Source organism: Deinococcus metallilatus (assembly GCF_004758605.1).
Lineage (GTDB): Bacteria > Deinococcota > Deinococci > Deinococcales > Deinococcaceae > Deinococcus > Deinococcus metallilatus.
On record NZ_CP038512.1, the window covers coordinates 1,665,326 to 1,779,318 of the forward strand.

Here is a 113,993-nt window from a genome sequence, read left to right on the forward strand (position 1 = left end):
CGACCACCAGCGCGGCGATGACGGCCAGGTACACCAGGCGCGTGAGCGGGCCCAGCAGCCAGGTGTGCGAGAGGCCCCGGTGGCTGAAGAGCATTCCGTAGGGCACCCACAGGAAGCCCAGCAGGCCCCAGCGCCGTTTGCTGTCCACCCGCCCTTCCGCGAGGTCGAGGTCGGGCGAGAGCAGGAAGGTGCCCACAAAGAACCCCAGCGTGAAGTTCAGGGCCTGCACGGGCGTGACGGTCAGGAGGCTCTGCCGGGTCGTGACCAGCACCCCGGCGGCGAGGACGCTGTAGGCGGCGATATTGATGAGGTTATGGATGCGTCCACTGGGCACGGGCGACATTCTGCCCCCGCCGGGGGCTGTCTGCCAGACTTCACACAGCGTCAGGTGGAATGCGGCATCCTGGGAGCCCATGAAACGTGTTCCTGCCCTGCTCACGGTGGCGCTGCTGGCGGCTGCCTGTGGTCCCCTCACACCACCCGCCTCCGGGCCGACGGTGCCGCTCGGCCAGGCCCTGACCGGCCAGGTGTCACAGCCGTTCGGCGGCACCTGGGCGGTGGAGCAAAAGAGCCTGCCCGCCTGGCTGACGGTGTCGCCTGGCAGCGGCACGGGTCGGATCGGGCTGACCCTCACCGCCGACCGCGCGCAGGGCACGCCCACGGCGGCGGACCAGCGTACCCTCAGCGGACAGGTGACCGTCACCTGGACCGAGGGCACGCAGAGCGGGAAAACCACCTGGACGGTCACGGCCGACCAGTACACCCTGACGGGGCGCGTGGTGGACGCCGCCCGCGTGCAGGGCGCGGACGTGGGCGGGGGCGCGGCCCTCAGAGCACAGAGCCAGGTTGGGGCGCGCGGCGTCATCGTGAAGTACCGTTCGGCGGCGGCGCAGGCGGTCGCACTGGGGCGGACGGCTCCGGCAGGCACGCTGAGCGACGCGGCCCAGAGCACCACGCGGGGGACCCTCGCGCGCCTGAACGTGCCGCGCGGCGCCCTGGACGATCTGGGGGGCCGCCGCATCCGGCTGGAGACGCCGGACGTGGAGGGGGCGCTGCTGGCCCTGCGGAGTGACCCGAACGTGGAATACGCGGTGCCGAATGCCATCCTGCACGCACAGGCGCTGGCTGCCCCGCTGGTGCCGACCGACCAGTACGCGGGCTTGCAGTGGGCCTACAAGCTGCTGGGCTACGGGGCGGCGTGGCGCGACATGGAGGCCGGGGGCTACACCCGCCCGGTGACGGTCGCGGTGGTGGATACCGGCGTGCGCTTCGACCATCCCGACCTCCAGGGCGCGCTGTACGGGCCGGGGGAGGGGGCGCTGGACGTGCTGACTTCCCCCAGCAACGGCGACGGCGACGGTCCCGACACCGACCCCACCGATCCCAACACGCCGACGCGCAGCAGCGGCAGCCACGGCACCCACGTGACCGGCATCATCGCGGCGCGCTGGGGCAGCTTCGCGCCCATCGCGGGCTGCCCGGCGTGCAGCACGAGCGGCGTGGTGGGGGCCGCGTACAAGGCGCCCGTCAAGGTGCTGCCCATCCGCGTGATCGACACGGCGGGCGACGCCGAGGTCGCGGACGTGGTGAATGCCGTGCGGTACGCGGCGGGCCTGGAGATCACGCTGGCGGGCCGGACGTACAAGAATCCACATCCCGCGCAGGTCATCAACCTCAGCCTGGGGGGCGACGTGGACGCCAAGACCGCCCAGCCCATGTGCGAGGCGGTGGCCGACGCGACCCGCGCCGGGGCGCTGGTGGTGGTGGCGGCGGGCAACGGCTACGGCACCACGCCCTACTACCCCGCCGCCTGCGAGGGCGCGGTGGCGGTCGGGGCGGTCACCCTCTCGGGGGCGAGCGCGCCGGTCCACGCGCCCTACAGCAACAGTTACCCGCAGGTGATGCTCTCGGCGCCGGGCGGGGCGGACATCAACCGGGCGCCCACCTTCTTCAACGGGGGCAAGCTGAACGACGCGCCCTACCCGGACGAGATTTTCTCGACCGACTGGGATTACGTGAAGGACCAGCCGATGTACCAGTCGTATGCGGGCACCAGTCAGGCCGCGCCCCAGGTGAGCGCGCTGGCCGCCCTGCTGCTCAGCAAGGGCGTCACGCAGGGGCGGGACGACACGCTGGCGCGCCTGACCGCCACGGCGACCGACCTGGGGGCGCGCGGGCGCGACGACGCCTTCGGGTACGGCATGATCAACGCGGCGGCGGCGCTGGGTGCCCCGGCCGTCAGCGACGCGCTGGGTCTGCGGGTCCAGGGCAGCCGGGGACAGGCTTTCCAGCCCGCGCTGGACGCGCTGGGCCGCTTTACCGCCTACCTGCCGGACGACACCTTCCAGGTGGTCGGCGGCCGCGACCGCGACGGCAACGGCATCTACGGCGAAACCTCGGAACCGCGCGCCGAGCGGCAGGCCGCGCTGGGACCGGCAAACCCGCAGGTGGACCTGGGGGACCTGACACCCGCCCCCTGACCCCCAGGGCCCGGCAGGGGCCCCGGTCCCCGCCGCCTTGACAGGGGTGCGGGGTGACCCTACCCTGAGCGCACACTTGTGCTTTAACCGCCGTTCATGTCCCCCTCGCCTGCCAACCGACAGACGAGGTCATGCCTGAATAGGCACCGGAGGTTCCATGAAGAAACTGCTGCTCACCGCCCTGCTCGCCACGCTGCCCACTGCCGGAGCCGCCACGCTGGTCTTCGGCAACAACGGGGAACCCGTCAGCCTGGAATCCGGCAACATCACCGACGGGATCAGCATTCTGGTGCAGCGCCAGATCTACGACACGCTGATCGGCTTCAAGGACGGCACGACCGATCTGGAACCCGCGCTGGCGACGAGCTGGAAGAGCAACGCGGACGCGACCCAGTGGACCTTCACCCTGCGCCCGAACGTGAGGTTCCACGACGGCACGCCCTTCAACGCCGACGCGGTGGTGTTCAACCTCAGCCGCTGGTGGGACAAGAGCCACCCCTACGGCTTCCGCGACCAGGGCCGCACCTTCGAGATCGTGGGCGACCTGCTGGGCGGCTTCAAGGGGGACCCCACCTCCGTCATCAAGAACATCGTGAAGGTCAACGACAACACCGTGCGCGTGGACCTGAACAAGCCCAGCAGCGTGTTCCCGAACGTGCTGGCCGCCGGGTACTTCGGCATTGCCAGCCCCACCGCGATCAAAAAGGACGGCGCGAAGTACGGCACGCCCGCCAGCAAGCCGGTCGGCACCGGGCCCTTCATCTTCCAGTCGTGGCGCACCGGGGACCGCGTGACGCTGGTGCCCAACAAGCTGTACTGGGGCAGCAAGCCCAAGGTGGACCAACTGGTCATCCGCTCGATCAAGGACGCTTCCCAGCGCCTGAACGAACTCAAGGCCGGAACCATCGACTTCGCCAACGACCTGACGCCCGACAGCCTCAAGAGCGTGCAGGCCGACAAGAACCTGATGGCGGTCAAGCGGCCCTCCTTCAACGTGGGCTTCCTGAGCCTGAACAACCGCAACCAGTACCTCAAGAACGACAAGGTGCGGCAGGCCATCAGCATGGCGATCAACAAGCAGGCCATCGTGGACGCCTTCTGGCCGGGGCTGGGCATCAGCAACGCCAGCTTCCTGCCGCCGGTGCTGAGCTGGGCCAATTCCAAGAACGTGCCCGCCGACTACAAATTTGATCCGCAGGCGGCGAAGAAGCTGCTGGCGGAGGCGGGCTATCCCAACGGGTTTTCCCTGGACCTGTGGTACATGCCGGTCAGCCGCCCGTACTTCCCCACCCCCAAACCCATTGCCGAGGCGATGGCCGCTGACCTGGGCGCCATCGGCATCAAGGTCAACCTCAAGACCGAGGACTGGGCCAAGTACCTCCAGGACCGCAACAAGGAACCCGGCTTCGACATGTACATGATCGGCTGGACGGGTGACTACGGCGACCCGGACAACTTCTACGGCGCGTACTACGGCCCCAACGCCTCGGACGACATCAACTGGAACCCGGCCGAATTGCAGCGGCTGCTGGAGCAGGGCCGCGCCGCCGTCGGCCAGGCGGACAAGGCCAAGGCCTACTCGCAGATTCACGAGATCACCTACAAGGCGAACTACCGCATTCCGATGGTCCACAGCCAGCCGCTGGCCGCCGCCCGGACCTACGTGAAAGGCTGGGTCCCCAGCCCGCTGGGCAGCGAGGCGTTCAACAACATCAGCGTCGCTGGCAAGAAGTAACGTCGGCGCGGTCCTGGGGCCTGGGGCCTCAGACCCGGTGCGGAGGGCGCGGGACGGGCGAGACGGTGGCCTGACCCGCGCCTTTCCTGAAGGGCTTCAGGCAAGAGGAGAATTCCATTGGGCAGTTACCTGATACGCCGCATTCTGCGGACGCTGCTGGTGATGGTCGGCATTGCCGTGATCGTGTTCACTTTCGTGCGTTCGATTCCCGGCGATCCGGCCACCGCCATGCTGGGGGAGCGCGCCACCCCGGCGGCGGTCGCCGCCCTGCGCGAACAACTGGGGCTGGACAAGCCCTGGTTCATCAACTTCCGTGACCCGGGTCATCCGCTCGACGCGCAGTTCCCGAAGTACGTGGGGCAACTGCTGCACGGCAACCTGGGCAGCGGCCTCAAGAGCAATATCCCGGTGCGCGACGAACTCGCCGCCCGCTTTCCCGCGACGGCCGAACTCTCCATCGCGGCCCTGCTGTTCGCGCTGCTGATCGGCCTGCCCGCCGGGATCCTGGCCGCGCTGCGGCGCAACAGCGTGTGGGACAACCTGGCCACCACCATCAGCCTGGTGGGCGTGAGCATGCCGGTGTTCTGGCTGGGGCTGCTGCTCTCGTACTTCTTCGCGGTGCAGCTGGGGTGGCTCCCGCCCAGCGCCCGGCTGGGCAACGATACCGCGCTCCAGCCCATCACCGGCTTCTATGTGCTCGACGCCCTGCTGCGCGGACAACCCGCCGCCGCCTGGGACGCCATCCGGCACCTGATCCTGCCCGCCATCGCGCTGGGGAGCATTCCGCTGGCGATCATCGCGCGCATCACCCGCAGCAGCCTGCTGGAAGTGCTGGGGCAGGATTACGTCCGCACCGCCCGCGCCAAGGGCCTGACGAGCCGCACGGTGACCCTCAAGCACGCCCTGCGCAACGCGCTGCTGCCGGTCGTGACCGTCATCGGGTTGCAGGCGGGCGCCCTGCTGGGGGGCGCGGTCCTCACCGAGACGATCTTCTCCTGGCCGGGCCTGGGGTCGTGGGTGTATGAGGCGATCAGCCAGCGCGACTACCCGATCATCCAGGGCGGCGTGATCTTCGCCGCGCTGGTGGTGAGCGTGGTGAACCTGCTGGTGGACCTCAGCTACGCGGCGCTGGACCCGAGAATTCAATACCGGTAAGCGGGAAGGGGTCAGTGGAAGCAACAGCTCAGGCATCCGCTCCCGCCACTCTTTTCCCACGGACCGCCCACCGAGGTACCCATGACCACCCTCTCCCCTCCCCAAGCGGCTCCCAAACGCCAGCCCAGCATCTTCTGGCGGCGCTTCCGGCGCAGCACGCCCGGCAAGGTCGGCGCGTTCATCGTGGCCGTCTTCGTGCTGCTGGCGGTTCTCGCGCCGGTCATCAAGCCCTACGACCCGACCACCGACCGCAATTACCGCCTGAACCTCAAGCCGCCCAGCGTCGAGGCCCTCTGGAACAAGGACGTGGCGGACATCTACCGTGATCCGGTCAGCGGCACGGTCAATGTCTGGGCCGCCCCCTTCGGCACCGACAACCTGGGACGCAGCGTCGCCACCCGGGTGCTGCACGGCGCGCAGCTCAGCCTGAAGGTGGGGGTGGTCAGCACCGTGCTGGCGCTGATCGCGGGGACGCTGCTGGGCCTCCTGGCCGGGTACTTCGGCGGGTGGCTGGACAACGTGACCGGCTACCTGGCGGACGTGATGCTGGCCTTTCCCAGCATCCTGCTCGCCATCGGTTTTGCCAGCATCTTCAACAGCGACCACCCGCCCCTCTTGATCGCCGCGATGGACCGCCTGTTCGCGCTCCACAGCCCGCAACTGGTGACCGCCATGCTGGCCGTGTCGCTGGTGCAGGTGCCCGTCTACATGCGCCTGGCCCGCGCCGTCGTGCTGAGCGTCCGCGAGCGCGAGTTCGTGCAGGCGGCGGGAGCCCTCGGCGCGGGCGCGGGCCGGATGATCTTCCGGCACGTGCTGCCCAACAGCCTCTCGCCCCTGATCGTGCAGGGGGCGCTCAGCATCGCCACCGCCACCATCGAGGTCGCGGCGCTGGGCTTCCTGGGGATCGGCGCGCAGCCCCCGCTGCCCGAGTGGGGCACCATGATCAGTGACAGCCGCCAGTATTACGTGGACGCCCCCTGGACGATGGTGTTTCCCGGCCTGGCCATCTTCCTGACCGTCCTGGGCTTCAACCTGCTCGGTGACGGCCTGCGGGATGTGCTCGACCCGCGCAGCACCCACTAGGAACACCCCACATCCGCGGGCCCCAGACGGCAAGCGGAGCACAGAAACCTTCGTGGCGGGACAGAGCGCGGCACTTCGCGGCGATCTCCCGCCGCGCCCGTCAGGTCGGAGACTTTCCACCAGGGCAACTGCAACGTCCATTTTTGGGTAGGCTCGCCCCGGTCAACCCCTCAGTCAGCTCTGCTGACAGCTCCCCTCAAAGGGAGTCAGAGACTCTATTTGCCCTCTAGGAGGCTAAAGCTGTTGCCTCCCTTTGAGGGGAGGTGGCCCGCAGGGCCGGAGGGGTTGAGCGAGCCTAGGCGAACCTTGCCACTTTGCGGTGCCCCTGTTCCGCGCCGCCGTCCGGTCGTTCCTCCCAGCGCGGTCAGCTATACTGGGGCATTCTGCCAAACACCATCCAAGGGAGCGTCGACCCCGGCGTTGTCTGGGCTCTTCTGCGACTCCACGGGAGGCAGCGGAGGGGGGCAGCAGCCCCAGCCCGGCGACTTCCGATCCCGGTCGCATTCGGTTTGGCCCGGCTGACTTATAACGGCCGGAACGCGGAGGGACTTATGGAACGAACCAAGGAGGCTCTGGCTGTCGGCTTGCTGCTCATCGTGGCCACGCTCGGCACCCTGTATGCCGTCCAGACGTTCTTCGTGAATCCCCCGGCGGCCCCCACGCCGACCGTGCGCGAGGTGGTGCCCCCGGAACCTGCCCCGGCCCCAGTCCCGGCTGCACCCGTGGCGGCCCTGACACCCGCGACCCCCCTGGAAAGCGAGCCGCTCCCCGCGCCCACGACTCCGGCGAAACCGGCCGAGTCGGCCCCACCGCAACTGATGGTGACCCCAGCACCAGCCCAGACCGCCCATCCACCCAGCCGCCCCCGCAGTGAGGCAGGAACGCCCGCCACCCCGGCCCCGGCACCAACCCCCCTGGCGCGGGGACGGCAGCTCACGGACCAGCTCTACGGTGGGCAGCTCAAGCAGCTCTGGGCGGCCTTCCTCCCCGCGTTACGGGCCGAGTGGGGCAGCTTTTCCGCCTTCCAGGCGTACCGGGCAGGCGGCCTGAAGGCGTACGGCGCGGAAACCGGCGTCCTGAAAGAGGAGGTGGCGCAGGACGGCGGCCTGACCTACTACACCCGCACCTCCACCTTCGAGCGCGGCCCCCGGACGGGCTGGACCTTGATCTTCGGCCTGGACACCCAGGGAAGGGTGCGGGAATTCGGGATCGTCGGGGCGGGACTGCTGCCGGAGGCGCAGCACCCGGCCACCCCATGACCCCGGCAGGCTGACCTCTGGCGAAGGGGGTGGGGAGGAGTTCGTCTGGCTGCTGCCGGGTACTGGCCGAGGACCTCCCCGAGCCGGGCTGAGGAGCAGCGGGAGAGCCGGGACAGCCGCGTCCACAGGGCCAGACCACCCGCTTGATGTTCGCCAATCATGAACACCTGGCTTCATTCGGGGCGACCCGGACTCTATTGTGGAAGCACCAACGCCCGGCTCTTTCTGTCTGCTGCGCCGCGAGGTGCGTTCGCCACTGCCCGCCCAGGGATCAGGGACTCCTGCATGTCTGACCTCCCTTCCAACCCCGCTCTCCCGGCCTTCATGACCGTGAACAATGTGGCGCTGCACCACCGGGTCGGCGGCCCGAATCAGGCAGCCCGGACGCTGGTGTTCCTCAACTCGCTGGGCAGCGACCTGCGGATCTGGGACGCGGTCGCGCCCGCCTTTGCCGCCACGCTGAGGACCGTGCAGTACGACCAGCGCGGCCACGGCCTGTCCGACGCGCCGCCCGCGCCGTACACCCTGCGCGACCACACCGGGGACCTGAAGGGCCTGCTGGACACCCTGGGGATCGAGCGGGCGGTCCTCGTCGGCGTGTCTGTCGGCGGGATGATCGCGCAGGATTTCGCGGCGGCCTACCCCGAGCGCACTGAGGGGCTGGTGCTGATCGGCACCGGCGTGAAGATCGGGACGCCCGACCTCTGGAACGAGCGCATCGAGGCCGCGGAGCAGAAGAATCTGGCACGGGTCGCGCCCGCCGCGCTGTCGCGCTGGTTCACGCCCGCGTTCTTCGAGAAACGCCCGGCCGAGGCGCGCGGCTACCTGAACATGCTCGTTCGCACCGCGCCGGAAGGGTACGCCGGAACCTGCGCGGCCCTGCGGGAGGCCGACCTGCGCGAGCAGACGGCGCGGCTGAAGGTGCCCGCCGTGGTGCTGTGCGGCGAGGGCGACACGTCCACGCCCCCCGAACTGAACCGCGAACTCGCTGACCTGCTGGGCGCACCGCTGCACCTGATCCCGGGGGCCGCGCACATTCCCAGCGTGGAGCAGCCCGGGGCCGTCATCGCCCATATCCGGCACTTTCTGGGCACGCTGCCACGGACTGGGGCCGGGGAACGCTACGAGACGGGCCTGAGCGTGCGCCGCAGGGTGCTGGGGGAGGACCACGTGGAGCGGGCCACAGCGAACGTCAGCGACCTGGACCGCGACTTCCAGACCTTCATCACCGAGTACGCCTGGGGCGGGCCGTGGTCACGCGGTCACCTCGACACCCGCACCCGGCACCTGCTCACCCTGGCGGTGTTGACCGCTCTCCCCCGCGAACACGAACTGGCGATGCACATCCGCGCCACCGAGAATACGGGCGTGAGCGAGGAAGACCTGCGCGAAGTCTTCCTGCACGTCGCCGTCTACGCGGGCGTTCCGGTCGCCAACCGCGCCTTCCAGATCGCCCGACAGGTTCTGGCCGAAAGGAACGACCCATGACCCAGACGCCACCCGAGGCACAGGCCACCCGCGGGGTCCACCCCCCACACCTCTACCCGCCCTACACCAGCAGCGTGGGGCGCGCCCCGCACGAACGGCTGATCCCATTGCCCGACGCGCTGCGGGACCATACCGGCCCGGTGTTCGGCACGGACTGCCTCCGCCCGGACGACAACGACACCACCCGCAACGCCCGCGTGAACGGTGAACCCATCGGGGAACGGATCATCGTGCGGGGACGGCTGCTGGACAGCACGGGCCGCCCGGTGCGCGGCGCGCTGATCGAGACGTGGCAGGCGAACGCCGCCGGGCGCTACATCCACCTGCGCGACCAGCACGACGCCCCGCTGGACCCCAATTTCAGCGGCACGGCCCGGATGCTCACCGACGAATACGGCGAGTACGAGCTGCTGACCCTCAAGCCCGGCGCGTACCCCTGGCGCAACCACCCCAATGCCTGGCGGCCCGCGCATATCCACTTCAGCATCTTCGGGACCGGCTTCACGCAGCGGCTGGTCAGCCAGATGTACTTTCCGGGTGATCCGCTGCTGGCCTACGACCCGATCTACCAGGGCATTCCCGACGAGAAGGGCCGCTCAAGACTGGTCAGCCGCTTCGACCTGGCGCTCACGCAGCCCGAGTGGGCGCTGGGCTACCGCTTCGACATTGTGCTGGGCGGCCCCGCGCCGACGCCCTTCGAGGAGCCGGACCATGAGGACTGAGGGCCGCCTTCCCCTCTCCCCCGAGGATTCCAACATCCCCCGGGACGCCTTCGGCCCCTCGCCCAGCCAGACGGTCGGCCCCTACTTCCACCAGGGGCTGGTCCACGGGCAGGACCTGCCGCTGGAACGGGAGAACCTGCTGGTCGTGCCGGGCGACCCGCTGCAGGGCGAGCGCGTCACCGTGACGGGCCGGGTGCTGGACGGCGACGGTCTGCCGGTGCCCGACGCGCTGGTGGAGGTCTGGCAGGCGGACCCCGCCGGGCGCTTTCCCCCCGACACGGCCTTCCACGGCTTCGGCCGCAGCGATACGCGGCGGGAAGGCGGGTTCTGGCTGTTCCGCACCGTCAAGCCGGGCCGCGTCGGCAGTCAGGCCCCTCACCTGAACGTGTGGCTGGGGATGCGCGGCCTGCTCACGCACCTGCCCACCCGCATCTACTTCAGCGACGAGGACAACGGCGCCGACCCGGTGCTGGCCCTGGTGCCGCCCGCGCGCCGACCCACCCTGATCGCGCGGCGCGAGGAGACGCCCGACGGGCCCCTCTACCGCCTGGACTTCCACATGCAGGGCGAACGGGAAACGGTCTTCTTCGATGTGGACTGAGATCATCCGCCCGCCGGGAGCCGCGTGAGCTTCACTTCGCTCGACTCCGGCCTGTACGGGCCGCTCTTCACCTCCCCGGCGATGCAGCGCCTCTTTTCCGACGAGGAGCACGTGCGCCGCCTGGTCGATGTGGAGGTCGCGCTCGCTCGCGCCGAGGCCCGGGTGGGCGTGATCTCGGCGGAGGCGGCGCGGGGCATCGTGGAGGCAGCGGGGCACTTCCAGCCGGATCTGCCAAAGCTGCGGGAAGGGATCGCGCACGACGGCTTCCCGGTGATCGCGCTGCTGGCCCAGCTCCGCGAGGAGATGCCGGAGGACGCGGCGGCGGCGTTGCACTGGGGGGCGACCACCCAGGACATTCTGGACACCGCGCTGGTCCTGCAACTGCGGGACGCGCTGGAGTTGCTGGCCGCCGCGCTGGACCGGCTGGTGCAGCGCCTCGCGCGGCTGGCGGACGCCCACCGGCAGACCCTGATGGCCGGGCGCACCCACTCGCAGCAGGCGCTGCCGGTCACCTTCGGCCTGAAGGTCGCGGGGTGGCTCGCGCCGCTCCTGCGCCACCGGGACCGCCTGCGGGAACTGCGGCCCCGGCTGCTGGTCGTGCAGTTCGGCGGGGCGGCGGGCACGCTGGCCGCGCTGAAGGGGGACGGGCTGGCCGTCAGCGCGGCGCTGGCGCACGACCTCGGGCTGGGCGAGGCCCCGACCCCCTGGCACACCCAGCGCGACACGCTGGCCGAACTCGGCGGCTGGCTCTCGCTGGTGACGGGCAGCCTGGGGAAGATGGCCCAGGACCTCATCCTGCTCGCGCAGAGCGAGGTGGCCGAGGTGCGCGAGTCCGCCGATCCCTCCCGCGGGGGGTCGAGCACCATGCCGCAAAAAAGCAACCCCATCGGGAGCGAGCTGATCGTGGCGGCCGCCCGCGCCAATGCCGCGCTGCTGTCCGGGCTGCACCAGGCGCTGATTCAGGAACACGAACGGGGCACGCACGGCTGGCAGCTCGAATGGCTCACCCTGCCGCAGATGCTGGGCCTGACCGCTGGGGCACTCGACCGCGCGGCCACGCTCGCGCAGGAGCTGGACGTGGACGCCGCGCGGATGCGGGACAATGTCGCCGCGTCCGGCGGCCTGATGCTGGCGGAAGCCTACACCTTCGCCCTCGCGCCGCTGATCGGCCGCCAGCGGGCCAAACAGGTGGTGCGCCAGGCGGTGGAAGCCGCGCTGCAAGGTGGCCTGCCGCTCTCGGAAGCGGTCCAGTCCTGCACCGACGCGCCCCTGGACTGGGAAGCGGTGCGGGAAACCGATTATCTTGGCGCGAGTGACGCACTGATCGACCGGGTCCTTCAGCAGACCGCCGACCCGGACAGGAGTTCAAAATGACGAGAACCCACCCACCCCTGACGCCAGACGACCTGCAAGACCGCGACGTGGTGATCGTGTCCGCCGTCCGTTCGCCCATCGGCGCGATCCGCGGTGCGCTGTCCACCGTTCGCCCGGATGACCTGGCCGCCACCGTGATCAAGGAGGCGGTGAACCGGGCCGGAGTCCCCGCCGAGCAGATCGAGGAAGTGATCCTGGGCTGCGCCAACCAGGCGGGCGAGGACAACCGCAACGTGGCCCGCATGGCCGCCCTGCTGGCCGGGCTGCCCGAGACCGTCGCCGGATTGACGGTCAACCGCCTGTGCGCCTCGGGCCTCGCGGCAATCAACACGGCGGCGCGGGCGATCCGCAATGGTGACGGGGACGTGTATGTCGCTGGCGGCGTCGAGAGCATGACCCGCGCGCCCCTGACAATGCCCAAGGGCGGCCAGGCCTTCGCCAACGGCAACGTCACGGTCTACGACACCACCCTGGGCTGGCGCTTTCCCAACCCGGCGATGGAGGCGCTGTTCCCGCTGGAGGCGATGGGCGAAACCGCCGAGAACATCGTGGAACGCAGCCGCCAGGGCGAGATCGCGGGGGGCGAGATCACCCGTGAGGCTCAGGACGCCTTCGCGCTCGAATCGCAGCGGCGCGCGGTGGCGGCCCTCAACGCCGGAACCTTCAGGGAGGAGATCGTCCCCATCGAGGTCAAGGGCCGCAAGGGCGTGACGGTGTTCGACACCGACGAGCATCCCCGCTACAAGCGCGAGGGGGACAGCTTCACCCTCGCCACCGACGAGGCGACGCTGGCGGGCCTGAAACCCGCCTTCCGCAAGGGGGGCAGCGTGACGGCGGGCAACGCCTCGGGCCTGAACGACGGCGCGGCAGCCCTGGTGCTGATGAGCGCGAAAAAGGCCCGCGAGCTGGGGCTGAAGCCGCTGGCCCGCTGGGTCGGGGCGGCGTCGGCGGGGGTGGACCCGCGCGTGATGGGCCTCGGGCCGGTTCCCGCCACCCGCAAGCTGATGGAGCGGCTGGAGCTGGACCTCTCGGACGTGGACCTGGTGGAACTCAACGAGGCCTTCGCGGCCCAGGCGCTGGCCTGCATCCGGGAACTGGAGCTGGACCCGGAAAAGGTCAACGTGAACGGCGGCGCGGTGGCCCTGGGGCACCCCCTCGGCATGAGCGGCGCGCGGCTGGTGACCACCCTCACGCACGAACTGGAACGGCGCGGCGCACGCTACGGTCTGGCGACCCTGTGCGTCGGCGTCGGGCAGGGCGAGGCGGCCCTGATCGAGCGGGTGGAGGCATGAAGGCCGTTCCCGTCCTCACCGCTGGGGAAGCGGCCCGGCTGGTGAAGTCGGGGGACACACTGCTGGTCGGCGGCTTCGGGATGACCGGGAACCCGGTTCACCTGATGCACGCCCTGGCCGAACTCCCCACCCGTGACCTCACCTACGTCGCCAACAACGTCTCGGAACCCGGCCTCAGCGGCGGGCGCCTGCTGCGCAACGGGCAGATCAAAAAGGCCATCGGCTCCTACTTCACCTCCAACCCCGAGGCGGTGAAGGCGTATCAGGCGGACGAACTGGAAGTCGAGCTGCTGCCGCAGGGCACGCTGGCCGAGGCGGTTCGGGCCGGGGGCGCGGGGCTGGGCGGCTTCTACACGCCGACGGCGACGGGCACCGTGATTGCCGAGGGGAGCGATACCCGCACGCTCAACGGGCGGGAGATGGTCTTCGTCCCGGCGATCCGGGGCAACGTGGCCTTTATTCGCGCCTGGCGGGCCGATACTGCCGGGAATCTCCAGTATCGCCTGACCGAGCAGAACTTCAACCCCGGCATGGCGACCGCCGCCGATCTGGTCGTGGCGGAGGTCGAGGAGATCGTGGAGGTGGGCCAGATTCCGCCCGAGCACGTTCACACCCCCGGGCTGTACGTCGATTATCTGGTGCAGGCCACCCTGACGCCCGAGGACCTGGGCAGCAGCGCCAGCGTGAAGAGCGGGGCCAAGAAGGTGGACCCGGCCCGGATGCACATGGCGCGCCGTGCCCTGAGGGAACTGCGTCCCGGCGACGTGGTGAACCTCGGCATCGGCATTCCCACCCTGGTCGCGGACCTGATCACGCCCGAGCATGGGGTGAACCTCCACACCGAGAACGGGATGCTGGGCGTCGGCCCCGCCCCCGAGGACGGCGGCGCGATGGAGTACCCGGTCAACGCGGGCAAGATTCCGGTCACGGCCCTGCCCGGCGCGAGCTACTTCGACTCCGCCGCCTCCTTCGGGATGATCCGGGGTGGACACGTGGACGTGGCCGTGATGGGCGGCCTCCAGGTGGACGAGGCCGGAAATCTGGCGAACTGGGCGGTCCCGGGCAAGCCCCTGCTGGGCGTGGGCGGCGCGATGGACCTGGCGAGCGGCGCCAAACGGCTGATCGTGACCATGACCCACACCGACCCCGACGGCACGCCCAAGATCGTCCCCGAATGCACGCTGCCCCTCACGGCGCGGGGCAAGGTGGACATGATCATCACCGACAAGGCGGTGTTCGAGTTCATTGACGGACACCTCACCCTGACCGAACTCCTCCCCGGCGCCAGCCTCGAAGACGTGCGGGCCACCACCGCTGCCCGCTTCGAGGAACGGCTCGGCGCGGTGGTCGGGTAGGTTGCCAGGCCGGGCTGGCGAAAGAGATGGGTGAGGGGAAGGCCGCAACCTTCCTCCCAACGCGGCGAGGGACGCCCGGTGTCCAGAATCCGGGCGTCCCTCACGTTTAGATGTTCAGGCCGTGGGCTGGGTGAGCCTGCGTGCTGCCGCGACGTACAGTTCCACGCCGTACTCCAGGGCGCGTTCGTCGATGGTGAAGCGGGGGTGGTGGTGGGGCGCCGTGATGCCCTCCTCCACGTTCCCGGCCCCGATGATGATGAACGTGCCGGGCGCCTTCGTGAGGTAGGCGCTGAAGTCCTCGCCGCCCATGTTGGGTTTGCCTTCCAGCAGGGTGACCTCTGAACCGAGGGTGTCCCGGACCACCTCGCGCAGGAGGCCGGTGGTGGCGGGATCGTTGTGCAGCGCGCGGTAGCCCTGCCGGTAGTCGAGGGTGTAGCTCGCGCCGTAGGCGTCGGTGATGCCCCGCAGCAGCCGCTCCATCTGCCGCGGAATCCACTCGCGGAGTTCAGGGTCGAAGGTCCGCACCGTGCCGCCGAGCGTGACGCTGTCGGGAATCACGTTGTGGGCGGTGCCGCCGTGAATCTGCGTGACGCTCAGCACGGCGGGTTCCAGGGGGTCGCGCTGACGGGAAATGATGGTCTGAAAAGCCAGGATCACCTGCGCGGCGATCACCACCGGATCGACCGTCTCGTGCGGATTCGCGCCGTGCCCGCCCTTGCCCCGGAGGGTGATCTCAAAGCCATCCGGGGCCGCGAGGAGGGGACCTTCCCGCAGGACGACCACCCCGGTCGGAATGGGACTCATCAGGTGGGTGCCGACCACCACGTCCACACCGTCCATGATTCCGGCGTCCACCACCTGCTGCGCGCCGCCCGGGAAGGCTTCCTCGGCGTGCTGGAAGATGAAGCGCACCTCGCCGTGCAGGTTCTCGGGGTGGGCCGAGAGGACCTGGGCGGCGCCGAGCAGCATCGCCGTATGGCCGTCATGCCCGCAGGCGTGCATCACGCCGGGATTCTGCGAGGCGAAGGCCAGCCCGGTTTCCTCCTGGATGGGCAGGGCATCCATGTCGGCGCGCAGCAGCACGGTGCGGCCCGGCCCGGCCTGCCCCTTCAGGGTGGCGAGCACGCTGGTGGGCGTGGGGCGCGTAACCGTCAGGTTCGGCATCTCCCGCAGCCGCGCCTCGACGAAGGCGGCGGTCCGGTGTTCCTGAAAGGACAGTTCGGGGTGCTGGTGCAGGTAACGGCGCCAGGCGATCACCTGCTCGCGCAGGGCCTCGCGCTCGCTCTGGAGGGTATCCGTCATGTCCGCCTCACTGCTTCCCTTCGAGGGTGATGTCCTGGAAGGGGATCAGGGACGTGGCGCTGGGGGTCCAGCCCTTCACGTAGGTACGGGCGGCAGCCAGCGGGCGCGAGTGGACGATGGGAATGCGGACGTTGGCGTCGTAGGTGATCTGCTGCATCTGACCGTACAGCTTGGCCTGCGCGGCGCGGTTGTCGGTGGCGGCCACGGCCTTCATCAGTTGGAGCAGGGTGGGGTTGCTGTAGTTGGTGTCGGCGTCCCCGTCCGGGCCGTAGTGGGTGTTGTAGAAGCTGTACGGGCTGGCGTACGGCCCGCTCCAGCCGATCATGTACATGTCGAAGCCGGGCGATTTGCGGGCGTCCGTCAGGTACTTGGCCCAGTCCTCGGTCTTGAGGTTCGCCTTGATGCCGATGGCGCCTAGGTCAGCGGCCATCGCCTCGGCAATGGGTTTGGGCGTGGGGAAGTATGGGCGGCTGACCGGCATGTACCACAGGTCCAGGGAAAACCCGTTCGGATAGCCCGCGTCCGCCAGCAGCTTCTTGGCCGCCTGCGGATCAAATTTGTAGTCGGCGGGCACGGCCGGATTGTTGGCCCATTTCAGGACTGGGGGGACGATGCTGGTGTCCGTGTCGGCCAGGCCGTTCCAGAAGGCGTCCACGATGGCCTTTTTGTTGATCGCCATGCTGATAGCCTGCCGCACCTTGGGGTTTTTCAGGTACGGGTTCGCCACGTTCATGCTCAGCAGGCCCACGTTGAACGAGGGGAGGATGACGGGCACCAAGTTCTTGTCGGCCTTCACCGCCCCCAGTTGCTCGGGGTTGAGGTCGCTGGTGAAGTCGATGGCTCCGGCCTTGAGTTCGTTCAGGCGGGCGCTGGGGTCTTTCAGGAAGCGCAGGATGAGCTGGTCGTAGCTCGCCTTGGTGCCCCAGTAGTTCTTGTTGGGCACCAGCGTGATGCGGTCGCCCGTCTTCCACGACTGCATGATGAAGGGCCCGGTGCCGACCGGCAGCGCGGCAGGCGTGCCGTACACCGCGCCTCCCTTCTTGACGGCCGTGGGCGACGCGATCCCGAAGAAGGTGGTCGCCATCGTCGCCGGGAAGGGCGCGAAGGGCCGGGTCAGCGTAAAGACGACCCTGTCTGGCCCCTCGGCACGCACGCTCTTCAGGATGTCGCCGGGATCACCCTTGAAGCCGCCGAACGTGATCTGCCAGGAGGTAAAGGTCTTGCTCTGCGCCTTGGCGCCGCCGGGCGCCCCCGGGTCCCACCAGCGGTTGACGTTGAACACCACCGCGTCGGCATTGAAGGGCGTGCCGTCCGTGAACTTCACGCCGGGCCGCAGATAAAAGGTCCATTCGCTCGCGTCCTTGTTGGGGACCCAGCGCAGCGCCAGACCCGGCGCGAGGTCCGTGGTGCCCTTCTTGAACTTGACCAGGTAGTCGTAGACCTGCGACTGCGCCAAAGTCGAGTTGCTGTCGATGATCGTGCCGGAGTCGAGCGACACGGGCTCGCCGCCCATGCCGAAGACCAGGGTGGCAGCCCCGGCGCTGCCGGAGATCAGGGCGAGGGTGAGTCCGGCAGTGAGCAGCTTCTTCAACATGCGGTCCTCCAATGGAAAGGCGGAAGGGGGCGTCTTGCTCCTCTGGTCCGAGAAGCGGTGCCCAGCGGGAACCATCCTCGCAGGTACGGGCTGCACAGGCCCACCGCGCCTGGGGCTACCGGTGCAAGCGAGAGGCGGCTTGAGCCTTACATACTTGTCAGTATGTTAATGCTACGTGGCTTGCCGGGCGCTGTCAAGGGCGGGAAGCCGGAGGTCGTGGAAGTTGTCTGGAGGAGGACTGGCCTCTCCCGCAAGGGTTACCCTCCCCCCCTATGACGCCGCTGACCGTGAGCCTGACCCGCACCTGAGCCAAGACCCCGTCCAACCCGAGGCCCAGCGCATCCTGGTGGGTGACCGGACTGACCGCCAGCGCCCAGCCGCTGCATCTGCAAGCCGACGCGCTGATCGTGCGCGAGCTGCTGGCCTCGCCGCCGGGTGGGAGGACGAGGGCATCACCCGTCCCGGAGCGCGTGCGGCCTTCACGCTGTGGGACCGGGTCGGGGAGAATCCCGCGCCCCGGTGCTGTAGGTGCGGCCCGAGAGGCGCTCAGGAGAGTCACCCAGGGATGCCGCGCGGGAGAGGACTTTCCGGTCCACCCGCAACACTTCCTGTCGGTATGGAAAAATCCGGAAGGCGCGTCAGACCAGCGCGCCCACCAGACCGGCCAGTGCCTCCGGGCGGTATCGCTGGCCGGTGGCGTGCAGCAGTTGCCGGGCCAGGCGCAGGGCCGGGAGGGCCGCGAGGTCGAGGCGCGCCGCGCCGCTGGTGCCGGTCGTGCCCTGCCCGGTCAGGTCCGCGAGGGTGTGGTACGGCTGGAGCAGCCCCGCCGGGAGGCTCCCGCTGGCCAGAACGATCAGGTCCGCGCGCTCGGCCAGGGAGATCAGGGCCGGGTCGCGGCGGCCCAGGGCAAAGGCCCGCACGCTGGCGGGCAGCTCACGGGCGAAGCGTTCGGCATCCGGCAGGTGATCGGTGGCGATGCCCACATGCTCGAACCCCAGGCGCACCAGCGGGAGCGCCCGCGCCAGATCGGCAGCTCCGCCCAGGAAGAGGGCGCTGGCCCCGCGCGCCGCGTAGCCGCTTTCCTCGACCGCGTCCATCAGGGCGTCAGCGAGGGTATAGGTGGCGTGGACGCCGCCGCTGGCCGCCCCGCCCGTGAAAGCCACGGCGTCCACCCGGCCTGCCCGGCGGGCATCGGGGTCGGGGTCAAGCACCTCGGCGGCGGCGATCTCCAATGTGGGATGGACCAGCGCGCCCGCGAAACGCAGGGTCCGGCAGGCTTCCAGCACTGCCGTCAGGTCGTCATGGGGGACGGTCAGGGCGACCAGCCCCACCTCCCGGAAGGCGCGGGCAGCCTGCGACGAGTATCCGATCAGGGCGAGGGGCGCATCAGGGATGGCGGACATCAGCGTAAGTGTACCGCGCGTCACCAACCCGGCGAGCAACGGCAGGGGCCACCCGCAGAAAGGGGTGGCCCCTGCTCGTCACAGGTTGAGTCTGGAACGCTCAGTGAGGCTTGTTGGCGGGGTTCTGGGCGTTGGGCGCGGGGTTCTGGGCCGCGTCCTGATTCTGGGAAGCCGTCGTGGGACGGCTCGTGGCCGGTGCGCCGGGTTCGGTGGAGGCGCCCCACGTCGCGCCCGTGGTGCCTGCCTGGGTGCCTTTGGCGGGGGCAGGGGCAGGCGTCTGGGCGGGTTCCTCGATGCGCTCCAGCCACATGCTGCCCACCAGGTTGCGGGCGCTGCGGCCCGCCTTATGGAGCCGTTCGGCCGCTTCGGGGCTGACGCTGCCGACCGCGTCCAGCAGGGCCTGACGGGCGGCGGGCACCCGGGCCAGCACGACCGCTCCGGCACCCAGCAGGACCAGCGCGACCGTCCCGCCGCTGATCCCGCCTCCGGACTCGGCGCGGGCACTCTTGTGGGCTTTGGCCTGTACGGCATTGAGCTTGGCTTTCCCCTGCTTTTCCAGGCGGGCCAGGTCACGCGCCGTCTGTTTCTTCAGGGGCGCGATCCGCTTCTCGACGGCGCGTTCCAGCTTGTCGGCGTCCCAGCGGCGTCGGGTGCGCCGCAGGTCCTTCTCAGCGTGGCGGCGGGCCCGGGCCAGTTTCTGCTCCAGGTCGTGGCGCTGGCTTGCCAGGCGGTCCTGGGCCTCCGACCGCAGGGCCTTCCCGGCCTTGCTGGCCTTCTTGAGGTCCTGCTTCGCCTGGTGCCGCGCCTGCTCCAGGGCCTTCTGCGCCTCACGGCGACGCCCTTCGGCCAGATTCTCGGCCTGCCCGGCGAGGGACTGCACGCGGTCTTCCGCCTCCGCCAGCAGGGACTTTCCGGCCTTACGGGCATCCTTGAGATTGTCCTTGACCTGCTCCTGCACCTGCCCCAGGGCCTTCTGCGCCTCGCGGCGGCGGCCCTCGGCCATGTCCTGCGCCTCCTGCACGGCGCCGCGCGCCTCGCGCTTGAGATCAGCCGCCCTGTCGGCCACCACGCCGACCACGTTCCCCGCCACGTCCTGGGCATTCTCCAGCAAGGCCTGGGCGCGGCCGGGGACTTCCTCGCGCAGCGTCTCCAACGTCTCCGCGCCCTTGTGAACGGCGACCTGCGCGGCCTGCTGCGCCTGGCTGGCAGCGGTCGCCAGGGCCGGTTTCACCGTCTCGTCGAGCGTTTCCTGGGCGCTGTCCAGCAGGTGATGGGTCCCGCTCACCAGTTGATGGCGGGCATTCCGGTTCAGGGCCAGGGCCAACAGGCCGCCGAGCAGCAGGAGGCTGGTGCCGCTCACACCCGTGTCATTGCTCTTCATGTGATGCTCCTTTCGCGTCCCGCACCCGGCAGAAGGCAGGCGGGGAACCATGCGGCCCATTGTCGCCGCCCCCGGCACCGAGAGTGTGGGGAAAACGTAACGCAGGTTTCATGTTCCGGCCCTGACACCGTGATCCCCACGCCTCTCTCCTCCCCGGCAAACGCTCTACACTCGGAGGGTGACCCGCAAGGCCCGCGCCGCCACAGCACCACCCGCGCCGCCCACCCCGGCCCCGGCGGGACCGCCCCTGTCCCGGCTGGAGGTCCGCAATCTGGCCACCATCCGCGACCTCACCCTGGAGTTGTGGGGCGGCTTCAGCGCCTTTACCGGCGAGACGGGCGCGGGCAAGAGCATCATCGTGGACGCGCTGGGGCTGCTGCTGGGCGGGCGGGCGAACACCGACCTGATCCGCACCGGTGAGGACGGCCTGCTGGTGACCGGCTTCTGGGGCGAGGCGGAGGGCGAGGCCAGCGCGAGCCGCCGCGTGACGGCGCAGGGCCGCGGCACCGCCCGGCTGGACGGCGAGGTGGTCAGCGTGCGCGAGCTTCAGGAGTGGGCGGCCACGCGCCTCACAATCCACTGGCAGCACAGCGCCGTCAGCCTGCTGACCCCCGCCAACCAGCGGGCGCTGCTCGACCGGCAGGTGGTGGCCGACCTGGGCGCGTACCAGGCGGCCTACCGGGCCTGGACGGACGCGCGGACCCGCCTGGAAACGTTGCGGGCCAATCAGCGCGAGCGGGCGCGGCAGCTCGACCTGCTGACCTTCCAGGTGCGCGAGATCACGGCAACGAATCCCCAGCCCGGGGAGGAAGAGCCGCTGACGGCGGAACTCACCCGCCTGTCGAACCTGGAGACGATTGCGCTGGGGGCGGCGGGGGCGCTGGAGCTGCTGTCGGACGGCGAGACGAGCGCGGCGGGCCTGATCGCGGAGGCCGTGCGGGCGCTGAACGCGGGGGCCAAGTACGACGAAACCAGCGCCCAGCTTCAGCAAGACCTGCGGGGGGCGCTGGACAGCGTGCAGGCGGTGGTGGGCGAGCTGCGCGGGGTGGCCGAGGACAGCGCCCCCGACCCGGGGGAACTGGCGCGGGTGGAGGCGCGGCTCTCGGCGCTCGGAAAGCTGCGCGCCAAGTACGGCCCGGCGCTGGAGGACGTGCTGGCCTTCCAGGCGGGGGCGGAGGAGGAACTCGCGGCCCTCACCCGCGACGAGCAGGACGCGGGCACCCTGGAAGCGGAGGTCAGCCGCCTGGAACGCGAGGTGCGGCGGATGGGTGAGGCGCTGGACGCGGCCCGGACCCGGACGGCGGGACCGCTCGCCTCGCAACTCGTGAACGTGATCCGCGAGCTGGGGATGCCGCACGCCCGGCTGGAGTTCCGCCTTTCTCCCCTGCCGCAACCCGGCGCGGCGGGGCTGAGCGACGTGACGCTGCACTTCACGGCCAACCCCGGCGAGGCCCTCGGACCGCTGGCGGACGTGGCCTCGGGCGGCGAGCTGTCGCGCGTGATGCTGGCGATCAGCACCGTGCTGGGAGCGGAGACGCCCGCCGTGGTCTTCGACGAGGTGGACGCCGGGATCGGCGGGGCGGCGGCGCTGGCCGTCGCGGAGCAGCTCTCCCGGCTGGCGCGCGAGCGGCAGGTGCTGGTGGTGACCCACCTCGCCCAGATCGCCGCGCGGGCCGACCACCATTACAAAGTGGAAAAGCAGGTGGAAGGTGGGCGCACGGTCAGCCGCGTCCGTCTGCTGACCCCCGAGGAACGCCTGGAAGAGATCGCGCGGATGCTGGGCGGCAACACCTCCGAGGCCGCGCTGACGCACGCCCGGGAACTGCTGGCGGGGCGCGCGGCGAAGGCGACCTGAAGCGGCCTTCCGCCCGGTTCAACGTGGGTATTTGATCAAGGGCACCTTCAGTCGGCGGTCAGGCGGCGCCCCTAAGCTGACCGCATGAACAAGACCCTGACTGCCGCGCTCGCCCTGAGCGCGGGCCTTCTCGCGGGCTGCACCATGACCGGCCCCGGCAACCTGAAGGTCCACGAGGCGCTGCTGTACGGCGGCACCCAGGAACGCATCGTGTGGGTGTACGGGAACCTGGGGCAGAGCGCGCAGAGCAGCGTGAAACTCGGCGGCACGGCGGTGGACCTGCGCGCCCAGGTCGAGGACCCGCTGGCGGTGGCCGGAACCCTCAGCGTGAACGGCAAGGCGACCTACCGCCTGCCCACCACCCCCATCACGCCCAAGCTCTCGGTCACGCGCGACACCCGGGGCCTGTTCAATGTCGCCATGAACGAAGGGGGCAGCGCGGTGTATTACACCGACGGCCGCACCTGGACGCGGCTGAACGCTGGCTCGGGCAGCGGCGTGAGCGGGACGGCCGTCGGCGGCCTGCGCGGCGCGGGCAACCTCACGGATACCGAGGCGGACGCCCTGGGCACGGCGCTGCTGAACCAGGGGCCGCTGGCCGTCGCCGTGCTGAATGAAGCCGCGGTCCCCGACCGGCCCCTGACGGTAGAGCCCCAGCCGGGCGAGTACCTGCGGACGGCGCTGTACGTGCTGCCCGGCGTCCCCACGGTCGCGGCGACCACCGGCACCGTGACGACGACGCCCGGCACCCCCGCCCCCACATCCAACCCGGGAGGCCGCGTGACCTTTACCGAACTGGCCAGCGGCAGCAATGCCAACGCGAGCACGTCCGCCGTGCAGGTGGCGACCACCCAGGCGGCGGTGAATGCCCTGTACAACCTCGCGTATGGGCGGCAGACCGGGGTGCCAAACGTGCCTGGCCTCACGGGGGGCGAGACGGTCGTGGGCGTGTTCCTGGGGCAGCGGCCCACCGGCGGATACGGCGTGCAAGTCACGGGCGCCAGCGCGCAGGGCGGCGTGCTGACGCTCACGGTGGCTATCACCGCCCCCGGCCCCGGCAGCATCACCACGCAGGCCCTCACGAGTCCCTGGACCATCGTGCGGGTACCCGGCACGTACCGTGACGTGCGGGTGGTGGACCCCCAGGGCCGCCCCTTCCAGACGGGCGCGGGCGGCGAGGCCAGGTAGCGCCGGGCGAACGCAGGGGGAGCAGCGCCCTGCCGCGCTGCTCCCCCTTATCCCGGCTGTTTATCCCGGTCAGGGCGCCATGTTTCTGTCCGCGTAACAACACAAAGTTTGGTTTGGAACCGGTTCATGGGCCAGGATGGAGGAGGACTTCTAGACATCAAGCCCTGAAGGTTCGGGACCCCTCCCGCACGAAAGGAACCTTGCCATGAGCCTGACCCACACTCCGCTGCTGCAAGATCTCGGTATCCAGAACGCGACCATTCACCACAACCCCGGCGTGGAGGAGCTGTACGCCGCGGCCCTGCGGCTCGGCGAGGGCGAGCAGGCGGCCACCGGTCCCCTGGTGGTCCACACCGACAAGACCGGGCGCAGCCCCAAGGACCGCTTTATCGTCGAGGACGACACGACGCAGGACAGCGTGTGGTGGGGCGGCTTCAACACGCCGATCAGCCCGGTGGTGTTCGACCGCCTGCTCGACAAGATGACGGCCTATGCCGAGGGGCGCGAGCTGTTCGTGCAGGACGTGTTCGCGGGCACCGATCCCCGCCACCGCATCGCCGTGCGCATGATCACCGAGATGGCCTACCACTCGCTTTTCGTGCGGAATATGTTCGTGCGGCCCACCGAGGAGGAACGGGAGAACTTCCAGCCCGAGTGGACCGTGCTGAATATTCCTTCCTTCAAGGCCGATCCCGCCACGGACGGCGTGAGGAGCGACACCTTCATCCTGGTGAACTTCGCGCGGAAGATGATCATCGCGGGCGGCACGCAGTACGCGGGCGAGAACAAGAAGGGCATCTTCGGCGTGCTGAACTACCTGCTCCCCGCTTCGGGCGTGATGCCGATGCACTGCTCGGCCAACGTGGGGGAGGAAGGCGACGTGGCCCTGTTCTTCGGCCTGAGCGGAACCGGCAAGACCACCCTCAGCGCCGACCCCGCCCGGCGGCTGATCGGGGACGACGAACACGGCTGGACCGACGAGGGCGTCTTCAACTTCGAGGGCGGCTGCTACGCCAAGGTGATCAACCTCAACCCGGACGCCGAACCCACCATCTACCGCACCACCCAGACTTACGGCACGGTGCTGGAAAACGTGGTGCTGAAGCCAGACGGCACCCCCGACCTGAACGACGGTTCCCTCACCGAGAACACCCGCAGCGCCTACCCGATCACCCAGATCGGTAACATCGTCGAGGAAGGCCGGGCCGGGCATCCCAAGAACATCGTCTTTCTGACCGCCGACGCCTTTGGCGTGCTGCCGCCGCTGAGCCGCCTGACGCCCGAACAGACCATGTACCAGTTCATCAGCGGCTTCACCGCCAAGATTCCCGGCACCGAGCAGGGCGTGACCGAACCGCAGCCCACCTTCTCCACCTGCTTCGGGGCGCCCTTCATGCCCCGGCACCCCGGCGAGTACGCCCGGTTGCTGGCACAGAAGGTGCAGGAGAGCGGCGCGCAGGTGTGGCTGGTCAACACCGGCTGGACCGGCGGCCAGTACGGCGAGGGCCACCGCATGAGCATCAAGCACACCCGCGCCCTGTTAGGCGCCGCGCTCTCCGGGGAACTCGACAACGTGCCCTTCGAGCGCGAGCCGTTCTTCGGGCTGGAGATTCCCACCGAAGTGCCGGGCGTGCCCAGCGAGGTGCTGAACCCCCGCGAAGCCTGGGCCGACAAGGCCGCCTACGACCGCACCGCCCGCAAGCTGGCCAGAATGTTCCGCGAGAATTTCAGGCGCTTCGAGGACGGGGTGGACCCGGCGGTGACGGCAAGCATGCCGGAGCACAGCGAGGCGTAAGGCCTGTCAATTTTTCCACCGCCCCGGCTGAGGCTGGGGCGGTTTCGCTGTGGGGTGAACACCCCTTCTACGTCAAGGCGTGGTCAGACGCTGGGGAGAGGCCCAAGCCGGTCGGTCACGAGGACCTGGGCAAGCACTGGGTCGGCGCAGGCCATCTGAAGATCGGGGATAAGATCAAGCAGGCGGACGGCACCACGGGGGTCGTCGCCAACGTGGTCACCCTTCAGCAGACGCGGGAGATGTTTAACCTAACTGTCAGCGAGGCCCATACCTACTACGTGGGCACGCAGGGCTGGTTGGTGCATAACTGTAATGCAGCGGCGGCGGAAAATTTCCTCCTTAACAATGTTCCTGGTCTTGCAAAACAAAATAAGGTCACTGCGGTCTATGATAAGGCAACAGGTAAGTGGTACTATGGGACAAGTGGTAGTGTGCCCAAGAACCCGCACGAACTTACGCAGGGCTTAATTGACAATGCCCTACAAAATGTTACGAATCCCCCCAGATGGTCTTGCGGGAATTGTGGCGAGTTCAATGCGCTCGATAATGCAGTAAAAGGTGTAGCCTCTTCTGGGAGAACTCCCCAATTATCCGACTTTGAAATGTTTACATTCATGCGCCGAGGCAGAGGAGACAACATACGTCTTATCCCCGAAGCACCCTGCGCCTGGTGTCAGACTCTACGGCCAAACGTTGGAAAAATGTACCCGTGATAAGGAGTTGTTGTGAGCGAGTTGTGCCAAGAAGCAATTGATGTCGTTGGTTTGGCCAGAACATGGTCGCACCCTCCACGAGCTTGGAGTGAAGTTGAATCGCTGTACAAAGGGTGTGGCTGTCCGAGTTTAGAAACAGCAAAGGAGTTTCTCTCTAAGTTTGAGGGATTGAAGTTCTTTGCTGCCTCTCCTCTGCAAATTGATTCTAGGATTAATATGGATGAGATGATTATACATCGGCCCTTATTTAAGAAAGATACAGTATGGGTTAACTTAGATTTGGAAGAGGTCTGCGATACTTATTCCCAGGAGGTTGAGGGTGACGTATACTCCCGCGTGCTGAATAAAGAAGTGACACCTATTGGAGAGGTGATTACGTCAAATGGAGTGGAGTCCTTGGTGATAGACCAAGTAGGGCTTATTTATGCCGCTGTATTCGGCTCTATTGGCTTGGTAGGCAAAGACAGTGAAGACGCCATCAATAGATTAGTGTTGGGCACGGAATATTGGAGGACAAGCCCTGCGGCGACTATCAATTTCGATATGAGCGAATATTCGTAGCAGTTACATTACAACTACCCACTCACCTAATCTCCGTTCCCGTTAAATTCGCCTGACAGAGACAACCGCCCCATTCCCCTTGGGGCGGCTTCTCTGTTCCTACCCGCCCGGCCACACCTGAGCAGCGCAAGCAGCGGCAATGGCAATCAAAAAGCAGTCCTCCGCTGTCTCCGCCTCAACCACCAGCTCAACATCCCCTCAGGCACCTCCGGCGGTTTCGGCATGCCAGCAGGCCAAAACGTTAGGTCTTGCGCACAGCGGGTGGTGGAAGTCCTAAGTCCACTCACATAGGAGGCGCGCGGGAAACCACTATTTGGACAGCGCTCCCTAAATCACACCCAGCCGCACCAACTCTTTCGGCTCGAACACAGGAATGTTCAGCCTGTTCCGCAATCGCAACAGGTGCTTGTCCTTCGTCACGATGCCGTTAGCCCCCGAGGCCACCAGCAGGTCCAGCAGATACCAGTCCTTCGGGTCCGGGCACGACGGCCAGTCCAGTTGCTCCACCTGCTCGTAATACTCCCCGATCCGGTGGAGTTCCCCTGCCGTGCGAAACGCGAACGACGGCGTGATGACGCCGCCACCCATCCCCAGCACGGCGGGATACGTCAGCACCTCGGCCAGTTCGGTGAAATGCGTCTCGCTCAGCACGAACACCACCTCGAAGCGCCGTGCTGCCTGATAGAGGTCTACCGCCGGGCCATGCAGGCTGGTCAACCCACTGAGCAGAACGTTCACATCGGGGACGAGGCGAAGCGTATTCAACGCTCGTCCCGCTCGTCTTTTCGCAAGGCTTCCAGAAGTGAGTTCCCCGCGAACCGCTCGCGCAACGCCTCCTCCGACAGGGCGGGGGCACGCTTGACCTGTTCGACTGGTCGGCGCTCCCTGGCCCACTGCACGGCCTGGTCAATCAGGTCCTCGCGCTCCTCGTCCGTGAGATGCGCGAAGGCCTGGCGAAGCGGCTCGAAGGGATCGGCCTCTTCCTGAAGTTGCAGGGCGGTGTTGCCGAGGACCCGGTCGATGGCCGCCGTGGGAATGCGGTACTGCGCCCGTCCGGTGGCCGTGGTTCGCACCCGGATGGCTTCCAGAGCGCCCTCCTTGATCTGACGGCGCACGGTGTCGTCGCTGACGTGTAGGAGCTTGGCGGCTTCCTGCACGGTCAACAAGCGGCGTGGTTCGTGTTTGCGTCCAGTCATCCTCTCACCCAGCCCCACCTTACCGCACCAAGCGCAGGAGGCGCAGGAGGCGCAAGACATGGCAACGCTCGACCTGCCCGCAAGCGGGCAGGAAGCGAGGCAGAAATGCCGAAACGTGGAAACAGAAAGGGCAGCATTCAGCAGCGGGGCGAGCGGTATGTCGCCGTCCTCACCCTCGGTCGGGACGAGAACGGACGGCAGAGGCGCAAAACGGTACGCTTCGACAGCCGTGAAGAAGCGGAGGCGTGGCTGAAGCGGCAGAAGACAGCGGCCAGCGTGGACTTTGGCTTACCTGAGGGTGACCTCGCTGTCGGTTTGGGACGGGAGACACCCTTCTCGGCATTCCTGGTCACTTGGCTGAATGCCAAGCGCCATCAGGTGCGCGAGAAGACCTGGCGGGACTACGAGCGTGTTGTGCGCCTCCACCTCGTTCCTTCCATCCTCGGCCCCATCGCCTTAGGTGCCCTCACGCCCCTGCATATCGAACGCCTTATGCTGAACTTGCTGACCGCCGGACACAACGCCACGCTCGCTTTCGTGGTGCTGCGCGTTGTCAAACTGGCCCTCGGGCAGGCGGTGGATTGGGGGCTGCTCCCCTTCAGCCCTGCGGCGCGCGTGAAGGCGCCAAAACGACCACGAAAGGAAATGAAGGTGTGGACGCCGGAACAGGCCAGAACATTCCTTGACACCTGCCGGAAGCACCAGCCGCGACTGTACCCGCTGTTCTACCTCGCCCTGACTACTGGAATGCGACGTAGCGAACTCCTCGGACTGCACTGGGACGACGTTCATCTCCACCGGGGCGAGTTGTTGGTGCGGCTCAGCCTCGTTCAGTGTGGACCAAAAGCGGTGCTGAGCGATCCGAAGACACCCGCCAGCCGTCGCCGCGTCCTGCTGTCCCCGGACACAGTGACTGTGCTACGCGAGCACTGCACACGGCAGGAAGCCGAGAAGGGTCGTTAGAAGAAATGTAGCCCTCCTGAGGAGGGACTCGTGTTCCCGTCCACGGTGGGACGCTTCCAACTGCCCTGCACCCTGGTTCGGATCTTCCACAAGCTTGTGAAATTGGCGGAGGTGCCCGACGTTCGCCTCCACGATCTGCGGCACACAGCGGCGTCTCTTCTGGTGCGGCATGGAGTGCCGATCAAGGCGGTGGCGGAACGACTGGGGCATCGGGACGCGAGCTTGACGTTGCGGGTGTACACACACGTCTACGAGGAGCAACGGCGAGAGGCGGCACTGAGCCTCGACCAACTGCTGGGCGGGCACAAATAGCGGGGGAGGTGCTACCGGGATGCTACGGCGGTGCTACTGCGCCCCCGGTAGCACCTGCCCTTCAAAAAGAGGCCGAACGGTTCGGCCTCTTTCCTTGAACACTCCCCCTACGTCAAGGCGTGGTCTGACCGCCCAAGCTGAAACCCGAGCAGCATGATCAATTCGCCGGTTCCGCCTCCACCACCTGCCTTTCCCCGCTCAGGCTGATGCCCACGCTGGCCGAGATCACGCAGAGGATGGCAAGCCATTGCAGAACCGAGAGGCGCTCGTGCAAGAAGAGCAGGCCGCTCAGGGCGGCGATGGCGGGTTCGACGCTCATCAGCACGCCGAAGACGCGGGCAGGGAGGGCGCGCAGGGCGACCATCTCCAGGCTGTACGGGAGGGCGCTGGAGAGGACGGCGACGGCGAGGCCCGCGAGGAGGGCGGAAGGCGCCAGCAGCGTGACGCCTGCCGTGGCGATACCGAACGGCAGCGTGACCACCGCCGCCACGATCATCCCGGCGACCACCCCCGTCACGCCCGGCACCCGCCGCCCCACCGCGCCGCCTGTCAGGATGTACAGCGCCCAGAAAGCCCCGGCGGTCAGCGCCAGCCCTGCGCCGAGCAGATCGAGGTGTCCTCCCCCGCCGTGCGGCGCGATCAGCACGATGCCCAGCGCGGCGAGGGCCACCCACAGGAGGTCCTGTATCCGGCGGGAGAGCGCGAGCGACAGCACCAGCGGCCCCACGAACTCCAGCGTGACCGCCAGCCCCAGCGGCAACCGCGTGAGGGCCAGGTAGAACGAGAGGTTCATCAGCCCCAGGGCCACGCCGTAGGGCAGGACGGCCCGCCAGGCTTCCGGGGTCAAGGCGCGCAGGCGGGGACGAAACACCAGGCTCAGCAGGGCGGCGGCCAGCGTCACACGCAGGGCGGTGGTACCCGCTGCGCCCAGCGCAGGAAACAGCGTCTTGGCGAAGGCGGCGCCGCCCTGGATGCTCACCATCGAGAGCAGCAGCGCCGGGACGGGCGGGAGGGCAGGCAAGGCACGGCGCACGCGGGGCATTATGCCGCCCGCAGGCCCGGCGAGCAGAAACCGCTCCCGTCATAGCAAGGGCGGGAGCGGTCCGGCTGACCGTTAAAGGCGGACGGCCGAGGGCTTCCCCCTCATGCCCACCTGATCAGCCCCGCCTCCAGTTCGTTGCTCAGGCCGTCGATCTCCGGCAGCATCCGCACGCCCACCGAATAGAGGCCGCTGTCCTCCAGGGGCACCTGCGCGCTGTACTTGCCGTCGCCCTGGGAGGTCAGGGGCACGCGGGTGATGTGGTGACCGCGCTTCAGCACCGCCTCGACCCGCAGTTCCTCGGGCCGGATGCCCGCCGGGTTCACGCTGGCCTGCACCTCGACCTTCTGGCCGGGTCTGGCGGTGGCGGGCAGGTGGGCCGTCGCGTTCAGGCTGGTGTGCGGCCACTGCTGGCGCACCCAGGTTTTCCAACTGGCGACCTCGCGGGCGCGCTGGCTGCCGTTGGCGGCGAGGGCCGCTCCCCGCTGGCTGAGCGGCAGATAATACTGCTGCGTGTAGTCGATCACCTGCCGCTGCATCGAGAAGCGCGGGCTGACGGTCTGGAGGGAGCGGCGGACGGTGTGCGCCCAGCCGCTGCGGCCTTCCGCCTCCGGCGAGGCGGGCGCGTAGTAGAGCGGCACGATCTGGGTTTCGAGCGTCTGGTAGAGGCTGTAAGCGTCGGCGTCGTCCTGCACGTTCAGGTCGGTATACTCGCGGTCCTCGCCGATGGGCCAGCCGTTCGTGCCGTCGTACCCCTCGCGCCACCAGCCGTCCAGAATGCTGAAGTTGGGCGCGCCGTTGAAGCTGGCCTTCATGCCGCTGGTGCCCGATGCCTCCAGCGGACGCCGGGGATTGTTCAGCCAGATGTCCACGCCCTGCACCAGGTGGCGGGCCACCGCCAGGTCGTAATTTTCCAGAATCACGATCTTGCCCCGGAACTCCGGTTCCTGGCTGACCTTGTAAATCTCCTGAATAAAGGCCTTGCCGGGGTTGTCGGCGGGGTGGGCCTTCCCGGCGAACACGATCTGTACCGGTCGGGCCGGGTCGTTCACGATGCGGCTGAGGCGGGCCTTGTCCCGGAAGATCAGGGTCGCGCGCTTGTAGGTGGCAAAGCGCCGCGCGAAGCCGATGGTCAGCGCGTTCTCGGACAGCACGCTCTCGGTGGCCGCGAGGTCGGCGGCGCTGGCCCCGTTGCGGGTGAGCTGCTCGCGCAGGCGGCGGCGCACGAAGGCGATCATCTCGCGCTTCATGTCCAGTTGCACGTCCGCCAGTTGCGCGTCGGAGAGCCCCTCCACCGCCGTCCACATCGCCTCTTCCTGAAGGCGCTCGGTCCAGTCGGCGGGCAACACCGTGCTCAGCAGGTCGCGCATCGCCTGCGAGGTGAAGGTGAGGTTATGGGCGCCGTTCGTGATGTGGCCGATGGGCACTTCCTCGGCCTCCGCGCCCGGATACAGGAACTTCCACATCTCGCGGCTGACCTCGCCGTGCAGCTCGGAGACGCCGTTGGCCGCGCGGCTCATGTTCAGGGCGAACACGGTCATGCTGAAGGTCGGCACCCAGTGGCCGTCCCAGAACTGGTCCTGCCGGGCCAGACCGTAGAGTTCCTCGCGCGAGGTGTGCAGCCGGGCGGGCCACTGGCCCAGGTACTTGTCCACCAGGTCGTAGGCGAAGGCGTCGTTCCCGGCGGGGACGGGCGTGTGGGTGGTAAACAGGGTGTTGCTGGCGACCGTCTCCTGCGCGGTGCGGAAGTCCAGCCCGCCTTCCACCAGTTCGCGGATGCGCTCCAGGCCGAGCAGCGCGGCGTGCCCCTCGTTCATGTGGTAGACGCCCGCCGGGACGTTCAGCGCCCGCAGCGCGCGGATGCCCGCCACGCCCAGCAGGAGGTACTGCTGGAAGCGCAGGTCCTGGTTGCCGCCGTAGAGCCGCGCGGTGAGTTTGCGGTCCTCCTCGCTGTTCTCGGGCACGTTGCTGTCGAGCAGCAGCACCTTGATGCGCCCCACCCGGAGTTCCCAGACTCGCACCTGCACGTCGCGGTCCCCGATGTGGACCTGCACCCGGACCTCCTCGCCGGAGGGCGTATGCGCGGCGCGGATGGGCAGGGTGGTGACGTCCACCTCGTCGTAGGCTTCCTCCTGCCAGCCTTCCTTGTTCAGGAGCTGCCGGAAGTAGCCCTGGTAAAACAGCAGCCCGACGGCGGTAAAGGGCAGCCCCAGGTCGGAGGCACTCTTGCAGTGGTCGCCCGCCAGCACGCCGAGGCCGCCGCTGTAGATGGGCAGCGCCTCGGCAAGGCCGTACTCCATGCTGAAGTAGGCGACCGGGGCCAGGCCCGCCGCGTGCTGGCTGGCCCAGGTGTCCTTTTTCCCCATATAGGCGTCGAAGTCGGCCAGGACCCGGGTATACCGGTCCACGTACTCGGGGTCGGCGGCGGCCTGCGTGAGGCGTTCCTGCGAGACTTCCAGCAGCACCCGCACCGGGTTGTGCTGGAAGCGCTCCCAGATGTCGGGGTCGAGGTCGCGGTACAGGGCCTGGGCATGAGGGGTCCAGGACCAGTACAGGTTGTAGGCGAGTTCGGACAGCCGCCCGATGGCTGGAGGCAACTGGGGGAGGACGGTGACCTGACCGATGACGTTCATACCCGCTGAGCTTACACCACCCTGCCGGGACCACTTTCCGCCAGTCCAGACCGCCAGGCGCGGCAAAAATGGACCGACCCAGACACGCCCCCGGGCGCCTGTCAGCCCCCGCCCGCCAGCAGTTCCCGGCGTTCCCAGGTCACGACCCGCTTCAGGACGGTCCGCAGCACGAACACGGCGGCGAACAGGCCGATCTGGGTCCAGGTGGTGAGTTCTATCGTCCGCAGCAGCGTCGCCACGACCTTGAGGTTCAGGGCCAGCAGCAGGCCCTCCGCCACCTGCAACCGGGCGTGCAGCAGCCCACCCCCCCGGACGAGGGTCAGCAGTGCGGCGACGACGTACCCGAAGATGACCACGTTGGTGACCAGTTCCACGAACAGGCGCAGGACGCCGAGCATCCTTAGCCCTGTTCGCGGCGAATGGGCTGGGTGATGCTGGCGTCGGCGGCCTGCTGCTGCGACCGCGCCTCCTCGCGCACCTCCTGACCCAGGAAGTAGTTCAGGGCGGTCCGGATGCCCGCGATGGCCGCCAGCTTGCCGATGTCGCTCCAGTTCGGCGCGACGGCGGTCCGCAGGATATCGGCGGCCAGCAGGAATTCCAGCACCACGGAAAGCCAGCGGCCCAGGCGCAGGCGAATGGCCTCCTTGAGCGATTCGGGCTTCTCGTGCTGCACGAAAAACAACTTCAGCGAACTCCACACCGCCTCGATCACCGCGATACCCACGATGATCCCGGAGACACCCTCCACTCCGGTCGCCAGGTACTGCGTGATGATGCCCACCGTCGCCTCGAACTGCGCGAAAAAACCGCTCAAGCTGCCTTCCATGTCAGCAGGCTAGGTCCCGGCGGGCCGCGCGGGTGATAGCGGCGCAGAGGGGGCATTGAGGAAACACCGGGCCAGCACAGTAGCCTGGGGCATGACCCTCCCGCCCGCCAACGAGGACGATCCGCAGGCCCTGCTGTACGCCGAGGGGGACCGGCTCGCCCGGCGGCTCGCGCAGACGCTGGGCGGCGGCGAGGCGGATGTGGCCCGGGCGCACCTGCTGGGCCTGAGCCTCGCCGTGAATCTGGTGAATGCCCTGCTGCCCACCGTCGAGCAGGTGACGCGCCACGCCGGAAAGCCGCTGCATGCCCACCTCACCGGGGACGAGCGGGGCCGCGCCGTGATCGAGACGGTCACCCCCAACGGCGAACCCCATGCCCGCCTCCCGGTGGACGACCTGCTCGACTCGGCCCTGTACCGGGGCGGACAGCTCCATCCCACCGTCCAGGCCCATCTCGCGCAGGCCATGCACGGCAGCGAACACCACGCCACCCGCGCGCTGGCGGCCTGCCTGAAAAGCGCCCCCGTGCTGGACGCGCTGCGGCGGCACCTCACCGCCTTGCTGAAGCAGGGCTGATCCCGATCAGGTGGGCCTTCCGGCGGCAGGCCGCATAACCGTCAACGCTTCGCGGACGGCCGGGAGGAAGCGGTCAGGCTGCCCGGTGGTCCCCTGCGCGAGCGTGGGCCGTCCGCCCCCCTTGCCGCCCACGACCTTCAGGGCCGCCCCCAGCAGTTCCCCGGCGGGCACGTCCTCCCGCCCGCTGCCGATGCCGCAGCGCCCGCCGGGAGCGAGGGCGGCCACCACCTCTCCCGGCGGCACGTCCGCCAGGACCAGGGGCAGCAGGGCAACGTCGTCGAGCGTCACTTCGCGCAGGGCCACACCGTTCACGTCCTGACACGGCGCCAGCCGAACCAGCGTGTGGGCGAGATGCTGGCGCAGCGCCGCGGCCGCCGCCCTCTGCGCGTCCCGGTCCGCCAGCAGGGTCGCCACGCGCTCGGGCAGCGCCTCGACGGGGGCGCTGAAGCCCTGCGCCAGCGCGCGGGCCTCCCGGTACACGCCCGCCAGGTAGGCGCCCGCCTCCTCCCCCGCCATGAAGAACACCCGCGTCAGGCCGCCCCGGATACGCTCGGTCCGCAGCACGACGACCGGCGCGACCAGCGCCGCGCGGGGAACATGGGTGCCGCCGCAGGCGCTCACGTCAAAGGGAGTCCCCTCCGCGTCCCGGAAGATCACCAGCCGCACGTCGCCGCGCACCTTCGCCTCCCGGCGCAGCGGGTAGCGGTGCAGCTCCACGTCGGAAACGGTGGGCGTCTCCAGCTCCAGGTCGGTGCGGGCCAGTGTCCCCCGCAGCAGCGTCTCGGCGGCCCGGACATCGGCCTCGGTCGGGTCGCCCTCCAGGTCAATCGTGCTCTCGGCGTTCCGCATGCTGACGGCCGCCACGCGGAAGGCCGGGTTGACCCGGTGAAAGGCCTGCGCGAGCAGATGTTCCGCGCTGTGGCGGGCCATGTTGTGCCAGCGCCAGACCGCGTCCACCTCGCCCGTGACCCGGGTTCCCACCGGAGGCACCACGTCCCCGACCTCGTGCCAGATCACGCCGCTGGATTTGTCCTTGCGGGTTCCGCGTACCACCGCCTCACCGCCCGGCCAGCGCAGCACGCCCACGTCCCCATTCTGGCCGCCGCCCTCGGGGTAGAAGGCCGTCGCGTCCAGGCCCACCGCGCCGCCGCGCGTGTCCGTGACGGTGGCGGTGAAGGTCAGGAGGGTGGAAGCCTCGTGATAGAGGGGGCGGGTCATGGGGTCAGGGTAGAGCGTTCTGACGGTGGGGCGGGCCACATGGGGTGGTCAGGCAGGTCAGTTACCGTTCAGGACTGTTCTGCGGCCCCGGGGTCTTCTCTCAGGCCAGCCGGGAAAGGTGCGGCCGGGGCCTCAACCCGTGCTGCCGCACCAGCCTGCGGACCTCCTGACAGCGGCAGCCCGGGTAGGTGCAGAGCAGGGCCTCGGGGTCGTGGGTCAGCAGGTGGACCGTGCCGTCCACCAGGTCGCGCACCCGGTAGAGGCGCAGGGCGGCGTTGCCGACGCGGGTGGACCGCCCCTGCACGTAGGGTTCCAGGCGGCCGAAGTCGGCCGAGCAGTTGGGAAAGGCGGTGGGAAGCACCTGGCCGTCCAGCGGGACGTAGCGCGTGAGCAGCGGCATCCCCGCCACATGCTCGCCGTAGTGGACGGTCGTGTTGCTGCCGAAGTCCACCCCCATCAGCAGGGCGTAGCCGTCCAGGTCGTAAAGGGCCCCGACCGGCTGGTACGGACTGGCGAGCGTCTGCGCCGCCGTGACGCGCTCCGCCTCGGCCCCCAGCGCGATGAAACTCAGGATGGGGTGGAAGGAGCGCAGGGCGTCCGCCCGCTCCACCAGTTCCTGCGGCACCCGGCCGATCTCGCGGCTGACCCGCAGATCGCGGTGGAAGCGCGTGTGGACGGGCGAGGTGGGGTGCCTCAGCTCGGTGCGGTAGGTGAAGGCCGGGGCCACCAGCGTCGCCGTGCGCGCGCCCAGCGTGTCCACCACCGTCCGCGCCCCGCCTTCCAGATACCCGAACGCCTTGAGGCTCGCGTGGACCATCACATGCTGCGAGCCGTCCAGCCCCAGCTCGGCCAGCCCGGCGGCGAGGTCGGCAGGCGTGACGGACGGCTTGCGCAGCATGTTCAGCACATGGACAGCTTATCAGCGGCCAGCCGTCAGCAATCAGCAGAGAACACACAGAGGGAAGCCGCCCATATCCGGACGGCTCCCCTGTTTTTTGTTTTCCCCTGAAAGCGGACGGCTGAGAGCTGACCGCTTTACTTCACGAACAGCAGTTGCCGGTACGTCGGCAGCGGCCACTGCTTGTCGGCCACGACCTTTTCCAGCCGGTCGGCGGCCTGGCGCACCTCGCGCATGGCGGGCAGCACGTGGTCGCGGACGTGGTGGGCTTTGTCGTGAATCTCCTCGCCGCCCAGGGCCTTGTTCTGCTCGCGCAGGATCTGGAGGGCGTCGTACAGCTCGTCGGTGAGTCCGGCGACCTCGCGGGCCGTCGCGTCGAGGGCGCGGCTGGGAATCTTCACGGCCCCGAGGTCCCCCAGATATTCCGCGGCGGCGGGCAGGATCATCGTCTGGGCGATGTATTCGGTCGTCTCGCCCTCGATGTTCACCGTCTTGAAGTAGATGTCGTACATGATTTCCTGGCGGGCGGCCAGCTCGCGCTCCGACAGCACGCCGAACTTGCCGAACAGCTCCACGTTCTTGCGGTCGGTCAGGTGCGGGATCGCGTCCAGGCTGGTCCGCAGGTTCAGCAGGCCGCGCTCCTCCTCGGCTTCGCGGTGCCACTCCTCGCTGTAGCCGTCACCGTTGAAGACGATGCGCTTGTGCTGGCGGTACGTTTCCCGGACGACCTCGCCCACCGCCGCCGCCAGGTCCGCGCCGCCGTCCAGCTTCGCCTTGAGGACGGCGGTGAGGCTCTGCACCGCGTCCGCGACGATGGTGTTCAGCACCGTGATCGGGAAGCTGATGCTCTGGCTGCTGCCGACCGCGCGGAACTCGAACTTGTTGCCGGTAAAGGCGAAGGGGCTGGTGCGGTTGCGGTCCCCGGCGTGGCGCGGGATGGGCGGCAGCACGCTGGAGCCGAGGCCCAGCAGGCCCGCTTCGGTCCCGCGCCCCCCCTGCCCGCTTTCCAGCCGGTCGAAGATATCGGTCAGCTCGCTGCCCAGGAAGATCGAGATGATGGCGGGCGGCGCCTCGTTGGCGCCCAGGCGGTGGTCGTTGCTGGCCGAGGCCACGCTGATCCGCAGCAGGTCCTGGTGTTCGTCCACGGCCTTGATCACGGCCGCGCAGAAGAACAGGAATTGCAGGTTCTCGTGGGGCGTGTCGCCGGGTTCGAGCAGGTTCTCGCCCGCGTCGGTGGACATGCTCCAGTTGCCGTGCTTGCCCGAGCCGTTCACGCCCGCGAAGGGTTTCTCGTGCAGCAGGGCCACCAGGCCGTACTTGCGGGCGGTGTTGCGCAGCACCTGCATGATGAGCTGCTGGTGGTCGGCGGCCACGTTGCTCTGCTCGAAGATCGGGGCGATCTCGAACTGGCCGGGCGCGACTTCGTTGTGGCGGGTCTTGACGGGAATCCCGAGCGCGTACAGTTGCAGTTCGGCGTCGGTCATGAAGCTCAGCACCCGGTCGGGAATCGCGCCGAAGTAGTGGTCTTCGAGTTCCTGGCCGCGCGGGGGCTGCGCGCCGAAGAGGGTCCGCCCGGTCATCACCAGGTCGGGACGGCGGAAGAAGTATTCCTCCGCGATCAGGAAGTATTCCTGCTCCGCGCCCAGCGTGCTGCCCACGCGGGTCCCCAGCGAGGCCCCGAACAGGTGCAGCGCGGGCGTCACGGCCCGGTTCAGCGCCTCCACCGAGCGCAGCAGCGGCGTCTTGAGGTCCAGCGCCTCGCCGGTCCACGACGCGAAGGCGGTCGGGATACAGAGGGTCGCGCCGTTGGCGTGCCGCATGATGAAAGCCGGGCTGCTGGGGTCCCAGGCGGTGTAGCCGCGCGCCTCGAAGGTGGCGCGCAGGCCGCCCGAGGGGAAGGACGAGGCGTCGGGTTCGGCCTGGATCAGTTCCTTGCCGCTGAAGGTGGCGATGGCCACGCCGTCCCCATTGGGTGAGACGAAGGAGTCGTGCTTCTCGGCGGTCGCGCCGGTCAGGGGCTGGAACCAGTGGGTGTAGTGGGTCGCGCCCTTTTCCATCGCCCAGGTCTTCATGGCGAGCGCGACCGTGTCCGCGATGGCCGGGTCGAGCCTCTCGCCGCGTTCCACGGTACCGCGCAGGCTCTTGTAGGCGGGCTTGGACAGGCGCGTCTTGAGGTCTTCGAGGGTCAGCACGTCGCTGGCGAACAGGTCACCGATCACCTCGGCGGGCGTGGCCGGTGCGGAGGCGTCAACGCGCCAGTTGCGCGCGGCGGAAATCACATCCAGGTCGTGGTTCATGCGGGTTCCCTCCAGGCAGGACCGGTGAGCTAAACCGTCCTGCGGACGCCGCAAGTATAGGCTTCACCGGGAAGGCCGGTCAACGGAGACAAGACAAGCTGCACAGATGAGTGAGGGGATGGACAAATGTCACGGCGAATCCTGCACTTTGTTCCGGACTTTCTGAGCAAAAGGACAGATCATGCGGAGCAGACTGGAGCGCCCGCCCCGGCGGCTTGCGCTGTCCCCCCCCGGCCCGCTACGGTCAGCGCAGCACGGAGGCCTGCCATCCCATGACACTCACCCCGCCCCCCCCTCAGACCGCCCAGGAACTGCTCGCCACCCTTCAAGCCGAGGGCGTGGAGTTTCTGCGCCTGCAATTCACCGACATCCTCGGCACCACCAAGAACGTGGAGGTGCCGCGCTCGCAGTTCGAAAAGGCGCTGCGCGGCGACGTGACCTTCGACGGGAGCGCCGTGGAGGGCTTTACCCGCGTCGAGGAGAGCGACATGCTGCTCCGGCCCGACCTCGCCACCTTCCTGATCTACCCGCCCTTCTCGCGCGAGGAGGCGGGGGGCGGGCGGGTGGCCCGGCTGATCTGCGACGTGACGTTGCCCGACGGGAGGCCCTTCGAGGGTGACCCCCGCTTCGTGCTGAAACGGCAGGTGGAGCGGGCGGCGGCGCTGGGCTTCGAGATGTTCGTGGGCACCGAGCCGGAGTTCTTCCTGTTCGAGCGGGACGCCAGCGGGCGTGGCGGGCCGGTCACCCATGACAGGGCCGGATACTTCGACCTGGCGCCCATCGACAAGGGCGAGCGCATCCGCCGGGAGATCACCCAGAGCCTGGTGCAGATGGGCTTCGAGATCGAGGCCGCCCACCACGAGGTCGCGCCCGGCCAGCACGAGATCGACTTCCGCTACGCGCCCGCGCTCGAAACCGCCGACCGGATCGCCACCTTCAAGTTCGTGGTCAAACGGGTGGCCCTGGAATACGGGCTGCTGGCGAGTTTCCTGCCCAAGCCCATCGCGGGCGTGAACGGCTCGGGGATGCACTGCCACCTCAGCCTCTTTCGGGACGGGATGAACGCCTTTGCCGATCCGGACGGTGAATACGGCCTGTCGGACACCGCGCGGCACTTCATCGCGGGCCTGCTGGAACACGCGGACGGCATGACGGCCATCACCAATCCGCTGGTCAACAGCTACAAGCGCCTGGTGCCGGGTTACGAGGCCCCGGTGAACGTCGCCTGGAGCACCAGCAACCGCTCGGCGCTGATCCGCATTCCGGCCAAGCGCGGCAACTCCACGCGCGCCGAGGTGCGGATGCCCGACCCCAGTTGTAACCCCTACCTGGCGCTGGCGGCGATGCTGGCGGCGGGGCTGGACGGCATCGAGCAGAAGCTGGAGCCGCCGCCCGCTATTCAGCGCAACATCTTCCGCATGACTGTGCGCGAAAAACGGCACCACCGCATCCGTGAGCTCCCCGCCGACCTGCGCGAGGCCGTGGACGAGCTGGAAAAGGACGCCGTGATCGCGGGTGCCCTGGGCGAACACGTCATGGAGCACTTCGTCGCGGCCAAGCGGGCCGAATGGCGCGACTACAGCACCACCGTCCACCCCTGGGAACTGGAACGCTACCTGGACCTGATCTGAGGGGCGGCCGGATCACGCGCGGCCGCGACGGGCATCACCCCCACCACCCCCGGCAGGCCTGGGCAACCCGCAGAGCCACCCTCCCCGGCCAGTCCCGACGGATTATTGCCCAGTTCGGTAGGAGTGGAACAACTTTTCCCGCGATTTGTTGGATGAAAGCAATTTACGACGTGGCTCTGCTCATGAGCGGCACATTGACTTCCCTTTAAGTCGTCCCTAGAATTGGGCGCATCTAACAACGGCGCGCAAGCGCAATAGCTTTACTGGAGGACGCATGAAGAAAACCGCCCTGAGCCTGTCCGTTCTGGCCGCCCTCGCCCTGGGGAGCGCCAGTGCCCAGACGACCGTCAAGATCGCCACCCTCTCGCCGCTCTCGGGCGGCCAGAGCGACCTGGGGACCCAGATCCGCAACGGCGCGCAGCTCGCCGTGAACGAGTACAAGCCGCTGTTCAAGAAAATCGGCCTGGACCTGCAACTCGTCGCCTATGACGACCAGGCCGACCCCGCCACCGGCACCGCGCAGGCGCGCAAGATCGCCTCTGACCGCCAGATTCTCGCCGTGGTGGGCACCCTCAACAGCGGCGTCGCCATTCCTTCCAGCGCGGCCCTGGCGCCCAGCCACGTGGCGATGGTCAGCCCGGCCAACACCGCCAACCAGGTCACCGACCGCGGCCTGAGCAACATGAACCGCATCGTTGCCCGGGACGACGCGCAGGGACCGGCGGGGGCGAACTTCATCGCGCGCACCCTCAAGGCCAAGAAGGTCTACATCCTCAACGACAAGACGGCCTACGGCGAAGGGCTGGCGAAGGAAGTCGAAAAGGCGCTGAAGGCGGACGGCGTGCAGGTGGTCGCCAACGAGGGCACCGAGGAGAAGAGTGACTTCTCCAGCATCATCGCCAAGATCAAGCTCCAGCGCCCCGACGCCGTCTACTTCGGCGGCATCTACAACCAGGTCGGCGTGTTCATCAAGCAGCTCCGCGAGGCGGGGATCAACGCGCCTGTGATCGGCGGGGACGGCCTGGACAGCTCCGAACTGGCCACCATCGCGGGTCAGGGCGCCAACGACATCTACTTCACGACGGTCGCCGCGCCTATCGAGGCGCTGCCCGCCGCGAAGGTGTTCGCCACCAGCTTCAAGCAGACCTTCAACGACAACGCGCAGGGCTTCGGGGCCTTCGGCTACGACGCGGCCAAGGTCGTTCTCCAGGGCATTCTGGACGCGGCGCGGGCCAACGGCAACAAGGCCCCCAGCCGCATGCAGGTCGAGACGGCCATCCGCAAGGGCAACTTCACGGGTCTGCTCTCCGGCAACGTCACCTTCAACAGCGTCGGTGACCGCAAGTCGGCCACGCTGTACGTGATGAACGTGCAGGGCGGCAAGTACAAGCTCGCCACCACCGTGCCCGTCAAGCCCGCCCGGCAGTAACATCGTCCTGAATCCGGCTTTCCCGAAGCCAGGATTCGCGAGCGGCACCGTCTCAAGCCGCACAGGCTCAAGCAGCACAGGGAAGGCCGAGCGGCCCCACCTCTGACCTTTCCCCCACACGCCTGGGGCTGGGCATCCTGCCTAGCCCCTTTTTTTGAGGGGGGGCCCGGCGCAGTACCGTGGGCTGTCCAGCGGCAAGAGGACAGCTCCGCCCCGTTCCCCCTGCTTGACGCCCGCCGTTCTTCGTCCCCCCCCCCATTCCGCCCCAAGCCGGGGCAACAGAGAGAGGAGCTTCGATCTTGGACCTCGCCACATTGCTGCCGTTCATCGTGAACGTGATTGTCGGCGGCCTCGTGCTGGGTTTCGTGTACGCCATCATCGCGCTGGGGTACACGATGGTGTACGGCGTGCTGCAACTGATCAACTTCGCGCACTCGGAGGTCTTCGTGACCGGTGCCATCGTCGGCTACGAGGTCTTCCGGGTGCTGGCGCCCAACCCCATGAACGGCTACCTCAAGCTGCTGCTGGCGCTGCTGGCCGCGATGACCGTCTCCGGGGTCCTGAACGTGCTGATCGAGCGCCTGGCCTACCGCCCGCTGCGCAACGCCCCCAGGCTGGTGCCGCTGATCACCGCCATCGGGGTGTCGCTGATCCTGCAAGACGTCCTGCGCGTGATCGAGGGCTTCCAGGGCCGCTTCGACCTGACCTACATCCTGCCCGAGAGCTTCGGCACCCGGTTCTGCGCGGCCCAGAGCTCCTGCGCGGCCCTGGGCAACGTCCTGCGGACCATCGGTATCGATCTCCAGGTCAAGGACGTGATCCTGATCGTGGTGGCGCTGCTGAGTCTGGGGGGGCTGAATTATCTGGTCAACCGCACCCGGCTGGGCAAGGCCATCCGCGCCGTGGCGCAGGACCGCGTGACCGCCGGGCTGATGGGCATCGACGCCGACCGCATGATCAGCATGACCTTCCTGATCGGCGGGGCGCTGGGCGGCATCAGCGGCGTGCTGTTCGGCCTCAAGGTGGGCACCGTGAACGCCTACTCGGGCTTTGACCCCGGCATCGTGGCCTTTACGGCGGCCGTGCTGGGCGGCATCGGCTCGATTCCCGGCGCGGTGCTGGGCGGGCTGGTGCTGGGTGTGATCCAGAACCTGATCGGGGTCACCAACATCTTCGGGCAGATCCTGGGCAGCGCCAACCTCCAGGCCATCGACGCTTCCTACCAGCGCATCGGGGCCTTCCTGGTGCTGGTGCTGATTCTGATCTTCAAGCCGACCGGCCTGCTGGGCAAGAGTAATGTGGAGAAGGTGTAAGGTATGACTGCTGGCAATCCCACCCTGCCGCGCCGCGCCGCCCCGGCGCCGGACCGTACTTGGATGCTGGTGCTGATCTTCCTGGTGACCAGCGCCCTGCTGCTGGTGTCGCACAACAACGACCTGCTGGGCAATCTGGGCGGCCTGGGGACCGTGCTGCACAACCCCATCGTGGAAGCGGTCGTCGTGTCGCTGTTTCTCGCCAACGTGCTGTTCGCGTACCTGTGGCGCGCCGCCCCCTGGGCCAAGGCGCTGGTGGGCCTGGGCAGCCTGCTGCTGGTGCTGCCCTGGGCCGGACAGGAAGACACCAGCCTGCTCGACCTGAGTATCCAGATCATGATCTTCGCGGCGCTCGCGCTGGGGCTGAACATCGTGGTGGGGCTGGCGGGCCTGCTGGACCTCGGGTACGTGGCCTTTTTCGCGGTCGGGGCCTACACCTGGGGTATCTTCGCCAGCCCGCGCTTTTCCGAGGTGTTGCGGTACTACGGCCAGAATCCCGGCGCGACGAACGCAGGGACGCTGGCCCTGGGGCTGTTCCTGACCGCCGTCACGGCCGCCAGCATGATCGCGATCCGGCGGCGGGTCGCCCGGCCCACGCGGGCCTCCACCTGGAGCTTCGCGCTGGCGAGCCTGGGGCTGGTCGTGGGGCTGATCCTGACCGGGCGGGCGCTGCTGGTGCTGAACGCCTTCCGCGCGCAGGGGCTGGCGACCGGCCTCGACGCCAACTTCTTCTGGCTGTTCCTGGCGCTGAGCGTGCTGGCGGCGGCGGTGGTGGGCGTCCTGATCGGCCTGCCGGTGCTGCGGCTGAAGGGCGATTACCTGGCCATCATCACGCTGGGGCTGGGCGAGGTGATCCGGGTGCTGGCCAACAACCTGGGCCTGTACACGGCGGGCTCACAGGGCATTACGCCGATCAAGAGCGCGGCGGTGCCGTGGTTCGACCGGCTGGCCGGGGCACTCGGCTTCCAGCCGGACCAGTATTACCTGCTGTTCCTGTACGTGGTGGTGCTGGTGATGATCGCGCTGATCCTGACCGTCAACATCCGGCTGGACCGCTCCCGCATCGGGCGGGCCTGGATCGCCATCCGCGACGACGAGGTGGCGGCGCAGGCGATGGGCGTGCCGCTGGTGCAGACCAAGCTGATCGCCTTTGCGACCGGCGCCAGTTTCGCGGGCGCGATGGGCATGATCTTCGCGGCCAAGCAGACCTTTATCAGCCCGGAGAGCTTCAACCTGTTCCAGAGCATCGGCGTGCTGAGCATGGTGATCCTGGGCGGCATGGGGTCCTTCCCCGGCGTGATCCTGGGCGCGGCGGTGGTGACGCTGCTGAACCTGCGGATTCTGCCGGGACTGGGCGAGGCGACCGCCAACATCCCCTGGATTCCGCAACAGGTGAACCCGGGCCAGCTCCAGCGGCTCGTGTTCGGCGTGATCCTGGTGGCCAGCATGCTGCTGCGCCCGGAGGGGTTGCTGCCCAACCGCCGCCGCACGCTGGAACTGCACCAAGACGAAGACCAGGAGGACGACAGTGTCCTGGGCCACGGCCCCGCGCTCACGGCGGCCGGGGGCAGCGACGTCTACAGCCCCGGCCTCGCCCCGGAGAAGGAAGACGAGCGGGCAGGAGGCGTGCAGTGACCTACATCCCGAACATCCTCGACGTGCAGGGCGTGACCAAGACCTTCGGTGGCCTGACTGCCGTGAACGACGTGACCTTTCAGGTGCCCGCGCAGAGCATCATCAGCGTGATCGGGCCGAACGGCGCGGGCAAGACCACCTTCTTCAACCTGATCACCGGGATCTACACCCCCGATAAGGGCATCATTCGCCTCGCTGGAGAGGAGCTGGTGGGCCTGCGGCCCGATCAGGTGACAGCGTCCGGGATTTCCCGCACCTTCCAGAACATCCGGCTGTTCTCGACCATGACCGCCGAGGAAAACATCATGGTGGGGCGCCACGCGCGGCTGAAGGTGGGCTTCTGGGACGCGGTGCTGCGGACCCGCACCTTCCATCAGACCGAGGCCGAGGCGCGCGAGACGGCGCGGGTGATGCTCGACTTCGTGGGCCTGAGCAAGTGGCGCAATGAGCTGGCGACCAATCTGCCCTACGGCGACCAGCGCAAACTGGAGATCGCCCGCGCGCTCGCCACCACGCCCAAGCTGATCCTGCTCGACGAACCGGCGGCGGGCATGAACCCCCGCGAGACGGAAGACCTCAAGGCCCTGATCCGCCGCATCCGCGACGACCTGGGCGTGACGGTGGTGCTGATCGAACACGACATGCGCCTGGTGATGACCCTGTCCGAGAACATCACGGTGCTGGACTACGGCACCAAGATCAGCGAGGGGCGGCCGCACGAGGTCCGCAACGACCCGCGCGTGATGGAAGCGTACCTGGGCCGCGGCGCGGCGGCGGGCGAGTACGGCAAGGAGGCGAGGCCGAATGCCTGAGCAAGTGATGGTGGCAAGCAGCGGGCAGGCCGTTCGCACGGCCGAAACGCCGATGCTGGAACTGAGCGATGTCCATACCTACTACGGCCATATCCACGCCCTCAAGGGCCTGAACATGACCGTGAATCCCGGCGAGATCGTGGCCCTGATCGGCGGCAACGGCGCGGGCAAGACGACCACCCTGCGGACCATCAGCGGCATGATGAAGCCGAAGGTGGGCAGCGTGATCTACGAGGGGCAGAACATCACCGGCCTGCCCGCCCACACCATCATGCAGCGCGGCATCAGCCACGTGCCGGAGGGACGGCGCATCTTCGCGCAGCTCAGCGTGCGCGAGAACCTGGAGGTGGGCGCGTACACGGTGACCGACCGCCGCGTGATCGAGGAACGGGTGCAGGAGGCGTTCGCGCTGTTTCCCCGCCTCAAGGAACGCGAGGGGCAACTGGGCGGCACCATGTCGGGCGGCGAGCAGCAGATGCTGGCGATTGCCCGCGCGCTGATGGTGAATCCCCGGCTGCTGCTGCTGGACGAACCCAGCATGGGCCTCTCCCCCCTCTTCGTGGAGGCGATTTTCGACATCATCGAGCGGCTGAACAAGGAGCGCGGCACCACGATTCTGCTGGTCGAACAGAACGCGAGCATGGCCCTGGCGATTGCCAACCGCGCCTACGTGCTGCAAACCGGCGAGATCCGGCTGAGCGGTCCGGCCGAGCAGATCGCGCAGGACGAGAGCGTGCGAAAGGCGTACCTGGGCGACGAGTAAAGACAGCGACCGGGCTGGGGGCCGCTTCCGACGGGGGCGGCCCTTTTCCCATGCCCGCTCCGTACCCCCGCCCACCGAACGGCCCGCCGAAACCGGGTAAGGTCAACCATGAGGCTCCTGAAAGCTGGCTTGACCGCGTTCGTCTCCGCCTCCCTTCTCTCGTCCTGTCTGCCCGCGCCGCAGAGCTTCGACCCCGCGCGGCTGCCGGACCCGGCGGACCTGGGGTCCCGCAACACCGCGACCGAGTGGTATTACGTGTCGGCCTACCTGCCGGAGTCGGGATTGGCCTTTCACTGGGCGCAGTTCAAGGTGAACTACAAAGGTCTTCCCTACCACGCGGGGCATGTCGCGGTGGTCGACCTGCGAACCGGAAAGCTGAAGTTCTTCGAGAACGAGTCGCAGCGTGCCCGCTTCGGCTTTCCGCCGCTGCGGGTGGAACAGGGGGACTGGCGGCTGGTGCAGGAGGGAAACGCCTACCACCTCCAGGCCGGGCCGCTGAACCTCACCCTCACGCCGCGGCGGGGGCCGGTGGTGCATCCGCCGGGCTACTCGGGGACGCCGGAACTGGGGCGGATGTATTACCAGAGCCTCACCCGGCTGGAGGTGGGCGGCACGGTCACGCTGCCGGGCGGCGAAACGCGGGAGGCGCGCGGCCTGGCCTGGCTCGACCACCAGTGGGGCGACCAGCAGCCCGGCCGGGAGGCCCGCTGGGACTGGTTCGGGCTGCACCTCTCGGACGGCTCGGACCTGATGCTGTACCGGGTGCGGGACGCTGCCGGAAAGGTGGCGCAGGTGGCCGCCTCGCGGGTGGGGACGGACGGCGTGGCGCGCGAGGTGCCAGGCCTCACCATGACGCCGGGCCGGGTGTGGCGCAGCCCCAGCGGGCGCGAGTACGTGCTGGACTGGACGGTCAGCGCGCCGGACCTGAAGTTGACCCTGGAGGCCGTGCGCGACGAGCAGGAGCTGCTGGCGAGAAACACCTCCGTCGCGTACTGGGAGGGGCCGGTGCGCGGTCAGGGCACGTTGAACGGCCAGGCGATCACGGCGGAGGGCATGGGCGAGTTCGTGGGCGGCGTGCTGACCCGCGCCGAGGGGGGACGCTTCGGGCCGTCGGGGCGGTGAGAAGCAGAATAAAAATCACCATTATTAGCACTCCATAAAGTTGACATGATCACACTCAACTTTTACAATGAGGGTCATTGAGGAGGACATCACCTTGAATCCCGAACGCTTCACTGAGGCTGCCTTGCAGGCCATCGTGCAGGCGCAGCAACTCGCACAATCGAACCATCAACAAACCCTGACCGTGGCGCATGTCCTGCGTGCGCTGCTCGACAACGACACCGCCGCCCGTGCCCTGACCGCTGCCGGGGGTGACCTGAACGCTATCCGCCAGGCCCTCGACGCCGAAATCGCCAAGCTCCCGCGAGTGCAGGGGGGCGGCGAACAGCTCTATCTCGACCCGGCGCTGAACCGTGCTCTCCAGGGAGCAGAGAAGGAAGCGCAGGCTTTTGGCGACTCCTTCATCGCCGCCGACACGCTGCTGCTCGCGCTACGCGCGGAGAGCCGCACGCCCGGCCTCCCCAGCGAGGCCGCCCTCCGTCAGGCCGTGACCGAGGCCCGGAAAGGAAAGACCGTGACCACCAAGACCGCTGAACAGCAATTCGACGCGCTGGAAAAATACGGCACCGACCTGACCCAGCGCGCCCGCGACGGCAAGTTCGACCCGGTGATCGGGCGCGACGAGGAAATCCGCCGCGTCATGCAGATCCTGCTGAGGCGCACCAAAAACAACCCCGTATTGATCGGTGAACCCGGCGTCGGCAAGACGGCTATTGCCGAGGGCCTCGCCATCCGTATCGTCAAGGGCGACGTGCCCGAGGGGCTGAAGGACAAGCGCATCGTCTCGCTGGAAATGGGCAGCCTGCTCGCCGGGGCCAAGTTCCGGGGCGAGTTCGAGGAACGCCTCAAGGCCGTGATCGACGAGGTGGTGCAGTCGCAGGGCGAGATCATTCTCTTCGTGGACGAGCTGCATACCATCGTCGGTGCGGGCAAGACCGAGGGCAGCCCCGACGCGGGCAACATGCTCAAGCCCGCGCTGGCTCGCGGCGAACTGCACCTGATCGGCGCGACCACGCTCAACGAGTACCGCGAGATCGAAAAGGACCCGGCCCTGGAACGCCGCTTCCAGCCCGTATTCGTGGACGAGCCGAGCGTGGAGGACACCATCTCCATCCTGCGCGGCATCAAGGAAAAGTACCAGGCGCACCACAACGTCAACCTCACCGACCCCGCGCTGGTGGCCGCCGCGCAGCTCTCCAACCGCTATATCACCGACCGCCAGCTTCCCGACAAGGCCATCGACCTGATCGACGAGGCCGCCGCCCGCCTGCGGATGTCGCTGGAGAGCAGCCCCGAGCGCATCGACCAACTCGAACGCCGCAAGCTGCAACTGGAGATCGAGCGCGAGGCGCTGAAGAAGGAAAAAGACGCCGACTCGCAAAACCGCCTGCTGGACATCGAGGACCAGCTCAAGGCCATCACCGACGAGCTGGCCGAGGTTCGCAGCCGCTGGGAGGCCGAGCGAGGTGAAGTGCAGGCCCTGCGCGAGAAGCGTGACCAACTGGACCAGGTGCGGACCGACATCGAGAAGGCGCGGCGTGAATACGACCTCGGAAGGGCGGCCGAGCTGGAATACGGCAAGCTCCCGCAACTGGAAAAGGACGTGCAGGACCTGGAGCGCAAGCTCAAGAACGCCGAGTTCGCCCACATGGAAGTCACCGATGAGGACATCGCCTCGGTCGTGAGCCGCTGGACGGGCATTCCGGTCAGCAAGCTGATGGAGGGCGAGCGCGAGAAGCTGCTGCAACTCGAAGAGCAGCTCCACGGGCGGGTCATCGGACAGGACCGCGCCATCGTGAGTGTGGCCGACGCGATCCGCCGTGCCCGCGCGGGGCTGAACGACCCCAACCGGCCCCTCGGCTCCTTCATGTTCCTGGGGCCGACCGGCGTCGGTAAAACCGAGCTGGCGAAGGCTCTGGCCGAGTTCCTGTTCGACTCACCCGACGCAATGATCCGCATCGACATGAGCGAATACATGGAGAAGCACTCCGTCGCCCGCCTGATCGGGGCGCCTCCCGGATACGTGGGTTACGAGGAAGGCGGCCAGCTCACCGAGGCCGTGCGTCGCCGCCCCTACTCGGTGATCCTGCTCGACGAGATCGAGAAGGCGAACCCGGACGTGTTCAACGTGCTGTTGCAAGTGCTGGACGATGGGCGCCTGACCGACGGACAGGGCCGCACGGTGGACTTCCGCAACACGCTGATCATCATGACCAGCAACATCGGCTCGCCGCTGATCCTCGAAGCGCAGGCGCGCGGCGACAGCCCCGAGAGCATCCGCGAGCAGGTTCTCCAGGTGCTGCAAGCACACTTCCGCCCCGAGTTCCTGAACCGCATCGACGACATCATCGTCTTCGACGCGCTGACGCCCGCCGACCTGCACAAGATCGTCGAAATCCAGCTCAGCGGCCTGCGCCGCCGCCTGGCCGAACGCCGCGTCACGCTGCATCTGACCGACGCCGCGAAGGACAAACTCGCGCAGATCGGCTACGACCCCGCCTTCGGTGCCCGCCCCCTCAAGCGCGTCATCGCCCGCGAGATCGAGACGCCGCTGGCCCGCGAAATCCTGCAAGGTCAGGTGCCGGAAGGCAGCACGCTGACGGTGGACTACGACGGGAACAAGTTCCGGTTCGAGACTGGGGTGTTGCACTGAGAGATGAGGTATTAGGCGTTAGGAATTAGGAAAGCAAATCAGCCGCCGTCCGTGCAATGGGCGGCGGCTGTTCTATCATAGGAGGCTCGCCTCTAGTTGCTCTGTGGACGAAGCCCCGTAGTCGCACCCTCCCGTCGAAGCTTTTCTGTGGCCGCTCCTCTTCTTTGAAACCTTTGAGCATTCGATGCTCAGCCGTGATTCATGGATAATGGAGGACATCAGCTCCGCCCTTAAAACTTGCCAAGCGAGGCTCAGAAAAGAGTCATTGTCCAGACTCTTATGGAGATCGCTTTAGGAATCATACGCGAAGCATCAAAGCAGAGATTTCGAACAAAGAGTTTTGGCTGGATTGACAGAGACGACCGGCTCCATACTCCCCAGCTTGAAAGATACTGGAAGAACAGAGCCGCCGCCCGGTTAAGGAGCGGCGGCTTTCTGCTGAATACTCAGCGGCGCACAGTGGTTGCGGTGCGGGTGTCGACATCGCGTCGGCCACGGGACAGACCAGCCAGGCCGATCAGTCCGGCGAGGCCCAGCCAGCCCCAGTCGAAGCCGTTATTGCGGTTCGTCGTGGTGGTGGTCCCGGTCGTCGTGGTATCGGTTGTTCCGGCGGTTCCGGTCGTGTCCGTCGTGCCGGGCGTCCCGGCTGCCCCCGTGGTATCCGTGGTTCCGGCCCCGGTCGTGTCGGTGCCAGGGGTACCGGTGGTCCCGGCTGCTCCCGTGGTGTCCGTGGTTCCGGCTCCGGTCGTGTCGGTGCCGGGCGTCCCGGTGGTGGTATCGCTGGTTCCAGGCGTCCCAGTCGTATCCGTACCGGGTGTCCCGGTGGTGGTATTGGTCGTACCGGGCGTCCCAGGGGTTCCGGTCGTATCGGTCTGAGCCAGGGCACTCACAGGCAGAGCCAGCAGAGCGGTCAGGGTCAGGGTCTTCAGCGCCTTATTCATAGTGAGGTCAGTGTGACCGAGAATTCTGGTCGGGACATTTCAGAACCTGACCCTTTCCTTGACTAAACCCCTATCAAAGCTGAAGCGCCCCTCAAACTCAGGGGGTCGGCTGCCAGACCAGGCCCACAGCCTCCTCCACGCTGCGGACACCCTCGCGTCCGTCCAGGCCGGGAGGAACGATCAGGTGCAGGTATCCGGCGCGGGCCGCCTCCTCGGCGCGGCGCAGCGCCCCCTGGGTGGAGCGGACCTCACCTGCCAGGCCAACCTCTCCGAAGACGGCGACGTTGCCCGGCAACGCCCGGCCGACCACCGCCGAGTACACCGCCAGCGCGACCGGGAGGTCCAGGCCCGGGTCCGGCACCTTCAGCCCGCCAGCCAGGTTGACGTACACGTCCAGCCCCCCCAGCGTGAGGTCCAGACGGCGCTCCAGCACGGCCAGCACCACGTCCACTCGCCGGGGATCGAGGCCGACCACCACGCGGCGCGGATTGGGGTAGGGGGTCTTGGCGGCCAGCGCCTGCACTTCCAGCAACATGGGCCGCTGCCCGTCGATGGTCGCGGCGACGACGCTGCCGGGCACACCCACAGGCCGCTCGGCCAGGAAGGCGGCGCTGGGATTTTCCACCGCGACCAGGCCCTCGCCGCGCATCTCGAACACGCCGAGTTCTCCGGCCTGACCGAAGCGGTTTTTCACGCTCCTGAGCAGGCGAAAGGCGCCCACCGTCTCCAGAAACACCGTGGTATCCACGATATGTTCCATCACCTTCGGCCCGGCGACGGTGCCCTCCTTGGTGACGTGGCCGACGAGGACCGTCGCCGTCCCGGTTTCCTTGGCCGCGCGGGTCAGCAGGGCCGTCCCCTCGCGGACCTGGGCCAAACCGCCGGGCGTGCCGTCCCCCTCCACCGTCACGGTCTGGATCGAGTCCACGATGCACAGGGCGGGTTTGTGTTCGGCCATCAGGGCGGCGATGTGTTCGGCGCGGGTGTCGCGGGTGAGTTGAATTTCGGCGGTCACGCCCAGACGGTCGGCCCGCAGGCGAATCTGTTCCAGCGATTCCTCACCCGCGACGTACAGCACGGCCCCGCCATTCCGGGCGAGCCTGTCGGCCACCTGAAGCAGCAGGGTGCTCTTGCCGATGCCGGGTTCGCCGCCGATCAGCGTCACGCCGCCCGCGACCAGGCCGCCCCCCAGAACCCGGTCGAGTTCCGCGATGCCCGTGCGCGTCCGGGGTTCCTCGCGCCGCCCGACCGTCGAGAGGGGCGTGAGGCGGCCCCCGGTGACGCCGCCGTAACCGCCGCCCAGGCTGCCCCGCGTCTTGCCGCTCGCCACGACCGGCGCTTCCTCCTCGAAGGAGTTCCAGGCCTGGCAGTTGGGACAGCGGCCCAGCGGTTTGGCGGACTGGTAGCCGCAGGAGGTGCAGACGTACCGGGTGGTGACCCTAGCCATTGGGCCTGCTGTCTGCCCGCCAGTAGTCGCCGTCTCGCGTGACGAGATAGTCGCCGTCCACCAGTTCGGTCAGGAGGAGCGCCGGTTCCTCCAGCGTGCTGTGGTCGCGCAGCACCGCCATCACGGCGTCCTCGCCGTAGCGGCGGCCCGGCTCGAAGAGGCCGGTGAGGTAATCGAGGATGGCGAGTTGATGCGCCCGGCGGCGGTCGGAGGGCCAGCCGGTGATGCGGCCGTATTCGTCCTGAAAGGCGGCGATGCTCTTGGTCATAGAGGAGCATGGTAGCGGTTGGGCGGAGAAGGGACCGTGCCGGGATACAGAAGGAAGGGGAAGTGCAACACGGCACGCCGCATAGCCTCTCCTCCGGCTCCGTTCAGCCATCCGAAGCCAGGACCCACCACGAGGACGGCATCTTGCCTCACCAGGAGCAACGGAGGGCCGACAGCAACAGGTGATTCCCAGGTGAAGCTCCGGGTGGAGATATCGGCTCCAGTGAAGGCATCACCAACACCGCTGCCTTTGCCAGGTCTGCCAGCGTCAGTGACGGGCTCCCCGTCATTCAGGCTGATATCGACTACGAAAGGTTGTCTTGTCAACCTGGAAATCCGAGCAGAGCGAGTGGGAGAACAACGGACTGATAGGCGTGGAGTTTCCCGGCCTGAAGCCCGCCCGGGACCAGCCAGCAAAAAGCCCCGGAGGAGGGCACTCCGGGGCTCCTTGTTGACTTTCGAGGTTCAGGCCAGGATCTGTGGCGGTGCCGTCGTCCCGCGCTCGAACTGGATGCCGTCCTGGCCCAGCACCACGCGCAGTTCCTCGCCCGCGTTGCCGATCAGTTCCAGGGCCAGCGGGTCCTCGATCTCCTCGCGGACCAGGGTACGGAGCTGGCGGGAGCTGCCGACCGCGTGCTTGGGGCTGCGGGCCTTGAGCTTGCCCACCAGCCAGGCGGCGATGGCCGGGTCGAAGGTAACGTTCAGCTCGCGGCTGGTGAGTTCCTCGCGCATCTCCCCCATCAGTTGCTGGGCGACGCGCACCAGTTCCTCCTCGCCGAGCGGGCGGAAGCGGATCACGTCGTCGAGGCGGTCGAGGAACTCGGGCGTGAAGATGTTCCGCAGCGGCGCGTTGTTGTCGGGCGTGACCGGGCTGAAGCCCACCGTCGGATTCACGTTGAAGCCCGTGTTGCTGGTCATGATGATGATGGTGCGGCGGAAGTCCACCGTGCGGCCCAGCCCGTCGGTCAGGCGGCCGTCGTCCAGCACTTGCAGGAAGGTGTTGTACACGTCCGGGTGCGCCTTTTCGATCTCGTCGAGCAGGATCACCGAGAAGGGCTGACGGCGCACGGCCTCGGTCAGGCGGCCCCCCTGCTCGAAGCCCACGTAGCCGGGAGGGGACCCGATCAGCTTGGAGATGGAGTGCGATTCCTGAAACTCGCTCATGTCCACCCGGATCAGCGAACGCTCGGAGCCGAAGAGGGTGCGGGCCAATGCCTTGGCGAGGTGCGTCTTGCCCACGCCGCTGGGGCCGACGAAGAGGAAGCTGGCCGAAACGCGGGTGCGTCCGCCCAGGCCCACCCGGGCGCGGCGCAGGGCGCTGGACAGCGCCTTGATGGCCTCCGGCTGGCCGTACACCTGATCGGTGAGCTGCTCTTCGAGGTCGCTGAGCTGCGCCGCCGACTCGTCGGAGTAAATACCGCCCATCGAGTTGATCACGCTCTCGATGTCCTCGCGGGTGACCATCGGCTCGCCGTCCTCGGTCTCCGCGACGGGCAGGCCGACACTCATGTTCAGGCGGACGCGGCTGGCGGCCTCGTCGATCAGGTCGATGGCCTTGTCGGGAAAGTTGCGGCCCGGGAGGCTGCGTTCCCCGATGCGGACTGCCAGTTCGAGCGCCGGGTCGGGAATCTGGACGCCGTGGTGCTCCTCGTAGCGGGGGCGCAGGCCGCGCAGGATTTGCAGCGTCTCGGCCGGGCTGGGTTCCAGCACGATCACCGGCTGGAAGCGGCGTTCCAGGGCGGCGTCCTTCTCGATGTAGCGGTGGTATTCGCCGGTGGTGGTCGCGCCGATCACCTGAATCTCGCCCCTGCTCAGCGCAGGCTTGAGGATGTTCGCCGCGTCCAGCGTCCCTTCCGCGCCGCCCGCCCCGACCAGGGTGTGCAGCTCGTCGATAAAGGCCATCACCTTGGCATTGCGGAGTTCCTCGATGATCTGGCGCAGCCGCTCCTCGAATTCGCCGCGGTACTTGGTCCCGGCCACCACGCCCGACAGGTCGAGGCTGACCAGGCGGACGCCGTGCAGGTTGGGCGGCGTGCGCTTCTCGTGGATGGCGAGCGCGAGGCCCTCCACGATGGCGGTCTTGCCCACGCCGGGGTCACCGATCAATACCGGGTTGTTCTTGGTGCGGCGGGTCAGGATCTGGGTGACGCGGCGGATTTCCTCGCTGCGGCCGATCACCGGGTCGAGCTTGCCCTCGCGGGCCTGCCGGGTGAGGTCACGGCCGTACTCGTCGAGGAAGGGGGTGGCGACCGGCTTGGCGGCCTTGCCGGTGCTGCTGTCCCCCTGCGCCAGCACGCGCCAGCGGATCGTGTCCACGTCCTTCGTCAGCTCTTGCAGGATGCGGAAGGCCACCCCGTCTCCCTCGCGGATGATGCCCAGGAGGATGTGCTCGGTGCTGGTCACCTGGGCGCCGAGCGAGCGGGCCTCGGCGGAGGCGAGTTCCATCACGCGGCGGGCGCGGGGGGTGATGGAGGGAGCGTCGTTCAGGCGGTTGCCCTCGCCCCGGCCGATGATTTCTTCCACGCGGCGGCGCAGGCCGTCCAGTGAAGCGCCGAACTCGGTCAGGATGGTGGCGGCGGTGCCGCCCTCGCGCATCAGGCCGAGCAGCAGATGTTCGGGGCCGACCATCGCGTGGCCCAGCCGGTTGCCTTCCTCACGGGCGTAGTGGAACACGAGGCGGGCGCGGTCGTCGTATCTGTTCATGGGCTACCCCCTGTGTCGGGCGGGCTGCACCGCGCCTGGGCGCAGCGCGTTGGAAAGCGGGTGTCGAGGCTGCATCAATTCTAGTCTACGGGCCTGTTCGCGCGCACGACGCGGTTTAGCGTTACCTTCTGCCCACGCTCAGGCTAGCGTCCCCGCCCCCGCCCGCGTCTGTCTGCCCGGACCCCATTCGCAGGCCCGCCGCGGGTGCCGCCGGGGCGCGCAGGGCGGTCAGCGCCGCTTCCAGCGTGGTGTCGCGGCCCTGGGCCGTCAGGGCGCTCACGTCGGTGGGGGCGGCCACGTCCGGCGTGATGGCGGCCGGGAGCGGTTCGTCCGCTTCGCTGTAGGCGCGCAGGATGGTCACGGACAGCACGCCGCCGTCGGGCATCGGCTCGAAGACGACGCCGCTGTTGCCCACACCGCGCGTCTTCTCCCCCACCACGACGGCCCCGGCTCTGTGCGCGTAGTACGCGAAGACCTCCGCGCAGGAGGCGGTGTTCGGACCGACCAGCACCGCCAGCGGGCCGCGCCACAGGGCCCAGCCCGGCCCCGCCGCCCGCGCCAGGAAGGGGAACACCGGCTCGCCGCGCAGGCCCGCGTAGGTGTAGCTGAGGCCCTGCTCGCGGGTCTTGTACACCACCGGCCCGAAGATGCTGGCGGCCGCGACGCACTGTTGCAGGCTGCCGCCGCCGTTGTAGCGCAGGTCCACGACCAGTGCCGCCGCGCCGCCCGCCTGCGCCTGGGCCACGCTCTTCAGGAACAGCGCGGCGCTGTCACTGGCCAGAAAGGACGGGTAGTCGATCAGGGCGGTCTTCCCGTCCGGCCCGGTCCAGGTGAGGTTCGGCTCGTCGCGGGCCTGGAGGCGGGCGGTGGGCAGCGTCAGGGGGTGGTCGGGCTGGCCCGCCCGGCGCAGGGTCACGTTCAGGGGTGCTCCCGCGCGTTCCAGCCGGATGAACTCGTTGGAGCCGACCGGGAGGTTCTGGCCGCCCACGTCCTTCCCGGCGGCCTGGCCATTCACCCCGGTGAGCAGGTCGAAGCGGCGCAGACCTGCCTGCTCGGCGGGACTCCCCGGCATCACCGACACGACCAGCAGGCCGCCCGCCACCCGCACCACCCGCACGCCGGTGCGATTCACGGCCCGGTTCTGGGAAACCTCGGCCAGCCGTTCGGCCCCCTCCGCGTCGCGGATGTTGGTGTGGGCGTCGCCCAGTTCGCTGAACATGTCGTTCAGCACGGCGCGGCCGGTCGCGTAGTCGCAGGCGTCCCCCTGCGGCGCACACTTCTCGGCCAGGACCGCCGCGTATTTTTCGCCAAGTTGCGTGCGGTCCACCGTGGACCAGCCGTAGTACTGCTGCTGCACGGCGCGGGTGGCCGCCCCGAACAGGTCCGTGGCGGGACTCGCCCCCGCCGGAAGAGAGGTGAGGAACGCGAGGGCCAGGGCGCGGGCGCGGCGGCTTGTAGGCACGTCTTCAGGCTAGCGCGCGGCGGCAATGAGCAACCGTGGCGCTTGCCCGCGTCGGTCAGCCGATGTGGGTCACCAGCGTCCCGATCCCCTGCACCTCCACCTCGACGGTATCGCCCCGGTGCAGCGCGCCGACGCCTTCGGGGGTGCCGGTCAGCACCACGTCGCCGGGTTCCAGGGTCACGTACCGGGTGAGGTAGGTCAGAATCTGCACCACGTCGAAGATCATGTGGCTGGTGCGCCCGTCCTGGCGGAGTTCGCCGTTCACGCGCGTCTGCACCCGCAGGTCGGTCGGGTCGAGGTCGGTTTCGAGCCAGGGACCGAGCGGGCAGAAGCGGTCGGCGGCCTTGGCCCGGAACCACTGGAGGTCTTGCTTCTGGAGGTCGCGGGCGGTGAGGTCCAGGCCGCAGGTATAGCCCAGGACGGCACTCAAAGCCGTGTCGGGCCTCAGGTCGCGGGCCTGCTGCCCGATCACCAGGGCCAGTTCGCCCTCGAAGTGAAAGTTCTGGGTCCAGTCGGGATACTGGACGGTGCCGCCGGGTTCGGCCAGCGCGTTCGGCCCCTTCAGGAAGATGCCGGGTTCGCTGGGGAGGTCGCCGGTATCGTTGCCGAGTTCCTTGATGTGGTCCAGGTAGTTGCGGCCCACGCAGACGATCTTGGTCGGCTCGGCGGGCGCGAGCAGCCGGGCGCCTTCGAGCGGCACCGTCTCCCCCGTCGGCTCGCCCCCCATGCCGTCCGTGAGGTGAATGGTGTCTCCCTCGACCTGGCCCCAGCGGGGAGCATTGCCGTATTCGATTCTGACAAGACGCATAGAGGGAGGATATACGCTGCGGTGCGGCCTCACCGGGGACATGGACCCGGCTGGGGACGCGCACGCCGAGAACAGCGAGACGCTGGAAAGTGGTCCCCTCCGACCCCGCGCTGGGAGTGGAGGTGGATTGACCGCTAGACTGCCCGTCATGACCGCCCCCCTCCCCCCCGGTTTCATTCGCGCGCAGGACGTGCTGGACGAACGCCTCGGTCCCGCCGAAGTTAGGACGCTCGACATGCGCTACGGCAACGAGGAGTTGCTGTACGGCCTCGACCTGCTGGGGCTGGCCGGGCCTTTTTACCGCGTGACACCCTGGGAACTGGAAGACGAACATGGCGTGCGGCGCATCAACGCCTCGGGGTACGCCGCCGTGCCGTTCGGGGACATGCCGCCGGTGGTCACCCGCTTCTTGCAGGAGTACCTGGAGAAGAACCGGGCGATGGGCCTGCCGCAGCAGTCCAGTTCGCCCTGGCGGGCGGCCCTCCAGACCAATCTGGTGCGGCTGCTGGCGCGTGAACTGCCCTCCCATGCCGACTCGCAGGTCTTCTTCTGCTCCAGCGGCACCGAGGCCATCGAGGGGGCGCTCAAGTTCGCCAAGGCGTGGCGGCCGCGCGCCAAGTTCTACATCTCCTTTTCCAGTGGCTACCACGGCAAGACGCTGGGCAGCCTCAGCCTGACGCCGAATCCCGAGTACCAGGACATCTTCCGCCCGCTGGTGCCCGGCGCCCTGACCAGCCCCTACGGCGACCTGGACGCGCTGACGCGGCTGATCCGGCGGCTGGGGCCGGACAACGTGGTGGCGGTGGTGGTCGAGCCGATCCAGGGCGAGGGCGGCGTGAACATTCCCCCGCCCGGCTTCCTGCGCGGCGTGGGCGACCTGTGCCGCCGTCACGGCATCGTCTGTATCGCGGACGAGATTCAGACCGGCCTGGGCCGCACCGGACACTGGTTCGAGTCGGCGGCGCAGGGCCTCGACGCCGACATCGTCACCCTCGCCAAGCCGCTGGGCGGCGGGATGACGGCGGTGGGCGCGACCATCGTCCGGCACGCGATCTACAAGAAGATGCTGGGCGGGCTCAGCTCCAAGCGGCATTCCAACACCTTCGGCGGCAACTCGCTGGCGATGGCGGTCGGCCTGAAGTCGCTGGAATACCTGATCGAGTGTGACCTTCCCGCCCGCAGCGCCCGCCTCGGCGCGGTGGGGCTGGAGCGGCTGCGGACCGTGCAGCGGCGGTATCCCCGGTTACTGGAGAATGTGCGCGGCCAGGGCCTCCTGCTCGCCATGCAGTTCAAACCGATGGTCGGCGTGCCCCTCCCCGGCGTGCTGAAGGAACTGGTCTTCGAGGCCACCGCCATCCTCGCCCTGCGCGAACTGCACGTGATGGGCGTGATGGCGAACCTCAGCCTCAGTTCCAAGCGCACCGTGCGCCTCACCCCCGCCCTCGACATGCCGGAAGAGGTCTTCGGGCGCCTGTTTGACCGGGTGGACGCCTTTGCAGAGCGCAACCCCGCTTCCCGTTATCTGCTGACGAACACGCCGCCCGGCATCACCGCCCGGCTGGCGAAGTTCGCGGCGAGCAAGCCGAAGAAGCGGACGGAGAGCGACGGGTGAGGGGGAAGCGGTGCGCGGTACTCAGGGCGCAGGAAATGAGCTTTGACCACGTACCGCGCACGGCGTACCGTCTCCCCTACGCCAGCCCACACGCCCGCTGCACCAGCAGATGCACCTCGTCCCGTGCCAGGCGGCGGGGCTGGAGGGGCAGGCTGGCGGGCAGGTCGCTGAGGCCGCGCACCAGGGGGACGTAGCTGAACTCGGGCCGGGCGATCAGGTCGCGGGCGGCGGTCAAGGCCAGCACGAAGTCGAGGCGCAGCTCGAAGTGGGCGTTCAGTTCGGCGCGCAGGGGGCCAGGGTCGCCCGCCAGCAGGGCCAGGAGGGCCGGATGCGTCTCGAAGCCGTCGTCGAGGGCCTGGGTGACGCGGCCGGTGTCGAGCAGCAGGGCCGCGCCGGGCAGGGCGTAGCCGCTGACGCGGCGGCGGCACAGGTCCGGGGTGTCGCCGCGAACCAGCGTGATCTCGCGTCCGGCACGTTCGGCCCCGCCCAGACAGGTCCAGAAGCGTCCCAGGCTGCTGTACCGCGCCAGTTCCACGTAACCGGCGGGCCGCGTGGGCAGGGGGCGGGTGGGCTTGGGGTTCACCCGGTCATGCTAGTGTCCCGGCCCTGACTCTGCCGGGACGCGCGGCCATGAAGCTGCGAGAGGCTCACTCGTCGTGGGGCGGGGGCTGGTCGGGGTCACAGTAGTCGATGGTGGCGGTGCGGAAACTCCCCACGACCACCTCACGCTTGAAGGGGTAGCCGATGCGGACACCTTCTGCCGCGCACTCCAGGGTGAAGCGTTGGCCCTTCGGGACGGGCGTGTCTCCGATCACCAGGGGGCGCCGGGCCTCGTAGATGGCGCAGTAGGGCGTGCAGAAGTAGAAGCCGACGAACTGGCCATCGGGGTGGCGGGCCGGGACGGCGCCCCCCGTTTGCAGGGCGCGGCGGACATCGTCCCAGAGGGCCAAGCTGGCCGCCGGATCGGGGTCGAGCGCCCACATCTCCTCGATCACGCGCCGGGCGTCGGGGTTGCGGCGCAGAGTGGCGACGTTGCCGGGGTCGGTCATGGCCCAGGGATCAAAGCCCGGCTCGCCGGGGAGCGGGATCCGGGCGAAGGTGCCCTGGCGCGGCCGCTCGCGGCCCGGGGGGGTGGGCGCGCGGCCGGGCTCGGTCAGCAGCGCGGGATAGCTGATGAGCTGGCCCACCCGGTACAGGCTCTCGGTGGCGCGCTTGGCCTGTTCCTCGATCTGCTCGTGCAGAGCCAGCGACGCGCCGGGCGTGTACATGCCCGACACGTAGCCCGCCTGCGACAGCGCCTCCGCCACCTGACCGCGCAAGCGGGCCAGCCGGGGCGCGTCGGCTTCGGGCGTCGCCTGTTCCAGCCCGTGCATCGCGGCCTCGGCGTGCAGGCGCATGGCCTCCAGCGCCGCCATCATCGCCTCCAGGTGGGGGCGGGGGCAGGGTTCGACCGGCGACCATTCCGGCAGCCGGGCGGGCAGGGTGCCGGGGGGCAGGTCGAAGGCGGGGTCGTGGGCCGCCTGACTCGCGTGGCCCAGCCAGCGTTGCACGCCGCTGTAGTAGCCCTGCACCTGATCGAAGGTGACCGGCGGGACGAAGCCCGCGGTGGTGGGGTCGGCCGCCTCGTCCGCCTCCAGCATCTTGTCGCCCAGCGTTTGCAGGGCGAAGGCGTTCCAGGCGCAGGCCAGTTCCAGCCCCACGTGCCGCGGCACGGCGAAGGGACTCTGGCCGCTCACCATCAGGTCGAAGCGGCGGCGTTCGGCGGCGTCGAGTAGCGGGTGAATCTGCGCCCCGGCCCGCCGGTAGGCATAGAGCGTTTCCGCGTCGCGTTCGCCGCGCAGGGAGGCCCGCAGCCGCGCCCAGACTCCAGGGGCCGAACTTTCAGGGGATGGCATACGTCACACAGTACGTCAGCCTCCGCCGGACCGATCCCTCACCTGCCCATCCCAGGGACCGGCACCAAGACTGAACATTGCGTGAACGGCGGGCGGGTCGGGGCTGGCGGTCCGGCACACTTGCACCAGGTACAACGGGGGATATGACCTCGCCTTCAAGAAATCCCCTGGAGCTGCTCGGGCAGATCGACCTGGAGGCGCTGGGGCGGCTGAGCCAGAAGGTGGACCTGCCCGCGCTGCTGGGAACCGCCTCGCGCCTGAGTGACGGGCAACTGAAGCAGCTCTCGCGGCTGCTGGACCGGGGCAACCGCCCGCCCAGGGCGTTGCCGGAGCCGGATGGCGACTTCTACGGGCAACTGGACGACCTCACAGAGGAGCAGCAGGTGGTCCGGCTCAGGGTGCGCGGCTTCATGGAGGAGCGGGTCGCGCCGATCATGAACGAGTACTGGAGTCGCGACGAGTTCCCGCGCCACCTGATTCCCGAACTGCGGGCGCTCGACCTGCCGCGCCGGGTCTGGAACGAGGACGGCACCCACAAGCCCGACGCGACGCTGATGGAGGGCCTGATTACGCTGGAATTCTGCCGGGTGGATGTCTCCACCGCCGTGTTCTTCGGCGTCCATACCGGCCTCGCGTTCGCCTCCATCGCCCTGGGCGGCTCGGCGCAGCAAAAAGCCGAGTGGCTGCCGAAAATGCTCGACCTGGAGGCCATCGGCGCCTTCGGGCTGACCGAACCGGAAGGCGGCTCGCAGGTCAGCCAGGGGATGCGGACCACCTGCCAGCGCGACGGTGACACCTGGATTCTGAACGGCGAGAAGAAGTGGATCGGGAACTCCACCTTCAGCGACTTCACCGTGATCTGGGCGCGCGACGTGGACACCGGGGAGGTGCGGGGCTTCATCGTGCGGGCGGGGACGCCGGGCTACCGCGTGCAAAAGATCGCGGGCAAGATCGCGCTGCGGATGGTGGAAAACGGACAGATCACGCTGGAAGGCTGCCGGGTGCCCGAGTCGGACCGTCTTCAGGAGGTGCGCGGCTGGCGGACGACCGCCGAGGTGCTGCGGCTCACGCGGGCGGGCGTGGCCTGGCAGGGCGTGGGCTGCGCGCTGGGGGCATACGAACTGGCGCTGAAGTACGCGCAGACCCGCGAGCAGTTCGGCAAGCCCATCGGCGCCTTTCAACTGATCCAGAACCACCTCGTTCACATGCTGGGCAACGTGACGACCACGCTCTCGCTGTGCCTGCGGCTCTCGCAGATGGCCGACGCGGGGCTGATGCGCGACGAGCACGCCGCGCTCGCCAAGGTGGTCACGGCGGCCCGCTGCCGCGAGACGGTGGCGCTGGCCCGGGAAACCTTCGGCGGCAACGGCATCCTGCTCGAGTACCTCGTCGCCAAGCACTTCGCGGACACCGAAGCGATCTATTCCTACGAGGGCACCAACGAGATCAACACGCTGGTGGTGGGCCGGGCAGTCACCGGGCTGAGCGCCTTCGTGTAGGGGGCCTGGATATGAGGGGGGTGTTAAGTGTCCGGATAACGTCAAGGACGTAGGCGGCGGTTAGGGTGAAAAGGAAGAGGCCCAACCTGGACGGGCCGATACCGGACAGATTCCCCTACGGGGAACGACGGAGGAGGAGAAGCCATGACACTGAACACCGACCGACTCTCTCACCGGCTCCACTGGGGCGGCGTTCTCGCGGGCCTGGCACTGGGCTTCGTGACCACCCTGAGCATCCTGGCGTTGGGCGTCGTCATCACCGCCCTCACCAGCATTACGCTGACGGGCACTGGGGTCGCCGCCCTGATCTGGACCGCCATCGCCGCGCTGGTGGGCGCCTATGCGGCGGGCCTGACCGCGGTCCGCGCCAGTGCCCCGGCCACCCGCAACACTGACGGCATCGCGGCCATGACGCACAGTGACGCCACCATGACCGGCATGGTCACGGGCGGCCTGCTGGTGCTGCTGACCACCTGGCTCGCCTACAGCGCGGCCAGCAGCCTGCTTGGCACGGCCACCAACATCGTGGGCACCCTGGCGGGCACCGCCGCGACCGCCGGAGCCGCCGCGACAGCGGGGGCCGCGCAGTCCAACCCGGTGCAGAACTTCCTGGGCAACATCAACGAGCAGGACGTGGTGAACCTGATCGCCCAGAACAGCCCCAGCCTCAACCAGCAGCAGGTGCAGGCCGCCGCCAACGTGGTGACCAACATCTACCGCCGCACCGCCTATGACCTGGGCAACCAGAACCTCAGCACCATCGGTGACTTTGCCACCGCCCGCATCCAGGCCATCCAGAACGCCCTGACCGGCCAGGACTTCGTGAACCGGCTGGAACGTCAGGGGCTGAGTGCGCCGCAGGCCCAGGAAGTCCAGAAGGTGATCTCCAACGACATCAACAACATCCAGAAGCAGGCCACCGACCTCGCCAACACGGCGGCGGCCAACGCCCGCATCGCGGCCCGCAACACCGGCCTGGGCTGGCTGCTGGCCGCGGGTCTGACCCTGCTGTTCTCGGTGATGGGTGCCCGCAGCGCCTCCACCCACCGCGCCATCCCCGAGATTCCGGTCGCTCGCTAAGCCGCGCCCCCTCCGCGCCGCCCTCCTCCGTGGGGGCGGCGTTGTTGTCGGCCCGGGGGCAGCGGCGTTAGCCTGCTCTCCATGAGCCACCCGCCGACCCTCTCCCCCGCCGCCCGGCAGGCCCGTCAGCTCGCCACCACCGGCCTGATCCTGGGCGTGTTTCTGGCCGCGCTGGAATCGAGTGTGGTGGCGACAGCCATGCCCAGCGTGATCGCGGACCTGGGTGGGCAGCGTCTCTACGCGCTCCCCTTTGCGGTGTACCTGCTCACCAGCACCGTCAGCAGTCCGCTGTGGGGCCGCGCGTCGGACGTGCTGGGCAGGCGGCGGCTGTATCTGGTGGGCGTGGTGCTGTTTCTGCTGGGGAGCGCCCTGTGCGGCCTCGCGCAGAGCATGGGCTGGCTGGTGGGCGCGCGGGTCTTGCAGGGTCTGGGGGCGGGCGCGGTGCTGCCCCTCACGATGACCATCGTGGGGGAAACGTACCAGCTCAGCGAGCGCGGGCGGGTGCAGGCCTTTATCAGCGGGGTGTGGGGCCTGTCGGGGTTGCTGGGGCCGCTGCTGGGCGGCTGGCTGACCGACACGCTGTCGTGGCGCTGGACCTTTTACGCCAGCCTGCCGTTTGGACTCGCGGCCTTCTTGATCGCGCTGCGCCACCTGCATGAGACGGGCAAGCCGCGCCCCGCACGGCTGGACTGGGCGGGGGCGGCCCTCTTCACGCTGGGGAGCGGCCTGACCGTCTGGGGGCTGGAGGGCAAGGCGTGGCTGCTGGTCGCGCTGGGGCTGCTGACACTGGTGGCCGCCGTCTGGGTCGAGCGGCGGCACCCCGACCCCCTGCTGCCGATGGGGGCGCTGCGGCAACGCACCACCGCTATCGCCTTCGCGGGCAATCTGCTGGGCGGCGCGGCCTATTTCGGCGTGATCGCCTACCTGCCGCTGTACGCGCAGGGCGTGGGCGGCGGGAGCGCGACCGGTGCTGGCGCGATTCTCACGCCGATGCTGGTGGGATGGACCCTCAGCAGCCTGCTGAGCGCGCCGCTGCTGACGCGGGTGCCGCTGGCCCGGCTGGCGCAACTGGGCTTCCTGGTGCTGACGGTGATGTTCGCGCTGCTGACGCTGGCGGTGCATCAGCCGCTGTGGGTCACGTCCGCGCTGGGCTTCGTGGTCGGGATGGGGATGGGCTTCGCCATGCTGAGCCTGCTGCTCTCGGCGCAGGAGCAGGCGGCCCGCTCCGAACTCGGGGCCGTCACCAGCGGCGTGCTGTTCGCCCGGCAGATGGGCGGTGCGCTGGGCGTGGCGCTGATGGCCCTGCTGATCGGAGCCGGGGCCATCGCCTCGGGCGGTCCGGCGCTGGCCGAGGGGCTGGGGCGGGCCTACCTGCTGGCTTTCGGCCTGGTCGCGGCGGGATTCGCGCTGAGCCTGGCGCTCCGCCCCTTGAGGCATGGGAAGGCAGAGGTCCGGGGCTGAGAAGAGCATGCCCCACGACCCAGTTCAGGCTGCTGCCCTCCCCCGCGCGGAGGTGCGCGGCCTCCTCGGGCACGCCTGGCAGGTGATGGGTCGAGGTTGCGGCGAAAAGTGCGGCTCAGGCGGCCAGCTTCGGGAGACATACCCCAGATTAGCCGTCCAGCACGGTCAGCACCGCGTCAACGATGCGCTCCCCGTAGGCCTCGATCCGCTTCTCCCCCATGCCCGGTAGGCCGCGCAGGTCGTTCAGCGTGCGGGGCTGCCGGGCCGCCAGCGCTTCGAGGGTGGCGTTCGGGAAGATCACGAAGGCGCTCAGCCCCGTCTCGCGGCAGAGTTCCTTGCGAAGTTCGCGCAGGGCCTCGGCCACTTCGGGATGGGGTTGTGGGTCGTGGGCTGCGGGTTGTGGGGGGGAGGAAGGGAAGAGAGCGGCGGGCCGCGCTTCCGGTTGAGAGCTGACCGCTGACGGCTGACGGCTTGAGAGCTGTTCACTTCCCCGCAACACTCCCAGCACCGCCGCGTTCCCCGCCGCCCCGCGCTCCGCTCCACTGGACTGACGGCTGGCCGCTGGTCGCTGGCCGCCCGAATGCCCCCGCACCACCTCCAGCACCTCCTCCCCGTACTGTTCCAGCTTGCGCGCGCCCACCCCGCTGACGGTCCCCAGTGTGTGCAGGCTGCCGGGCCGCAGTTCCGCGATGGTCTTGAGAGTCGAGTCGTTGAAGATCACGTAGGGGGGGACGGCCTGCTCCCGGGCTTTCCCGAGCCGCCACTGGCGCAGGGCCTCGAAGAGCGGCTGATCCTGGGCGTCCACCGGGGCGCGGCCCTGGCGGGGGGCACGTTCGCGGTCGCGCTTGGCGGGTTTGGGCACCAGCGTTTCCTCGCGCAGCTTCAGCGTCTCCTCGCCCTTCAACAAGGGACGGGCCTTGCCAGTGGCGCTGAGGCCGTGGTGGTCGCCCGCCGCCAGATACCCCAGGCTGACGAGCTGGCGCAGCAGGCCCCGCCAGGTCTTCTCGTCGTGTTCGCGCCCGACGCCGAAGGTGGGGAGCAGGTGGTGGCCCATTGCCCGCACCTTCTCGGTGTCACGGCCCAGCAGCACATCCGTCAGGTGCGCCGCGCCAAAGCGGTTGCCGGTGCGGATCGCCGCCGAGAGGGCCATCTGCGCCTCGCGGGTGGCGTCACGCACGCGCGGGGGATTCAGGCAAACGTCGCAGTTGCCGCACGGCGCCGCGAGCGTCTCCCCGAAGTACGACAGCAGCACCTGACGGCGGCAGGTGGCGGCCTCGCAGTAGGTCAGGAGGGCGTCGAGCTTGGCGGCCTCGACGCGCTTCACGTCCTCCGGCGCGAGGCTCTGCGCCAGCATCCGCTTCACGTTCACCACGTCCGCCAGGCCGTAGACCATCCAGGCGGTACTGGGCAGCCCGTCGCGCCCGGCGCGGCCCGTCTCCTGGTAGTACCCCTCCATGCTCTTGGGAAGGTCGAGGTGCGCCACGAAGCGCACGTTGGGCTTGTCGATGCCCATCCCAAAGGCCACCGTCGCCACCACCACCAACCCTTCCTCGTTCAGGAAGCGGTCCTGCGCCAGATTGCGCTCGCGTGGCGAGAGGCCCGCGTGGTACGGCAGCGCGTCGATGCCCTGCGCCTGGAGCCATTTCGCCGTCTCCTCCACCGACTTGCGCGAGAGGCAGTACACGATGCCCGCGTCGCCCTCGTGCTCACTGCGGATGAAGTCGAGGAGCTGCGTCTTGGGACCAACCTTTTGCGCCACGCGGTACTGGATGTTGGGACGGTCGAAGGAGGAGATGAACTGCGGGGCGCCGTGCAGCCCCAGCACGCGCAGGATATCGGCGCGGGTCCGTTCGTCGGCCGTGGCGGTCAGCGCGACGCGGGGCAGATGCGGAAAGCGTTCGGGCAGGACATGCAACTGCCCGTACTCGGGCCGGAAATCGTGCCCCCACTGGGAAACGCAGTGTGCCTCGTCAATCGCAAAGAGGGCGACCGGGGCGCGTTCCAGCAGGTCAAGCGTCCGGTCCAGCAGCAGCCGTTCGGGCGCGACGTAGAGCAGGTCGAGTTCCCCGGCGGTCAAGGCCGCTTCCACCTCGCGCACGCCTTCCGGGCTGAGGGTGGAGTTCAGGAAGGCGGCCTTAACGCCAACCTGCCGCAGCGCGTCCACCTGATCCTTCATCAGCGCGATCAGGGGCGACACCACGATGCCCACGCCAGGGCGCAGGAGAGAAGGCACCTGATAGCACAGGCTCTTGCCGCCGCCCGTCGGCATCAGCACCAAGGCATTGCCCCCCTCGGCCACCGTGCGGACGATGTCGGCCTGCACGCCCCGGAAGGCGTCGTAGCCCCACACGGACTTCAGGACTTCGCGGGCACGCTGATCGGTGGGCGAGAGGGCGGCGGTCATCAACGGACAGGATAGCGCGTTCTGCTGGTGGCGTAATGGAAGAATGCGGCGCGTGCAGCGAATGCCTGCCGGAGCGCCGCAGGATTTAGAAGGCGATCTGCGCCTGAAGTTCGGCCATCGTTCGCCAGGTGGTCTGCGCGCTACCCGCCGCCGAGTTGACCGCCGTACCCGCGGCGCTCACCTGCCCGAAGACGTTTGCACTGGCCTCGATGGACAGGTCCACCACGTTCCAGCCGCGCTGCGTGTTGACGGCGACGGTGACCGGCAGATCGCTGATCTGGGAGATGTTCAGCAGCTTCGCGCAGTTGACCGTGCCCCGGAGCTGGGTTGCGCCGTCCGCGTACAGCCACACGCGGGCATGGACGCTGCGGCTCAGCAGGCCGGTCTTGGCGCCCTCCACCGCGCTCACCTGCCGCGCTCCGCTCGCGTCACGTGCCGTCAGGGCCGCCACCAGGAAGCCGCGTGTCCCCACCGCGCTGCTCGTGAGCGACCCGGAACAGTTCAGGGCGGCCATCACCCCGGAAGCAGTCATGGTCTGCCCCGTCAGCGCCGCCTCCCCCGGCAGGGTCAGCGTGAAGGTACCGTCCGCGCTCACCGGCGTGCTCACGGTCGCCAGCTCGGGCACGCCGACGGTCCCCGCACCGCTCCAGGTCACGACCTTCCCGTTGATGACCGTGACCGGCGGTTGATCGGACGCCTGGGGTGGAGAGGAGCCGCCGCAGGCGGTCAGGGCGAGGGCGGCACCAGCGAACAGCAAGACACGTGGCGGATGGTTCATCTCACCCTCACTGTAGGTGATACATGCCACCTTCGCCGCGAACTGCCGCGCGGCGCCCCTCAGCGGGTCACGTCGATCACGGTCCGGCCCCGCACCTGCCCCGCCAGAATCTCCTGCGCCAGCCCGGGCACATCGCTCAGCGGGCGAACCTGCGTCACGTCGGCGAGTTTGTCGGCGGGGAGGTCGCGGGCCAGGCGTGCCCAGGCCGCGCGGCGCCGCTCCGACGGACAGTTGACCGAGTCGATCCCCAGCAGGTTCACGCCGCGCAGGATGAAGGGAAAGACGGTGGTGTCCAGGGTGCTCCCGCCCGCCAGCCCACAGGCCGCGACTGCGCCGTGGGTGCGCGTGCTGGCGAGCGCCCCCGCGAGGGTGTCCGCGCCGACGCTGTCCACCACACCGGCCCAGCGTTCCTTTTCCAGCGGGCGCTTCAGCGCGGGGAGTTCCTCACGGCCGATCACGTTCGACGCGCCGAGGGAACGGAGGTAAGCCTCCTCCTCGGGGCGGCCCGTGCTGGCGGTCACGGTATGGCCTGCCGCCGCGAGCAGGGCGACGGCGGTGCTGCCCACGCCGCCCGCCGCGCCCGTGACCAGCACCTCACCGCTGCCGGGGGTGACGCCGTGCTCCTCCAGCGCCATCACCGCCAGCATGGCCGTGAAGCCCGCCGTGCCGACACTCATGGCCCATTGGGGAGTGGTGCCTTCGGGCAGAGGGACCAGCCAGCCCGCCTTGACCCGCGCATACTCGGCATACCCCCCGTCCTGACGCTCACCGATGCCCCAGCCGGTCAGCAGGACGGCGTCACCGGGCTGATACGTTCCCGTCTGGTCCTGCACCACCGTGCCCGCCAAGTCAATGCCCGGCGTCATCGGATAGGACTTCAGCACGCCGGGCCTGCCCGCGACCGCGAGGCCGTCCTTGTAGTTCAGGCTGGAGTGCGTGACGCGGACCAGGGTGTCCCCTTCCGGCAGATCGGTGAGGGTGAGGGTCTGGAACTCGGGCCGCACGCCCGTCTCGTCCTTGACGGCGCGCAGGGCACGGAACTGTTCGGGCAGATGGGGTTCGGGCAGGCTGGGGGTGGGCTGGGTCATGGGCAGAACCTCCTGGGAAAGCTGGGGTGCCGCTCAAGCCTACCCCGGGGGCGCCCGGTCTTCACCGTCACCGCCCCGGCACGTGACTACCGCACGTCCTCGAACTCGGTGACCGCGTGGGCGAGGGCGTCGGTGGTGGTGGCCTGATACCCGGCCCAGATCAGCCAGAGCGTGTGCAGGGCGCGCTGGGCCTCCAGAAGTGCCGCCCGCACGCCGGGCGTGGCCTCGTCCCCGGCGGCGGCGAGCGTGACCGTCAGGTGCAGCTTGGCATTCAGGTAGCGGGTCTGCTCGGTCCGGCTCCCGTCGTAGACGTACACGACCTCCGCCCAGTCCGGCTGGAACCCCGCCCAGATCAGATGCGTGACGGGCAGGTGGCTGCCGAGGCAGAGGGCCTGGGCCGGGGTGCCGTCCGGCGCGAGCAGCCCCCGCTCCTGACAGGACTGGGCGGCCAGACCGCTGACATCGCGGTCCACACTGTCCCGGAAACGGGCCTGAATGACGGCGCGGGCGGAATCGCGTGAGGCTTTAGACATAGTAGCTAGATTATATTCTGTTTTAAACGAAACACTATAGACCAGTCGGTGCCTCTCCCCTGACCGCGCCGCGCTAGCCTGCCGGACATGACGCGAGGCCCCTCCCCCACCCGGCTCCCCCCCGAAATGCAGGCCGTGACCGACCGGGCCACACGCGCCATCCGCGCCCACGCCGACGCCTGCGAGGCCGCCCAGGACGTGACGCCGGAAGCGGCGGCGGCCCTGCGGGCGAGCGGGTACACGCGCCTGACGCTGCCCCGGGAGGCGGGCGGCCTGGGGGCCAGCCTGGAGCAGTTCGCGGCGGCACAACTGGCGCTGGGAGAGGCGGACGCGGGGCTGGGCCTGGTGCTGGCGATGCACGGGCACGTGGTCGGCTCGGCCTTTCAAAGCCAGCACCTTCAGGGGCGGACCCTGCCGGAGCCGCTGCTCTCGGCCCTCGCCCGCGCGAGCGTGGAGGGCAGGCTGGTGAACTCGCTGGCGAGCGAACCGGAACTGGGCAGCCCCTCACGCGGCGGCCTGCCCCGGACCACCGCTGTGCCGGAGGGGGACGGCTGGCGGGTCAGCGGCCGCAAGACGTGGTCGACGGGTGCCCGCGCGCTGAGCTTCGCCCTGGTGACCGCCGCCGCGCCGGAGGAGGAAGTCGTCCGCGTGCTGGTCCCGCTGGACGCGCCCGGCGTGACTGTAGAGCCGACCTGGACCGGGGCGCTCGCGCTGCGGGGCAGCGGCAGCCACGACGTGATCTTTCAGGAGGTCGCGGTGCCGGGGGACCACGTGGCGCCGCCCGCGCCGGGCCACCCCGCGAGCAGCGCGTGGTTCTGGACGGCGATTGCGGCGACGTACCTGGGGGTGGGCTTCGCGGCCCTGCACGCCCTGGCCGCCTATGCCCGCGAGCGGGTGCCGACTGCCCTGGGAGCGCCCATCGCCACTCTGCCGCGCGTGCAGGAGAACGTGGGGCGGATCGCCACCGAACTGCATGCCGCCCGCGCGCTGCTGCTGGAAGCGACCCGAACCTGGGACGCCGCGCCGAACGCGGACGCCGTGCCCGGCCTCGCGGCGGCCAAAGCGTACGCCACCAACGCCGCCGTGAGCGCGACCGACCTCGCGGTGCGGACGGCGGGGGGCGCGGCCCTCACGCCCGCGCTGCCGCTGGAGCGCCTGCTGCGCGACGCCCGCGCGGGCCTGACCCATCCGCCCGCCGACGAGGTGAGTTACGCCTCGCTGGGGGCACAGGTGTTGGGGGTGGAGGCCAGACGCTGAGCGGCGCGGCTCGCCCGGCCGCATTCCCGGGACAAGTTCAGAACACAAAGTTCAGAACACAAAGGCATTTCTGGAGCCTGGTTTTCAGGGCGCACGGCCCCGCCGGACCACGGCACCCGGCCGGATATCGGTTCCCCGATTGTGCCTCATCAGCGTGGCCGTTACACTCGCCGCGTGCGCCGCGCTGTCCTTGTTCTTCTGGTCATTCTCGCGGGCCTGGTGGCCCTGTCCGCTCCCGCCTTCCCCGCGCTGACACGTTACGGCGCGCTGCCCCGCAAGGCGGACGGTCCCGTCACGCTGCTGCTGGCCGGGGTCACGCCCAATTACCCGCCGAGTCCGGTCTGGCCGTATCCGGCAGCGCCCGAGGATTACACCGGCCTGACCGACACCATCGTGCTGGCGCAGGTGCGGCCGGACGGCACGGCGAATTTGCTGAGCATTCCGCGCGACACCTGGGTGAACATCCCGGGCTGGGGCTTCGGCAAGATCAACGGGTCGAACGTCCACGGCGGGCCGGAGATGCTGGTAAACGCGGTCGAGAACCTGACGGGGGTGCCAATAGACGGCTACGCGCTCCTCTCTCTGCATGCCGTGCGCTCGCTGACCGACGCGGCGGGCGGCGTGACGCTGGACGTGCCCAAGCGCATGAAGTACGACGACACGGCCGGACACCTCCACATCGATCTCCAGCCGGGCCGTCAGCACCTGAACGGGCAGCAAGCGGAAGGCTTCCTGCGCTTCCGTCATGACGGCCTGGGCGACATCGGCCGGGTGGCGCGGCAGCAGACGTACCTGAGCGCGCTGGTGGGCCGGATGAAGAACCCGCTCAACTGGTGGCGGCTGCCCGGCATGGTCGGCGCACTGGACCAGAACACCAAGACCAATCTGACGCGGGAGGACGTGGGGGCGCTGCTGGGCGCGGCGCTGGGCGGCCTGAAGGTCAACATGCACACCGTCCCCGGCAGCTTCGGCAATGGCGGCACCTGGCTGCCCGACCGCGCCGCGCTGCACGAGCTGGTGGCCGAGCAGTTCCGCGACCCCAACGACCCGCGCCCCCTGACCGTGGCCGTCGTGAACACCGCCGCGCCCGACGGCAGCGCCCGCCGTCTCAAGACCCGCCTGGAAGGTCTGGGCTACCAGGACGTGCGGATCGTCCAGGAAACCCGCACCGACGCCCCCACCACCGTGACCGGCACCGCGGCGGCGGCCGTGCTGCGCGATGTGGGCCACGGGCAGATCACGCAGCAGGGCGGCGTGCCCGGCGCGGACGTGACCGTGCGGCTGGGGAACGACACGCCCGCCAACTGAACGCCGCCGATCCTGCCCTTTGTGACGGCACGCCCCGCCAGGCGGCAAAATTGAGTTATACTTCCTTCAGAAATCCTCGAACTGAGGTGGGTGCTCTGCCCCACCTTTTTTCGTGGAGGGGGTGGTTTCCGGCCCGCCATACGCGGCCCACAATATGAATAACAACGCAGCCAACAATTCAAATAACCTCCACACCCTCGCGGACGGCGTCCTGAGGCCCCTGGGCTTCGAGGTGCTGGACGTGCAGGTGCAGAACCCCGGCAGAAGGCCCATCGTCGTCATTCGTATGGACCGTCTGGACGAGGAGCCCGTGACCGTCGAGGACCTCGAAAGCGCCAGCCGGGCGGTCGGTACCGAATTCGACCGCGTGGACCCCATCTCGGGCGAGTACCGCCTGGAACTGGAATCGCCGGGAGCCAAACGGCCGCTGACGCGTGCCCGACACTACGAGCGGATGCTGGGCCTCAAGGCCAGGGTGCGGGGCGACGGCCACAGCTTCACCGCCCCGATCAAGGCCGTGGACGGCGAGCAGGTCACCTTCGATGTGGCGGGCGAGGACGTGACCCTGACGGTCGGGACGTTCCAGGGCAACCTGGCCGAGTTTCCGGACCGGCACCGCTAACCCCCCCCGAACGGCAGGGAACAACAGGAAGGAAGAGTGGGATGACCCAAGGTGAATTCAATTTCGCGGACGCGCTGCGTGAAGTCGCGCAGGCCCGCAACATCAACGAGATGCAGCTCATCGAGGCCTTCGAGCAGTCGCTCGCCCAGGCCTACACCCGCAACGTGGAACCCGACCGCCGGGTGGAAGTCCACCTCGACCCGGTCAGCGGCGAACTCGAAGTGCTGATCGTGCGCGAGGTGGTCGAGAAGGTCGAGGACGAGAACCTCCAGATTTCGCTGGCGGACGCCCTCGAACTTGATCCCGGCGTCGAGATCGGCATGGAGATGGAGTTTCCGGTGGACCGCGAGAAGTTCTCACGGATCGCCCTCCAGGCCGCCAAGCAGACGCTGACGCAGAAGATGCGCGAAACCGAGCGCAACGTGGTCTACAACGAGTACAAGGACCGCGAGGGCCAGGTGCTGACCGCCCAGGTGGTCCGCAGCGACAACAAGGGCAACTGGTTTGTCGAACTGGGCGCGGGCGAGGCGATCCTGCCGCCGCGCGAGCAGATCCCCGGCGAGAAGCTGGTGCCCGGCAACCGCGTCAAGATCTACCTCAAGGAAGTCCGCAAGACGCCCAAGGGGCCGACCATCCTCGCCAGCCGGGCCGACGAGCGGCTGCTGGACTACCTGCTGCGGCAGGAAATCCCCGAAGTCGCCAACGGCATCGTCGAGGTCAAGGCCATCGCCCGCGAGGCGGGGCAGCGCTCCAAGGTCGCGGTGTTCAGCCACAACCCCAACGTGGACCCTATCGGCGCGTGCATCGGGCACCGCGGCAACCGCATCCAGGCCGTGACCGGCGAACTCGGGCGCGAGCGGGTGGACGTGATCCTGTGGGACGCCAACCCGCGCGACTTCATCCGCAACGCGCTCTCGCCCGCCAAGGTGGGATTGATCGACCTGCACCCCGACACCCGCGAGGCGACCGTGACGGTCACGCCCGACCAGCTCTCGCTCGCCATCGGCAAGGGCGGGCAGAACGTGAGACTCGCGGCCAAGCTGACCGGCTACAAGATCGACCTGCGCGAAACCGCCGCCGTCAGCGACCTCGACGCCGCGATGCAGCAGGCGATGCAGGACGAGCAGGCGGGCCGCGAGCGGAGCGGCAGCGCCCAGTCTGCCTTCGACGCCCTCTTCAAGGACAGCAAGTCGGTCGCGACCGCCAGCCCGGACGACGAGCAGGAGTAAGCCCGACCTATGGCCGCCCCCAGCACGCCCCCCAATCCTGAACGGCCCAGTCCTGAACGGCACTGTCCCGAGCGCACCTGCGTCGCCTGCCGCCGCAAGCGCCCCCAGGGCGAGTTTGTGCGCGTGACGCGGACTTCAGCGGGCTGGCGGGTGCTGCCGGGCAAACGGACGGGCCGGGGCGCCTATGTGTGCGCCGACTCGCCGGACTGCTGGCAGGAAAAGCGGCTGCGGCGGGCCTTCCGGGGAGACGCCCCGGCGGTCAGCGCGCAATTGCAGGCCCTGAACACACCTATGGATCAGCCCATGACAACCTGATCTTCTGCCCGCCCCCGGCCGGACCTCCGGCGGGCGCGCGGGCCTCACCGGAGGTGAGCATGTCGAAAGTTCGGATTTATACCCTCGCCAAAGACCTTGGCGTGGACAACGCAAAAATGCTGGAACTCCTCGATAGCCTCGGCGTTTCCTACAAGAGCGTGAGCAGCACCATCGAGGAAGACACCGTTGAACTCATCAAGCAGATTCTGGAGGAGGAAGGGCAGGCGGCCAGCGCGGACGCGGCGACCGCTCCGGCGAGTGCGCCCCAGCCCACACCCGCGCAACCCGAGGCCCAGAGCGCGCCCCAGGCGACCGCGACCGCCACCGCCGAGCGCGAGCCGCAGGCCCCCGCCCGGGAAGTCCCCCACCGCGCCCCGGTGGTCACGATCATGGGGCACGTGGACCACGGCAAGACCTCACTGCTGGACTACATCCGCAAGACGAAGGTCGCCGCCAAGGAAGCGGGCGGCATCACCCAGCACGTCGGGGCCTTCGAGGCCAAGACCAGCAAGGGCCGGGTCGTCTTCATCGACACGCCCGGCCACGAGGCCTTTACCACCATCCGCGCGCGCGGGGCGAACGTGGCCGATATCGCCATCATCGTGATCGCCGCCGACGACTCGCTGATGCCGCAGACGCGCGAGGCCATCGCGCACGCGCAGGCGGCCAAGGTGCCGATGCTGGTGGCGATCAACAAGGTGGACCTCCCGCAGGCCGACCCCGAGCGCGTCAAGACCGACCTGACGCAGCTCAACCTCGTGCCGGAGGAGTACGGCGGCGACCTGATCGTGGTGCCGGTCAGCGCCAAGACCGGCGAGGGCGTCGAGGACCTGCTGGAGTACATCTCGCTCACCGCCGAGCTGGAAGACCTGCGGGCGGACCCCCGGGGTGACTTCAGCGGCGTGATCATCGAGAGCCGGGTGGACCGGCAGGCGGGCGTGCTGGCGACGGTGATGGTGCAGCAGGGCACCCTGCACGTCGGGGACTTCCTGGTCGTGGGCGAGAACTACGGCAAGGTCAAGGCGATGACCGACTCCAACGGCGGGCGCATCAAGGAGGCGGGACCCAGCACCCCGGTGCAGGTCCTCGGTTTCTCCGAGGCGCCGTCCAGTGGGGAAAAGGTCGTCAGCGCCAAGAACGAACACGCCGCCCGCGAGATCGTGGCGCAACGTGTGGAGGGGCGCCGTGACGCCGAGAACGCCCGCATCCAGCGCAAGAAGACGCTGGAGGAGATGATGGGGCCGCTCGGGGAAACCCGCACGGTGAACCTGATTCTGCGCGCCGACACTCAGGGCAGCCTGGAAGCCATCCAGGGCATCCTCGCCAAGAAGGAAACCGAGGACGTGAAGCTGAACGTGATGCTGGCGGGCATCGGCTCCCCCACCGAGGGCGACGTGCTGCTGGCCTCCACTGCCGAGGCGACCATCCTGTGCTTCAACGTGACCGCCTCGGGCGGCGTGAAGAAGGCCGCCGAGCAGCGGGACATCGAGATCAAGAGCTTCCGCATCATCTACGAGCTGATCGACGAGGTGGACCGCCTGATCCGCGGCAACGTCGAACCGGTCTTCGAGGAACGCTACCTGGGCCGCGCCGAGGTCCGCATGGTGATCCGTCACCCCAAGAGCGGCAACATCGCCGGGTCGTACGTGACCGACGGGATGCTGCGGCGTAATGCCAGGGCGAAGGTCACGCGCGGCAGGCAGGTCGTGTACGAGGGCACCATCGTCGGCCTCAAGCGTTTCAAGGACGACGTGCGCGAGGTGCAGACCGGCTACGAGTGCGGGATCAACCTCGACTGGAACGACGTGATGGAAGGCGACATCATCGAGGCCAGCGAGATGGTGGAAGTGGCGCAGGCGTAAGGCGCAGTCAGCTTTCAGCCAGCAGCAGGCAGCAAAAAGAGAGGGGCGGTTCCCATGTGGGACTGCCTCTTTTCTTGTGCCAGACTGGGCCGATGCTGCCGACCGTGACCCTCCAGGCCGGGCCATTCACTCTGCGGCCCTTCTCGGTCAGGGACAGCGCGTCCATCTGCGAGGCGGCGCATGACCCGCTCATCCCCTTGATCACCACTGTGCCGAGTCCCTGCGACGAGGCAGCGGCCCTGGCCTTTATCGAGCGGCAGCACGAGCGGTTGCGAACGGAAACCGGTTGGTCGCTGGCTATCGCGGAGGGGAATGGACCCGCCCTGGGGCAGGTCGGCTTGTGGCCGCAGACGCAGGGCCGGGCCAGTGTGGGGTACTGGGTGCTGGCCCACGCACGGGGACGGGGCCTGGCGGCGCAAGCCCTACGGGCCATCTCCCACTTTGGGCTGAGCCTGCCGGAACTCTCGCGGCTCGAACTGTATGTCGAACCGTGGAACGAGGCGTCCTGGCGCACCGCAGAGAAGGTGGGCTACCGGCGGGAAGGATTGCTGCGGCAGTATCAGAACGTCGGTCCAGAGCGCAAGGATATGTTTATCTACTCGCTGCTGCCGGGAGAACTGCCCTAGCGGTTGAAAGGCGTCTCGTTGACCCAGTGGAAGCCGCGGGTAGTGAGCCTCCGGGCGTCGGGGTCGGGGGCCAGTTCGAGGGTGAAGGGGGTACCGCCCTCCTCGCCGTGCAGCAGCAGATGGCCCGACGGGTCGTGGTCATAGCGGAAGGTGGTGGAGTTGCCCCGGAGCGTCACCGTCAGGCGATCAGCAGCGGGGCCAGCCACGTAGGCCCCGCGCAGTTCATCGCCACTCACCCGGCGGATACGCACGCCGGAAAAGCTCTGGCCGGACTGAGAATAAACCCGGTCGCTCAGGGCCACCTTCTGCCAGCGGGTGTCGTATTCCAGGCGGGAGGCGGCGGGGCGGGAATCGTTCAGCACGGTGTAGATGCCCGCCAGGTCCGATGCGGCGGGCCGGGCCGCGTATTGCCGCTGCATCTGGCGGACCGAGAAGGGCGGGTAGGCCAGGGCTGCCAGGGCCAGCAGCGCCCACAACCGCAGCAGAAAGGGAATCAGCAGGAGCAGGCAGAACAGCAGCAGATGCGCCGAGAAGAGTTTCACCGGCACGTCGTAGCTGAGGTTCAGCAGGAACCCGTAGACCATCACCCCTGCCCCCAGCAGCGCGCCCGGAAGACTGGTGCGGCGAAACAGCAGCAGAGCCCCCGCCACCGCCTCGGCCAGCCCGCCCGCCACCTCGTACAGGGGGGAGGCCCCGACGGCGCGCCACAGCAGGCCCATCGGGCTCATCTCGCCCAGCGGCGTCAGGAGGTCGGTCAGGTCGGGGGCAGGCATCTGGCTGAGCAGCAGCTTGCTCCAGCCGTAGAACAGCAGAAAGAAGCCTGTGTAGAAGCGCAGCGCCGTATGGGCGGGCCAGAAGAGCCGCTCGGTCAGGCGCCCCCGCCGCTCCAGCAGGCTCCAGACCAGCGTGACCAGCAGCGCCGTCAGCAGGTAGAGGGCCGCCAGGACGTAATTTTCCAGAGTGTCACCACTGCCGTTCACCGCCAGGTGCGGCGGCAAGGGCTGATGCAGGACCGTCAGGGCGAACCATTCCGCCGCCGCCCGCCAGGGCAGGAGCCAGGGCAGGAACAGCCCGGTCGTGATCGTCAGCAGACCGTAGACCGGCGCAAAACGGAAGCCCACCCGCTGCCATAGGAGCGAACGGGTGGGTATGGGTACGGCGGGGAGGACCATGCCTCTCTCTACCTCAAAAAGGTTCGCCAGTCATCCGCCGTCGGGAGGACGGCGAACGGTGGGTCAGGTGCCGGAGGTGTCGCCGGACTGGCCGAAGCCGCGCGGGCCGTTCTGCCCGTTCGGTCTGCCGTGCCCGCCCCGGCCGAACGTCAGACCGAAGTTGGCGTCGGCCTGGGCCCGGGCGAGGCGCTGGTCTGCCTGCGTCTGGGTGAGGCGTCCGGCCTGAACCTGGGCGGCGAGTTGTGTCTTCAGGGCAGCGAGGGCCGCATTCCGCACGGTCTGGGTGCTGACGCCCCTGGCCTGGGCAATCTGGGCCACCGTCCGCCCGCCCTGCACCTGCTGCCGGAGCGCCTGCTCGCTGAGGCCGAGGGCCCGGGCGACGGCGGCGATCACGGCCTGGCCGAAGCCCGCGCGCGGGCCGCGTTCGCCCATCCCGCCGCCAGGCCCCCCGCGCCCATGCCTGCCGCCGAAACCGAAATTCAGCGGCGCATTCTGCATCCGGGATTTGAGGTCGGCGGCGCGGCTCTGCGAGATGTCCCCGGCCCGCACCGCCTGGTCGAGGGTGGCGTTCCGGGCACCGGTGAGGGCCGCCCGGAGCCGGTCCACGCTGACGCCGAGTTGCGCGGCGAGTTTCTGGAGGAACACGTCCGTATAGTTGGTGCCGCTCTGCATCCGGGGCTGTCCCGGCTGGGCAGGCTGGGACGGAGTGGAGGCTGTCCCCGCCGCGAAGACCAGACCCGCGCCCAGGGGCAGGGCGGCGGCGAGGGCGAACAGAATGGGGCGCTTCTTGCTGGGCTTTTTGCTGTGATTCACGGGACACACTCCCTGGGTGAGATGGCCGGTCAGCCTGATCGGCACCCTCCAGCGTGGGGAAGTCCGGTTAAACGGCGGCTAAAACGGGGCGCGGGGCTCCTCCGCCCCGGCGGCGCTCTGCTATCCTGGGGCGCTTCCGCACGCCGCTTCCCCCGGGCCGCTGGCCCTCCCGGCACGTGCGCGGCTCCCGATCATGCCCGAGTCCCCGCCTTCCCCAGTTCGCCCGGACGTGACGCTCCTGCGGCGGTCGCGGCTGCTGGCGTGGCCGGGGGTCCTCACGCTGCTGTCGGTGCTGGCGGTGGTGCTGGGCCACCAGCCCCACGTCACCGACCCGGGCCAGCGGGTAACAGCGGGGAGTGTCGCCCCGGCCCTGCCGGAAGTGCGGCCCACGCCGCAGCCGACGCCCGGCCCGCTGCTGCTGACCGCCGCGCCGCCCGAACCTTTCCGGCTGGCGCACCTGTCTGCCCAGGCCCCCGCGCCGCTTGGGGCCTGGACCCCGCCCACCCTGCCGCGCAGCCTCGCGCTCTTGGGGCGGCGGCAGACGGATGGCGGCTGAGACGCTGGCGTCCCGCCCCCCCGGCTTTCCGCTCCCCGTGCCGAACCCTGGAGTTCACCTGTGACCTACAACAATCCGAACCGCAACCGCAACAACCGTCGCCCGCCCCCCCGGCGCGCGGCACCGAGCGCCAGTCGGCCCAACCCCTGGACCGGCCTGCTGCTGCTGCTGACGCTGCTCGCCAGCCTGCTGTACGTCTGGCGGCCCTGGGAACACCCCAAAACACCCCTTTCGCTGTGGAACGACCAGTACCAGTTCATGACGCTGGGCCTGGACCTCAAGGGCGGCCTCCGGATCGAACTCGCGCCGGAAAGCGGCAAGGCCACCCGCGACGAACTCGACCGGGTGAAGACCGTCATCGAGAACCGCATCAACGCGCTGGGCGTGGCCGAGCCGACCGTGACCGTGGCGGGCGGCAAGCGCGTGGTCGTGGAGATTCCCGGCGCGACCCCCGCCGTGCAGCAGCGCGCCCGCGAGATCATCCAGCGCACCGCCCGCCTGGAATTCCGCATCGTGAATCAGGGGGCGCAGCCGGACCCCACCCTCGCCCGGCAGGACCCGCCCTCGGGCGGCTACAAGCTCTCGGACCTGGGGCCGGTGCAGGCGACCGGTGAAGTGATCGCGGATGCCAAGGCCGCGACCGACCCCACCACCGGGCGCTGGGTGGTCAACTTCCAGACCACCGACAAGGGCGCGCAGACCTTCGGGGACTTTACCGGCAAGAACGTCGGGCGGCTGATGGCGGTGGTGCTGGACGACCGGATTCAGTCGGTGGCGACCATCCAGCAGCGCCTCTTCCGGGACGTGCAGATCAGCGGCAACTTCAGCGCCGAGGACGCCAGCCAGCTCGCGCTGGTGCTGAAGTCGGGCGCGCTCCCGATCAAGATCAAGACCGAAGCCGAGCGGGCCATCGGGCCGACGCTGGGCGCCGACGCGATCCGCAGCGGCGCGATGGCCGCGCTGGTCGGCATCCTGCTGGTGTTCGGGATGCTCTTTTTCTACTACGGCTTCTGGTTCGGGCTGGTGGCGGCCCTCGGCCTGCTGTTCTCCAGCATCCTGATCCTGGGCCTGCTGGGCGGCTTCGGGGCGACTCTCACGCTGCCGGGCATCGCGGGCCTGGTGCTGACCATCGGCGCGGCGGTGGACGGCAACGTGATTTCCTTCGAGCGCATCAAGGAGGAGATGCACAAGGGCAAGGGCCTGAAGAACGCCATCGGCGCGGGCTACCAGCACTCCACCGCCGCGATTCTGGACGTGAACGCCTCGCACCTGCTCTCGGCGCTGGCGCTGTACAACTACTCGACCGGCCCGGTGAAGGGCTTTGCGGTCACCCTGATCATCGGCGTGATCGCCTCCACCTTCTCGAATCTGGTCTTTGCGAAGTGGGGCCTCCAGGTCCTCGCGCAGCGGCGCCCCAACGCGAGTGCGCCCACCCGCATTCCCCACACCAGCATCAACTTCATGAAGGTCGCGCCCATCGTGACCTCGATCAGCGTGACGCTGGCGCTGCTGGGCGGGCTGGTCGTGGCGACCAAGGGAATGAATTACGGCGTGGACTTCAGCCCCGGCACCACCCTCACCGTCCGCGCCAGCGGGCAGACGACCACCGAGCAGGTGCGCTCGGCCGTCGCGGGTGCGGGCGTCGCCAAGGTCACGCCGCAGAGCGCCGCCATCCAGCGCGACGTGACGCCGGGCCTCGCGGGTGCCCAGTACACCGTGAAGGTGCCCGAGCTCACCTCGCCCGAGGTGCAAAAGCTGAGTGCCGCGATCAGCAAACTGCCCCAGGGTGACGTGCAGGCCACCGAGACGGTCGGCCCCGCCGTCGGCCAGGAACTGACGCAGAAGACCGTTTACGCCGTGATTCTGGGCCTGGGCCTGATCCTGGTGTACGTCGGCTTCCGCTTCGACTTCATCATGGGCCTGGGCAGCATCCTCGCGGCGATTCACGACGTGGCAATTGCGATGGGCCTCTTCAGCCTGCTGGGCCTGGAGTTCACGATTGCCAGCGTGGCGGCGCTGCTGACCTTGATCGGTTACTCGCTGAACGACTCGATCATCGTCTCCGACCGCATCCGCGAGAACCTGCGTGAGATGCGCGGACGCCCCTACCGCGAGATCGTGAACGTCTCCATCAACCAAACGCTCTCGCGCACGGTGATGACCTCCGTCAGCACCATGCTGCCGCTGGTCAGCCTGCTGGTCTTCGGCGGCCCGGTGCTGCGCGACTTTTCACTGATCCTCTTGATCGGCATCCTGGTCGGCACCTACAGCTCCATCTACATCGTCGCGCCGATGGTGGTGTACCTGGAGGAGTGGAAGGACAAGCGCAAGGGCGGAACGCGGCCCGCGAAGGCGTGAGGGGAGGGGTTAGGAATTAGGTGTTAGGAAAAGAGGGGGCGGCTTCCGGGTGGGGGCCGCCTCCTCGCTGTTGTAGAGCCAATAGCTTGAAGGGCAGGTCAGCGACCGGCAGCCTGTTCCAGACTGGCGAGGCAGCGAAGGAAGGTGAGCGTCGCCTCGTTGTCGCAGGGGGCGAAAAACGCCTGGTCTACCTGTTCGACGGCAGCAATGGCACGAGGAGCCAGTTCCGCCCCCCGCTCCGTGACCTTCAGCCGCTTCGCCCGGGTGTCTACAGGATCAGGCATTCGTTCGATCAGCCCCTTGCTCTCCAGGGTACGGAGGACTTGCGACGCCATCTTCACATCGGTTCCGGCCTGGCGAGAGACCGTCATCTGATTCGGCTGCTCACCCTGCATGTTCAGCCACCACGTACAGGCCAGCAGCACAAATTGGACGTGCGTCAGATCGAGGGGTTCCAGCGCAGCGGCAATCTCACGCTGCCAACGCAGAGTGGCGTGCCAGAGCAGGAACCCCGGACTATTCGCGGGCTGGTGAGGCATCAACGTTCGGCGTATTCAACGAGAGACGCGATGGTGTCGGGGAAATCGCCGGTGATCGCCGGGCCGATTTCCGGTCCGAGCTGGTCAACTCCGGGGCCAGTGATCTCCATGCGGTAAGTCACCAGGGTGAGGCCGTTTTCGAGCGCTTGGAGCCGGTGGATGGTGCGAACCAACACACCATCCAGCTTCACCTCGTCAACGAAAGACCTGTTCTCTTCGACTTCCGCCAGACGGAGATGAATCGTGTCTTGTGTCGTCGTCATGACGATGTGGCTTCCAGCAGCAAAAGGACCATCAAGTTCTGCCCGGACGACATCGGGGTTCCAGTTGTGCCAGGTACCAACATTGGACCAAAGGCGGTAGATGGCCTCAGGTGTGGCGGAAGTCGTCGCCTGATGCTCGTATTCCCACATACGCTCCTCCTGAATCTTTATTCTATGTAGAGATTATCTCTATGGAGATAGCTTTGTCAATCTGTCCCTCCTGGGAACGAGGCTGAGCGTGAACACGCTGGGGAACGGCCGGGCTACCGCTTCTTGCCACCTGTCTGTGCCGCCGTTCCTGTTGACCTGGGTGATTAACGTAGCTTAGTAGCATGACCGACACGACGACCAAGAAGCGGCTGAACTGGAACAGCCACCACATCACGCAGGGCGACGAGCGTGCCCCCAACCGCGCGATGCTGCGGGCGGTGGGCTTCGAGGACGGTGACTTCGACAAGGCGATCATCGGCGTGGCACACGCGCAGAGCAACATCACGCCCTGCAACAACGGCCTGGGCGAACTGGCCGACCACATCACCGGCGCGATCCGCGAGGGCGGCGCCATGCCGCAGGTGTACGGCACCATCACGGTGTCGGACGGCATCAGCATGGGCACCGAGGGGATGAAGTGCAGCCTGGTCAGCCGGGAAGTGATCGCGGATTCCATCGAGACCGTCTCGCGCGGCCAGTCGCACGACGGCGTGATCGTGGTGGGCGGCTGCGACAAGAACATGCCCGGCGCGATGATCGGCATCGCCCGCCTGAACATTCCCGCCATCTTCGTCTACGGCGGCACCATCAAGCCTGGGCACTACGAGGGGAAAGACCTCACCATCGTCTCCGTCTTCGAGGCGGTGGGGGCCTACGGCGCGGGCAAGATGAGCCGGGAGGACTTCGAGCAGATCGAGAAACGGGCCTGCCCCGGCAACGGCTCCTGTGGCGGCATGTACACGGCCAACACGATGAGCAGCGCCTTCGAGGCGATGGGGATGAGCCTGCCCCATTCCTCCACGATGAGCGCCGTGGACGCGGAAAAGGCCGTCTCCGCCGCCGACAGCGCCCGCGCCCTGCTGGGGCTGATCGAGCAGGACATCCGCCCGCTGGACATCCTGACCAAAGAAGCCTTCGAGAACGCGATCACCGTGGTGATGGCCGTCGGCGGCTCCACCAATGCCGTGCTGCACCTGATGGCGATTGCCCACGCCTGCGACATTGACCTCACCCTGGAGGACTTCGAGCGCATCCGCGAGCGCACGCCGATCTTCTGCGACCTGAAACCCAGCGGGAAGTACGTCGCCACCGACCTGCACGAAGTCGGCGGCATTCCGCGCGTGATGAAGATGCTGCTCTCAGCGGGTCTGCTGCACGGTGACTGCCTGACGGTGACCGGCAAGACGGTGGCCGAGAATCTGGCGGACGTGCCGGACCAGCCCGACCCCGGCCAGGACGTGATGCTGCCCTTCGATCAGCCGCTCTACCCGCAGGGGCACCTCGCCATCCTGCGCGGGAACCTGGCTCCCGAAGGCAGCGTCGCCAAGATCAGCGGCCTGAAGCAGATCAAGATCACCGGCCCCGCCCGCGTCTTCGACTCGGAAGAGGAGTGCATGGCGGCCATCATGGGCGACCAGATTCGCGCCGGAGACGTGCTGGTGATCCGCTACGAGGGACCGAGGGGTGGCCCCGGCATGCGGGAAATGCTCTCACCCACGAGCGCGATCATCGGCAAGGGCCTGGGGGACAGCGTGGGCCTGATCACCGACGGGCGTTTCAGTGGCGGCACCTATGGTCTGGTGGTCGGCCACGTCGCGCCCGAAGCGTATGTGGGCGGCCCCATCGCCCTGGTACAGGAGGGCGACACCATCGAACTGAACGCCGAAACGTGCGAACTGACGCTGCACGTGGACGAGGCCGAACTCGCCCGCCGCCGGGCCGCGTGGGTGGCACCGGAGCCGCGTTACAAGCGGGGGGTGCTGGCGAAGTACGCGCGGGTGGTGAGCAGCGCGGCTCGGGGAGCGGTGACGGACTGAAGTGATGAGGATTGAGGGGCCGCTGACCTGAGGGTGGGCGGCCTTTTCGTTCCACAGGTCAGAGCCAGGAGAGGTATGGGAAACATCCATCAGCAGACGCCGGACCATTGGAAAGCGGAACACTACCGTGACCGCCACGCCTTCGTCTTCGAGGCGAGCCGGGACCTCGTTTCAGGCTGGCTCGCGCCGCAGGCAGGGGAAAGCGTTCTCGACCTGGGCTGCGGCACCGGGGAGCTGAGCGCGCAGATCGCGCGGAGTGGCGCGCGGGTGACGGGGGTGGACGCTTCGGCAGACATGATCGCGGGAGCGAGGGCGCGGCACCCCGGCGTGACGTTCGAGGTCCAAAACGCACACCAGCCGACCTACCGGGCCGAGTTCGACGCAGTGTTCAGCAACGCGGCGCTGCATTGGATGCGGCCACTCCCCGCCGTGTTCAGCAACCTGCACGCGGCGCTGCGCCCCGGCGGACGGCTGACGCTGGAGATGGGTGGGGCCGGAAACGTCCTGGAGGTGCGGAAGGCCGTGGAAAGGGCCCTGGCCGAGCTGGGGCTTCCCGCACTGGTCCACCCCTGGGTGTTTCCCAGCCCCGGCGAGTTGGCAACCCTGCTGGAAACGGCGGGCTTCCGGGTGGAGCGCCTGCACCGCTTTGACCGCCCCTCGGTCCTGGGCGGCGCGGACGGATTTCAGGCGTGGCTGGAGGGGTTCGGGCAGGGTTGGCTGGCCCCGCTGACAGCGCGGGAGCGGGCTGTTGTGGTGGCACGGGCAGAAGCACTGGCACGACCCACGCTGTGGAATGGGCAGGACTGGGTGGCGGATTACGTGCGGTTACGGGCACTCGCCACGAGAACCTGAAGATTGCCGGAGGGGGACGCCCGCCCCCGCCCCCTCCGCTAAACTCCCTTCATGTTCGCTTCGCCCGGTGCCCCGTCCGTCACGGTGGCTTTCCTCGCGGGCCTAATTTCCTTCCTCAGCCCGTGCGTCCTGCCGCTGGTGCCGAGTTACCTCGGCGTGATCGGCGGGGCGCGGGCACCGGTTATGCGGGCGCTGGGCTTCATCCTGGGCTTCGGGCTGGTCTTTATCGCGCTGGGGGCGACGGCGAGCAGTCTGGGGGCGTTGCTGGCACCGCATAAGATTCTGCTGGGGCGGCTGGCGGGCCTGCTCATCGTCTTCTTCGGGCTGGTGATGCTGGGCGTGATTCGCCTGCCCTGGCTGATGCGCGACACCCGGGCGCTGGCGGATGCGGGCGGGTACGGCCCGGTGGCGCTGGGCGCCGCCTTTGCCTTCGGCTGGAGTCCCTGCCTTGGGCCAGCCCTGGGGAGCATCCTGGGGCTGGCGGCCAGCAGCGCGAGCCTGGGCACCGGGGTGGGCCTGCTGGCGGCCTACACGCTGGGCCTGGCGGTGCCGTTCCTGCTGGCCGCGCTGCTGTGGCACCGCCTGAACCTCCGGCGCCTGAACCGCTATGCCGGGGTGTTCGAGAAGGTGGGCGGCGCGGTGCTGGTGCTGGTCGGCGTGCTGATGCTGACCGGGCAGTTCACGCGGCTGGCGACGTTTTTCTATGAGGTGATGCCGACGTGGCTGAAGGTATGAGGGGCTTGTGGAGAGCAAGAGCAGAAGCTTCAGCATCCAAGAAAGCGGCACCCCCTCTGTGAGCCAGCCTCTTTCCCCCCGCTCTACAAGCGACACGCCACAAGGCACAAGCCCAACCCACGCCCTCCAGCTCCGCGACCTCTGGTTGAGGTTGGGCCGTGAGGTCATCCTGCGCGGCGTGAATCTGGATGTGCCCGCCGGAGAGGGCGTCACGCTGCTGGGGGAGAACGGGGCGGGCAAGACGACGCTGCTGCGGCTGCTGTCATCGGGGTTGCGGCCCACCCGGGGCGAGGGGCGGGTGCTGGGCTTCGATCTGCGGGACGGGCGGGCGGTGCGGGACTTCATTCACCTGATGCCGGTGGACGCGGGGCTTTATCCCGACCTGACGGGCGCGGAGAATCTTGAGTTTGCTCTTCAGATGCACGGGCAACGCGGGGACGTGGCGGGGGCGCTGCGGCGGGTGGGGCTGGAACGGGCAGCACAGCGGCGGGTACGGTTCCTGTCGGCGGGGATGCGCAAACGGCTGGCGCTCGCGCGGGCACACCTGCTGGCCCGGCCCGTCACGCTGGTGGACGAGCCGTTCGCCAACCTGGACGACGCGGGACGGCAGCTCGCGCTCGATCTGCTGGGCGACCTCAAAGCGCGGGGCGTGACGCTGGTGGTGGCCGCGCACGAACCGCATCTGGCGCGGCAGGTGGCGCCGCGGGCACTGCGGCTGGCGGGCGGGAAGCTGGAGGAAGTCAGTGGTTAGTGGTCAGTGGTCAGTGGTTCGGTTGCCGATCTTTTCCCACTCCCCACTCCCCACTCACCGCTCACCGCATCCGAAGGGCACCCCATGAACGCCGTCCTCACCGTCGCCCTCAAGGACCTGCGCGTCGCGGGACGCACCCGTGACACGCTGCTGGCAACCGCTTTTTTCGCCGGGCTGGTGCTGCTGGTGCTGGGCCTCGCGCTGGGGGGGGACGGGGCCGCCCGCACACCCGCGCAGACAGCAGGTACGGCGGCGGGGGCGGTGTGGACCGCGCTCGCGCTGGCGGCGGCGGTCGGAGCGCAGCGGGCCTTCGCCCAGGAGCAGGAGGCAGGGGCGCTGGAGCAACTGATTCTCTATCCGGGGCCGCACGGGGCGCTGTACGTGGGCAAGCTGCTGGGCGTGCTGGGGCCGCTGTTGCTGGTGGCCGCGTTCACGCTTCCGGTGGGCCTGATCCTCTTTGGCGCGGCGGGGGCAGGACGGGCGGTGCCCTGGGCAGCGCTGGCCCTCACGACCGTGCTGGGCGTGGTGGGCTTCGCGGCGGGGACGACCTTTTACGGCTCGATCACGGTGAACCTGCGGGCACGGGAGGCGCTGCTTCCGGCGCTCGCCTTCCCCATCCTGGTCCCGGTCGTGATCGCCACCGTCAAGGCGACCAGCCTGCTGCTGACGGGGGGCTGGTCGCCGGAGGTGACGACCTGGGTGGTGTTCCTGGCCGCGTTCGACCTGGGGACGGTGATTCTGGCGACGCTGCTGTTCGGGTTCGCGGTGGAGGGGTAAAGGCGGGCCAGCCGGTACAGTGGCACATGGACGGAACTCCGGAAAGTCCCGCTGAGGGGCAGCAGGACATGAGCCACCAACATACGGCGGGTTTGCAGGGAGCGGAGTTGCTGGCGGCGCTCGAACGCAGCCCGGAGCCGCCTTCCACGCACCTCAACCTCAACAGTTGCCGCCTGTCCTCCCTCCCGGAAGGTCTACGGCGCTGCCAGGACGCCCGGGTCCTCAGCGTGTACGACAACGACCTGACCACCGTCCCGGACTGGGTGTGGGACTTCACGCGGCTGACCACGCTGAATCTCTCCGCGAATCACCTGTCTGAACTCTCAGCGGACCTGGGGCGACTCACCGAGTTGCAGATGCTCGATCTGGGGCACAACGATTTCTGCCGTCTCCCCGACGTGTTCGCCAGCCTGCCGGACCTGAAGTTCCTGTACCTCAGCAACAACCGCCTCACGGCCCTGCCGGAATCCCTGCGGCGTCTGCGCTCCCTGGCCTATCTCAACATCACGGACAATGCTTTCACGGCGCTGCCGGAGTGGCTGGGCGAACTGGAGAGCCTGGTGGAGTTGCGCGCCTACAACAATGCCCTCATGTCCCTTCCTGGCAGTCTGGGCGACCTGAAGGAGCTGCGGGTGCGGGAACTTCACCTGATGAAGAACGGCCTGGAGCGCCTGCCCGCCGAGCTGGGCGGCTGCACCCGCTTGAACCGGCTGATGCTGCAAGGCAACCGGCTCACCGCCCTGCCGGAAGAGCTGGGGAAGCTCCCGGCGCTGGCCGAACTCGATCTGCGCTTCAATGCCCTCACCGCTCTGCCCACGTCCCTGTCAGACCTGGAGGGGCTGCGCTTTCTGGACCTGCGGGCCAACAGACTGACGACGCTTCCGGAGGGGCTGGCCTTTCTCCCGAATCTGGAGAAGCTGGACGTGCGCTGGAACCGGCTGTCTTCCCTCCCCCCGGCCTTCCACCAGTTGGAGGCGCGGGGCTGCCTGGTCTACACCTGAAGAACGTCTCTCACGAGCCGCCCGCCACCAGCAGCACCGCCCGCCCGTCGTGGTCCCCGGTCGTCTCGGTCGGCGTGTCCAGCCGTGACCCCATGTCCACGTATCCGGCCCGCTTGTACATGCTGCGGCTGTTCAGCTTATCGGCCAGGTCTTCGCGGGCGACCTGGAAGGAGCGGTAGGGGTGGCCGGGCCTGGGCAGCAGCCGGATGCCCTCGCGGCTGAAGGCCCCGGTAAAGGCGTACCCGCTCGCCAGCGGCACCGGGCCGAAGATGCGCCCGTGGTTGTTGGGCAGCCAGAAGGGACCGTCACTGAATGCCTCGCCCTTTCCAGTGGGCAGCATGGAATACAGGCGCCCCCCGACCTCACCCCAGTAGCCGGTGCTGTGGCCGCTTTTCGGGCCGTACCCGGCGGCATTCATCGCGGCGAGCAGGCGGCTGGTCGCCTCCTCCGGCGTGCGGGCGGCGCGGTCCACGAACAGGACGTTGATCGGCTCGCGCAGCGTGCGCCCGCCAAGTTTCTCCCCCAGCCAGGTGGCGGGGACGAGGTCCTTGGTGATCATCCAGCGGCCCACCTCGCCCACGCCCGGGACAGAGACGGGCGCGTCGGTGGGACGATATGCGGCCGGGTCGGGCAGCGGCTCAGCGGGCGCGGAGGCCGAGGGGGCGCAGGCGGCGAGCAGCGCGGCGGAGAGGGCGGCGAGGGCCAGCAGGGGCAGGAGACGCGAACGCTTCATGAGTGAACCTCCGGGAGTGGACCTCTACCGTACCAGCCGCCAGCCTTCCCGCAAGCCTTCTGGGGACACTCGCACTTGCCGCACCCACACCGGGACGGGATGCTGCACCCGGCAAGGATTCCGCTCTCCCCATGTCACGATGACGGCGCCGGGGGTGGATCAGAATGGGGTTTGACATGAGACAAGACCGCGTGACGATGCTGCTGGGAGCCGTGACCCTGCTGGCCCTGGGGACCGCCGTGGTGCTGGGCCTGCGCGCGCCGCTGGATGTGAACCAGGGGTCACTGGTGCGGCTGATGTTCGTGCATGTGCCGACCGCGTGGCTGAGCTACCTCGCCTACGGCGGGACCGGCCTTTTCGGGCTGCTGTACCTGCTGACCCGGCAGCGGCGCTGGGACCGGCTGGCCCTGAGCAGCGCCGAGATCGGCGTGCTGTTCACGCTGGCGACCATCGTGGGCGGGATGCTGTGGGCCAAGCCGACCTGGGGCGTGTACTGGGTGTGGGACGCGCGGCTGACCACCACCGCGCTGAGCCTGGTCGTCTACGGCGGCTACCTGCTGATCCGCGGCCTGATCGACGACCCGGAACGGCGGGCGCGGGTATCGGCGGTGATCGGGCTGGTGGGCACACTCTACGTGCCGATCAATTACATGGCGGTCGAGTGGTGGCGCGGGGTTCACCAGACACAGACCTTGAGGCTCCTGGGCAAGCCGAGCTTTGAGGCCGCCCCGATCTACGGCTGGGTGCTGCTGGTGGGAACCCTCGCCTTCACCCTGCTGTACGTCTACCTGCTGCGCGTGCGGGGCATCCTGGCTGCCCGCGAGGAAGTCCGCGAGGAACGTGAACTGCTGGAAGACCTGGCCTCCGTGGAGGTGGCGCGTGGATAAGTACGCCGGATACGTGATCGTGGTGTATGTGGTGACGTTCGTGCTGCTGGGCGGGTACCTCGCCTGGATGTGGCTGCGCCTGCGCGGGCTGCGCGAGGAGGACCGCGAATGACCCACGCCACGCCCCTCCCCCGCGCCCGGCGGCGCAGGCGGAGTCCCCTGCCCATCGTGCTGGGCGTGCTGGCGCTGGTGGGGCTGACCGCCTTCATCGCCTTCGGGAATCTGGGCAAGAGCCTGGAATACTTCGTGACGCCGACCGAGTACATGCAGCAGCGCGCGGAGCTGGAAGGCCGCCCCCTGCGGATCGGCGGGCTGGTGAAGGCCGTCCAGTACAACCCGCAGACGCTCGACCTGAAGTTCAATGTGACGGACGGCGGCGCGACTTTTCCCGTGCAGTACCACGGCGCGGTCAGCGACCTGTTCAAGGAAAACCAGGGCGTGGTCGTGCGCGGCACCTTCCAGGGGAACACCTTCCACGCCACCGAACTCGTCGTGAAGCACAGCGAGGAATACCGGGTGCCCCAGACGCAGGCGGACCTCAAGAAGCTCCTTCAGGAAAACCAGAGCCAGCAATGAGGCGCGGAGGATGCTGAACCTGATCTCCTTTCAAGCGAGCGCGCTGGGGGCGCTGGGCCAGCTCGCGCTGCTGGCGGCGCTGGCCTTCACGCTGGGCGGAACATGGCTGGCGCTGGTGGGCGGTCTGAAGGCGGACACGCGGGCGACGGAAGCCGCGCGGCGCGCGGTCTGGGCCGTCTTCGCCCTGGTCAGCCTCGCCTCGCTGACGCTGATGGCCGCGCTGCTGCGCGACGACTTCAGCGTGCGGTACGTGGCCGAGCATTCCATGCGGGCCTCGCCCACCTGGGTGAAGGTGACCGACCTGTGGGGCGCGCTGGAAGGCTCCATCCTGCTGTGGGCCTGGCTGCTGGCCGGATATGCCTTCGTCCTCAGCCTGACGGTGCGGCGCGACGCGCTGCGGCCCTGGGCGCTGGGGGCAATGTTCGTCAGCCTGCTCTTTTTCGTGGGCGTGTGCGCGACCATTGCCAGCCCCTTTATCCCGCTGGCGCAGGTTCCCGCCGACGGCCTGGGTCCGAATCCCGCGCTGCAAAACCACTGGATGATGGCCGTTCACCCGGTCCTGCTGTACCTGGGCTTCGTGGGCCTGAGCGTGCCCTTCGCCTACGCGGTCGCCGCGCTCGTCACCGGGCGCCTCTCGGACCACTGGGTCGTGGTGACGCGGCGCTGGACGCTGGTCGCGTGGGCCTTCCTGACCGCCGCGATTGTGGCGGGTGGGTGGTGGAGTTACGAGACGCTGGGCTGGGGCGGCTACTGGGCCTGGGACCCGGTGGAGAATGCGTCCTTCATTCCCTGGCTGCTGACCACCGCCTTCCTGCATTCGGTGCAGATTCAGGAGCGGCGCGGGCTGATGCGGTCGTGGAACGTGTGGCTGATCGTGCTGGCCTATGCGAGCACGGTGCTGGGTACCTTCCTGAACCGCTCCGGGATCGTGCAGAGCGTCCACGCCTTCGCGGGGGGACCGGTGGGGCCGGTGTTCCTGGGGTTCCTGGCCTTCCTGCTGATTCTGGGCATTGGCCTCACGGCCTGGCGCACGCCTTACCTGCGCGACGAGGCCGACCCGCCCGCCCCGGTCAGCCGCGAGGGGGCCTTCCTGGCCGGGAACTGGCTGTTTCTGGTCTTCGCGGTGATGGTGCTGGTGGGGACGCTGTTTCCGACCGTCGTGGAGGCGGTGCAGGGGCGGCGGGACGCTTCCGTTGGTCCGGCCTTCTACAACGCCTTCGCGATTCCGCTGGGGCTGGGGCTGCTGCTGCTGATGGGTGTGGGGCCGCTGCTGCCCTGGCGGCGGGCGGACGGGCAGAGCTTCTGGCGGGCACTGCGGCCCCTGCTGCTGGCGGGGCTGGGGGCGGCGCTGGTGGCCTTTGTGCTGGGCGTGCGGGCCTGGGGCGTGCTGGGGACGGTCGCGCTCGCCACGTACAACCTCGTCGGCCTGGGGCTGCTCACCGCGCGGGCCGTGAAGCAGCGGGGCGGCGGTCTGGCTGGGCTGGTGCGCGAGCAGCCCCGGCGGTACGGTGCTTACCTGGCACACGTCGGGCTGATCGTGGTGGCGCTGGGCATCGCCTTTTCGGGGACGTACCGGCGGGACGCGCAGGCCACGCTGAATGTCGGCGCGGCTCCCGTGAAGTTGCTGAACGAGACGCTGGCGCTGCAAGGCACCCGTCAAGTTGCCAAGCCCTACGGACAGTCCACCGTCGCGCGGGTCCTGATCGACGGGCAGCCCTTCGAGGCGCGGCTGAATACTTACGTGCAAGCGGGCGGAACCGCTTTCCCCGCGCCCGCCGTCCGCTACGGCCCGCTGGGCGACACCTATCTGGTGGTGACGGCCTTCGACCCGCAGGGCAAGTGGGCCAGCGTGCGCCTGATCGAGAGTCCGCTGGTGCCCTGGATCTGGTGGGGCACGCTGATCGTGGTGCTGGGTGCGGGCCTGACGCTGGTGCCACCCCGCCGGGTGACGGCGCGCGTGCCGGTCGTGCGGACGGCTCCAGCGACCGACTGAACAAGAGGATGTATGACTGAGATTCCTTCCCCTCCCAAAACCTCCGCCCCGGCTCCGCTGTGGCGGCGGCTGCTCCCCCCGCTGTTCGCCGCCGCTCTGGTCGCCGTGCTGGGCGCGGCCCTGCTGAATCCCTCCAGGAACGCCACCGACGGTGGGCCGCTGATCGGGAAACCCGCCCCGGACTTCACCCTCACCAGTCTGGACGGCACCCGGGTCAGCCTCGCTTCCCTGCGGGGCCGCCCGGTCGTGCTGAACTTCTGGGCCTCGTGGTGCGGGCCGTGCCGCGAGGAAGCGCCGCTGTTCCGCGAACTCAGCGAACGGCAGGGGGCGGGGCAGGGCCTCGCCGTGGTCGGCATTCTCTTCTCGGAAACGAATGAGCGCAGCGCCCGCGACTTCATCCGCGAGTACGCCCTGGCCTACCCCACCCTGAAAGATCCCGGCATCAACACCGGCGTCAACTACGGTGTGTCGGGCGTCCCCGAGACGGTATTTATCGACCGAGGCGGCATCGTGCGGCACATGGACCGGGGCGGGCTGACCCGCGAGCGGCTGAACGTGGGCCTGGAGAAAATCGGGGTGCCCGCGCTGTGAGGGAGGTGCGGCGTGTGGCGTGTGGCGTGTGGCGTGTAGAGCAGCACAAGCCCCAGCCCGTGGCCTCCACAAGCCACAGGCGACGAGCGACAGGCCTTCTTTTCTGCCTTCTGCTCATGGCCTCCCCCGCCCTCGCCGCGGCCCCCACCCTGACCCCGCAGCAGGAGGCGCGGGCGGAGGCGATTGGGCGCAATCTGCGGTGCCCGCTGTGCGACACGGGGGAATCCATCGCGGAGTCAAGGAGTGACATCAGCGTGAAGATGCGGGCCTCGGTGCGCGAGCAGGTGGCGGCGGGGCGGAGTGACGGGCAGATCTACGACTACTTCGCGCAGCGGTACGGCAATTTCGTGCTGCTCGACCCGCCGAAGCAGGGACGCAACCTGCTGCTGTGGGGCGCGCCGCTCGCCGCGCTGGCGGTGGGGGGCGCAGTGCTGTGGGGCTTCCTGGGGCGCAGACGCCCGGCGGGTGAGGCGGCCCCGGCGGCCGTGCCGACCCCCGAGGAGCCGTTTGACACCTACCTCGCGGAAGTGCGGCGCCAGACGCGGCGGGATGGGGACAAAGCATGATCCTGAGTCTGACGCTGCTGGCCCTGATCGTGCTGGTATCGCTGTGGCTGGTGCTGGAGCCGCTGCGGGCCTCGGCGCCCACCGACCCGGACGTGGCGGAGCGGGAGCGCCTGATCGCGGAACGCGACCACCTCTACGCCGAACTCGCCACGCTGGAGGACGAGAAGCGCCGCCCCGACCTGGAACGCCGCGCGGCGCTGACCCTGCGGGCGCTGGACGCCCTGCCGCCCGCGCCCCGCCGGGGTCGCACGCGCACGCTGGCGCTGGCCGGAATCGCGGCAGCCGCCCTGGTGACGGTGGCCGGGGCGCTGACCTTCGTGCCGCGCTGGCAGCTCGCGTCGCTGAATCCGGGGGAGGCGCAGAACGTCCGGAACGTGCTGGCGCTGCCGGACCTGCGCCGCAGGGCCGAGACGACGGGGGACAAGGCCGCCTATATGGCCTGGGGCAAGGCCGCCTTCGACTCCGGGCAGTACGCCCAGGCCGTCACCGCCTACGGCAACGCGCTGAAACTCGATCCCCGGCAGCCGGAGGCGCTGCGCCGTCTGGGCATCCTGCTGCTGACGCGGCCCGAGCAGACCGGGCAGACGCTGAAGCCGGAGGACGCGGCCCAGGCGTTCCTCCTCATCCGCACGGCGGCGCAACTCGCGCCCCAGGACCCGGAATCGCAACTGCTGCTGGGCTTCGCGCTGGCCCGCTTCGGACAGGACGCGGACGCGCTGACGGCGCTGGAACGCTACCGGACCCTGGACCCATCAGGGCGCGACGCCGACGAACTGATCACCGCCCTCCGCGCCCGCCAGAACGAGACGGACCCCGGCCTGCGGGTGTACGCGGCCAGTTGCGCGAGCTGTCACGGTCCTGAGGGAGGCGGCGGCCTCGGCCCCAGCCTGCGGGTGTCCACCCTCACGCGGGACGCCATGCGCGACATCATCCTGCACGGCAAGGGAGCGATGCCCGCCTTTCCCGACCTGAGGGGAGCCGACCTGAACGCCCTGCTGAACGTGCTGGAACGCTGGCAGAAAGCAGGCAAGTGAACCTCAGCCGCCGTGACCTGCTGGAACGCTGGTGGGTCCTGCCGGTGGCGGGCACGCTGGGCGCGTTCGGCTACATGGGCTGGTACGCCACGCACGTGACGTTCGGAAAGGAGGGCGTGGGGGCACCCAACTTCCAGCCGGGCGAACCCGTGCGCGTCGCTGCCCGCTCGGCGCTGGAAAAGGACTGGGCCGAGGTCCAGTTCACCTACGCCAACCGGCCCTGTACCCTGCTGCGGCTCCCTCAACCCGTGCCGGGCGGCCTGAGCGTGGGGGATGTCCACTACGCCGCCTTCAGCCGGGTCTGCACGCATTTGGGCTGTACCGTCAATCTGGTGCGTGACCCGGAGGTGCTGGCCTTCGCCTACAACTACCGTCCGCCAGGGAGTGCCGCCCACCCCGAGCTGGGCTGCCCCTGCCACTTCAGCGTGTTCGACCCGCTTCAGGCGGGCGAGGCGGTGTTCGGCAAGGCGAATGCGCCCCTCCCCCGTGTGCGGCTGGAAGCGCGCGGCGGCGTCCTGTACGCGACGGGGATAGAACCTGCGCCTTCCCCGGGGGGATAGACGGCTCAGGCCTCTGCATCCATCACATGGCTTCCGGCCTGCGCGAGCTTGACGGCGTATTCCGGATCAAGCACTTCGCGGAAGGCTTTTTCAAGCTGTCCCTCCAGAGTCCAAATGACCTTCTGCTCGGCCTCGTGTTCAAAGGCCAGGGCCTCCGTTCCGTCATTTCGAGCCAGCCATTCAAACAAGACGAGCGCTTCGGAGCGGGTCAAATGGAGCGTCACGCCTTCATCCGCCGTCACTTCGCTCAACCCTCCAGCACGTGCCGCCGGAACCGCTCCAGAATGGCGAGGCCGACCGCCCCACTTTTTTCCGGGTGAAACTGCGTGGCGTGGATGTTGTCCCGGCTGAAGGCCGCCCAGAAGGGCACGCCGTATTCGGTGACGGCCCCCGCGTCCACATCCACGTCCAGCGGCACGTAATACGAGTGCACGAAGTAGGCATAGGCCGGGCAGGCGAGGTCCCGCAGCAGCGGGCTGTCCCCCACCCGGTCAAGGCTGTTCCAGCCCATCTGCGGCACCTTGCGCTCGGGCACCGGCTCGAACCGGCGGACGGTGCCGGGGATCAGGTTGAGGCCGGGCGTGCCGGGCGCTTCCTCGGAGTCGGTCAGCAACATCTGCATCCCCACGCAGATGCCCAGTAAGGGTGTCCCCGCCCGGGCCGCGTCCAGCACGGGGCCGTGAAAGCCGCTGGTGCCGAACGCCTCCATCACCTGCCGGAAGTGGCCCTGGCCGGGGACCACCAGGGCGGGCGCGTGCGGCACGTCGGCGGGGTCGCCGGAGACGCGCACGGTCATCCCGGCGCGTTCCAGGGCCTTCGCCGCGCTGCGGACATTCCCCGCGCCGTAATCGAGGAGGAGGACTTCGGGAGGGCGGGCGCTCACAACGTCCCCTTCGTGCTCGCCAGCTCCTCCGACGTGACCCGCACCGCGTCCCGCAGCGCGCGGGCGAGGGCCTTCACGATGGCCTCGATGACGTGATGCGCCTCGCGGCCCGCGAGCAGGCGCACGTGCAGGGTGATCCCGGCATGGTTCGTCAATCCCCGCAGGAACTCGCGCAGATGGTAATGCGTCATGCCACCCGCATTCCCCCACACGTCCAGCTTCTCCGGCTCGAAAGCGAGGTGGGCGCGGCCCGAGAGGTCCAGCACGACGTGGGCCAGCGTCTCGTCCATCGGCACGAAGGCGCTGCCGTACCGTTCGATGCCCCGGCGGTCGCCCAGCGCCTGGTTCAGCGCCTGCCCCAGCGTGATCCCCACGTCCTCCACCAGATGATGCGGTTCGATGTGCAGGTCACCCGTTCCCTGCACGCTCAGCCCGATCCGCCCGTGCCGCGCGAGCGCATCGAGCATATGGTCGAGAAACCCATGCCCGGTGGCGGGCGGCGTGGAGACGGCCGAATCCAGGTCCAGCGTGACAGTGATGTCCGTCTCACTGGTCGTGCGGCGAACTGTGGCGCTGCGGTCGGTGGCGGTGCGGGCCATAGGGCGCATGCTACGGCGTGACGGACCCGCCCACTCGGGCCGCCCTAGAGGGTCCTCACAGGCCCCGCCCGGCTCCGCAGCCCCGGCGCACCGTGACCCTTCTTCGCGCCGATCAGGAAACAGGACCAGCATCGAACGACGGGCGATGGCGTTCACCGCACCCAGACGCTCACGTCAAAGTGGGGACAGGACTCTTGGAGACGAACGGGCAGAGCACCAGCCGGGCACGGGGAACAGCGGCCGCGGGCAACCTGCCAGAAGGAGGAGCCTTCCCGAACAGATCAAGTGATGGGGCTCCACTCAGGCAACCCCTCGCCCTTTCACCCATTTGAAATCGAATGATGTGAAAAAACAGGCATCTCACAGTGAGGACACGCTTTCATCACAACCCGGCTTCATACCCCGGAGATGGGAGATGACCGAAAGGTATTTAGGGTCTTGGGCTTTCATCTAAAACTACTTTTGAAGTTCGTCTTCCTGACTGAAAAGAAAAATGATCATATTACAACTTGTCTAGATGTTTTAAAAAAGGGCTTTTTAGGCCTCGTGATACACCTTTCCCTGTCGGAAAACCAAACACTTCTCATCGGTCCAACCCCCGGAGGTTCAGGATGAACTCACGTATTGCTCTCGCCACCCTCGGTCTGACGCTCCTGCTCGCGGCCTGTGGACAGCAGACAGCCAGCACGCCGACGGACGCTGCCCAGGCCAGCACGCCGGACCGCGGCAACCGCACCGCGCCGCTGCTCGGCACGAGCAACCCGGACGCGGTTCCCGGCCAGTACATCGTGGTCTTCAGCAGCGGCGCAGTCACGGCCAACCTGGGCGCGCAGGACGCGGGCGCTCTCGTCCGCACGCTGGGCCTCGATCCGCAGGGCGTCACCGTGCAGCACATCTACACCCAGGCGCTCAGTGGCTTTGCCGCCAAACTCAGCGCCCAGAACCTCGCCAGGCTCCAGGCCGACAAGCGCGTGAAGTACATCGAGCAGGACGGCATCATGCACGCCACGGCGACCCAGAGCGGCGCGACGTGGGGGATCGACCGCATTGACCAGCGCGACCTGCCGTTGGACGGCAACTACACCTACAGCACGACCGCCAGCAACGTCACCGCGTACATCATCGACACGGGCATCAACACGGCGCACACGTCCTTTGGCGGGCGGGCGGTCTGGGGCACCAACACCACCGGGGACGGCAACAACAGCGACTGCCAGGGCCACGGCACGCACGTGGCGGGCACGGTGGGCAGCAGCACCTGGGGCGTCGCCAAGGGCGTGAAGCTCGTCGCCGTGAAGGTGCTGGGCTGTGACGGCAGCGGCACGAACTCCGGCGTGATCGCGGGCATCAACTGGGCCGTGAGCAACAAGAGCGGCCCCGCCGTCGCGAACATGAGCCTGGGCGGCGGCGCCAGCCAAGCGGTCGATGACGCTGTGAGTGGCGCCACCAGTCAGAACCTCGTGATGGCCGTCGCGGGCGGCAACGACAACGTGGACGCCTGCACGAGCAGCCCGGCCCGCGCGGCCAGCGCCATCACGGTCGGCGCGACGACGAACACGGACGCCCGGGCCTCCTACAGCAACTACGGCTCCTGCCTCGACATCTTCGCGCCGGGCAGCAACATCACCAGCGCCTGGATCGGCAGCACCACCGCCACGAACACCATCAGCGGCACCAGCATGGCGACGCCCCACGTCACCGGCGCGGCCGCCCTGATCCTGGCGAACAACCCCTCGTACACCACCGCCCAGGTCACCAGCGCCCTGCTGAACAATGCCACGACCGGCAAGGTCACCTCGGCGGGAACCGGCAGCCCCAACCGCTTGCTGTACACCGGCACCGGCAGCACCACGCCCCCGCCCAGCGGCACCACGACCACCTACTCCGGCTCGGTCAGTCAGGGCAGCAGCAGTTGGAAGCCCAGCACGGGCGGCTTCAGCTACGCGGGCGGCACCCTCAAGGGCACGCTCAGCGGCCCCAGCAGCACCGACTTCGACCTGTACCTCCAGAAATACAACGGCAGCAGTTGGGTGGACGTGGCCGCCAGCGAGGGCAGCACCAGCAGCGAGAGCATCAACTACGCGGCGGGAAGCGGCACCTACCGCTGGGAGGTCTACGCCTACAGCGGCAGCGGCAGCTACACGCTGGTCGAGACGAAGTAAACACAGTCCAGAGGCAGACATCGAGAGGGGCACCCCGTGCGGGTGCCTCTTTCCTTGTTTGAGGGGGCGAGAGGGGCAGGCGGGCACTTCAGACACCGCCTCCCTTCTCACTCCTCATTCTGTATTGACCGTAACGCCGTTCTGTTATAAACTAAACGCATGAAGTTGAGCGATGTTCAGAAACGACTCCAGGCTCCGTTTCCCGCTCACTTGGTGGGCTGGAAGCCCCAGGCATTCACCAAGGACCGCAGCCGCGCGCTGCTGCTGGCTTACGTGGATGCCCGCGCCGTCCAGGACCGCCTCGACGCCATATGCCCCGACGGCTGGAGCTTCGAGCTGGAGGTGATTCCGGGGACCGCGACGCCCACCGTCAAGGGCCGCCTGACCGTGCTGGGCGTGACCCGCGAGGACATCGGCGAGGCCAGCGACGGCGAGTACGGCACCCTCAAGGCCGCCTCCTCTGACGCGCTGAAACGCTGCGCGGTGCAGTTCGGCATCGGCCGTTACCTCTACGACCTGCCCAAGCAGTGGGTGGAATGGAACGACGCCAAACGCGAACCTGCCGTCACGCCCGAACTGCCCGAGTGGGCACGTCCCGATCACGAACGCACCCCCGGCGGCGCGCATCTGGTGCAGGCGATGGAGCAACTGAGGTACGAACTCCCCGAGGACCTGGAACTGCAACGCGAGGTCTACAAGCACCTCAAGGCCGCGCTGGGCAGCCTGCACCCCGCCACCCAGGGCGGGCAGGGGCGGGCCGCATGACCCCCGTTACGCCCCGGCACCTCGCCGCCGTGATGCTCGGCGTCCTGACGCTGACGCTGCTGGGCGGGGCCCTAGCAAAACTGTTGTAAGCCTGATCGCGGTGGCCCGGAGAGGAAGAATTCTCCGGGCCACCGCGCGTTTCCCGTTCACCTCATACGGATTCCGCTTCATACGGAAATTTCCGGAATCGGTATCACAGCCGCTTCTTGACGTGCCGGGTGGGGGCGTGGGTCCAGGGATCGTCGGGCCAGGGGTGCTTGGGATAACGGCCGCGCAGGTCCTTGCGAACCTCGAAGTAGGAGCTGTTCCAGAAGGAGCGGAGGTCCTGCGTGACCTGCACCGGCCGTCCGGCGGGTGAGAGCAGGTGCAGCAGCACGGGCGTGCGGCCCCCGTTCACTGTGGGCGTGTCGGCCAGGCCAAACAGTTCCTGCAACTTCACCGCGAGGATGGGCGCCGAACCGTCCGGCTGGTACTGGAGCCGCACGCGCGACCCGCTGGGCACAGTCAGGTGCGTGGGCGCAAGGTCGTCGAGGCGCGGCGGCAGCGGCCAGGGCAGCAGGGCTTGCAGGGCGGGGAGCAGGTTCAGGCGCTTCAGGTCTTCACGGGTGCGGACACCTTCCAGGGACGGGCCGAGCCAGTCTTCCAGCATGGCCAGCAGCGCGGCGTCAGAAAGGTCGGGCCACTCGGTTTCGTCGGGACGCCAGCGGCGCAGGGACTGGACCCGGGCGCGCAGGTTCTCGGCCTCCGGGCTGAAGGTGAGGAGGTGGAGGCCCTCCGCGCGGATGGCCCCGGCCAGCGCCTCCACCCGGGCGGCGTGCAGCAGGTCACGCAGAGGGCGGGCCTCCAGCACCAGCGCTCCCACACGTCGTTCCCGTTGGGCGACCAGGGTGCCGCTGCGGGCGTCCCAGCGTACTGTGCCCCGCCACTCTGCCCGGGCCTCCAGTATGGCGGGGTCCAGCGGCGCGGCCAGATAGATGCGGCCCTCCCCCGTCCCGGCGTCCAGGTGGGCAACGGCCAGGGCAGGACTCGCCGCGAGGACATCCCCTTCCGGCAGCCGTGCCCCCTGCCCACCCGCCAGCAGGAAGCGGCCTCCTCCCCCCTCCCGCGCCAGCGCCGCCCGCTCGGGATAGGCGAGGGCGACGAGTTGCCCCACGGCGAAGGGATCGGGCGGCGTATCGTCGCGGTGGACGTTCAGCAGCTTGCACCACTGCCGGGACAGGCGCTCGACCCGCTCCAGCACCGCCACCTCTCCCGTGCCCCGCTCGCCCCGCCGCCAGGCGCGCAGGGCCGCCACCCGGTCGGTCAGGTCGGTCCCCGCCCCGGCTCCCAGCGGGTCGCGTTCCTCCAGCAGCGCGGCCACGTCGGCGGCCAGAGGACCCAGACCGAGGGCCGTTCCGTCGTGGAGCAGGTGCGCGAGGCGGGGGTGGGTGGGCAACTCCAGCAGGGCCGAGCCGCGCGGCGTGATGTGGTCCCCTGCATCCAGGGCGTCCAGATCGTGCAGCAGGGCGCGGGCACTCTGGACACGTGGGGCGGGCGGTTCGTCCAGCCAGGCGAGCGCAGCGGGATCGGGCGTGCCCCACCCGGCCAGTTCCAGCGTGAGGGGCGTGAGGTCCGCATCCAGCACTTCGGGGGGACGGGCGGCGGGCAGGGCGGCGTGGGTCCGTTCGCTCCAGAGGCGGTAGGCGGTGCCGGGAGCAGTGCGTCCGGCGCGGCCCGCCCGCTGCTCGGCGGCGTCCCGCGTGACCCGCGTGGTCACCATCCGGGTGAGGCCGGTGCCGGGGTCGAAGCGCTGCGTGCGGCTGAGGCCCCCGTCCACCACCACCCGCACGCCTGAGAGCGTCAGCGACGTTTCCGCGATGGAGGTCGAGAGCACCACCTTGCGCCGTCCCCCAGGATCCGGCAGGATGGCCCGCCGCTGCTCCGCGAGGGGGAGGTCGCCGTAGAGGGGCAGCACCAGCGCGTCCACACCCGAGAGGGCAGCCAGCGCCCCCCGAATCTCGCGCACACCGGGCAGGAAGGCCAGGATGTCCCCTTCCGGGTGGGTGGCCAGCGCCTCCCGGACAGCGCGGGCGACGGCGTCCTCCACGCGGCCTGCCGGGTCGGTGGGCAGGTAATGCACCTCCACCGGATACGCCCGGCCCGCACTTCGCACCAGCGGCGCGTCCAGCCGTCCGGGGAGGGCGGGGTCGAGGGTGGCGCTCATCACCAGCACGCGCAGGTCGTCCCGCAGCGCCCCCTGCACCTCGCGCAGCAGGGCCAGGGCGAGGTCGGCGTTCAGGCTGCGCTCGTGGAACTCGTCGAGGATCACCAGGCCCACGCCGGTCAACTCCGGGTCGCGTTGCAGGCGGCGGGTGAGGATGCCTTCCGTGACCACCTCGATGCGCGTCCGGGGAGACACGCGGGACTCGAAGCGCACGCGCAGGCCGACCGTGCCGCCCACCTCCTCACCCAGACCCTCGGCCAGCCGGGCGGCGACCGCGCGGGCCGCGACCCGGCGGGGTTGCAGCAGCACGATGCTCTGCCCGGCCAGCCAGGGCTCGTCCAGCAGGGCCAGCGGCAGGGACGTACTCTTGCCCGCTCCCGGCGGGGCCTGAAGCACCACCAGCGGGTGCCGCTCAAGCGCCGCTCGCACCTCGGGCAGCACCTCGGAGATGGGGAGGTCGGGGAGCGTCACGGGGGGCATGGTAGCAGGAGCGGTCAGCCGTCAGCTTTCAGCAGTCAGCACGGGCTTTGCGTTGTCCATCAGCGTCAGCACGTCCCGCAAATCCCGCAGCACCGCGTCGGGCGTCTCCCGCTTCAATCCGTGTCCGGTGGGGAGGTAGGCGGCCTTCAGCCCCACCTGTTGCGGTCCCCACACGTCATTGCGGGGCGAGTCTCCGACGAACCAGACCTTGGCCGCGTTCACACCAAGGCGCGCGAGGGCGAGCGTATAGATGGCGGGGTCAGGTTTGCTGAGGCCGACGCTTTTGCTGATGACCACATCATCGACCAACGGAAGCAGGCCGGTGCGTTCCAGGCAGGCGGTCTGCGCCTCCACCCAGCCGTTCGTCACCACGCCTACCCGCACGCCCCGCGCCCGCAACTCTCGGAGAACGTCGAGCGCGTGCGGCATGGGGACGGGCGCGGCCAGGGAATGCTCGGAGAAATCCGCCAACAGAACCTCCGGGTCGTGTGGCAGGGCCAACTCCCGCACGAGTTGCGGCAGGACTTCCCGTTTGGAGCGGTAGCCGAAGTCGTCCAGTTCGGTGAAGCGTTCGGCGTACCCGGTGGGCAAAGCGTGCCGCTCCACGTGTCCCGCCAGCCATCCCCGGAGGGTCGCGCGCGGTCGTGCAAGGTGCCGTCGAGGTCGAAGAGGACCGCCTTCAGGACGCCTCACCCCCGCTGGGCGGCTCGCCCCCCTCCTCGCCGGGGGACTTGTGGAAGGCGGCCCCCAACTTCCTGACGTTCTCGTGGATCAGGGTGGTGTTCAGGGAGACGGCCGCGGTCATGCCGCTGGAGGCCGCGCTCATCACGTACTGCGGCGCACCGGTCATGTCGCCCGCCGCCCACACGCCGCGCACGCTGGTCATGCCGTTGTCGTTCACCACCACGCGGCTCTTCGCGTTCAGTTCGCAGCCCAGGGCGGCGGGCAGGGTGCTGTTCTGCTGCTGGGTGGGGTTCAGGAAGATGGCGTCCAGCGGCAGCCGCTCACCGCCCCGGAACTTCACCTGCACCGTGTCCGTTCCGCCCAGGCGCAGGATGGGCGCGGTGTAGATCGGCACGCCCACCCGCGCCAGGTCGCGGCGCTGCACGTCCGTCAGTTCGTCGGGGCCGTCGGTCATCAGGACCACGCTGTGGGACCACGCCCGCACACTCAGGGCGAGGTGGTGGCCTTCCTGACCGGACCCCAGCACCCCCAGCGCCGCTTCCCGGTTCTCCCAGCCGTCGCAGTAGGGGCAGTGGTGGACGGTGCGGCCCCAACGGGCGCGCAGGCCCGGCACGTTGGGCAGCACGTCACGCACCCCGGTGGCGAACAGCAGCCGCCGGGCATGAATCCAGTGGCCGTCGTGACGCACCGCGAAGCCGTCTTCCAGCGCGCGGGCCTCACGGGCCACGCCGGAGCGCACGGTGACCGGATACGGCGCGAGGTCGGCCAGGCCGAAGGTCTTGAGGTTGACCGGCGGGGTGCCGTCGCGGGTAAAGACCCCGTGGGCGGCGGCAGCGCGGGCATTGCGGGGCGGCCCGCCGTCCAGCAGCAGCACCCGCCGCCGCGCCCCCCCCAGCACCAGCGCGGCGTTCAGCCCGGCCGGACCGGCACCCACCACCACAGCGTCGTAACTTTCCATGCCCAGCATCCTAGCGGGGGCCGGGACGCACGCTGACGTCCGGCAGAGTGGCGTCACGCGGGGCTTCCAGCACGAAGCGCACGGTGGCGGCGACCGTTTCCGGGCTGACGTACACTTCCGGGTCGTACGCGCCGCCCTCCTGCGACCGCACCTTTTCCTGCATCGGCGTGGCGGTGCGGCCCGGATACACGCTGGTCACGCGCACGCCGTGCGGGACCTCCTCCTCGCGCAGGGCGTCGGCCAGGGCACGCAGGGCGAACTTGCTGGCGGCGTAGCTGGCCCAGCCGGGGTTGGCCCGCAGGCCCGCGCCGCTGTTGACAAAGACGACGGTGCCCCGTTCCGCCCGCACCCGCGGCAGCAGCAGGCGCGTCAGGGCGGCGGGAGCGACCACGTTCACGGCGAGGGTGTGGGTCCAGACCTCGGGCGGCTGCTCGGCCACCGCCCCCAGGTCCGCCACGCCCGCGTTCTGCACCACGTTGGTCACGCGGCCCAGCCCCGACAGCGCCGCCTCGAAGGTGTCGGGCCGGGTCAGGTCGAGGGGCAGCGGCGTCCCGCCCACCTCCGCACAGAGGGTGGAGAGTCGCGCCCCGTCCCGCGCCTGGAGAATCAGGTCGTGGGTGCCCGCCAGTTCCCGCGCGAGCGCCGCGCCGATGCCGCCCGTCGCCCCGGTGATCAGGGTCACGGGCTTTGGTGAATCCGTCATCCGTGGAGGCTAACGCATGAGGCGCGTCTCGAAATACTGTTCCTGAAACCAGACAGCCTTCATGATCTCTGCATCTGACCAGCGGGCACCGGGGGGCGCCACGACCAGCTTGTCTTCCACGTCGTCAGCACGGAGGATGACTGCTGTCACGACCCCCGACGCCTCCCGCACAGGTTCATCCCAGCCGAGCAGGTAGGCGTCAATCGGATGCCCGTCGCCGCTGAGGGTGCCGGGCAGTTCGCCGTAATTCACCGGATACCCGAGTTCCGGCCAGCGCGGATGACGGCTGCCCAGCGGGCGGTCCACCACCACCCGCACCGCCCGGCCGAGGAAGGGCGTGAGGTCGGGCTTCACGCCGCTCAGCCTACAGGCTCCAAAACAAGGCCGCCGGGGCCACAGGGGGCGACCGGCGGGAAAGATCAGGAGAGAGGAGATTAAGGGACGTTGCAGACGTTCAGCGGGCTGGCGCTGTTGCGGGGGCTGGGCGCGCCCGTGGTGAAGTCGTCCCCGTTCTGGTTGGTATCCTGGCAGCCGCTGAGCTTGCGGAGGTCCGAGGTGGTGTTCGAGGGGGCCGGGGCCGCCGCCGTGCCTTCACGCTCGTTGGCGGTACCGAAGCCCACGAAGTCGATCACGTCGGCGTCGGCGGCACTCGTGATGACGTCGGCATTGTTGACCAGCGCGATTTTTCCGGCGGTGCCGCTCATGGCGAAAGTGCCCGCCGCGTCGGGCGTCGGCAGGGCAGGGGCGGCAGTGTTGGCGCCATCGGCCATCTTCACCAGGTAGTACTGCCCCGGCTGGAGCGTCGCCGTGGGGAGGGCGAAGGGCGCAGCACTGAACGTCCCCGTCGCCGACGTGTATTGCAGGCTCAGCCCGGCCGTGCTGATCGGCTGGGTACCCCGGTTGAACAGTTCCACGAAGTCACTGCGGTAGGGCGCACCATTGTTGCCCCCGCCGCCGTAGACCTGGCTGATCACGAGATTTCCGAAGGCCGGGCCGGAAGCGGGCGCCTGCACCGTCACCGTCAGCGTGCTGGTGTCGCTCACGCTGCCATTGGCGGCCTTCACCTCATAGGTGTAGGTGCCGGGGGCAGTGCCGGTGGGGGCACTCACGGTCACGTTGAAGGCCGCGCCGCTGCTGACCGTGGCGGGTGCGCTGGCGATGTTCGGTGCCCCGTTCTGTGGCGTCACAGTCACGGTCAGGTCACCCGTGGTGTTGGTCCCCGTGGCGATGAAGCTCTGGGTCTTGCTGCTGCCGTCGGCGGTGGCCGTCACGCTGGCCGTCTCGGGCGTCAGGGCGACGGTGGGCGTGGGGGCGGGGGGCTGGATGGGCGCCTGCGCGGTCAGGTGCACGCCGATCAGCACCGGGTCGTGGTCGCTGCTGCGGAAGGGGTCGGGGGCGTAGAAGCTGGACTGCTGCGCCGCGCTCTTGAATTCGGTGTTGTAGTCCAGCACGGTGGGTTCGTCGGCGTTGATGTGCCACTTGGCCGCGCCCGTGACCTGCGCGTGCAGGCTGGCGCTGGCGATGGCGTGGTCCAGGCTGCCCCACTGGCCGTCGAACTGGTAGGAGTAGCTCTCGGGGCCGAACTCGCTGACCAGGTCGTCGGCGGTACCCGCCGCATCGTCCGCGCCGCGCAGCAGGGCCAGGATGGGGTCTTCCATCCGGTAGGCGTTCAGGTCACCGAAGAGAACCCGGTCGTCCTCGGTCACGCCGGTGGGGTTGGTCGCCATCCAGCGGGTCAGCACCTTGGCCGCGGCGAGGCGGGTGGCGTTGCTGGCGCCCTGGCCGTCACCCTGGTCGGCGTCGCCATTGCAGGCGCTGCCCTTGCTCTTGAGGTGGGCCATGAACACCGTGACGCGCCCGCCGTTGGCGTTGCTCTGGAAGGTGCGGGCCAGGGTGGGGCGGTTGCACTCCAGGTAGCTGGCGTCGAAAGTCTTGTCCAGGATCGCCAGGTTGCCCACCGGGGTCACGCGCCCCGGCTGGTAGATCATGGCGACGCTGATGGCGTCGCTGCCGACGTTCGCGCCGGGATCGACATAGGCGAAGCGGCCGGGAGTGCCGCCGGTCGCGGGGTCGTTGAGGGCGTTCACCAGATTGGCGATGGAGGAATTGGCCCCGCGCACGAAGTCGTTTTCCATCTCCAGAATGCCCAGCACGTCGGGGTTCAGCCCCCGGATGGCCTGCACGGTCTTGGCCCGCTGGCGCAGGAACTCGTCGCAGGTGTTCGCGCCGCGCGGGTCGAGGCCGGTGGTCGTCCCCGCCGCCCCGGTGCCGCCCGCCGTGCAGGTGTTGCTGGTCCCGTTGATGGTGGTGAAGAAGTTCAGGACGTTCATGCTGCCCAGCCGCAGCGTGCCGCCCACGTCGGGGCTGGCGGGGCGGGGATCGCCGGTGATCTTCGCGCTGCTGGCCTGGAGGCGGTAGGTGTCCACGCTGCCGCTGCCGGTCCAGCCGTCGTTGCCGTAGCCCACCACGCCCGTGACCTGCACCTGGTCGCCGCCGCGCAGCGTGTTGCTGGCGCTGAGCGGCTGGCCGTTGCGCGCGAAGATCACCGGGTCGGGGTTCTGCGCGCGGCTGCCGTCGTCGATGCGGAAGGTGCGGTTCGCCACCTGCGCCGTGTAGGCGGCCAGGCCGCTCACGCTGGGCCGGTTTACCTGGGTGTAGGTGGGAATCCGGTCGTCAGCAATGTCGAAGCTCGCGCCGCGCCCCAGCGGGAAGTTGTTGGTCACCACGCCGCTGAGCGTCAGCCGCATCCCCTCGTAGCGTTCGCGCTCGGAGATGGGCAGGGGCAGGGTGACGGTCTGCGCGGGCGGCAGGGCCTGGCCGGTCGCCAGCCGGGTCACGCTGGCGCTGCTGGTCACGAGCTGCGAGGCGGTGTTGAACTCGGCAGGGGTGCCGACCACCCGCACGCGGTCGCCTGCCGCCACCGCCGGGCAGTCGGCATTGCAGTACACGAAGATGCCGTCACTGGTGGTCGGGTCACGGTCGGCGTCGATGCCCTCTTCCTGAAGGAAAAAGCCCTTGAGGCTCCCGGTCACGTTGGCGGTATGGACCGAGGTCACCACGCCCTCGACCGTCTGGGGGGTCGTCAGGGCCACCGGCGCGTCGCCGGTGGGCGTGCTGCCCTGGACGGCGCCGATGTTGGTCAGGCTCAACGTGCCGGGGTTGTCCGCCACGCTGAAGACGATGTGGAACGCGAAGGGGTCCTGCGCGGGGGAGGTCGCCATCGGAATCTGGGTGGCGAAGGTGACGACCTGGGTGCCGCCCGCCGCGACCGCGCCGCCCTGCCAGCCCTGGTGCGCCACGCCCGCGAGCTGCTGCCCGGCGGCCAGGGACACCTGGAGGTCACCGGTGTTGAGGTTCTGGGCCAGCGGCGTGGCGTCCGGGTCAGCCTCGATCATGCCGGTCGCCGCGTTCAGCCGCCGGGGCGTGTCCACCCGGAGGTCCAGCGCCCGCGCGGAGGCGTCCGAGCCGTCGAAGTAGCGCACCTCACGGAAGGGCGTGGTGCCCACTGTCGCGTCCGTCCCCTCGGTGTCGATGGGGATATAGGCGGGCGCGGTCAGGTTGACGCCCGAGCCGTTGGTCACCCGGAAGGTCGCGCGCAGGTAGCGCACCTTGTTCTGCTCGTCGGTGAAGGTGCCGAAGGACAGCGGGTCGAAGGTCAGGCCGCCAACCTCCTGCGCCTGGCCGGTCAGGCCGCCCGCGGGGCGGATGCTGGCGGTGGGGTTGGCGGTGGTGGCCCCGGTGATGCTCAGCTCGTAGGTGCCCAGGCTGGTCAGGGCGGGGCGGGTGGGCACGGCGGCGGTGGGCGCGGTGGGCGTGGACCCGGCCTGGGGGGTCTGCCCGCAGGCGGCCAGCGCGAGCAGGCCAGCCAGCAGCCAGCGGCGGTGGGCGGTCGGAATGGGCATCAAACAACTCCTTGTGAAAGGGGCGGACGGGACCGTCAGGGACGGGCTCTGACGTGCGGGAAGGTCAGACGTCGCGGGAATCGGAACGCCCGGGATTCAGGAAACCGCCCGGCCCCCCCGGCACGGAATAGCTCAGGGTGACGGCCTGCCAGGGGCCGAGATCCTGCACACGCGGCGGGGTGTAGGGGGTGCGGGGAGAGGCCGGGGCGCGGTCAGGGGTCCGGCCGGGTGCCGCTTCAGGACGTGGGGAATGGGTCATGATTCCTCCTTCAGAAGCCAGGCAAAAACCTCCCGCCTGGGGAGCAGCCGTTTCACCTGGATGAATGAAGTATAAGGCCTCAATGTGTTCTGCCCAATCCCCTGTGACGGGACGCCACTTGCACGGGCCAGCCTCTCTGACAGGCTCCCTTGCCCCTCGGGCCGTGCCGGGGTGGACGCGGCACGCTACGCTGCGCGCATGTGGGAGACGCATCCTGACGTGCTGGTGACCGACCTGGGCGACGAGCTGATCCTGATGCACGCGGGCCAGGGCCTGATGTTCAGCCTGAACGGCCCGGGCCGGGTGGCCTGGCAGGCGCTCCCCGGCAGCGCGCGGGACCTGGCCTCGGCGCTGGCCACAGCCTTCAACGTGGACCCGCAGCAGGCCCAGGCGGACGCGGAGGCGCTGCTGGCGGACCTCGCGGCGCGGGGCGTGGTGCGGCGGGCGTGACGGACCTGCCCCCCTTCACCAGCCTGGACGCCCGCGTGGAGGGGTGCGGTCTGGACGCCGGGACCTGGCACGAGCTGCGTGTCCGCTGGGGCCACCCGGCAGGCGTTCCCGTGCGGCGGGTGGTGAGGATCGTCGGCGGTTCCCGGTCGCCCGCGCCCGTCCCGGACCAGCCCCCGGCCGCGCTGCCCGTCCCGGGAGGGACACTGCCCCTCTGGACCCGGGGCGATCAGGTGTGGCTGGGGGAGCACCTGCACCTGGAGGTCTCCGGGGAAGGCGTGACCCTGACGGGCGGCCCGGGGGTGCCGGAGGCGGCGTGGGTGCTGGCCTTCGTGGAGGCGCACCGGGCGGGCGGATGGTTGCCGCTGCACACCGCCGTGCTGACCCGGAAAGGGCTGGAGCGCGCGGTCGCCGTTACGGGGGCCAGCGGGGCGGGCAAGAGCACGGCGGCGCTGCGGCTGGCCGGGGCGGGCCTGACGATCCTCGCGGAGGATCAGGCGTGGGTGCAGCCCGCCAGCGGCCTGACCCTCGGCCTCGACACGCATCTGCGCGCCTTCGAGGACAGCGTCCGGCGATTCGCCCCGCAGTTGCTGGGGCAGGCGGCGGGCCGGGACGCGCACGGCAAACTCCAGCTTCCCCTCACGGCGGCGGGGGGACGGGCCACGCTGGACACGCTGCTGGTGTTCGGCCTGCCCCCGCAGCCGGGTGCGGCCCAGCGGGTCCGGGCGGTCTGGGAGGCCACCGGGGTCCCCCTCACCCCCTCGGGACGGCGGCTGGCGGCGGCGGGAGTGGAAGCTCTGCTGCCCCGCCTCACCGTGCGGGGGGTGACGCGGGAGGACGTGCTGGCGGCGGTGCAGGGCAGGCTGGTGGATCAGGTGGGCTGAGGCGGCCAGGACCCGTCCTTCCGGCGTTCAGCCGTCGGGATAGCGGAAGACCTCGGGAAACCGCTCGCGGCTCAGGGGTTCGCCGTAAGCGTCGAGGGTGCCGCGCGCGTCCTCGATCCAGGCGTGGCCCTGCACCTTCGGCCCGCTCCGGGCCACGCCGCTCACGAACACGGCGGGGTGTCCCAGACGGCGCAGCGCGCGGTAGGTGGCGTAAGCCCGCGGCACACAGGTGCCCACCCGCGACTGCCGGGGATAGAGCAGCCGCGTCAGCCAGCTCACGCCGCCGAGCACGTCCTCCAGCGTGTCCAGCGGCAGGAGACGGACCGGGCGCGGCAGGGTCCAGCCCGCGAGGTGCCTGCGGGGGTCACCCCCGGCCCGGACGGCAGCTCGGGCCGCCAACACGTCGGGGAGCAGGGCGGGCAGCCAGCGCAGGCGCCGGGGCAGCACTTTCCAGCGGCTCTGCCAGAGCACGGCCCCCGGGCGCAGCCCGTCTTGCCAAACCGCGCGCTGCAAGGCGGGCCGGGTCGCCAGGGCCTCCAGCGCGAACTGCCCCCGCAGCGGGTCACATACCCCGCGAAACGCCGCCCAGGTGTGCGTGGCCCCCAGTTCCCGGGCGCGGGCCTCCAGCGTCTGAGCGGTGAGGCCGTGGCGCGCGATCAGCCGCCGCATGTCGGGATAGTCGGCGGGTTTCAGGCTGCCCAGGTCCCCGCCCCACTGGCGGCCCAGGGCCAGGTTGACCACCACGGCGTCGCGCGGGTCGGGCCGCCACACCGGCACCCCTTCCCAGTCCACCAGCCGTGCCCCGGCCCAGACCGCCCGGGTGAGGGCCAGCACGCGGTCCTGCCGCCCGACTGCCCAGGCGGCCACGAAGCGGTGAACGTCGAGCCGGGTGTGGCCGCCCGGGCTGTAGAGGTGCGCGCTCTCGTGGGTCCAGCGGCCGGGCCGGGCGTGCTGCCCGTCGCTGCGCCACCCCTGCGCGAGCGCGAGATGCACGGCCCGCGTCACGGCGGCCGGGTCCGCCGGAAGCAGCACGTCCACGTCGCCGTAGAAGCGTTCGCCTGGCGTGGCGTACTCGAACTCGGCCAGCGCGAAGCCCTTGAACAGCAGGGCGGGAATCCCCCCCCGCGCCCAGGCGGCGAGCAGGGGCCGCAGTTCGGCGCGGATCAGGGCGTGCCGCGCCCCCAGCGCGAGGTGCCCCGGGCGCAGCCGGGCACGCAGCGGGTGCCCTTCCGGGAGCCTGCCGCGCACCTCGCCCGCCAGCCCCGCCGCCAGCAGGTGCGCCGCGTCCGCCGGACCGACCTGCGGCGGATCGGTCGTCAGCGCGCGGACGAGAACCGCCGGGTCAGGCGCTCTCAGGGGAACCTCTGCGGCTGGGTGATGGGTCGCGCATGTCAGAAGCGGGCGCGGGCCTGCATGCCGGTCAGGCGCAATTGCTCGCCGGTCAGGCTGTCCCCACTCGCCGCGCGCAGGCCGAAATAGGCGTGCCCGGCCTTCCCGGCCTCGTCGAGAGCCGGGCCGGACAGCGTGAAGGGCCGGTTCTGCCCGGGGGCGAGATTCAGCGTGCCGACCGAACGGCTCGCCTCCCCGCCCGCCTCACAGGCCACCAGCGACGGCGAGAGGGCCGTGCAGGTGGAGGGCAACCCGTCCAGGCTGGAGCGGACGTAGACGCTCACCTGGCTGAGATTGCCTCCAAGCGACGAGTACCGCGCCTCTCCCGTGACGCTGAGTTGCTGGAGAACCTGCGGCACCTGACTGCCCCCCAGCGCGTCCTGGCGCACGTACAGCACGCGGCCCAGCGCCAGCGCACTCGGCTGGAGGTCGACGGTCACGTCCGCGATGTTCACAGGTGGCGTGGGGACGACGCCGCAGGACACGAACACCAGGGCCACGCCCAGCCCCAGGAACGGCCGGAGCGCGCGCTTCAAAACGCCACCTCCTGCACGACCGGATGCAGCAGCATCTCGTCGACGCGGGCGTGGGTGGGGGCGGTCAGGGCATACACCACGGCGTCGGCCACGTCGGCGGGGCGCAGCCAGGCGGCCTTGTGGGCCTCGCCCTGCACGCTGTCCGCGAAGAAGGTGTCCACCATCCCGGGCCGGATTTCGGTCACGCGCAGGCCGTAGCCCTGGCCCTCGGCGGCCAGCGCCTGCGTGACGGCCCGCTGCGCGTACTTGCTGGCGGTGTAGAGGGCGCCGCTCGCGAAGGTCCGGGCCGAGACGTCGCTCGTCACGTTCACCACCTGTGATCCCTCGCCCCGCGCGTGCCGCGCCCGGAAGTGCGGGATCAGGGCGCGCGTGACCAGCAGCGTCCCCAGCACGTTGGTGTCCATCACGCGGCGGTACTCCTCCGGCGTGATCTCCTCGACGGGCTGGAAGGAGCCGACCCCGGCATTGTTCACCAGCGCGTCCACCCCCGCCCGCACTGCCGCCTCCGCGAAGGCCCCCACGCTCGCCTCGTCCGTCACGTCCAGCGGGTAAAACGTCGCGCCGGGCCTGCTCAGCCCGCTCACGTCACGCGCCCCCGCCACGACCTGCGCGCCCCGCGCCGTCAGCGCCTCCACGACCGCCCACCCGATCCCCTTGCTCGCCCCGGTCACCGCGACCACCCGGCCCGCCAGCGTTCTTTCCTGCATCGTCATAGGGGGAGGGTAGCAGGGTGAGCTTTCCGCCGTGCATCTACGCCCAAGACAGGAGGGGACGGTTTTCTCCTTCTCCCCTTGCGGGACTGGCCGTGCCCCTCCTTTGCTGATCGCTGAAAGCTGACCGCTATCCTGCCCCCATGACCAAGGCAGCCAAGTTGAGCAGCGTGACCCTGAAACCCGGCGCGGTGCGGCGGATCGCGGGCCGCTACCCGTTCGGGCACACGGGTGACATTCAGGCGGCGGACCCTGGCATCGCCCCGGGCGAGGTGGTGGAGGTCCGCTCCCCGGACGGCGCGGTGATCGGGCGCGGGTACTTCAACCCGGAGGGCGCCACGCCCCTGCGGATGCTGACCTGGGACCGCGAGGACATCAACCTGAACTTCTACCGCTCGCGGGTGCGGGCGGCGCTGGCGCGGCGGGCGGGACGGATCACGGGCACCGACGCGCTGCGGGTCCTCCACGCCGAGGCCGACGGGATGCCCGGTGTGGTCGCGGACCAGTTCGGGGACGTGCTGAGCGTGCAGCTCCGGAATGCGGGCGCGGAGCGTCACCGTGACCTGATCCTGCGGGCGCTGCGGGAGGAGACGGGCGCGGCCTCCGCCTTCGAGCGCAGCGACACCGCCGAACGCCGCCGCGAGGGGCTGGCGTTGCGGACGGGCGTGCTGTGGGGTGACGTGCCGGAGCGCGTGACCTTCTTCGAGGACGACCTGACCCTGCACTTTTCCCCGATGGACGCGCAGAAGACCGGCTTTTTCCTCGACCAGCGCGACAACCGCCGCCTGATGCGCTCGC

At 69.1% G+C, this 113,993-nt stretch carries 103 protein-coding genes (2 of these 103 running past the window's edge); 59 read left to right on the top strand and 44 right to left on the bottom strand.

Translation table 11 applies throughout. From position 1 onward, the window contains the following. Positions 1–343, bottom strand: partial view of a metal-binding protein gene (locus E5F05_RS14050; protein WP_129119258.1) — the 5' portion only. Its footprint begins 185 nt before the window's first position; 343 of the gene's 528 nt are visible here — the first part of the coding sequence; its start codon is at positions 341–343; its stop codon lies beyond the left edge, outside the window. Positions 344–413: 70 nt separating this feature from the next. Between E5F05_RS14050 and E5F05_RS14055 the strand changes: the two genes are divergently transcribed. From E5F05_RS14055 to E5F05_RS21930, 11 genes are all read left to right on the top strand, one after another. Then, on the top strand, positions 414–2,480 hold the full coding sequence (locus tag E5F05_RS14055) for a S8 family serine peptidase (RefSeq protein ID WP_129119259.1): 2,067 nt from the start codon (positions 414–416) through the stop codon (positions 2,478–2,480). A gap of 157 nt (positions 2,481–2,637) precedes the next feature. After that, on the top strand, positions 2,638–4,215 hold the full coding sequence (locus E5F05_RS14060; protein ID WP_129119260.1) for an ABC transporter substrate-binding protein: 1,578 nt from the start codon (positions 2,638–2,640) through the stop codon (positions 4,213–4,215). A 117-nt stretch (positions 4,216–4,332) separates the two neighbouring features. Continuing rightward, on the top strand, positions 4,333–5,370 hold the full coding sequence (locus E5F05_RS14065) for an ABC transporter permease (RefSeq protein WP_129119261.1): 1,038 nt from the start codon (positions 4,333–4,335) through the stop codon (positions 5,368–5,370). A gap of 81 nt (positions 5,371–5,451) precedes the next feature. Further along, positions 5,452–6,453 (top strand): ABC transporter permease, encoded by a 1,002-nt coding sequence (locus E5F05_RS14070; RefSeq protein WP_129119262.1) that lies wholly within the window; start codon positions 5,452–5,454, stop codon positions 6,451–6,453. Positions 6,454–7,004: 551 nt separating this feature from the next. Then, positions 7,005–7,712: a hypothetical protein gene (locus E5F05_RS14075; protein ID WP_129119263.1), complete on the top strand. Its 708-nt coding sequence runs from the start codon at positions 7,005–7,007 to the stop codon at positions 7,710–7,712. Between the two features lie 285 nt (positions 7,713–7,997). Beyond that, the gene (gene pcaDC / locus E5F05_RS14080; RefSeq protein WP_129119264.1) at positions 7,998–9,200 is read left to right on the top strand and encodes a bifunctional 3-oxoadipate enol-lactonase/4-carboxymuconolactone decarboxylase PcaDC; all 1,203 of its coding nucleotides are present in this window, start codon (positions 7,998–8,000) and stop codon (positions 9,198–9,200) included. Continuing rightward, entirely contained in the window at positions 9,197–9,922 is a 726-nt protein-coding gene (gene pcaH / locus E5F05_RS14085; RefSeq protein ID WP_129119265.1) for a protocatechuate 3,4-dioxygenase subunit beta, read from the top strand. The genes pcaDC and pcaH overlap by 4 nt, the downstream gene beginning before the upstream one ends. Next, on the top strand, positions 9,912–10,523 hold the full coding sequence (gene pcaG / locus E5F05_RS14090; protein ID WP_129119266.1) for a protocatechuate 3,4-dioxygenase subunit alpha: 612 nt from the start codon (positions 9,912–9,914) through the stop codon (positions 10,521–10,523). The genes pcaH and pcaG overlap by 11 nt, the downstream gene beginning before the upstream one ends. Before the next feature lie 24 nt (positions 10,524–10,547). Further along, positions 10,548–11,897 carry a 3-carboxy-cis,cis-muconate cycloisomerase gene (pcaB, locus tag E5F05_RS14095; protein ID WP_129119267.1) on the top strand — a complete coding sequence of 450 codons (1,350 nt, stop codon included), beginning with the start codon at positions 10,548–10,550 and terminating at the stop codon, positions 11,895–11,897. Further along, a complete protein-coding gene (locus E5F05_RS14100) occupies positions 11,894–13,189 on the top strand; it encodes a thiolase family protein (protein WP_129119268.1) in 1,296 nt (431 codons plus the stop codon). Before pcaB ends, E5F05_RS14100 begins: the two co-directional genes overlap by 4 nt. After that, positions 13,186–14,544 (top strand): 3-oxoacid CoA-transferase, encoded by a 1,359-nt coding sequence (locus E5F05_RS21930; protein WP_164973487.1) that lies wholly within the window; start codon positions 13,186–13,188, stop codon positions 14,542–14,544. Before E5F05_RS14100 ends, E5F05_RS21930 begins: the two co-directional genes overlap by 4 nt. A gap of 114 nt (positions 14,545–14,658) precedes the next feature. Here the strand turns inward: E5F05_RS21930 and E5F05_RS14110 are convergent, their stop codons facing one another. The 4 genes from E5F05_RS14110 to E5F05_RS14125 all read right to left on the bottom strand — a co-directional run bounded on the left by E5F05_RS14110 (position 14,659) and on the right by E5F05_RS14125 (position 20,224). Next, positions 14,659–15,846 (bottom strand): M20 family metallopeptidase, encoded by a 1,188-nt coding sequence (locus tag E5F05_RS14110; RefSeq protein ID WP_129119270.1) that lies wholly within the window; start codon positions 15,844–15,846, stop codon positions 14,659–14,661. A gap of 7 nt (positions 15,847–15,853) precedes the next feature. Further along, the gene (locus E5F05_RS14115; protein ID WP_129119271.1) at positions 15,854–17,440 is read right to left on the bottom strand and encodes an ABC transporter substrate-binding protein; all 1,587 of its coding nucleotides are present in this window, start codon (positions 17,438–17,440) and stop codon (positions 15,854–15,856) included. 638 nt (positions 17,441–18,078) lie between these two features. Next, entirely contained in the window at positions 18,079–18,843 is a 765-nt protein-coding gene (locus E5F05_RS14120) for a shikimate dehydrogenase (RefSeq protein ID WP_129119272.1), read from the bottom strand. 100 nt (positions 18,844–18,943) lie between these two features. Then, positions 18,944–20,224 (bottom strand): alginate biosynthesis protein AlgP, encoded by a 1,281-nt coding sequence (locus E5F05_RS14125; protein WP_129119273.1) that lies wholly within the window; start codon positions 20,222–20,224, stop codon positions 18,944–18,946. A 178-nt stretch (positions 20,225–20,402) separates the two neighbouring features. Between E5F05_RS14125 and recN the strand changes: the two genes are divergently transcribed. The 5 genes from recN (at position 20,403) to E5F05_RS14150 (ending at position 26,336) form a co-directional block, all read left to right on the top strand. Then, on the top strand, positions 20,403–22,079 hold the full coding sequence (gene recN, locus E5F05_RS14130; RefSeq protein ID WP_129119274.1) for a DNA repair protein RecN: 1,677 nt from the start codon (positions 20,403–20,405) through the stop codon (positions 22,077–22,079). An 84-nt stretch (positions 22,080–22,163) separates the two neighbouring features. Further along, positions 22,164–23,267, top strand: coding sequence for a protease complex subunit PrcB family protein (locus tag E5F05_RS14135; RefSeq protein ID WP_129119275.1), 1,104 nt, complete (start codon positions 22,164–22,166; stop codon positions 23,265–23,267). A 205-nt stretch (positions 23,268–23,472) separates the two neighbouring features. Continuing rightward, positions 23,473–25,062: a phosphoenolpyruvate carboxykinase (ATP) gene (gene pckA / locus E5F05_RS14140; RefSeq protein ID WP_129119276.1), complete on the top strand. Its 1,590-nt coding sequence runs from the start codon at positions 23,473–23,475 to the stop codon at positions 25,060–25,062. Between the two features lie 125 nt (positions 25,063–25,187). Further along, positions 25,188–25,775, top strand: coding sequence for an HINT domain-containing protein (locus tag E5F05_RS14145; RefSeq protein WP_260177123.1), 588 nt, complete (start codon positions 25,188–25,190; stop codon positions 25,773–25,775). Positions 25,776–25,787: 12 nt separating this feature from the next. After that, the gene (locus E5F05_RS14150) at positions 25,788–26,336 is read left to right on the top strand and encodes an SUKH-3 domain-containing protein (RefSeq protein WP_129119277.1); all 549 of its coding nucleotides are present in this window, start codon (positions 25,788–25,790) and stop codon (positions 26,334–26,336) included. Positions 26,337–26,663: 327 nt separating this feature from the next. On the opposite strand, the gene E5F05_RS14155 is transcribed toward E5F05_RS14150, so the two are convergent. Both E5F05_RS14155 and E5F05_RS14160 read right to left on the bottom strand, forming a co-directional pair. Then, positions 26,664–27,074 carry a putative toxin-antitoxin system toxin component, PIN family gene (locus E5F05_RS14155; protein ID WP_241687167.1) on the bottom strand — a complete coding sequence of 137 codons (411 nt, stop codon included), beginning with the start codon at positions 27,072–27,074 and terminating at the stop codon, positions 26,664–26,666. Between the two features lie 23 nt (positions 27,075–27,097). After that, entirely contained in the window at positions 27,098–27,532 is a 435-nt protein-coding gene (locus E5F05_RS14160) for a helix-turn-helix domain-containing protein (RefSeq protein ID WP_129119279.1), read from the bottom strand. A 105-nt stretch (positions 27,533–27,637) separates the two neighbouring features. Here E5F05_RS14160 and E5F05_RS14165 point away from each other — a divergent pair, with 105 nt between their 5' ends. Both E5F05_RS14165 and E5F05_RS22105 read left to right on the top strand, forming a co-directional pair. After that, on the top strand, positions 27,638–28,495 hold the full coding sequence (locus tag E5F05_RS14165; protein ID WP_129119280.1) for a tyrosine-type recombinase/integrase: 858 nt from the start codon (positions 27,638–27,640) through the stop codon (positions 28,493–28,495). 45 nt (positions 28,496–28,540) lie between these two features. Further along, positions 28,541–28,807, top strand: a complete 267-nt coding sequence (locus E5F05_RS22105) for a tyrosine-type recombinase/integrase (RefSeq protein WP_425322072.1) — start codon at positions 28,541–28,543, stop codon at positions 28,805–28,807. 157 nt (positions 28,808–28,964) lie between these two features. On the opposite strand, the gene E5F05_RS14175 is transcribed toward E5F05_RS22105, so the two are convergent. The 4 genes from E5F05_RS14175 to E5F05_RS14190 all read right to left on the bottom strand — a co-directional run bounded on the left by E5F05_RS14175 (position 28,965) and on the right by E5F05_RS14190 (position 33,305). Then, positions 28,965–29,849, bottom strand: coding sequence for an EamA family transporter (locus E5F05_RS14175; protein WP_129119282.1), 885 nt, complete (start codon positions 29,847–29,849; stop codon positions 28,965–28,967). A 101-nt stretch (positions 29,850–29,950) separates the two neighbouring features. Continuing rightward, positions 29,951–32,479 (bottom strand): alpha-glucan family phosphorylase, encoded by a 2,529-nt coding sequence (gene glgP, locus E5F05_RS14180; RefSeq protein WP_129119283.1) that lies wholly within the window; start codon positions 32,477–32,479, stop codon positions 29,951–29,953. Positions 32,480–32,580: 101 nt separating this feature from the next. Further along, positions 32,581–32,877: a DUF1622 domain-containing protein gene (locus E5F05_RS14185; protein ID WP_129119284.1), complete on the bottom strand. Its 297-nt coding sequence runs from the start codon at positions 32,875–32,877 to the stop codon at positions 32,581–32,583. Positions 32,878–32,879: 2 nt separating this feature from the next. Then, positions 32,880–33,305, bottom strand: coding sequence for a DUF1622 domain-containing protein (locus E5F05_RS14190; RefSeq protein WP_129119285.1), 426 nt, complete (start codon positions 33,303–33,305; stop codon positions 32,880–32,882). A 91-nt stretch (positions 33,306–33,396) separates the two neighbouring features. Here E5F05_RS14190 and E5F05_RS14195 point away from each other — a divergent pair, with 91 nt between their 5' ends. Then, positions 33,397–33,879 carry a hypothetical protein gene (locus E5F05_RS14195; RefSeq protein WP_129119286.1) on the top strand — a complete coding sequence of 161 codons (483 nt, stop codon included), beginning with the start codon at positions 33,397–33,399 and terminating at the stop codon, positions 33,877–33,879. A 6-nt stretch (positions 33,880–33,885) separates the two neighbouring features. Here E5F05_RS14195 and E5F05_RS14200 read toward each other — a convergent pair whose 3' ends face one another. From E5F05_RS14200 to E5F05_RS14210, 3 genes are all read right to left on the bottom strand, one after another. Beyond that, the gene (locus E5F05_RS14200) at positions 33,886–35,097 is read right to left on the bottom strand and encodes an alanyl-tRNA editing protein (protein ID WP_129119287.1); all 1,212 of its coding nucleotides are present in this window, start codon (positions 35,095–35,097) and stop codon (positions 33,886–33,888) included. A gap of 100 nt (positions 35,098–35,197) precedes the next feature. After that, positions 35,198–36,004 (bottom strand): AAC(3) family N-acetyltransferase, encoded by an 807-nt coding sequence (locus E5F05_RS14205; RefSeq protein WP_164973488.1) that lies wholly within the window; start codon positions 36,002–36,004, stop codon positions 35,198–35,200. Between the two features lie 128 nt (positions 36,005–36,132). Further along, entirely contained in the window at positions 36,133–38,292 is a 2,160-nt protein-coding gene (locus tag E5F05_RS14210) for a glutamine synthetase III family protein (RefSeq protein ID WP_129119288.1), read from the bottom strand. Positions 38,293–38,564: 272 nt separating this feature from the next. Between E5F05_RS14210 and glnA the strand changes: the two genes are divergently transcribed. The 8 genes from glnA (at position 38,565) to clpB (ending at position 49,650) form a co-directional block, all read left to right on the top strand. Beyond that, entirely contained in the window at positions 38,565–39,923 is a 1,359-nt protein-coding gene (glnA, locus tag E5F05_RS14215; protein WP_129119289.1) for a type I glutamate--ammonia ligase, read from the top strand. Positions 39,924–40,197: 274 nt separating this feature from the next. Beyond that, positions 40,198–41,352 carry a branched-chain amino acid ABC transporter substrate-binding protein gene (locus E5F05_RS14220; protein WP_129119290.1) on the top strand — a complete coding sequence of 385 codons (1,155 nt, stop codon included), beginning with the start codon at positions 40,198–40,200 and terminating at the stop codon, positions 41,350–41,352. Positions 41,353–41,651: 299 nt separating this feature from the next. After that, positions 41,652–42,665 carry a branched-chain amino acid ABC transporter permease gene (locus E5F05_RS14225; protein ID WP_129119291.1) on the top strand — a complete coding sequence of 338 codons (1,014 nt, stop codon included), beginning with the start codon at positions 41,652–41,654 and terminating at the stop codon, positions 42,663–42,665. Between the two features lie 3 nt (positions 42,666–42,668). Then, positions 42,669–44,300, top strand: a complete 1,632-nt coding sequence (locus tag E5F05_RS14230) for a branched-chain amino acid ABC transporter permease (protein ID WP_129119292.1) — start codon at positions 42,669–42,671, stop codon at positions 44,298–44,300. Beyond that, positions 44,297–45,112, top strand: coding sequence for an ABC transporter ATP-binding protein (locus tag E5F05_RS14235; RefSeq protein ID WP_129119293.1), 816 nt, complete (start codon positions 44,297–44,299; stop codon positions 45,110–45,112). The genes E5F05_RS14230 and E5F05_RS14235 overlap by 4 nt, the downstream gene beginning before the upstream one ends. Then, positions 45,105–45,875 carry an ABC transporter ATP-binding protein gene (locus tag E5F05_RS14240; protein ID WP_206733017.1) on the top strand — a complete coding sequence of 257 codons (771 nt, stop codon included), beginning with the start codon at positions 45,105–45,107 and terminating at the stop codon, positions 45,873–45,875. Before E5F05_RS14235 ends, E5F05_RS14240 begins: the two co-directional genes overlap by 8 nt. A gap of 129 nt (positions 45,876–46,004) precedes the next feature. Continuing rightward, entirely contained in the window at positions 46,005–46,997 is a 993-nt protein-coding gene (locus E5F05_RS14245; protein WP_241687168.1) for a lipocalin family protein, read from the top strand. Between the two features lie 94 nt (positions 46,998–47,091). Further along, entirely contained in the window at positions 47,092–49,650 is a 2,559-nt protein-coding gene (gene clpB, locus E5F05_RS14250) for an ATP-dependent chaperone ClpB (RefSeq protein WP_129119442.1), read from the top strand. A gap of 446 nt (positions 49,651–50,096) precedes the next feature. On the opposite strand, the gene E5F05_RS14255 is transcribed toward clpB, so the two are convergent. The 6 genes from E5F05_RS14255 to E5F05_RS14280 all read right to left on the bottom strand — a co-directional run bounded on the left by E5F05_RS14255 (position 50,097) and on the right by E5F05_RS14280 (position 57,278). After that, complete coding sequence (locus E5F05_RS14255; RefSeq protein WP_129119295.1) at positions 50,097–50,591, bottom strand: WGxxGxxG-CTERM domain-containing protein; 495 nt, start codon at positions 50,589–50,591, stop codon at positions 50,097–50,099. A 97-nt stretch (positions 50,592–50,688) separates the two neighbouring features. After that, on the bottom strand, positions 50,689–52,038 hold the full coding sequence (gene radA / locus E5F05_RS14260; RefSeq protein WP_129119296.1) for a DNA repair protein RadA: 1,350 nt from the start codon (positions 52,036–52,038) through the stop codon (positions 50,689–50,691). Then, entirely contained in the window at positions 52,031–52,306 is a 276-nt protein-coding gene (locus E5F05_RS14265) for a DUF2087 domain-containing protein (RefSeq protein ID WP_129119297.1), read from the bottom strand. The genes radA and E5F05_RS14265 overlap by 8 nt, the downstream gene beginning before the upstream one ends. Positions 52,307–52,770: 464 nt before the next feature. Then, positions 52,771–55,008, bottom strand: coding sequence for an ATP-dependent Clp protease ATP-binding subunit (locus E5F05_RS14270; protein ID WP_129119298.1), 2,238 nt, complete (start codon positions 55,006–55,008; stop codon positions 52,771–52,773). Between the two features lie 121 nt (positions 55,009–55,129). Next, positions 55,130–56,470, bottom strand: coding sequence for a S41 family peptidase (locus E5F05_RS14275; RefSeq protein ID WP_129119299.1), 1,341 nt, complete (start codon positions 56,468–56,470; stop codon positions 55,130–55,132). 55 nt (positions 56,471–56,525) lie between these two features. After that, complete coding sequence (locus tag E5F05_RS14280; protein WP_129119300.1) at positions 56,526–57,278, bottom strand: fumarylacetoacetate hydrolase family protein; 753 nt, start codon at positions 57,276–57,278, stop codon at positions 56,526–56,528. Positions 57,279–57,426: 148 nt separating this feature from the next. On the opposite strand from E5F05_RS14280, the gene E5F05_RS14285 reads away from it, so the two are divergent. Continuing rightward, the gene (locus E5F05_RS14285; protein WP_129119301.1) at positions 57,427–58,890 is read left to right on the top strand and encodes a class-III pyridoxal-phosphate-dependent aminotransferase; all 1,464 of its coding nucleotides are present in this window, start codon (positions 57,427–57,429) and stop codon (positions 58,888–58,890) included. Positions 58,891–58,966: 76 nt separating this feature from the next. On the opposite strand, the gene E5F05_RS14290 is transcribed toward E5F05_RS14285, so the two are convergent. Together E5F05_RS14290 and E5F05_RS14295 are read right to left on the bottom strand one after the other, a co-directional pair. Then, positions 58,967–59,473 carry a hypothetical protein gene (locus E5F05_RS14290; protein ID WP_129119302.1) on the bottom strand — a complete coding sequence of 169 codons (507 nt, stop codon included), beginning with the start codon at positions 59,471–59,473 and terminating at the stop codon, positions 58,967–58,969. A 64-nt stretch (positions 59,474–59,537) separates the two neighbouring features. Then, on the bottom strand, positions 59,538–60,785 hold the full coding sequence (locus E5F05_RS14295) for a hypothetical protein (protein ID WP_129119303.1): 1,248 nt from the start codon (positions 60,783–60,785) through the stop codon (positions 59,538–59,540). A gap of 143 nt (positions 60,786–60,928) precedes the next feature. On the opposite strand from E5F05_RS14295, the gene E5F05_RS14300 reads away from it, so the two are divergent. The 3 genes from E5F05_RS14300 (at position 60,929) to E5F05_RS14310 (ending at position 64,825) form a co-directional block, all read left to right on the top strand. Next, the gene (locus tag E5F05_RS14300; RefSeq protein ID WP_129119304.1) at positions 60,929–62,284 is read left to right on the top strand and encodes an acyl-CoA dehydrogenase family protein; all 1,356 of its coding nucleotides are present in this window, start codon (positions 60,929–60,931) and stop codon (positions 62,282–62,284) included. 144 nt (positions 62,285–62,428) lie between these two features. Beyond that, positions 62,429–63,364, top strand: a complete 936-nt coding sequence (locus E5F05_RS14305; RefSeq protein WP_129119305.1) for a hypothetical protein — start codon at positions 62,429–62,431, stop codon at positions 63,362–63,364. 81 nt (positions 63,365–63,445) lie between these two features. Next, entirely contained in the window at positions 63,446–64,825 is a 1,380-nt protein-coding gene (locus E5F05_RS14310; RefSeq protein ID WP_129119306.1) for an MFS transporter, read from the top strand. Between the two features lie 148 nt (positions 64,826–64,973). Here E5F05_RS14310 and recQ read toward each other — a convergent pair whose 3' ends face one another. The 4 genes from recQ to E5F05_RS14330 form a co-directional block, all read right to left on the bottom strand. Continuing rightward, a complete protein-coding gene (recQ, locus tag E5F05_RS14315; protein WP_129119307.1) occupies positions 64,974–67,229 on the bottom strand; it encodes a DNA helicase RecQ in 2,256 nt (751 codons plus the stop codon). Between the two features lie 85 nt (positions 67,230–67,314). Further along, on the bottom strand, positions 67,315–68,007 hold the full coding sequence (locus tag E5F05_RS14320; RefSeq protein ID WP_129119308.1) for a hypothetical protein: 693 nt from the start codon (positions 68,005–68,007) through the stop codon (positions 67,315–67,317). Between the two features lie 59 nt (positions 68,008–68,066). Continuing rightward, the gene (locus E5F05_RS14325) at positions 68,067–69,095 is read right to left on the bottom strand and encodes an MDR family oxidoreductase (protein ID WP_129119309.1); all 1,029 of its coding nucleotides are present in this window, start codon (positions 69,093–69,095) and stop codon (positions 68,067–68,069) included. 86 nt (positions 69,096–69,181) lie between these two features. Then, positions 69,182–69,628 (bottom strand): hypothetical protein, encoded by a 447-nt coding sequence (locus E5F05_RS14330; protein WP_129119310.1) that lies wholly within the window; start codon positions 69,626–69,628, stop codon positions 69,182–69,184. 87 nt (positions 69,629–69,715) lie between these two features. Between E5F05_RS14330 and E5F05_RS14335 the strand changes: the two genes are divergently transcribed. The 7 genes from E5F05_RS14335 to E5F05_RS14365 all read left to right on the top strand — a co-directional run bounded on the left by E5F05_RS14335 (position 69,716) and on the right by E5F05_RS14365 (position 76,847). After that, positions 69,716–70,885: an acyl-CoA dehydrogenase family protein gene (locus E5F05_RS14335; protein WP_129119311.1), complete on the top strand. Its 1,170-nt coding sequence runs from the start codon at positions 69,716–69,718 to the stop codon at positions 70,883–70,885. 174 nt (positions 70,886–71,059) lie between these two features. After that, entirely contained in the window at positions 71,060–72,193 is a 1,134-nt protein-coding gene (locus E5F05_RS14340) for an LCP family protein (protein ID WP_129119312.1), read from the top strand. Between the two features lie 154 nt (positions 72,194–72,347). Then, a complete protein-coding gene (gene rimP / locus E5F05_RS14345) occupies positions 72,348–72,815 on the top strand; it encodes a ribosome maturation factor RimP (protein ID WP_129119313.1) in 468 nt (155 codons plus the stop codon). Between the two features lie 41 nt (positions 72,816–72,856). Continuing rightward, entirely contained in the window at positions 72,857–74,044 is a 1,188-nt protein-coding gene (gene nusA, locus E5F05_RS14350) for a transcription termination factor NusA (protein ID WP_129119314.1), read from the top strand. A 9-nt stretch (positions 74,045–74,053) separates the two neighbouring features. Further along, positions 74,054–74,359, top strand: a complete 306-nt coding sequence (locus tag E5F05_RS14355) for a YlxR family protein (protein ID WP_129119315.1) — start codon at positions 74,054–74,056, stop codon at positions 74,357–74,359. Positions 74,360–74,418: 59 nt separating this feature from the next. After that, positions 74,419–76,221, top strand: a complete 1,803-nt coding sequence (gene infB / locus E5F05_RS14360) for a translation initiation factor IF-2 (RefSeq protein ID WP_129119316.1) — start codon at positions 74,419–74,421, stop codon at positions 76,219–76,221. A gap of 92 nt (positions 76,222–76,313) precedes the next feature. Next, positions 76,314–76,847: a GNAT family N-acetyltransferase gene (locus E5F05_RS14365; protein ID WP_129119317.1), complete on the top strand. Its 534-nt coding sequence runs from the start codon at positions 76,314–76,316 to the stop codon at positions 76,845–76,847. On the opposite strand, the gene E5F05_RS14370 is transcribed toward E5F05_RS14365, so the two are convergent. Both E5F05_RS14370 and E5F05_RS14375 read right to left on the bottom strand, forming a co-directional pair. Continuing rightward, a complete protein-coding gene (locus E5F05_RS14370) occupies positions 76,844–78,019 on the bottom strand; it encodes a hypothetical protein (protein WP_129119318.1) in 1,176 nt (391 codons plus the stop codon). The genes E5F05_RS14365 and E5F05_RS14370 overlap by 4 nt on opposite strands. A gap of 63 nt (positions 78,020–78,082) precedes the next feature. Further along, positions 78,083–78,832: a hypothetical protein gene (locus E5F05_RS14375; RefSeq protein WP_129119319.1), complete on the bottom strand. Its 750-nt coding sequence runs from the start codon at positions 78,830–78,832 to the stop codon at positions 78,083–78,085. Between the two features lie 193 nt (positions 78,833–79,025). Here E5F05_RS14375 and E5F05_RS14380 point away from each other — a divergent pair, with 193 nt between their 5' ends. Continuing rightward, positions 79,026–79,388, top strand: coding sequence for a hypothetical protein (locus tag E5F05_RS14380; RefSeq protein WP_129119320.1), 363 nt, complete (start codon positions 79,026–79,028; stop codon positions 79,386–79,388). A gap of 60 nt (positions 79,389–79,448) precedes the next feature. Then, the gene (gene secD, locus E5F05_RS14385; RefSeq protein ID WP_129119321.1) at positions 79,449–81,746 is read left to right on the top strand and encodes a protein translocase subunit SecD; all 2,298 of its coding nucleotides are present in this window, start codon (positions 79,449–79,451) and stop codon (positions 81,744–81,746) included. 98 nt (positions 81,747–81,844) lie between these two features. Here secD and E5F05_RS14390 read toward each other — a convergent pair whose 3' ends face one another. Next, positions 81,845–82,285, bottom strand: a complete 441-nt coding sequence (locus E5F05_RS14390) for a MarR family winged helix-turn-helix transcriptional regulator (protein WP_129119322.1) — start codon at positions 82,283–82,285, stop codon at positions 81,845–81,847. Further along, positions 82,285–82,698, bottom strand: a complete 414-nt coding sequence (locus E5F05_RS14395; protein WP_129119323.1) for an SRPBCC family protein — start codon at positions 82,696–82,698, stop codon at positions 82,285–82,287. Before E5F05_RS14395 ends, E5F05_RS14390 begins: the two co-directional genes overlap by 1 nt. A 182-nt stretch (positions 82,699–82,880) precedes the next feature. Between E5F05_RS14395 and ilvD the strand changes: the two genes are divergently transcribed. From ilvD to E5F05_RS14425, 6 genes are all read left to right on the top strand, one after another. Further along, positions 82,881–84,575, top strand: a complete 1,695-nt coding sequence (ilvD, locus tag E5F05_RS14400; RefSeq protein ID WP_129119324.1) for a dihydroxy-acid dehydratase — start codon at positions 82,881–82,883, stop codon at positions 84,573–84,575. A 75-nt stretch (positions 84,576–84,650) separates the two neighbouring features. Continuing rightward, positions 84,651–85,427 (top strand): class I SAM-dependent methyltransferase, encoded by a 777-nt coding sequence (locus E5F05_RS14405; protein ID WP_129119325.1) that lies wholly within the window; start codon positions 84,651–84,653, stop codon positions 85,425–85,427. Between the two features lie 51 nt (positions 85,428–85,478). Next, positions 85,479–86,162 (top strand): cytochrome c biogenesis CcdA family protein, encoded by a 684-nt coding sequence (locus E5F05_RS14410; protein ID WP_129119326.1) that lies wholly within the window; start codon positions 85,479–85,481, stop codon positions 86,160–86,162. 151 nt (positions 86,163–86,313) lie between these two features. Further along, the gene (locus tag E5F05_RS14415) at positions 86,314–86,913 is read left to right on the top strand and encodes an ABC transporter ATP-binding protein (protein WP_241687169.1); all 600 of its coding nucleotides are present in this window, start codon (positions 86,314–86,316) and stop codon (positions 86,911–86,913) included. A gap of 84 nt (positions 86,914–86,997) precedes the next feature. After that, positions 86,998–87,690 carry a heme exporter protein CcmB gene (locus tag E5F05_RS14420; protein ID WP_129119328.1) on the top strand — a complete coding sequence of 231 codons (693 nt, stop codon included), beginning with the start codon at positions 86,998–87,000 and terminating at the stop codon, positions 87,688–87,690. A 68-nt stretch (positions 87,691–87,758) separates the two neighbouring features. After that, positions 87,759–88,691: a leucine-rich repeat domain-containing protein gene (locus E5F05_RS14425; RefSeq protein WP_164973489.1), complete on the top strand. Its 933-nt coding sequence runs from the start codon at positions 87,759–87,761 to the stop codon at positions 88,689–88,691. A 10-nt stretch (positions 88,692–88,701) separates the two neighbouring features. On the opposite strand, the gene E5F05_RS14430 is transcribed toward E5F05_RS14425, so the two are convergent. Continuing rightward, a complete protein-coding gene (locus E5F05_RS14430; RefSeq protein WP_129119330.1) occupies positions 88,702–89,424 on the bottom strand; it encodes a hypothetical protein in 723 nt (240 codons plus the stop codon). 176 nt (positions 89,425–89,600) lie between these two features. Here E5F05_RS14430 and ccsA point away from each other — a divergent pair, with 176 nt between their 5' ends. The 8 genes from ccsA to E5F05_RS14470 are packed head-to-tail and all read left to right on the top strand — an operon-like array spanning position 89,601 to position 95,631. Then, positions 89,601–90,311: a cytochrome c biogenesis protein CcsA gene (gene ccsA / locus E5F05_RS14435; RefSeq protein WP_129119331.1), complete on the top strand. Its 711-nt coding sequence runs from the start codon at positions 89,601–89,603 to the stop codon at positions 90,309–90,311. Continuing rightward, on the top strand, positions 90,304–90,423 hold the full coding sequence (ccmD, locus tag E5F05_RS14440) for a heme exporter protein CcmD (RefSeq protein WP_129119332.1): 120 nt from the start codon (positions 90,304–90,306) through the stop codon (positions 90,421–90,423). Before ccsA ends, ccmD begins: the two co-directional genes overlap by 8 nt. Beyond that, positions 90,420–90,887 carry a cytochrome c maturation protein CcmE gene (gene ccmE, locus E5F05_RS14445; protein WP_129119333.1) on the top strand — a complete coding sequence of 156 codons (468 nt, stop codon included), beginning with the start codon at positions 90,420–90,422 and terminating at the stop codon, positions 90,885–90,887. Before ccmD ends, ccmE begins: the two co-directional genes overlap by 4 nt. Positions 90,888–90,897: 10 nt before the next feature. Beyond that, entirely contained in the window at positions 90,898–92,880 is a 1,983-nt protein-coding gene (locus tag E5F05_RS14450; RefSeq protein ID WP_129119334.1) for a heme lyase CcmF/NrfE family subunit, read from the top strand. A gap of 12 nt (positions 92,881–92,892) precedes the next feature. Then, positions 92,893–93,471, top strand: a complete 579-nt coding sequence (locus E5F05_RS14455) for a TlpA family protein disulfide reductase (protein ID WP_129119335.1) — start codon at positions 92,893–92,895, stop codon at positions 93,469–93,471. Between the two features lie 59 nt (positions 93,472–93,530). Continuing rightward, positions 93,531–94,037, top strand: a complete 507-nt coding sequence (locus tag E5F05_RS14460) for a cytochrome c-type biogenesis protein (RefSeq protein ID WP_277750515.1) — start codon at positions 93,531–93,533, stop codon at positions 94,035–94,037. Further along, a complete protein-coding gene (locus E5F05_RS14465; RefSeq protein ID WP_129119337.1) occupies positions 94,034–95,071 on the top strand; it encodes a c-type cytochrome in 1,038 nt (345 codons plus the stop codon). Before E5F05_RS14460 ends, E5F05_RS14465 begins: the two co-directional genes overlap by 4 nt. Beyond that, positions 95,068–95,631 carry a Rieske 2Fe-2S domain-containing protein gene (locus E5F05_RS14470; RefSeq protein WP_129119338.1) on the top strand — a complete coding sequence of 188 codons (564 nt, stop codon included), beginning with the start codon at positions 95,068–95,070 and terminating at the stop codon, positions 95,629–95,631. Before E5F05_RS14465 ends, E5F05_RS14470 begins: the two co-directional genes overlap by 4 nt. Positions 95,632–95,636: 5 nt before the next feature. Here the strand turns inward: E5F05_RS14470 and E5F05_RS14475 are convergent, their stop codons facing one another. Genes E5F05_RS14475 through hisB form a run of 3 tightly spaced genes read right to left on the bottom strand, consistent with a single transcriptional unit; the run spans position 95,637 to position 97,113 of the window. Next, positions 95,637–95,882 (bottom strand): hypothetical protein, encoded by a 246-nt coding sequence (locus E5F05_RS14475; RefSeq protein WP_129119339.1) that lies wholly within the window; start codon positions 95,880–95,882, stop codon positions 95,637–95,639. Next, on the bottom strand, positions 95,879–96,514 hold the full coding sequence (gene hisH, locus E5F05_RS14480; protein WP_129119340.1) for an imidazole glycerol phosphate synthase subunit HisH: 636 nt from the start codon (positions 96,512–96,514) through the stop codon (positions 95,879–95,881). The genes E5F05_RS14475 and hisH overlap by 4 nt, the downstream gene beginning before the upstream one ends. Beyond that, positions 96,511–97,113 carry an imidazoleglycerol-phosphate dehydratase HisB gene (hisB, locus tag E5F05_RS14485; RefSeq protein ID WP_129119341.1) on the bottom strand — a complete coding sequence of 201 codons (603 nt, stop codon included), beginning with the start codon at positions 97,111–97,113 and terminating at the stop codon, positions 96,511–96,513. The genes hisH and hisB overlap by 4 nt, the downstream gene beginning before the upstream one ends. A gap of 611 nt (positions 97,114–97,724) precedes the next feature. On the opposite strand from hisB, the gene E5F05_RS14490 reads away from it, so the two are divergent. Together E5F05_RS14490 and ddrA are read left to right on the top strand one after the other, a co-directional pair. Next, positions 97,725–99,275, top strand: coding sequence for a S8 family peptidase (locus E5F05_RS14490; protein WP_129119342.1), 1,551 nt, complete (start codon positions 97,725–97,727; stop codon positions 99,273–99,275). 159 nt (positions 99,276–99,434) lie between these two features. Further along, the gene (gene ddrA, locus E5F05_RS14495) at positions 99,435–100,040 is read left to right on the top strand and encodes a single-stranded DNA-binding protein DdrA (protein ID WP_129119343.1); all 606 of its coding nucleotides are present in this window, start codon (positions 99,435–99,437) and stop codon (positions 100,038–100,040) included. Between the two features lie 193 nt (positions 100,041–100,233). Here ddrA and hrpB read toward each other — a convergent pair whose 3' ends face one another. The 7 genes from hrpB to E5F05_RS14530 form a co-directional block, all read right to left on the bottom strand. After that, on the bottom strand, positions 100,234–102,723 hold the full coding sequence (hrpB, locus tag E5F05_RS14500) for an ATP-dependent helicase HrpB (RefSeq protein ID WP_129119344.1): 2,490 nt from the start codon (positions 102,721–102,723) through the stop codon (positions 100,234–100,236). 21 nt (positions 102,724–102,744) lie between these two features. After that, the gene (locus tag E5F05_RS14505; protein ID WP_129119345.1) at positions 102,745–103,329 is read right to left on the bottom strand and encodes an HAD family hydrolase; all 585 of its coding nucleotides are present in this window, start codon (positions 103,327–103,329) and stop codon (positions 102,745–102,747) included. Between the two features lie 73 nt (positions 103,330–103,402). Beyond that, positions 103,403–104,365, bottom strand: a complete 963-nt coding sequence (locus tag E5F05_RS14510) for an NAD(P)/FAD-dependent oxidoreductase (RefSeq protein WP_129119346.1) — start codon at positions 104,363–104,365, stop codon at positions 103,403–103,405. Between the two features lie 10 nt (positions 104,366–104,375). Next, on the bottom strand, positions 104,376–105,068 hold the full coding sequence (locus E5F05_RS14515) for an SDR family oxidoreductase (RefSeq protein WP_129119347.1): 693 nt from the start codon (positions 105,066–105,068) through the stop codon (positions 104,376–104,378). Between the two features lie 9 nt (positions 105,069–105,077). Further along, the gene (locus E5F05_RS14520) at positions 105,078–105,422 is read right to left on the bottom strand and encodes an inorganic diphosphatase (RefSeq protein ID WP_129119348.1); all 345 of its coding nucleotides are present in this window, start codon (positions 105,420–105,422) and stop codon (positions 105,078–105,080) included. Positions 105,423–105,502: 80 nt separating this feature from the next. After that, the gene (locus tag E5F05_RS14525) at positions 105,503–108,970 is read right to left on the bottom strand and encodes an ExeM/NucH family extracellular endonuclease (protein ID WP_221274128.1); all 3,468 of its coding nucleotides are present in this window, start codon (positions 108,968–108,970) and stop codon (positions 105,503–105,505) included. 64 nt (positions 108,971–109,034) lie between these two features. Next, positions 109,035–109,229: a hypothetical protein gene (locus E5F05_RS14530; protein ID WP_129119349.1), complete on the bottom strand. Its 195-nt coding sequence runs from the start codon at positions 109,227–109,229 to the stop codon at positions 109,035–109,037. A gap of 198 nt (positions 109,230–109,427) precedes the next feature. Here E5F05_RS14530 and E5F05_RS14535 point away from each other — a divergent pair, with 198 nt between their 5' ends. Further along, a complete protein-coding gene (locus E5F05_RS14535) occupies positions 109,428–109,679 on the top strand; it encodes a PqqD family protein (RefSeq protein ID WP_129119350.1) in 252 nt (83 codons plus the stop codon). Further along, on the top strand, positions 109,676–110,560 hold the full coding sequence (locus E5F05_RS14540) for a hypothetical protein (protein WP_129119351.1): 885 nt from the start codon (positions 109,676–109,678) through the stop codon (positions 110,558–110,560). The genes E5F05_RS14535 and E5F05_RS14540 overlap by 4 nt, the downstream gene beginning before the upstream one ends. Positions 110,561–110,587: 27 nt before the next feature. Here E5F05_RS14540 and E5F05_RS14545 read toward each other — a convergent pair whose 3' ends face one another. The 3 genes from E5F05_RS14545 to E5F05_RS14555 form a co-directional block, all read right to left on the bottom strand. After that, entirely contained in the window at positions 110,588–111,808 is a 1,221-nt protein-coding gene (locus tag E5F05_RS14545) for a lasso peptide biosynthesis B2 protein (protein ID WP_241687170.1), read from the bottom strand. Positions 111,809–111,951: 143 nt separating this feature from the next. Continuing rightward, positions 111,952–112,485, bottom strand: a complete 534-nt coding sequence (locus E5F05_RS14550; protein WP_129119353.1) for a hypothetical protein — start codon at positions 112,483–112,485, stop codon at positions 111,952–111,954. Then, entirely contained in the window at positions 112,482–113,198 is a 717-nt protein-coding gene (locus E5F05_RS14555; RefSeq protein WP_241687171.1) for an SDR family oxidoreductase, read from the bottom strand. Before E5F05_RS14555 ends, E5F05_RS14550 begins: the two co-directional genes overlap by 4 nt. 140 nt (positions 113,199–113,338) lie before the next feature. Here E5F05_RS14555 and E5F05_RS14560 point away from each other — a divergent pair, with 140 nt between their 5' ends. Further along, positions 113,339–113,993, top strand: the 5' portion of a protein-coding gene (locus E5F05_RS14560; protein ID WP_164973490.1) for a class I SAM-dependent rRNA methyltransferase. 533 nt of this gene lie beyond the right edge of the window; the window shows 655 of its 1,188 coding nt (coding positions 1–655); its start codon is at positions 113,339–113,341; its stop codon lies off the right edge, out of view.

What these genes read in the sequence shown, in the direction of transcription:
- radA (WP_129119296.1), bottom strand. Translation starts at nt 52,038, where the DNA reads ATGGCTAGGGTCACCACCCGGTACGTCTGCACCTCCTGCGGCTACCAG.
- ilvD (WP_129119324.1), top strand. Translation starts at nt 82,881, where the DNA reads ATGACCGACACGACGACCAAGAAGCGGCTGAACTGGAACAGCCACCAC.
- E5F05_RS14280 (WP_129119300.1), bottom strand. Translation starts at nt 57,278, where the DNA reads ATGCGTCTTGTCAGAATCGAATACGGCAATGCTCCCCGCTGGGGCCAG.
- E5F05_RS14240 (WP_206733017.1), top strand. Translation starts at nt 45,105, where the DNA reads ATGCCTGAGCAAGTGATGGTGGCAAGCAGCGGGCAGGCCGTTCGCACG.
- nusA (WP_129119314.1), top strand. Translation starts at nt 72,857, where the DNA reads ATGACCCAAGGTGAATTCAATTTCGCGGACGCGCTGCGTGAAGTCGCG.
- E5F05_RS14395 (WP_129119323.1), bottom strand. Translation starts at nt 82,698, where the DNA reads ATGTGGGAATACGAGCATCAGGCGACGACTTCCGCCACACCTGAGGCC.
- E5F05_RS14285 (WP_129119301.1), top strand. Translation starts at nt 57,427, where the DNA reads ATGACCGCCCCCCTCCCCCCCGGTTTCATTCGCGCGCAGGACGTGCTG.
- E5F05_RS14115 (WP_129119271.1), bottom strand. Translation starts at nt 17,440, where the DNA reads ATGTTGAAGAAGCTGCTCACTGCCGGACTCACCCTCGCCCTGATCTCC.
- E5F05_RS14265 (WP_129119297.1), bottom strand. Translation starts at nt 52,306, where the DNA reads ATGACCAAGAGCATCGCCGCCTTTCAGGACGAATACGGCCGCATCACC.
- E5F05_RS14210 (WP_129119288.1), bottom strand. Translation starts at nt 38,292, where the DNA reads ATGAACCACGACCTGGATGTGATTTCCGCCGCGCGCAACTGGCGCGTT.
- E5F05_RS14420 (WP_129119328.1), top strand. Translation starts at nt 86,998, where the DNA reads ATGAACGCCGTCCTCACCGTCGCCCTCAAGGACCTGCGCGTCGCGGGA.
- E5F05_RS14165 (WP_129119280.1), top strand. Translation starts at nt 27,638, where the DNA reads ATGCCGAAACGTGGAAACAGAAAGGGCAGCATTCAGCAGCGGGGCGAG.
- hisB (WP_129119341.1), bottom strand. Translation starts at nt 97,113, where the DNA reads ATGGCCCGCACCGCCACCGACCGCAGCGCCACAGTTCGCCGCACGACC.
- E5F05_RS14070 (WP_129119262.1), top strand. Translation starts at nt 5,452, where the DNA reads ATGACCACCCTCTCCCCTCCCCAAGCGGCTCCCAAACGCCAGCCCAGC.
- E5F05_RS14455 (WP_129119335.1), top strand. Translation starts at nt 92,893, where the DNA reads ATGACTGAGATTCCTTCCCCTCCCAAAACCTCCGCCCCGGCTCCGCTG.
- pckA (WP_129119276.1), top strand. Translation starts at nt 23,473, where the DNA reads ATGAGCCTGACCCACACTCCGCTGCTGCAAGATCTCGGTATCCAGAAC.
- E5F05_RS14220 (WP_129119290.1), top strand. Translation starts at nt 40,198, where the DNA reads ATGAAGAAAACCGCCCTGAGCCTGTCCGTTCTGGCCGCCCTCGCCCTG.
- E5F05_RS14135 (WP_129119275.1), top strand. Translation starts at nt 22,164, where the DNA reads ATGAACAAGACCCTGACTGCCGCGCTCGCCCTGAGCGCGGGCCTTCTC.
- E5F05_RS14075 (WP_129119263.1), top strand. Translation starts at nt 7,005, where the DNA reads ATGGAACGAACCAAGGAGGCTCTGGCTGTCGGCTTGCTGCTCATCGTG.
- E5F05_RS14515 (WP_129119347.1), bottom strand. Translation starts at nt 105,068, where the DNA reads ATGACGGATTCACCAAAGCCCGTGACCCTGATCACCGGGGCGACGGGC.
- E5F05_RS14490 (WP_129119342.1), top strand. Translation starts at nt 97,725, where the DNA reads ATGAACTCACGTATTGCTCTCGCCACCCTCGGTCTGACGCTCCTGCTC.
- E5F05_RS14190 (WP_129119285.1), bottom strand. Translation starts at nt 33,305, where the DNA reads ATGGAAGGCAGCTTGAGCGGTTTTTTCGCGCAGTTCGAGGCGACGGTG.
- E5F05_RS14525 (WP_221274128.1), bottom strand. Translation starts at nt 108,970, where the DNA reads ATGCCCATTCCGACCGCCCACCGCCGCTGGCTGCTGGCTGGCCTGCTC.
- E5F05_RS14055 (WP_129119259.1), top strand. Translation starts at nt 414, where the DNA reads ATGAAACGTGTTCCTGCCCTGCTCACGGTGGCGCTGCTGGCGGCTGCC.
- E5F05_RS14110 (WP_129119270.1), bottom strand. Translation starts at nt 15,846, where the DNA reads ATGACGGATACCCTCCAGAGCGAGCGCGAGGCCCTGCGCGAGCAGGTG.
- E5F05_RS14195 (WP_129119286.1), top strand. Translation starts at nt 33,397, where the DNA reads ATGACCCTCCCGCCCGCCAACGAGGACGATCCGCAGGCCCTGCTGTAC.
- E5F05_RS14060 (WP_129119260.1), top strand. Translation starts at nt 2,638, where the DNA reads ATGAAGAAACTGCTGCTCACCGCCCTGCTCGCCACGCTGCCCACTGCC.
- E5F05_RS14405 (WP_129119325.1), top strand. Translation starts at nt 84,651, where the DNA reads ATGGGAAACATCCATCAGCAGACGCCGGACCATTGGAAAGCGGAACAC.
- E5F05_RS14200 (WP_129119287.1), bottom strand. Translation starts at nt 35,097, where the DNA reads ATGACCCGCCCCCTCTATCACGAGGCTTCCACCCTCCTGACCTTCACC.
- E5F05_RS14555 (WP_241687171.1), bottom strand. Translation starts at nt 113,198, where the DNA reads ATGACGATGCAGGAAAGAACGCTGGCGGGCCGGGTGGTCGCGGTGACC.
- E5F05_RS14390 (WP_129119322.1), bottom strand. Translation starts at nt 82,285, where the DNA reads ATGCCTCACCAGCCCGCGAATAGTCCGGGGTTCCTGCTCTGGCACGCC.
- E5F05_RS14175 (WP_129119282.1), bottom strand. Translation starts at nt 29,849, where the DNA reads ATGCCCCGCGTGCGCCGTGCCTTGCCTGCCCTCCCGCCCGTCCCGGCG.
- E5F05_RS14305 (WP_129119305.1), top strand. Translation starts at nt 62,429, where the DNA reads ATGACACTGAACACCGACCGACTCTCTCACCGGCTCCACTGGGGCGGC.
- E5F05_RS14335 (WP_129119311.1), top strand. Translation starts at nt 69,716, where the DNA reads ATGACGCGAGGCCCCTCCCCCACCCGGCTCCCCCCCGAAATGCAGGCC.
- E5F05_RS14365 (WP_129119317.1), top strand. Translation starts at nt 76,314, where the DNA reads ATGCTGCCGACCGTGACCCTCCAGGCCGGGCCATTCACTCTGCGGCCC.
- E5F05_RS14530 (WP_129119349.1), bottom strand. Translation starts at nt 109,229, where the DNA reads ATGACCCATTCCCCACGTCCTGAAGCGGCACCCGGCCGGACCCCTGAC.
- E5F05_RS14160 (WP_129119279.1), bottom strand. Translation starts at nt 27,532, where the DNA reads ATGACTGGACGCAAACACGAACCACGCCGCTTGTTGACCGTGCAGGAA.
- E5F05_RS14450 (WP_129119334.1), top strand. Translation starts at nt 90,898, where the DNA reads ATGCTGAACCTGATCTCCTTTCAAGCGAGCGCGCTGGGGGCGCTGGGC.
- E5F05_RS14185 (WP_129119284.1), bottom strand. Translation starts at nt 32,877, where the DNA reads ATGCTCGGCGTCCTGCGCCTGTTCGTGGAACTGGTCACCAACGTGGTC.
- E5F05_RS14230 (WP_129119292.1), top strand. Translation starts at nt 42,669, where the DNA reads ATGACTGCTGGCAATCCCACCCTGCCGCGCCGCGCCGCCCCGGCGCCG.
- rimP (WP_129119313.1), top strand. Translation starts at nt 72,348, where the DNA reads ATGAATAACAACGCAGCCAACAATTCAAATAACCTCCACACCCTCGCG.
- recQ (WP_129119307.1), bottom strand. Translation starts at nt 67,229, where the DNA reads ATGACCGCCGCCCTCTCGCCCACCGATCAGCGTGCCCGCGAAGTCCTG.
- ddrA (WP_129119343.1), top strand. Translation starts at nt 99,435, where the DNA reads ATGAAGTTGAGCGATGTTCAGAAACGACTCCAGGCTCCGTTTCCCGCT.
- E5F05_RS14425 (WP_164973489.1), top strand. Translation starts at nt 87,759, where the DNA reads ATGAGCCACCAACATACGGCGGGTTTGCAGGGAGCGGAGTTGCTGGCG.
- ccsA (WP_129119331.1), top strand. Translation starts at nt 89,601, where the DNA reads ATGAGACAAGACCGCGTGACGATGCTGCTGGGAGCCGTGACCCTGCTG.
- pcaH (WP_129119265.1), top strand. Translation starts at nt 9,197, where the DNA reads ATGACCCAGACGCCACCCGAGGCACAGGCCACCCGCGGGGTCCACCCC.
- E5F05_RS14510 (WP_129119346.1), bottom strand. Translation starts at nt 104,365, where the DNA reads ATGGAAAGTTACGACGCTGTGGTGGTGGGTGCCGGTCCGGCCGGGCTG.
- E5F05_RS14380 (WP_129119320.1), top strand. Translation starts at nt 79,026, where the DNA reads ATGCCCGAGTCCCCGCCTTCCCCAGTTCGCCCGGACGTGACGCTCCTG.
- E5F05_RS14320 (WP_129119308.1), bottom strand. Translation starts at nt 68,007, where the DNA reads ATGAACCATCCGCCACGTGTCTTGCTGTTCGCTGGTGCCGCCCTCGCC.
- E5F05_RS14300 (WP_129119304.1), top strand. Translation starts at nt 60,929, where the DNA reads ATGACCTCGCCTTCAAGAAATCCCCTGGAGCTGCTCGGGCAGATCGAC.
- E5F05_RS14325 (WP_129119309.1), bottom strand. Translation starts at nt 69,095, where the DNA reads ATGACCCAGCCCACCCCCAGCCTGCCCGAACCCCATCTGCCCGAACAG.
- E5F05_RS14125 (WP_129119273.1), bottom strand. Translation starts at nt 20,224, where the DNA reads ATGAAGAGCAATGACACGGGTGTGAGCGGCACCAGCCTCCTGCTGCTC.
- pcaDC (WP_129119264.1), top strand. Translation starts at nt 7,998, where the DNA reads ATGTCTGACCTCCCTTCCAACCCCGCTCTCCCGGCCTTCATGACCGTG.
- E5F05_RS14100 (WP_129119268.1), top strand. Translation starts at nt 11,894, where the DNA reads ATGACGAGAACCCACCCACCCCTGACGCCAGACGACCTGCAAGACCGC.
- glgP (WP_129119283.1), bottom strand. Translation starts at nt 32,479, where the DNA reads ATGAACGTCATCGGTCAGGTCACCGTCCTCCCCCAGTTGCCTCCAGCC.
- E5F05_RS14430 (WP_129119330.1), bottom strand. Translation starts at nt 89,424, where the DNA reads ATGAAGCGTTCGCGTCTCCTGCCCCTGCTGGCCCTCGCCGCCCTCTCC.
- E5F05_RS14120 (WP_129119272.1), bottom strand. Translation starts at nt 18,843, where the DNA reads ATGTCCGCCATCCCTGATGCGCCCCTCGCCCTGATCGGATACTCGTCG.
- E5F05_RS14295 (WP_129119303.1), bottom strand. Translation starts at nt 60,785, where the DNA reads ATGCCATCCCCTGAAAGTTCGGCCCCTGGAGTCTGGGCGCGGCTGCGG.
- E5F05_RS14330 (WP_129119310.1), bottom strand. Translation starts at nt 69,628, where the DNA reads ATGTCTAAAGCCTCACGCGATTCCGCCCGCGCCGTCATTCAGGCCCGT.
- E5F05_RS14355 (WP_129119315.1), top strand. Translation starts at nt 74,054, where the DNA reads ATGGCCGCCCCCAGCACGCCCCCCAATCCTGAACGGCCCAGTCCTGAA.
- pcaG (WP_129119266.1), top strand. Translation starts at nt 9,912, where the DNA reads ATGAGGACTGAGGGCCGCCTTCCCCTCTCCCCCGAGGATTCCAACATC.
- E5F05_RS14310 (WP_129119306.1), top strand. Translation starts at nt 63,446, where the DNA reads ATGAGCCACCCGCCGACCCTCTCCCCCGCCGCCCGGCAGGCCCGTCAG.
- E5F05_RS14255 (WP_129119295.1), bottom strand. Translation starts at nt 50,591, where the DNA reads ATGAATAAGGCGCTGAAGACCCTGACCCTGACCGCTCTGCTGGCTCTG.
- E5F05_RS14270 (WP_129119298.1), bottom strand. Translation starts at nt 55,008, where the DNA reads ATGAACAGATACGACGACCGCGCCCGCCTCGTGTTCCACTACGCCCGT.
- hrpB (WP_129119344.1), bottom strand. Translation starts at nt 102,723, where the DNA reads ATGCCCCCCGTGACGCTCCCCGACCTCCCCATCTCCGAGGTGCTGCCC.
- glnA (WP_129119289.1), top strand. Translation starts at nt 38,565, where the DNA reads ATGACACTCACCCCGCCCCCCCCTCAGACCGCCCAGGAACTGCTCGCC.
- infB (WP_129119316.1), top strand. Translation starts at nt 74,419, where the DNA reads ATGTCGAAAGTTCGGATTTATACCCTCGCCAAAGACCTTGGCGTGGAC.
- E5F05_RS21930 (WP_164973487.1), top strand. Translation starts at nt 13,186, where the DNA reads ATGAAGGCCGTTCCCGTCCTCACCGCTGGGGAAGCGGCCCGGCTGGTG.
- E5F05_RS14410 (WP_129119326.1), top strand. Translation starts at nt 85,479, where the DNA reads ATGTTCGCTTCGCCCGGTGCCCCGTCCGTCACGGTGGCTTTCCTCGCG.
- E5F05_RS14370 (WP_129119318.1), bottom strand. Translation starts at nt 78,019, where the DNA reads ATGGTCCTCCCCGCCGTACCCATACCCACCCGTTCGCTCCTATGGCAG.
- E5F05_RS14535 (WP_129119350.1), top strand. Translation starts at nt 109,428, where the DNA reads ATGTGGGAGACGCATCCTGACGTGCTGGTGACCGACCTGGGCGACGAG.
- ccmE (WP_129119333.1), top strand. Translation starts at nt 90,420, where the DNA reads ATGACCCACGCCACGCCCCTCCCCCGCGCCCGGCGGCGCAGGCGGAGT.
- E5F05_RS14465 (WP_129119337.1), top strand. Translation starts at nt 94,034, where the DNA reads ATGATCCTGAGTCTGACGCTGCTGGCCCTGATCGTGCTGGTATCGCTG.